Consider the following 115,343-nt stretch of genomic DNA (forward strand, 5'->3'; position numbering starts at 1 on the left):
TGTAGGAACGAGGACGAACACCGCACCGCAGAAGCGATTTAGCGTCCGGTCATACCCAGCAGCTCATTCGCGCGCACGCGAGCCCAACGCTCCGCGTTCAGCACCGCATCCAGCGTCAAATCAGCGTCAGAGACAGCCTCGGCGCTACCGGTGTGCTCCTCCAGCACGCGCGCCACCGAATCGACAATGTCGGTAAAGCGAATCGCGCCCGCGTGGAATGCCGCCACGGCTTCCTCGTTGGCGGCGTTGAACACTGCCGGGTGGGTGCCGCCAACCTTACCGGCGTCCTTGATCATGCGCACGGCGGGGAATGCTTCCTCGTCCAGCGGCTCAAAAGTCCAGGATGCCGCCTTCGACCAGTCGCAAGCGGGCACGGCACCGGGGATGCGGTGCGGCCAGGTCAGACCCAGTGCGATGGGCAGAACCATGCTCGGCGGCGACGCCTGCGCCATGGTGGAGCCGTCTACGAACTGCACCATGGAGTGCACGACGGACTGCGGGTGTACCGCCACGTCGATACGGTCCAGGTCCACGCCGAACAGGTGGTGCGCCTCGAGCACTTCGAGTGCCTTGTTGACCATGGTTGCCGAGTTGGTGGTGACGACCAGGCCCATGTCCCAGGTGGGGTGTGCGAGCGCCTGCGCCGGGGTCACGTCGTGCAGCTGTTCGCGCTTGTAGCCGCGGAACGGGCCGCCCGATGCGGTGAGGATGAGGCGGTCAATTTCAGCGTCGGTTCCGGAGGCGAGAGCCTGCGCGAGGGCGGAGTGTTCGGAGTCGACGGGCACCATGGGGGTATCCAGGGGCGAGGCGTCGACAGCGGCGCGTACGAGCGGGCCACCTGCGATGAGGGATTCCTTGTTGGCCAGTGCCACGCGGTAGCCGCTGTTGAGAGCGGTGAGGGTCGGTTCCAGGCCGATGGAACCGGTAATGCCGTTCAGGACGGTGTCTGCCGGGTGCGCTGCCGCCTGTACGGAGGCTTCGGCGCCGTGGGCGATCTGCGGGGTGTAGCCGGTGGCTCCTGCTTCGGAGGCTGCCGCTTCGATGAGTTCGCGGAGGCGCTGTGCGTCTTCTGCGGTGCCGCTGGTGGCGACCAGTTCGGCGCGCACGTGCACGGCCTGGCGGGCGAGCAGCTCGAGGGAGCGGGAGCCCGCCGAGAGGGCGACGACCTTCAGCGGTGCGTCTGCGGCGGAGGCGCTGGTGCCCTTGAGCGCGGCGAGGTGGTCGATGACTTCCATGGCTTGGGTGCCGATGGAGCCGGTTGAGCCGAGGAGGGTGACGCGCTGCGGTGCGCGGGTGAGTTCTGTGAGGGCGTCGGTGAGGCGGTCGCGGCTGCCGCCGACGCGTGCTGAGGATCCAAACTTCATGGTTCTAGTGTCTCATGAGCTCGCGGGTACGTTCGGGTACTGGCGCCGCCTCTCATCTTAGAAGGCCTCAGCAGAGAGGGACTCGGCATAGAAGAATCCCCCACCCTGGTACGGGGCGGGGGATTCAACACGTAACGTTTTAGAGCAGATCCTGCAGTAGCTCAATGCAGCGGTCCAGGAAAGCGTCCACCTGGGATTCCTCGTAGCTGACGGTGCCCGAGGCGGGGCGGAACTTTGCGTGGCGCACCACGGAGGGGTCCAGCGGCTCTTCGCTGTTGAGCTGGGCGTACACGCGGTCGCAGATGGCGTCCACGTCGCCGACGAAGTAGCCCATGTGGCGGCGCTTGCTGGGGCGGCGGAAACGCTCACCGGCGGGGCGTTCCAGGCGGCCTGCGAGCAGTTCGCCGGTCTCTACGAGGGAGCGTTCCCAGTTGTCCAGGCCGTACGCCTCAATGTAGCGGCTGCGTTCGAGCTTGGCGAAGCGTTCCTCAATCTTTTCGAGGGCGCGGTCGACCACGTCCAGCTGGTAGCCGCCGGGTTCTTCACGGAAGACGACCTGGCGGATTCGTCGGGAGGTGTAGAGGTCTTCGGGCAGTTCAGCGGCTCCGCTGAGCATCTCGTAGTCCTCGGCGAGGCGGGTGAACAGGCGGTCTACTTCACTGCGCTTGTAGCCGGGTTCGGTTTCTGCTGCACGGGCAAATCCGCCTCCGTGGGTGGTGCTTGCCAAAGGTGGGCTCCTCTCGACGATTGAACTTTAAGAATACCAATGCGCAGGCTACCTGGTGCAAGGTGGGCGGGCGGTGTCTTAGATATAGTCCCCTACACCTCTGATGCATCGGGGTACAGCAAAGGCGGGGCGCCCCTCCCCCACTCGTGGGAAAGAGACGCCCCGCCTCCATAAGCGATAAAAGCTTCAGGCTTTAGAGCGGCATAATAAACCGGAAAATCAGGCAACCAGCCGCCGCAGCGAAAAGAATCGAGTCCAGGCGATCCATCATGCCGCCGTGACCGGGCAGGATATTCGACATGTCCTTCACACCCATACGGCGCTTGAACACGGACTCGACCAGGTCACCGGCAGTCGAAGCGACCACCATGACCGCCGCCAACGGAATAGCCCAATACCAGGGCGAACCCATGACCGCCAACGCGATAGCGCCAACAACCGCCGAGCCGACGAAGGAACCAGCCAGGCCCTCCCAGCTTTTCTTCGGGGAGATCTTCGGCGCCATCGGGTGCTTACCCCAATTCACGCCGGCGATAAAGCCGAACGTGTCATTGCAGATTGCCATCAGCAGAATCATGAGGACGCCGCGCTCGCCGTGGTCCGCCTGGAAGTAGACCATGGCGATGCCCAGCATCAGCGGCACCCACAGCAGTGCGAGGGCGCTACCGCCCAAGGACTTACCCAACGAAACCTGACGGTCCGCACGCACAAGAGCAGAAGAGAGAAGCAGCACCAGCAGGCTCACCGCCAGGGCGATGCCCAGCCCGGTAAAACCGAACAGGTAGGACACAACCACAATCGCGGCAGACAGGGCACCCAGCAGGTATTCCGGGATGCCGTAGCCGCGGCGGGTATTGAGCACGTGCCCAATCTCCCAGGCGCCCAGGCCAGCCGCGGCAGCTGCAAGCGCCACAAAAATCGGCTGGTACATCAGGCCGAGCACCAACAGCACACCGAAACCAACACCCACACCAATGGCGGCGGGCAGGTTACGGCCTGCTTTGGCGCTACGCGACTTCACCGGCGTTGCAGCGGTCTGCGGGCTCGACTGTGGAGCAGGCGGCGTGCCTCTCTCTTCTTTCGCTTCTTTGCGTGCACTCATTAGGGTTTAGACCTCGAGCAGTTCAGCTTCCTTGTGCTTGTACAGTGCGTCGACCTGGTCGATGTGCTTCTTGGTCAGTGCGTCCAGTTCCTTCTCAGCGCGTGCGCCTTCGTCCTCACCGATTTCGCTGTCCTTGACGAGCTTGTCGATAGCGGTCTTAGCGTGGCGGCGAACGTTACGGATGGAAACGCGGGACTCCTCAGCCTTGCTGTTGACGAGCTTGGTGTATTCCTTACGGCGCTCAGCGGTCATTTCGGGCATGACAACGCGGATAGCTGCACCGTCGTTGCTGGGGTTAACACCCAGGTCAGAGTCACGCAGAGCCTTCTCAATAGCCGCCAGTGCGGTCACGTCGAAGGGAACGATCTTGACGGTACGTGCGTCCTCAACGTTGAAGGACACCAGCTGCTGCAGCGGGGTCGGTGCACCGTAGTACTCGGCGGTCAGGCCGCTGAAAATTGCGGGGTTCACACGACCGGTACGAACCTTAGCGAACTCAGTCTTGGTTGCTTCGATGGTCTTTTCCATCTTCTCGCCGGCTTCGGCAAGGATTTCTTCGATCACGAAAGGATCTCCTTTGTCGGAATTCTGGGGTACCAGAATTGTCGGTGGGCGTTCGCTCAGCCCTCATGATTCCCCACCGGTTTGCGGCGCATCCGAGGCGAAAACCATACGGATACTGCGAAGTCGACGGGAAAGAGGCAGAACGTCGTATTTGATATAAGTCTAGACGGTACCGGCGGGCATAAGCGAGTTTTAGCGCTTACCCGCGCGGTACCGTCCAGAATAAGTCCGCGCTATCGAGCACGGTCACAATCAGAGGGGCATCAAACATGCCCCGGCCTAGAAAATTAGGCGTTAGCGAGTAACGAGGGTACCCATCTTCTCGCCCAGAATCGCGCGGGTCACGTTACCCTCACCCTGCATGCCGAACACGCGCATGGTCACGTTGTTGTCACGGCACAGGGAGAACGCGGTCTGATCCAGCACGCGGATGTTGCGCTGCATTGCCTCATCGTAGGTGAGGTTGTACAGGCGCTCAGCGTTGGGGTCCTTGTTCGGGTCAGCAGTGTAGATGCCGTCCACGCCGTTCTTAGCGACCAGAACCTCGTCCGCGTGGATTTCCAGGGCACGCTGAGCAGCCACAGTGTCGGTGGAGAAGTAGGGCAGACCCGCACCAGCACCGAAAATCACGACGCGGTCCTTCTGCATGTGGCGAATCGCGCGGCGAGGAATGTAAGTCTCAGCAACCTGCGGCATGGTGATAGCCGACTGAACGCGGGTGTCAATACCCTCCTGCTCCAGGAAGTCCTGCAGAGCCAGGGAGTTCATCACGGTGCCGAGCATACCCATGTAGTCTGCACGGGAGCGGTCCATACCCGCCTGAGAGAGTTCAGCGCCACGGAAGAAGTTACCGCCACCAATCACGATGGAGGTCTCAACCTCGCCAACAGTTGCGGCAATCTGCTTAGCGATGCTGCGCACGACCTCGGTCGAAATGCCAACTTCACCGCCACCAAAAACCTCACCGGAAAGCTTGAGCAAAACGCGGCGGCGGCCGGTCTCGTCACGGTGCATCGGGCGGGGATTCGCTTCAGTCATGGTTCCTCCAGTGGCTTACCTAGGGGTTGTTATAGGTGATCGGGGCGGACTCCTGCCGCCTAGTCCTTATCAAGGATACAGCAAAGCCGGGTAGCCACCAGTGGTGACTACCCGGCTTCAGGCTATAATCCCAACCTCATACGATTTCCCTTACCGGGAACCCGCAATGCGGAAGGGTAGAACTGCAGCGAGTCCTTATGCACCCACGCGGAAACGTGCGAATGCGGTAGCGGTTGCGCCAGCCTCGGACAGAACCTGTGCGACAGACTTCTTGGAGTCCTTTGCGAAGTCCTGGTCCAGCAGGGTGTTCTCCTTGAAGAAGCCCTTCAGGCGACCCTCAACGATCTTGTCCAGAATCTTCTCGGGCTTGCCCTCAGCGATTGCGGTCTCGCGAGCAACGCGCTTCTCGGTCTCGATCTGGTCGGCGGGGATGGACTCGGAATCCAGGTACTTGGGGCTCATTGCAGCAATGTGAACTGCAACGTCGTGTGCGATCTCGTCGGTGTTCTCACCGGAGACAGCCAGCAGAACGCCAACCTGTGCCGGCAGGTCCTTGGAGGTCTTGTGCAGGTAAACTGCAACGTTCTCGCCCTCAACGCGTGCAACGCGGCGGACAACGATCTTCTCGCCGAGCAGTGCACCAGCGTCGGTGGTCAGCTCCTCAACGGTCTTGCCCTCGTAGGATGCAGCCTGCAGCTCTTCCAGGGTGGAAGCGTTAGCAGCAATAGCAGCCTCGAGCACGTTCTGGCCGAAAGCGATGAAGGGGTCGGACTTTGCCACGAAGTCGGTCTCAGAGTTGACCTCGATCATGTAGCCAACGCCGTTCTCAACGCGTGCAGCTACCAGGCCCTCAGCGGTTGCGCGACCCTCGCGCTTGGTGATGCCCTTCAGACCCTTAACGCGGATGATCTCAGCAGCCTTCTGCTGGTCGCCGTTAGCCTCGTCCAGAGCCTTCTTGACGTCGAGCATACCTGCGCCGGTCTTCTCGCGCAGTGCCTTGATGTCTGCTGCGGTGTAGTTCGCCATTGTGAACTCCTTGTGTTGCTGTAATAAATCGGGATGACATCCCGGTGGTACAAATGGCGGACGGCGCCGCGCCCAGGTCAGGGCGGGCGCCGTCCGAACGTGGTCCCCGCAGGCGGGGGCCACAAAGCATAAAGCTTAGTGGGCTAAGAAAGCTTACTTAGCTGCCTCTTCAGCCTGTGCAGCCTCGTGCTGCTCCAGGAGCTCGCGCTCCCAAGCTGCCATGGGCTCCTCAGCTGCTTCAGCCTTGCCGTTCTTCTTAGCGTTGCGCTCGATCAGGCCGGCTGCCACTGCGTCAGCAATCACGCGGGTGAGCAGGTTGACGGAGCGGATAGCGTCGTCGTTACCGGGGATCGGGAAAGCAACCTCGTCGGGGTCGCAGTTGGTGTCGAGGATAGCAACAACGGGGATGCCCAGCTTCTGAGCCTCGTTAACTGCCAGGTGCTCCTTCTTGGTGTCAACAACCCACAGGAGGGAGGGAACCTTGGACAGGTTGCGGATACCGCCGAGGGTCTTCTCGAGCTTCTCGAACTCGCGACGCATGAGGAGCAGTTCCTTCTTGGTGTAGCGAGAACCTGCTACATCGTCGAAGTCAATCTGCTCGAGTTCCTTCATGCGCTCGATGCTCTTGGAGATGGTGCTGAAGTTGGTCAGCATACCACCGAGCCAGCGGTGGTTCACGTAGGGCATGTTCACGCGGGTTGCCTGCTCAGCGATAACTTCCTGAGCCTGCTTCTTGGTACCCACGAACAGGATGTTGCCACCGTGTGCGACGGTCGACTTAACAGCCTCGTATGCCTTGTCGATGAAGGCGAGGGACTGCTGCAGGTCGATGATGTAGATGCCGTTGCGCTCGGTCAGGATGAAACGCTTCATCTTGGGGTTCCAACGGCGGGTCTGGTGACCGAAGTGAACGCCGGAGTCCAGCATTTCACGCATAGTTACGACGGGCATGTCGTCTCCTTTGTGGTGCCGCGCGGACCTCCCATTCGGGCTAGCCCAACGCGCGCATAGTAGTTATCAGTTTTTCCTGGCGGCGGTTAGCGTTCACGGTTACCCGTTCAGCTCAGGCCCTAACCACCCCGTGTGGGTGGACCGAAGGTCCCTTATCGGCTCCCCGTTTGAGGATGCCGCTCACGCCGCGCGTCGTCAGTGATGCTGTGCGGAATCCCTCGATGAGGGAGAATACCCGCGCAGGCACACTGCAATACGACATTGTACCGTATATTCCGCGATTAATCCGCCGGATTGGGGTTAAAACCTGTGTAGGCGCGGCGGGTGTGTGCAGGGGCACTGTGGATAAAGGATTTTAAGGCGAAAACGGCGGGGTTATCCACAATTTTTCGTGAGGCGCTGCGGGGCGAGGCAATTCGTGATGTGCTCAGAAGATGAAGCAGAACATGAAGACATTAGCGACAACGCTACGGCACGCAACGCTGACGGCCTGCTGCCTGCTGGGTGCACTTGTGATCTCGTGTGGGCAGGTCTATACGGGTGGGCAGGGTTATTTGGGCAGACAGGGTTATTCGGGCTGGCTCAGTTTTACAGGCGGGGCTAGTTTTACTAACGATGCCATCTCAAGTGCGCAAGCTCCCAGCAGCGCACACATTCCCCACACGGTTGAGCTCACCGCGAGCCGACTACGCTACCGCTCCCCCACCGCCGAATCCAGACCGCGGGTGATCCACCCCTTTGAGAAGCCCGCCCAACGCTGGAGCGCAGGGCACCGCGGCGTAGACCTTGCCGTACCCGAGAACGACCGGCGCGTCTACGCACCGGCACCGGGAAAAGTGGTTTTCAGCGGCACGGTCGTCAACCGCAAAGTACTGGTCATTGCGCATCCGGATGGGCGGCGCAGCACCTTCGAACCCATGGACGAGACGCTCCCGGTCGGCACCACGGTTGCAGCCGGTGAGGTCATCGGCACTGTCGCAGGCGCGGCGGACGGCAACGGCGAGCGCCCCTACCTGCGATGCTCCACCCCCTGCCTGTACTGGGGAGTACGACAGGGAGGCGCCCGCGGGGACGGCAGCGGCAAGACCGCCGAGTACATCAACCCCATGAGCCTGCTGGGGTCGAAGGAACCGAGCATTCTACTTCCCGTGCCGGGCGGATATTAGGCGCGGGTATTAGCGCCGAGCATGAGCCGAACCAGATACAGCTGTGGCCCGTCACCTCCGGGGAAGGAGGCAACGGGCCACAGGAGCCAGCCTGGGTTGTGCCCACTAGCGTAGGTGCTAGAGGCAGCTATTTACTGGAGGACGTCACCGTCATCAGCACCGAACTGGTTCGGCTGTACGGGCTGTACGGGCTGGTTGGGCTGTGCAGGCTGCTGAGCAGTCTGACCGGGCTGAACCGGCTGAGCGGGCTGCTCAGTCGGAGGGATATACGCGGGCATTGCCTTGGTCGGTTCGTTCTCGCCGTAGTTCAGGCCGTGTTGCGGGGTGAACACCTGAGTCGGCGAATCATCACCCGCAGCGTAGGCGGTGTTCTGCGCCGGGTAGCCCCCCTGTGCCTGGTAACCGGGCTGAGCGGCATAGCCATTCTGAGCAGCGTAGCCGCCCTGTGCCTGGTAGCCGTTCTGCGCGTCAGCCTGGGTTGCGCCGTAACCGGTCGCAACACCCGCCGCCGCGCCCAGTGCCGCAGCCGAAGCGGCACGACGCTCACGGCCCTTCGCACGAGCCGCCGCAATCTTCTTGCGGAACAGGAAGAGCAGAATCAGGATGAGCAGTAGCAGACCCACAATAACCGCATCCACGATTACGTCAGTCATGCTCAGACCGGACACCGGAATAGTCAACGCGTTACCGCTAAACACACCGTTCTCACTCTTGACGCTCAGCTCGCCACCATTGACGGTGAACTGCACACCGGCACGCGCCAAATCATAGTTGAGGGTGTTCACCTTCTGCTGGTCCAGCGAGGAGAAGGTCGGTGCCTTGAAAGTGAGTTCGTAAGGAACACGGTAGTAGTTACCCAGCTTCTGAGCGAGCTTAATATCCGGCTTCAGAGTGTAGTCACTGCCGAAGGGGTGGTAGCCACCGGAGCGGGTAACGGTCACCTTCGATTCGGGCAGGTATTCATTCAGTCGCTGGTTGAACTCAGCTTCGTCTTTACCGCGAACCTTCACGCTCACGATGGTGGCGTCGCCGTCCTGGCGGACCTCAGTCTCGTCATTGCTACCACCAGCAAAAGCATTCTTCAGAGCCTCTTCTGCACCAGCTACGTCAGAGCTCGGGAAGGAGTAGAGGAAACGTGCCTCCATGGAACCGTCCAGGCCCAGGGAAGTAGCCACCTTCATGCCCTTCATAGCCACCTGCTGCGAAAGGTAACGGCTCAGGTGAAGGACGCTCTTCGAAGAGGAAGAGCCAGAGTTGCCGGTGTTATCAACCTGATAGCTGTGGCCGGAGCTGTCCTTCAGGATGACTTCCAGGCCGTTGCCTTCCGGAGAACACAGCAGCGAGCAGTCCAGCACGCCCTTCATGGTCTTACGCACATAGAAGGTCTTCGACTCTTCCTTGACCTCTCGGGTGTAGCTCAAATCGGTGGTACCTGCACCCAGCAGCTTCTTCAGCTTAGTGTTCAGGTCGTCCAGGGAGGATGCGCTGAAGGTCAGGGTACGACCCACTTCTTCCTTCGCCGCACTGGTAGAAGCAGATGGAGCCATGTAGGTTGCCTGGGAAGACTCCAGACCCTTCTTCAGCTCGGAGCCTTCAGGCTTGACCTGGTTCAGGTAGGCGTCGATCGCAGCAGCGGTCTCCGAGTTCATGATGTCCTTCGCTACGAAGGAGGCAGTAGCAGAGTAGCCACCGTCCTTTTCCTGAAGCTCAAGAACCATCGCCTTGAATCCACGGTCCTGCACGTCCTTCGCAGAGATAGTGGAACCGCCGGAATTCTTTACTTCCTTCTCGCCAAACTTCACAGTGGTTTCGCTGCCGCTGCTGTTGAACACACTGTTCTTGTTGGAGGATTCAATCACGCCATCAACAACAAGAGCTTCGGGGACCCAATCCAGCAGCTCCTTCGAGCTGAAGTTTTCCTTCACCTGGATACCCTGCACCAGGCCCTGCTCGGTATTGAGAATAGTGACGGTAGGCTCGGTCTTGGAACCAGCAGCCTTCAGGATAGAAGCAACCTTGTTACGGTACTCATCCACAGAGGAGAAGGGAATGGTGAAGGTCGCACGTGCCTTGTCACCCTCAGACTGAATACCACCGTATTCCAGGCCCTCGGGCAGGTGCTTACGCACGGACGCATCCAGAGCCTCCGAACCACCCCTAATCTTGTCCTTGTTGTCCTTGAGGTTAAAGGAAACCTGCATGGTACGGGTGCCCTTCTCGGCACTCTCAAGGCCCAGCTGAGTCTCAATCTTCGCACCGCAGGCGCTCAGAATCAGGGCGGCAATGGTCAGCAGAACCGCCAGGAACATCCAGCGCTGACGAGCCGGTGCACTCGGGGCGTGAGTCATTGCGTGCATACTAGGCTCCCATCAGGCGAATAGCCACGTAGTAAACAATCATGGAGGCAAAAACCCAAGCAGTGCTCAACGCTGCATGCATGATAATCGGGGACTTCTCGAAGCGGCCCAGACGGTTCAGACCCAGGTAGGTGAGCGCCTCGCCCGAGAACACGGCGAAAGCAAGCACCAGGCCCATGAGCATGGTCAGGAAGAACGCCCCGCCACCGCTACGGGTGAGGCTCAAGAAGAAGATGAGCAGGTTCAGCACCAGGAACGAAGGAATCAGCGCCAAAGAAGACACCGACACCGCGTGCATGCTCGCGGTGAAGGATGCCGGAGCCTTGCCAATGCGCGCGGTCAGCTGCAGCTGCACACCGCGCAGAACCTGCACACCAAAGATGGCGAGAGCCATCAGCACGTACGCCAGAATCATGCGTCCGGTCGGTACAGCCTGTGCGGCGTAGGCACCACCGTAGGCGGCACCACTTCGGCCACCAAACATGTATCCCAACATGGACATCATGACAACCGCCGCCAGAATTACCAGCCGGCTGAAGAAGAACGCGCCCGCCAGCGCCTGCAGAGTCGTGGGAACAATCCAACCCCACACACCTGCGGAAGAGATGCGGGCGTGCGCGGTCGCCGGGTTGCTGGAGAAAACGTCCAGGAACGCGTTCCAGGTAGCACCCAGCGCCTTCACTGCCGGATGCGGTGCGCTCGGCGCATAGGTTGCCTGGCCGGGCTGACCCGGCTGAGCGGCACCCGGCTGAGCGGTACCAGGCTGAGGTGCATCGAGCTGGGGTGCGGCGGCAGGCTGACCGGGCTGCGCGGGGGCTGCCTGAGCCTCAGCATTCGGCTGTGCATTAGCGTTTACTTGAGCGGGCTGAGGCGCCTGCTGAGGCTGAACGGGCTGCTGCGGTGCTACCGGCGCGGCAGGCTGAGCAGCATTACCCTGCTGGCTCGGCTGCACGGGCTGACTCGACTGCATGGGCTGGCTCGGCTGGGCAGCCTGAGTTGCGTTACCCGGCTGAGCAGCCTGACCCGGAAGCGAAGCATCCTGCGCGGGGTGTGCGCCGGCGTCGTAGCCGTAGCCGCCGGCTGCACCCTGCGACGGGTTGTTGGGAGTGTTCTCCGACATTGAGATCCTCTCGTATGGTGTGTGGAAGCAACACCTACCGGCTGAATCGGCATCTACCGGCGGCATCACACTGTCTTTCGTGACAAGACTCTTCAACCCTACCGTATTGAACGCTATGGTGCGTCTTCGTTCGTCATTTACTCATTTTCATCACCGTTGATGCATTCCATGAACAAAAATAGGCACCCTGAGTGCACGACAAAAGAGCACGAAAAGAGGGCACGAAAAAGCCCCGCCCGCCGACAAGTGGGTGAAGTCGACGGGCGGGGCCGTAGGGAGTGCGGGGCTCGAACCCGCGACCAAGGGATTATGAGTCCCCTGCTCTAACCGGCTGAGCTAACTCCCCATCCGGTGCAGTGACGGCACGCTATGGGTGCCAGCACCATCCTCTAGAGTACCTGAACGGCGGCTGAGAACGAAAAACACTCTACTCCTACTCAACGCTCAGAATCTAGAGAAGCTTAGCGGCGCGAATCCAGGTAGCGCTGGTACGGAGCGTCACTCACGTACAGCTCCTCGAAGGTGCGCCAGGTGTTCTCAGCACTGTGGAAGCCCACGATACGGCGGGACTCGCGGCCCATCTGCTCGCGCTCAGCGGCGGGCAGGGAGAGCACCGCCTCCAGCTTCTTCGCCAAATCCTGAGCGTTATTGGGTTCGAAGAGGTAGCCGTTCACACCGTCCTCCACCAGGTGCGGCAGAGCCAGCGCGTTCGCGAGCACCACGGGGGTGGAGGCGCTCATCGCCTCCAGGGAAACCAGGGACTGCAGCTCGGCGGTACCGGGCTGGCAGAACACGTCAGCCATCTGGTACACCTCGGGCAGATGCTCATCCGGAACGAAGCCACGGAAAATCACACGGTCGGACACGCCGCAATCGTGTGCCTTCTGCTCGAGAGCCTCACGCAGCTCGCCGCCACCGGCAATATCCAGCACCACGTGCTCGAGGGTATCGGGCAGCAGGGAGAGTGCCTCGATGAGCACGTCCACGTTCTTCTCTTCGGCAAGGCGACCCACGAAGGCAATACGCAGCTCACCGGGAACCTTACCGGCGTCCGCTCCCTCAGGCAACTCGTAGTCGCTGATTTCAATACCGTTAGAAACCGGCATGACGGGGCGGTCAAAATGACCCAGGTCGCGCATCGCATCCGCACCGATCTGGGTGGGGGTGGTAACGACCGCAGTCTTGGAGAAGCAGAAACGCATGTCCTTCCAGGTGACCTTCTCAATCACACGCTTCACGGGATCGGGGAAGGGCAGGAACGGGTCAAGGTTCGCCGGCATGAAGTGGTTCGTTGCGATGACACGGATACCGCGGCGCTTCGCCTGGAAAATCAGGGCTCGGCCAATAATGTAGTGGCACTGCACGTGCACCACGTCCGGGCGCACCTCGTCAAGGATTGCACCAACCTCGGACCAAATCTCCCAGGGGATGCAGATGCGGTTCGTCTCGTGGGTCGGAGGCAGGTGCGAACGCAGACGATGCTCAACAATGCCGCCCTCTACTTCGGTGCGGTAGCTGGGGCCGGGGATGGGGCTGGCGGCGACTACGTGCACGGAGTGGCCTCGCTTGAGCATGGAGGTGGCGAGGCGGTGACCGAATTGTGCTGCACCGTTGATGTCCGGCGGGTAGGTTTCTGCGCCAATCAGAATCGTCTTTGCCTGTTCCATGACGGGGCTCCTCATCGGGGTGTAGTGTGTCGGTGACTTTGGGGTTTCGGGTGCGACGGTGCGCCGCTTCTACCTCTGTCTGCCGCGTGCACCGGGTGGGTCCAGTACGTACAGCACTTGTCTATTCTACCTGTGAGCTGCGTCCTTCTCCGACTTATGGCGGGCGGCTTTGGCTGGGAGTTACCTCTAAACCTCCCGTTGAAACAGAAGCCAGCAGCCTGCCTGTAGACACACAAACGCCCCGATACGAATATCGGGGCGTTTTGATGCTTGGCGTTAAACCTGTACCGGTTTTAGCGGCGGCTAGGTTTAGCGGCGAACAGTGTTTAGCGGCGAACCAGGCGGTTCAGGAAGTGCAGGACGGTTGCAATGGATGCGCCCAGTGCTGCGAAGGACTTCCAGCGTGCCTGCAGAACCTCGGGCTTGCGCACGTTCTCTGCCAGGCCGCGGCCGGTAGCTGCTGCACCTGCGGCAACCTCGGAGGGCACTGCCTTGAGAGCGTCCAGAGCCTGCTGGGTGTTGTTCTGAACGTCGCCGGTGTAGGACTGCAGGTCATCGCGCAGGGCTGCCAGGTGCTGGCGGCGTTCTGCGGTGCGCTGCTTGAGCTCTTCGAAGGTCGGCGGCTTGGGCTCTTCCTCGCCGCGTGCCTTGCGCTCTTCAGCTTCCTGACGTGCGCGTTCTGCTGCTTCTTCAGCTTCCTTAGCCTTCTGCTCTGCACGCTCTGCCTGTTCCTTCTTCAGGCGCTCAGCGGACATGGCGGTACCTTCCTTGAGTACGCCGAGGTCGAAGAGCAGACCGAAGATTGCGGATTCGGGCTTGAACGGCAGCTGTGCCTTGACCTTCTTCAGACCGACCAGGGCGCAGATTGCCAGGACGATGAGGAAGATGAGGGCGAAGACCAGCGCGGATGCCCAGTAGGGCATGACGGTGCCGAGGCCGAGGATTGCTGCGGCGACCAGCGCAATGATCAGGAACAGACCGAAGACTGCTGCGACGCCGAAGAAGGCTGCACCCTTACCAACGGCGATGCCCTTGGTCTTCAGCTCGTGCTTTGCAATCTGGATTTCGTCCTTGACCTGGCTGGGTCCGAGGGTCTTGAAGGTTTTGCCAGCGTCGATGATGTTCGCGACGCCGGACTTAATCCCGCTGATGCCAGCAAAGAAACGCTTAGGTGCCTTGGGATTAGTAGTAGTGGTCATGACCACCTCTCCGTGACGTGTTTTTGGAGGCTTCTTTTTCGCACTCCACCTCCTATAGTTTAGCCCCTTATGATACCTCCGCGTGACCGTTTGGGTGGGGGTTTGCGCTATCTCTTCAGGTATTTTCGACTTTCTGAAGGCTGCATTGAGCTGCAGGCGTAGCTTTCTGGGTTTGGTTGCGCCTGTGGATTTGCTCTGGAGTAGGCGTAAGAGGATGCCGATGCGCCGCTCCCCCGCTACGCGCCGAGTGGGCGTGTGGCGTGTGTGGGCAGAGAACTTCTCTGTGCGTTAGATTTCACATTTTTACAGGGTACATTTTTGCAGGGTGAAGTATCTTTGCCTCGCCGGGGGGCGCAAGCCCGAGGGGTTGCTGGTTCACGACTTGGGGAGAACGTTCCGACTGGACTCGATACAGCGGGGTGACGGTTTTTCCGAGCGCGCGAGGAACCAAAAATCTTTGCCTCGCCGAGGGCGTAAGCCCGAGTGGTTACTGATTCATGACTTGGAGAGAACGTTCTGACTGGACTCGAACCAGCGAGGCGAAGATTTTCCGAGCGCGCGAGGAAGTAAAAAACCGTTATCCCGCCGAGGGCGTAAGCCCGAGGGGTTACTGGTTCACGGTTGGTTCACGGTTTGGAGAGAACGTTCCGTCTGGACTCGAACCAGACGGAACCCGAAGGGAGCGCCCCAGCGCTCACGTAGGGTGGAGTGGTTACTGGTTCGAGCCAGAGGAACGTATATAGCAGGAGCCCCGGAACTTCGTTCCGGGGCTCCTGCTATATTTGCTCCCCCGACTGGACTCGAACCAGTAACCCTTCGATTAACAGTCGAATGCTCTGCCAATTGAGCTACGGGGGATTATTTTGTTTTCGTTGCTGGTTTCCCTTGCAACGAGTAATAACTATACCGGGGCTGTTTGGGCTCCGCAACTTGAAATGCTATGAAGTGCATCACTTTTGGGGTGTGTGGTTGGCTGTGTGGCTGGATTGGGTGGTGCAGGCTCCGGCGAACCCGCGGTATTCCCCGGCAACCTGCAGAACACAGGACATTCGGCAGGTAGCCGGGGTATTCACAAGGAACCGTACTTAGCCGCGCTGTGCGCTGAGCTGTCGGCGGCGCATTTCCAGTTCGAGAAGCTGACGCTGTACCGCTTCGAACTCTTCGTCGTCGGGGTTGGCACTGAGCTGCTCTAAGCGCATCATCAGGTCGGATTTTTGGCGGGCAATCTGTTGTTCAAACAGGGCGTTGAGCGCACCAGTCACAAAACCGGGCAGCCGCTCAGCGCTGCTGACCGGTAGCGGTGAGACGGCGAGCTCCGCGATGGCGGGGTGTACGCCCTCCACAGCGCCGGAGCGCACGCAGTTAATCCATTCGATGCCGGGGGTGGGCGCCATGACGGTTGCCGCGTGAATAATGCCGGCGGCCACCTCGCGGTGGGTTCGGTAGCGGAACTGTACGGTGGCGAGGTTACGCCACTGTTCCACGCTAATGAGCTCGGGGTGTTGCAGGGCAATCTCGAGCGCCGCCTTTTCGAGGCGGGCGATCGGGTCGCGCGGGTCGGGGGTGAGGAATTCCTCGACGGCGGGGGCGGTCGCCTCCGGCTGGGGTGAGGCGGGCTGAATGTTGCGCGGCGGGTGCGCGGCAGCGTTCTGCCCGGCGTAGGCGCTGGGGGCAGCGTGGTCTTCCGGGGGCGGTGCATCGTAGGCGGGGTCGTAGGGCGCGTCAGCATGAACTGCCCCCTGAACACCCGTATAACCCGGCGTGCCCGCGTAACCCTGAGCGCCCGCGTATCCCGGCGTGCCCGGCACGCCCTGCGGCCCCTCGTTCAGACGCTCGTAACGCGGTGCGGCTGCGGGCGCCTCCGCCTGCTGGGAGCGAGAAAGCTTCGGGTGGTTCTGCGCGTACGCCACTGCGCGCTGAATCTCGTCGAGCTCCAGGCCGAGCTGACCGGAGACCTTACGCATGTAGGCGGGGCGCAGGTCGCGGTCCTTAATGCCGGCAATAATCGGGGCGATAGCGCGCATCGCCAGCACGCGACCTTCAAGGGTCGCCAAATCGTACTTGGCGAGGGTCGAATCAATCGCAAACTCGAAGAGCGGGCGGCGCGAAGCAATCAGCGAGCGCACGGCGGCGTCGCCCTTGTGTAGGCGCAGATCGCAGGGGTCCATGCCGTTCTCGGCAACCGCCACGAAGGTCTGCGCGACGAAGCGCTGGTCCTCCTGGAAGGCTGCCATGGCGGCTTTCTGGCCTGCGGCGTCACCGTCGAAGGTGAAGATGATTTCGCCGCCGGAGCCGTCGTCGGTAATCATGCGGCGCACCATCTTGATGTGGCCGGGACCGAACGCGGTGCCGCAGGTGGCAACGGCGGTGGTGATGCCGGCGAGGTGTGCCGCCATGACGTCCGTGTAGCCTTCCACGATGACGACCTGCTTGGTCTTGGTCATATCGCGTTTTGCCAGGTCAATGCCGTAAAGCACCTGGGATTTCTTGTACAGCTGCGTCTCGGGGGTGTTCAGGTATTTGGGGCCCTGGTCGTCGTCGAAGAGGCGGCGGGCACCGAAACCGATGGTTTCACCGGCGATGGTGCGGATGGGCCAGATGATGCGGCCGCGGAAGCGGTCGTACAGGCCGCGGTTGCCCTCCGAGAACATGCCGGTAGCCTTCAGCTCCTCATCAGTGAAACCCTGGGAGCGAAGGTGCTTGAGCAGGTGGTCCCAGCCGCGCGGGGCGTAGCCTACACCGAACTTGCGGGTTGCGGCGGGGTCGAAACCGCGGGCGCCGAGGAAGCGCTGCGCCTCCTGAGCATCAGCGCTGTAGAGGTTGCGTTCAAAGAACTCGGCGGCCATCTTGTGCGCGTCGAGCAGGCGGCGGCGCATACCCGCCTCGTAGCGGTCACCGGGCTTACCGCCCTCATAGTGCAGGGTGTAACCAATACGGGCGGCTAGACGCTCCACCGTCTCAACGAAGCTGGTGTGTTCCATCGCCATGACGAAGGAGTACACGTCACCGGATTCACCGCAGCCAAAGCAGTGGTACGAACCGACCTGCGGGCGCACATTGAAGGAGGGCGTGCGCTCGTCGTGGAACGGGCACAGCCCCTTGAAGGTGCCTATACCGGCGCTTTTGAGGCTCACATAGCCTTCAATGATTTCGCGGATATCGGTACGGGCGCGGACTTCGTCAATGTCTTCTTTGCGGATTAATCCAGCCATAAACTCAATTCTACGGTGAGGGTCAACAGGTAGCTTCTGCAGGCGTTATAGGCGCGGGAAATAACGCACGAACAGGCTCATAAAAAGGATGTGCCGCGACGCGCAAACAGCACGCCGCGGCACACAAGTACAGGTGTTTAGCCGCCGGAAATATCCAGCTCAGCCTCCACCAGGCCCAGACGCTCAGCGTCCCCCAGGATACGCGAATCTAGCCAGCCATCGGGCAGGTGCGGCTGCTTGGGGCTACCGGCGCGGCCGCGCGAGCCCTCAACGGCGGCACCCGGGTAACCAATCGAGTGGTCCAGCTGAGCAATCAGCTCACGGAACGTCGCCAGGTCGGGCACCTGAGCCATCTTCGCGCGCAGCTCACCGCCAACCGGGTAGCCCTTGAAGTACCACGCCACGTGCTTGCGGATCTCGCGCAGGCCTCGGGTTTCATCGCCGAAGGTTTCCACCAGCAGTTCTGCGTGGCGGTAAATCATGTCCGACACCTCAGTCAGGGTCGGGCGGATACGCTCCGACGAACCCTCAAACGCATTCTGCAGGTCGCCAAACAGCCACGGGCGACCCTGGCAGCCGCGACCAATCACCACGCCGTCCACGCCGGTCTGCTCAACCATGCGTACCGCATCCTCGGCGGAGAAAATATCGCCATTACCCAGGATCGGCACATCCGGAATCAACTCACGCAGCTGCGCAATAGAATCCCAGTCAGCCTTACCCGAATAATGCTGAGCCGCAGTACGACCGTGCAGAGCAATCGCCGCAACACCGGCATCACGAGCAATCTTGGCGGACTCCAAGAACGTAATGTGGTCATCGTCGATGCCCTTACGCATCTTAATGGTCAGCGGAATATCGTTGCGGGACGCTTCCTTCACCGCGGTCTGCACAATCGCAGTGAACAGGTCAGTCTTCCAGGGCAGGGCGGCACCGCCACCGCGGCGAGTCACCTTAGGAGCCGGGCAACCAAAGTTCAAGTCAATGTGGTCGGCACGGTCCTCTTCAACGACCATGCGCACAGCCTTACCGACGTTGACCGCGTCCACACCGTAAATCTGGATGGAGCGGATCTTCTCGTCCGGGTCATGCTCAATAATGCGCATGGACTCGGGCTTACGCTCCACCAGGGCGCGCGCAGTCACCATTTCGGTAACGTACAGGCCGCCGCCATATTCACTGCAGAGGCGGCGGAAAGCCTTATTGGTCACGCCAGCCATCGGGGCGAGAACTACGGGAGTATCAACGGTCAGATTGCCCAGTTTCAGGGGCGGAAGGGTAAGACGGGGTGCTTCAGAATTCACCCCTATATTGTGGCATACGGGGGCAAATCGAGAACCGGACTCAGCTGAGGGGGTACAGGAGCGCAGTGCAAGCTCAGCAACCGTGGGGAGGCGCAGGTACGCGAGAGGGGCGGAGGAGCATTCCACTTCCCCGCCCCTTCAGCAAGAGTCAGCCAGCAGGCTCGATACCGAGAATCTACTTGGCAACCTACGAACCTACTAAAGAATCTACTCGGTCACGTAAATATAGGTCGGGTCGCCCTCCACCGAAGCAGTGCCGGCACGCAGCAGTACGTCAGTCACCTGAACCAGCGCCTCCATGGCGTCGTCAACCTCAACCAGCACCGGGTACTTAGCACTCAGCAGGGACAACACCTGCATAATCGCCTCCACGGCACCCTCATTATCGAAGTCGTAGCCCAGCAGCAACTCCGTGGCGGTCTTCTCATCCACCAGCGCCGCCTCCGGGTCAGTCTCGAAGGGGTGGTAGCTCACCGCAAACGCCACAATCGGGCCCTTCTTACCCTCAGCAGCAGCCTCACGAATATGGTCACGAAGCACCACGGCACCAAAGGCACGCACCTCATCCGAGAGGAAATAGCGGTTCACGGTGCCCAAACCCACCTCGGCGGGAACATCCCACTCGTGGGCGCGGCGGTAGAAATCCCACAGCGCGGCGGTCAGCTCAACCGAACCGGTCGCCAAATCCTCAATCGCCTGAGTCTCGTTACCGTCAGCGTCCTCACGCAACGACACCGGAGGAATCGCCCCCGGCTCCACACGCACCATACGGGAACGCTGAACCAGCTTCATACCAGTTGCCTGCGCGAACTCCTCACCGTCACTAAACGGCGACAGCTTCACACGCAAAGCAGTCGTCTGACCGTGCGCCGCCGCAATCTCACGCAACGCATCCAGCAGGGCAGTACCAATACCCTGACGGCGGTGGTCAGCTGCGACCTCCACATACGACCACAGACGCGTCGGATGCAGCAGCGAAGCCACCACAGTACCCGCAGCCACCGGAACACCCGAAACAGTCACCACCAGGGTACGGCTAAACGGCGCGTCACTGTCCGGGCCAAAGAGGCCACGCTGGCGCTCCTCAACCTCATTGCGGGCAGAGTTCCAAATCTCAAGCAGGGCAAGGTCATCACCCTCCTGCCAAGGGCGAATCTCAAATTTTTCGCTGAGGCGTTCAGCCATATCCGTGCACCTTTCCTTCGCTCGCGTCAAACGTGCCAATCAGTCTAACCAGGGTAGCCCAAATACACGACGGCGGGTAGCCTCTTTCGCTCTAAGAAGCTACCCGCCGACCATGTTATAAATTATTTTTAGCCTGCCAGGCGTGCAGCCAGGTAAGACTTCACCTGATCCAGAGCCACACGCTCCTGGTTCATGGTGTCACGCTCGCGGATGGTCACAGCCTGATCCTCAAGAGTGTCAAAGTCCACGGTGATGCAGAACGGGGTACCGATCTCATCCTGGCGGCGGTAACGGCGACCAATAGCGCCCGCCTCGTCGTAGTCCACGTTCCACAGGCCACGCAGCTCATTCGCCAGCTTAGTTGCCGGCTCAGACAGCTCAGCCTTCTTCGACAGCGGCAGAACAGCAGCCTTCACCGGTGCCAGGCGCGGGTCGAGCTTCAGCACGACGCGCTTATCCACGCCACCCTTAGTGTTGGGTGCCTCATCCTCGACGTATGCGTCAACAAGGAACGCCATCATGGAGCGGGTCAGACCGAAGGACGGCTCAATCACGTACGGCACGTAACGCTCACCGGTAGCCTGGTCGAAGTACTCAAGCTTCGCGTTGGAGTGCTCATTATGCACACCCAGGTCGTAATCGGTACGGTTCGCAACGCCCATCAGCTCGCCCCACTCGGAACCCTGGAAGCCGAAGCGGTACTCAACGTCAATAGTGCCAGCCGAGTAGTGTGCACGCTCCTCCTTAGGAACGTCGAAGCGGCGCATGTTATCCGGGTTAATACCCAGGTCAACGAACCAGCTCCAGCAGTCCTCAACCCACTCGTTGAAATACTTATCAGCGTCATCCGGGTGCACAAAGTACTCAATTTCCATCTGCTCGAACTCACGAGTACGGAAAATAAAGTTACCGGGAGTGATCTCGTTACGGAACGACTTACCAATCTGACCAATACCGAACGGCGGGCGCTTACGAGAAGCAGTGACCACATTGTTGAAGTTCACGAAAATGCCCTGAGCGGTCTCGGGGCGCAGGAAGTGCAGACCCTCCTCATTATCAACCGGGCCCAGGTAAGTCTTCATCAGACCGGAGAAGTTCTGCGGCTCAGTCCACTCACCGCGAGTGCCACAGTTCGGGCAAGCAATCTCTTCCATGCCCTCAGCCGCGCGGCCCTTCTTCGCCTCAAAGTTCTCCAGCAGGTGATCCTGACGCAGACGCTTGTGGCACGACAGGCACTCAACCAGCGGGTCGGTGAAGGTCGCCACGTGACCGGACGCCTCCCACACCGCACGAGGCAGAATAACGGAGGAATCCAGGCCAACCATGTCCGCACGGGAGCGGACGAAACGCTGCCACCACTGCTGACGGATGTTTTCCTTCAGCTCTGCACCGAGGGGGCCGTAGTCCCATGCGGAGCGGGAACCGCCGTAAATTTCACCGGCCTGGAAAACAAAGCCGCGGCGCTTCGCGAGCGCAATAACGTTATCGAGGGTGGACTTTTCAGCCATAGTTACTCCTTCTGCCCCGCCACCGGCTGTGACGTGCGTGAGTTCGGGTTCATAAGGGACGCGGCCCAGAACGGGGCGCCCGCATTCGCGCTCATCGGCGCAATATGCACACTTTTTGATGCAAGACACTAGGGTACCATCACCACCCCACCCCTGGGTATGCCTACCCGACCCACCACTCCCCCATTTTTACCGGACGCCAGGATGCACCCGGCGGGATAAACTAGGAAGCATGGAAGAAATTTTTATTCGCGATGACATGATCCGCCTCGGCCAGTTCCTCAAGCTCGCCAACCTCGTAGAGGACGGCGCGCAGGCACGCGAGGTCATTCAGCACGGCCTGGTAAAGGTCAACGGCGACATTGAGGAAGCACGCGGCAAGCAGCTGCACCCCGGCGACACCGTCACCTTCAACGGCGTGACCGTGAAGGTCGCGCACGAGGACTAGTCCTCTCTCTGCTTGGTTAGAGCTACAGGCGAGGGGCAGTGACCGTCCTCGTTCCTACAGGGAGCCCGCCCTCGCTTCGCTTCGGGCACCCTGATGTCACTTCGGACGGCACCGCCCCTCCGCTCGCACCAAATCGCGTACCTCGGACAGCCGGGGTAGCTATACCCTCCGGAAGCGACATCAGGGTGCCGCCCCGGGCGCTCTCCGCAGCGAAGCAAGGAAGAGCGGAGCGTCCGGGTGCGGCGGGTGCCCCTGCAGGAGCGGAGGAAGGGTATAGCGTCCCACCCACCCAGCCTCTGTAGGAACGAGGACGAATACCGCTTTCCAAGCGGAAGCAAAAGCTCAACGTAAAGCCCTCGAGTCGTAATGACCCGAGGGCTTTACGTTTAGTCGATTTAGACGTCAGAGCCTTCCACTGCGCCGGTCGCCTCCGCAACCTTCTGCGCACGAATACGCGGCTCCTTACCCTGCACCTTCACCTCCAGGAACTCGCCCACATGGCGAATCTCCATGGCGCTCACGCCGTGATCCATTCCACCCATCTCGTCCGTGGTCCCCATATGACCCTGAAAGGGTGCGCTTCATGGTGGAGCCTTTCAGGGTCATATGGGGCAGTGGAGAGAAGTGGTGAATCAGCGGACGGCGGTGGATGCCGGAGTAGGCGTGGTGTGTTCTTCCTTCGGACTGGTGGGAGCCAGGTGGGCCGGGTCCAGATCAATCCGGCGCAGCAACTGAGCGTTAAGCGCCACCACAATCGTCGACAGCGACATCAACACCGCAGCAGCAGCCGGGGGAAGCAGAATGCCGCTAGAGGCGAGCACGCCGGCGGCCAGGGGCACGGACAAGATGTTGTAACCGGACGCCCAGATGAGGTTCTGGATCATCTTGCGGTAGCTGGCCTGCGAGAGCTCAATCATCGACAATATTGCCCGGGGATCGTCACTGGCCAGGACCACTCCGGCGGATTCCATTGCCACATCCGTGCCGGCCCCGATGGCGATGCCGACCTCGGCGCGGGCCAGGGCCGGGGCGTCGTTGACACCGTCGCCGACCATGGCCACGCTCAGGCCACGCTCCTGTAACTGGGTGACCTTGGTGTCCTTGTCCTGGGGCAGAACCTCGGCGAAGACCTCATCAATCCCCAGGTCCTGGCCAACCGCATGGGCCACCTGTTGCGCGTCACCGGTAATCATCGCGACCTTCACCCCGCGGTCCTGCAGGGCTTTCACAGCGGCGCGGGATTCGGGGCGGATCTTGTCCTCGACGGCCACCGCACCGATAATCTGACCGTCGCGGACAATATGGAGTACACCGGCCCCACGCCCGGTCCAGGCGCTGGTGGTGTCGGTGAGCTCGGCCGGGGTGGTGAGGTTGAACTCGCGCAGCATGTTCGGCCCGCCCACGAGGATCTCAGCGCCATCGACAGTGGCCCGGACCCCCCTGCCGGAGGCGGCGCTGAAACCAGTTGCACGGATTTGCCGACGAGAGGCCTCGGGATGGGCGGCCGCGGCCGCCACGATGGCGCGGGCCACGGGATGCTCGCTGTCGGCCTCCGCGGCGGCGGCCAGGGCCAGCAGCTCGCCCTCAGTGACGCCGACAGTTGCCGCGACACCGGTGACCGCGTGCGCGCCCTCGGTCAGGGTACCGGTTTTATCGAAGAGCACCACGTCGATGGTGCGCATCCGCTCGAGCGCCATCCGGTCCTTGATGAGCACCCCGGATTTCGCGGCCCGCTCGGTGGAGATCGCAATGACCAGCGGAATCGCCAGGCCCAAGGCGTGCGGGCAGGCGATGACCAGCACCGTGACCGTGCGCACCACGGCATCGTCCGGGCTGCCGATGGTGGTCCACACCACCGCGGTGATCAGAGCAGAGATTAGCGCGAACCAGAACAACAACGCCGCCGCCCGATCCGCCAGGGCCTGGGCCCGGGAGGAGGACTCCTGTGCGTCGGCAACCATGCGTTGGATTCCGGCCAAGGCGGTGTCCCCGCCGGTAGCCTCCACCCGGACGCGGACGGTGTTGTCGGTGGCCACGGTACCGGCGACCACCTTGTCACCGGTGTCGCGGAAGACGGGACGGGATTCGCCGGTGATCATCCCCTCATCGAATTCGGCGGCTCCGTCGATGATGGTTCCGTCGGCCGGCACCCGGGCACCGGCCCTCACCAGCACGACGTCGCCGACGACCAGCTCGGAGATGTCCACGGTGCGGGTGGTCCCATCGATGACTTTCTCGGCCTCATCCGGCAGCAGGGCAGCCAGCGCGTCAAGCGCGGAGGACGCACCCCCGAGAGCGCGCATCTCCAGCCAGTGGCCCAGCAGCATGATGGTCACCAGCAGGGCCAGCTCCCACCAGAAGTCCAGGTCAAAACCGCCCAGCCTCAGAGTGGTGACCCAGGAGGCGACAAACGCCACGGTGATGGCCATGGCAATCAGGAGCATCATCCCGGGTTGGCGGGATTTCACTTCCTTCCATCCGCCCTTGAGGAAAGGCGTTCCGCCGTAGACGAAGATGATCGTGTCCAGTACCGGGGGAATCCAGGTGGATCCGGGGAATTCCGGGAGGGGGTAGCCGAGCAGGTGGGCGACCATGGGGCTGAAAATAACGACGGGAATGGACAGAATCAGTGACCACCAGAAGCGTTCCCGAAACATTGCGGTGCTGTGCCCGGCGTGTTCGCCGTGACCATGAACCTGGTGGTCTTCGTCCAGGACGGAGTGCGGGTGACCGTGGTGCATCGCCTGGCCGTGGGTGTCGGCGTCTGCGTGGTGTTCGTGGCTGGCATGATTCGGGTGGTGGGTGTGGTCTGTTTCCGGAGCGGGGTGATCACCATGGTGATCGCCGGAATGGTGGGGAGTGTTCATGACGTTCCTTTCGCTCAACCCGGTCGGGGTCGAGATGATGGGTAAATCGATCAGGATAAGACGGTGTAGCCGGTCGCCTCGATAGCCCGGCGAACCGTCTCCGGAGGTACGACACCGGTGACCGTGACGGTGGAAACACCACCAGCAGCGAGATCAACCTGGACGTCGTCGACCTGGGAGAGGGTCTGAAGGGCCTGGGTCACGCTTTTCGCGCAGTGCCCGCAGGTCAGGCCGGTGACCTGATAGCTAGAGGAGGACCCTCCTGCTGACGAGTCGCTGGCGGCAGGGTTGGAGACGGTGTCGGCACGTGAGGCAGGTCCGCAACAGCTGCAGCCGTGGGAGGCCATCGGCAAGAGGCGGGGCGGGGAGGCGATCCTGGGAAAGCTCCTACGGGTCGGTGGGATGGGGCGATACTGCTCTCCAGTATATACCCCCCTGGGGTATATTTTGAAGGGCGGCGATGCTATTCTCCAATATATACCCCCCTGGGGTATATTTTCAAGGGGTGGGGGCACTGCCCTCATGCGGGGCAGGGTGTGGTCACCGAGCAGCCTCCTCACTGTCGGGAGGGGACAGTGGGAGGCGGAGGGCGCATCCGGAAAACGCGACTGCACCCGCACAGCATCCCAGCGCGGAAAGGCGGTATCGTCCGAAAGTGACATCAGGGTGCCCGAAGCGAAGCGAGGACGGGTCCCCTGTAGGAACGAGGACGATAACCGCCTTTCCAAGCGGAACTACACGTAAGCCCCCGAGTCGTCATGACCCGAGGGCTTTCCATATAGTCGATTTAGGAGTCAGAGCCTTCCGCGGTGCCGGTCGCCTCCGCAACCTTCTGCGCACGAATACGCGGCTCCTTACCCTGCACCTTCACCTCCAGGAACTCGCCCACGTGACGAATCTCCATGGCACTCACGCCGTGACCCGCACCGGCGTACAGCACCTTAATGCCGTCGGTGTACTTGCGGATCCAGTCGTAGGTGTAGTTCACCATCTCCTGCGGGATGACGGGGTCTTCCTGGTCACGACCAAAGAACACCGGCAGTTCGGTCTTCTTCAGCTCCTCGTCCTTGAAGTACGGCGAATCAGAATCTACCGCATAGCCGGACAGTCCCACCACAGCGGCGAACTCGCCGGGAGCATGACGCACCATCGAAGTTGCGATGCCCATACCCTGCGAGAAGCCCAGCAGAGTCACCGAAGCATACGGTTCACGGTTCGCACGCACCCACTCCAGCACGTAGTCACTCGCCTGCTCAATGGCGCGCTGGTCAGATTCGAGCTGCTGGTTCAGCGGGTACCACTGGTAGCCGATAGCGTCTGCGGCAATGTAGGCTCCGGTCGAGTCCGCAGAGAACTGGCTACCAACCGGCTGCGGTGCACGCATGGAGGCGTAGGTGAAGCCCTCCTGCGGAAGGTGCGCCGCCAGAGACAGCAGATCGTGCTCCTGGGAGCCGTAGCCGTGCAGCATGAGCACCAGATGGGTGCCTGCGCGTTCGTTCTCGGGGCGGGTGTATTCGACGACGTATTTGTTTTCGCTCATGCACCCATCTTAGCGAGGACTCCCCCGCAAACCTGCACCGCAGGTTCCGCTGCTAGCTTGACCCTCACCTAACGTGAGGTTTTAGAGTGAAACCATGGACGCGAACATAACACCACCTGACGGGCAACACGAATACACCGTAGGAGAAGCGGCATCATTACACGGGCTAACAGTCCGCACGCTTCACCACTGGGAGCAGCGAGGCTTGCTCAACCCGGCGCACGATGAGTTCAACGGGTACCGGTACTACACCGATACAGACCTTGAACGAATCACCGTCATCATGGGATACCGCGCCATCGGCATGAGCCTTGACGCTATTCGCAACATACTGCATGACCAGGCGAACAGCACCGAGCATCTGCTCGCTCAGCGGGATATGCTTCAACGCAAAATCGCCGCGTACGGGCGCATGCTTGAAACCATCGAACACCTTTTGGAGGACACCATGGCACCTAAAAATGAGCAGCTCAGCGCCGCCGAAAAAGCAGAGATCATGGGTGAGGGGTTCAGCCTCGCCCACCAGCAGGAAGCGCAGGAGCGTTACGGAAAAACTGACGACTGGGCTGAATACCAGCGCCGAACTGCAACGATGAACCGTGCCGACTGGCAGAACGGCAAACAGCAGGTTGACGAGGTAGAGCAGGCCCTCGTCGAGGCATTCAACCGCGGCGTGAAGCCGGGCAGTGAGGAGGCGAACGCACTCGCCGAGCGGCACCGCGCCTCCCTGTTCTTCTTCGAGGTCACCCCCGCTAAGCACGCTATTCTAGCCCGCGGCTACGTTGAGGATGCCCGTTTCAAGGCACACTACGAGAAGCTTGCGACCGGGCTCGCAGAATGGTTGCGGGATGTCATCTACGAGAATGCTCGTGCACACGGTATTGACCCGGAAAAAGCGGCTTGGGGTTAAACCTACGGGCTGAAAATACCCAGTAGCTAGGGGTGAGTAGCTGAGTGTGAAAGCTGAGCACAAAAATACGCCCGGTATTCCCAACGTTGGGAATACCGGGCGTTTATACGCGTCTGCAGAAGACTAGTTACCTAGCGGGTGCCGTCGATGTGACGGCGGTGCTCCTGAATACGGCGATCCAGGTGCTCAAGGTTCTGCTGCAACCCCACAATCTCATCCTCAATCTTCTGACGGGCGCGCTCCATCACATCAATGGATAGGGCGTGGTCGTCCGGATTGCTCAAAATCGTGCGAATGTCGGCAAGACTCATTCCGGCCTGACGGCAGGTAGCAATAAACCGTGCAGCGGAGATAGACTCCTCATCAAAAATACGGGTTCCGTGAGCATCACGGGGCACAGCAATGAGCCCCTCTTTTTCGTAATAGCGCAGGGCGTGGGTGCTCACCCCCAATTGCTCCGCTACCTCTTGAATACTTACCACAGCTTTAATGCTATGGGGTTAGAGCGGGTCTAAAGCAAACCGAGAACCCTTACCTTCCAGTGCAACAGGAGGCTACTTCCGCGGTATCTCGCGGAGGTTTCGCAAAACACCCGAAAAACCGGAAAATATTCCCTGACTTGGCACAACACTCTTCATAAAGATAGAAAAAATGCCGGACGCTCGCATCATACGAACGCCCGGCATTCTATTACATAACCCTAAGGGTGAAGGTTAATTCACGGTGGGCGGAAGGACAGTTGAGAATACCCAGTCATTCCCTCACAATCCCACACCCACTGTTTGGATAAAACAACATTCAGCAGGATGCGTGAAACGCCTTCGGGCGCCGGTCGAGTTAGCGATTAACAGCGCCGTACAGGCGAGTCATCGATTCCAAAGCTTCACGTTCACGCTGCGCCTCACTCGGGGCGGCGGATTCATCTTCAACGCCGAGGGCGCGCGCCAGAATCTTCTCCACCTGCTTCGCCTCAATCAAGAAGCCGTCATGGCCGTGGTTCGACTCGATAATGTCCACGGGCACCGGGGTGGGAAGCGCCTCCGCCAGGCGGTGCGACTCGTGCGGGAAGAACAGACGGTCCGTGTTCACCGCCGCAATCGTCCACTCGCAATCGGTGTGCGCCAGCGCCTGTGCCAGAGTGCCGCGGCCACGAGCCACATCGTGCGAAATCAGCGCCTCATTCACAGCCAGGTAGCTGTTCGCGTCAAAACGCTCAACCAGCTTGGCGCCGTGGTGATCCAGGTAGCTTTCAATGGCGTAGCGGCCGCGCGGCTCACCCAGCGAACCGCCCACAGTGTTTTCGCCGCGGTTCTCTTCGCGGCCGAAGCGGTGCTCCAGCTCTGCGGGGCTGCGGTAGGTGGTGTGCGCAATACGGCGCGCCAGAGCCAGACCGGCAGTCGGTGCAGGACCGGCATAGTAGTCGCCACCGGCAAAGTTCGCATCCGAACGAATCGCAATGTTCTGAGTGTGGGCCCAGGAAATCTGCTCCGCCGTAGCCGAAGGACCGGAGGCAATGACCGCGCATCCGCGCACCAGCTCGGGGTTAGTTGCCGCCCACTCCAGGGCGCGAGCACCACCGAGGGAACCACCAATCACGTAGCGGAAGCTCGTCACGCCCAGTGCACGCGCCAGACGCGCCTCCGCACGTACGGAGTCGCGAATGCTCACCTGCGGGAAGCGGGAACCCCAGTGCTCACCAGCGCCCGGGTAGCCCTCGGGGACGATGCTCGACGGACCGGTAGAACCGTAGCAGCCACCCAAAATATTGGGAGCAATCACGAAGTAGCGGTTGGTGTCCACGACCGAGCCGGGGCCCACGATGCCTTCCCACCAGCCGTCCGATTCGATAGCGCGAATCAGCGGGGCGGGCATGTCGGGGGTGGGGACGCCGCGGGAGACATGCGTGTCACCGGTGAGCGCGTGCAGGATCAGGATGGCGTTATCGCCAGCCTCGTTGAGGGTGCCCCAGGTTTCGTAGCCGATGGTGACCTGCGGCAGGGTTACGCCGGATTCGAGCTCCAGGTCGCCGATGTTCAGCTGACGCAGGTAGCCTTGCGCTTCGGGGTGTTCGCGCTGGGTGCCTGCCACGGGGATGGGCGCGGTAACAGGCTGGTTGATAGTGCCGGGCTGGGTGGTGCCGGACTGGCTAGTGCTCTGGGCGGTCATGGGGGTTCCCTTCACTGGGTTGGCCGGCGAGGTGGTGCCGGGTGTGAGCGGGGTACTCGTCTGCGGGTTGAATCTGCGGGTTGAGGCAGCGAGGCGGCGGTGCCGCGCGCTTATGAAATGCTCCGTAACGGGGAATCCGCAGGTGGACCGAAAAGCCGTAGCTTGCCGGTCCACCTGCGGGTGCATCACCGTTTAGGAGAGGGTGTCGAAGCCCAACTGCAGGTCGGCGAGAATATCGTCGATGTTCTCGATACCGACAGCAAGGCGGATGAAGTTCGGGTACACGCCAATCTTCTCCAGCTCCTCAGTGGAAAGCTGAGAGTGGGTGGTGGAGGCGGGGTGAATCACGAGCGAGCGCACGTCACCGATGTTCGCCACGTTGGAGTGCAGCTTGAGGGCGTCCACGAAGTCGCGGGCCTGCTCCAGGGTTGCGTCCTTGAGGGTGAAGCCGAGCACCGCACCGGGGCCCTTGGGCAGGTACTTCTGTGCACGCTCGTACCAGGGGGAGGATTCCACGCCAGCCCAGATGACCTTCTCGACCTGCGGGTTTGCTTCGAGCCAGCGGGCGACCTTGGTGGCGTTCTCAACGTGACGTTCGATGCGCAGGGAAAGGGTCTCCAGGCCGATGCCGATGTTGAAGGCGTTGGTCGGGGAGATGGCGGCGCCGGTGTCACGCAGCAGGGAGACGCGCGCCTTCAGGATGTAGGAGAGGTTCGCGCCGAACGCGGAGTCCTTACCCAAATCGCGTGCGTAGACCAGGCCGTGGTAGCCGGGGGCGGGCTGGTTGAACTTGGGGAACTTCTCGGGGTCTGCACCGTAGTCGAAGTTACCGGAGTCAACGATCACGCCGCCGATGGAGGTGCCGTGGCCGCCCAGGTACTTGGTGGCAGAGTGGACGACTACGTCTGCGCCGTGCTCGATGGGGCGCAGCAGGTACGGGGTGGGTACGGTGTTGTCCACGATCAGGGGCACACCGTTTTCGTGCGCGATCTTGGCGATGGGCTCAATGTCGAGCACGTCGTTGCGGGGGTTGGGCACGGACTCGCCGTAGAAGAGCTTGGTGTTGGGTCGGACTGCGGCGCGCCATGCGTCCAGGTCGTCCGGGTCCTCAACAAAGGTGGTTTCAATGCCCAGGTCGGCGAGGGTGTACTTGAGCAGGTTGTAGGTGCCGCCGTACACGGAGGGCGAAGCAACAACGTGGTCGCCTGCACCGGCAATGTTCAGGATTGCGTAGGTGATAGCTGCCTGACCGGATGCCAGCAGCAGCGCGCCTACGCCGCCTTCCAGGGAGGCGATACGGTTTTCGATGACTTCCTGGGTGGGGTTGTTGAGGCGAGTGTAAATGGGGCCCAGCTCGGCGAGGGCGAAACGGTTCGCTGCCTGCTCGGCGCTGTCAAAGACGAAGGAAGTGGTCTGGTAGATAGGTAGTGCCCGAGCTCCCGTTGCGGCATCCGGCGCCTGACCTGCGTGGATCTGGCGGGTTTCGAACTTCCAACCGGCGGGGTTGGCGGGAGTCGGGACGGTAGTGTTGTTGCTCATGCGTGGCTCCTATTGGGGATTCTTAAGGGGCCGCATGCCGACGGTACAGGAATCGTCGTCGAATAATCCTGTCACGATTGATGTACCGGTTTCGGTCACATCGGTCCCGCGCTTGCGTCACGCTTGTGCGTGCCGCCCGGTCTTCACCCAGGGCACCCCACCGCGGAGGAGGGTTGCCGGCCAGCTAGCTGGGGCTTATCGCTGGCGCTCTTGACCTGTTATTTAGAGTGTCATAGGGCACGGGGCGGGGTCAAGGATTTTGTGGGTGCGCGGTACTTTAAGACATTTCATTGCAAAGATGACGTTTTTTAACGTCTGTCATAAAACGCGAACGACGGTGCCGGGGCAATCCGAGGACGAGGCAATCGAGATGCGGAGGCGGACACCCACCATCCACACAGTAACCCCCATCACTTTTATCTACGGTTTTTCGGTACACTGAAATGACACATACACTCACGCAGGGTACAACTCGCTACGGCTCGCTACGCCGTTTATCCTGCTCAGCATCCCTCCGGTATAGGGGCCAGAGGGTCATACCCGAAGGTTACCTACCATGTCTCTTGTTCTTGATGCGGCGCAGCTCAGCCGCGTCTTTGGCAAAGGTGAAAACGCTTTTACCGCCGTCGACCGTGTGTCACTTCGCGTTAGTTCCGGTGAGATTCATGCTCTCCTCGGCCCCAACGGTGCGGGCAAAACGACGACCGTGCAGATGTGCTCGACCCTGCTCACACCCACCGGCGGTAGCCTCACCGTGAACGGTATTGACGCTATCGCCCACCCGCAGCGGGCTCGCCGCCACGTGGGTCTAGCGTTGGGCGGGGAGAACGGCTTCTACCCGCGCGCCAGTGCCCGCGATAATCTGCTGTTCTTCGCCGATGTTGCGGGGGTTTCCGGGCGGGCTCGACGACACGAGGTGGAGCATGCCCTAGCCCGTGTGGAACTCACCGATGCGGCAACGCGGCCTGTCCAGGAGTTTTCTCGCGGCATGAAGCAGCGCCTACATATTGCCCGCGCCCTGCTCGGCTCCCCCGCTCTGCTCCTGCTGGATGAGCCGACCAACGGGCTCGATCCCGATATCGCTCTGACCGTGCGTACCCTCATCCGTTCTCTCGCGGAAGACGGCGCCGCCGTTCTGCTGACGAGTCACCTGTTGGGCGAAATCGAGGATTTGGCGCACACTATTACCGTTTTGGGCGCAGGTTCTGTCGCCGTGAGCGGCACCCTCGAGGACGTTGCCGCGCACGCAGGTATTGCCGCCACGACCGTGGTTCAGGTGGACCCCACCGCCACCGAGGGTCTTGATACACTACGCGGATTCCTCCACGATAAGGCGGCGGTACTTTTTGCCCCGCGTGGTTCCGGCTGGGAGCTAACCCTCTACTGGCATGGCGAGCGCGCCACGTTCGAGGCGGGCGAGGCTCACCGCATCCTCACGGAGGGGCTTGCCACCGCGAACATTGGGGCACGGACCGAACCGTACACACGCCCGGCAACCTTGGAAGAGGCATACCTGGCGATGGCGGAGGGGCTCAAACGATGAACGCTCAGACGCAACGCTCGGAAGAGTTCCAGCGGCAGGGTCGACGGTACGACCTGTGGCAGGAGTGCGCCCGCCAGTTGCGACTCATGGGCTTTAGCCTGCGCCAGTTCCTGACGGTCCCCTACTTCATTCAGCTGCTCATCAGTACGGTACTCGGCTCGGTCATCCTTCAGGCGCTCGCCGTGCATGCGGCGGCGCAGAGCTCCGCGGGTCACTCCGTTGACCCGACCCTAGCCTGGACTCGCGCCGGCATTGTGGGCATGTGGTCGGTCTGCATCGTGTCTGCGGGCATCATCAATTTTGAGCGTTTCCGCGGGACCCTCGTGTACCTGTGTTCGGGGTCAATCTCTCCGGTGCGGGTGCTGGCGGCTATCGTTTCAAGCGCCTCCATTGTGGGTCTGGCTGCCTTGCCCCTATCGTGGGCGGTTTGGGCTCTTGTGACACTCAACCCGCAGGTCACGGATTTTTCGGTACTCTGGCCGCGCTACGTTCTGGGCGTTCCCCTGCTGTGGCTTGCGTGCCTGTCGGTCACGTTCATGATTGCGGTATTCTTCGTGGCCACGCCGAACGCTATCGCCTACGAGGAGCTATTGCTCGTGCCGGTTTTTATTCTTTCCGGGGTTCTCTTCACGACCATTGAAGCGCCCGCCTGGCTGGATGCCGCGGGCGTGCTCATTCCCCTGCAGGCGCCGGTTCACCTGCTACTTGGGCGTACCGCCATCACTACCCCGGCGGATGCACTCTTGCCCGTAATTCAGACCCTGGTCGTGAGCTTCATCTGGGCGTTGTGCGCCTTCCTTTTTGCCCGGAAGGCTCTCGCCTCAGCCCGCCGTCGCGGCACCCTGGGGGCGATGTAGCGTGCGTATTCTCTCTTCTGCCGCTCTGCCTAGCGTGGCGCGTCGGGCTCTGTCGACCGCCTCTATTGGCTGGTCATCTTCTATTACCTTCGCAACCCTCGGAACGGCCATCACGACCCTGGTGCTCGTGCCGGGCCTCAACGTGCTTTTCACGGTGCTTCTGGGTGCCGACCTTGCGGCGAACGATACTGTGCGCATCGGCTGCGCGACCGCGCTGATTACGACCCTCAGCTCCGTGGCAGCCGGTATTGTCGCGCGCGTTGCCACCGACCGGTGGATTGGCGTCTTCGAGTATGTGTGCACGGCACGCCCCGTGGATGCGGGCTACTGGCTGGGGGCGGCGGCGGTACCGGCGTTGCTGGCTTCCGTGACGGGTCTGAGCAATGTGGGCATCGTGTGGTTACTGTCCCTCACATCCTCCGCTGCGGGAGCAAGTTCCGGGCTTTTGGTCGGCACCATCTTACTGATGCCGGTTGCGATTCTTGGCGGGGTCTGCCTGGGCATTTTTGCCGCCGGTTTGGGTCTGTACCTGTCGGATCCGTACACGGGCTCGAATGTTCTATCTATTGTTCTGCCGGTCAGCGCGGGCGTGATTGTGCCGGTGAGTACCTACCCCGGCTGGCTTGCCTGGCTGTGTTCCTGGGTTCCGGGGTCCCGGCTGGTGCAGGCTTTAGATACCTCTGGCAGTATTGCGAGCAGCACTACCCCGAATCTCTTCGCGCTCCTGGCAGCAGACACAGCCCTGGCAGTACTCTACGCCGCTATCGGGCTGGGGCTGACTTTCCTTGCCGCCCGCCGCATCCGTGCCGGCGCCCGCGCCTCGCTGTTGTAAACGGTGAACCCTGAAAAAGAACGAGCCTTTTACTCACCCGCTATCCGGGCGCCGCAACCAAGAAAGACTATTCCTGTGACCATTGCTCCCGCTTCATACACCTTAGAGACTCTAGGGTTCGACCCCTCCTGGCAGGGTTCAGCAATCCGCGCCGCGTTCACCCTCGGCGGCACGCTTGAAGATTTCACCCTCGCCCGCGTGAGCGCAGTGCACCGCACCCGCTGCGAACTGCTGACCTGCGAGCAGGGTGAGCTCATTAAGCTTTCCGCTCCGCTGCGTCCGGTTGAGAACGACTACGGCGAAGAAGAGTACCCCCTCGTCGGCGACTGGGTACTCACCCAGCCCATCCCCGGAACTGGCGGTGCAGCCCACCCCGCGGAGCATAAACCCCTCGCGATACTGCCCCGGCGAAGCTACCTCACCCGCCCCAGCGCCACCCGAGAATCCGCGGATCAGCCTGTCGCCGCCAACGTGGATATACTCTGCATCGTTGAGCCCTGCTTCCCCGAGCCGTCCATTGGGCGAATTGAACGTTACACCGCCCTGGCGCACGCATCCGGAACGCAGGTCGCGCTGATTCTCACCAAGGGTGACCTGGTAACGGCCGAACAGCTCGCCGGGTATCGGGAATCTCTGGGTGGCGGCGTGGATGCGGTGCTCACCGTCTGCACGGATAACGGCTACGACCCCGCACCGGTCGCGGAACTCGTCGCCGGACGTACCGCCGCGTTCCTGGGCCGTAGCGGCGCCGGAAAATCCACCCTGGTCAACGCCCTGCTCAACCCCGGAGTTGACCCCCGCGAGGATAGCCAGGAATATCAGGTGCAGGTCACCTCCACGGTCCGAGATGCTGACGGCAAGGGGCGCCACACCACCACCAGCCGCCAGATGCTTGTTTTGCCCGGTGTGGAAGGCTCAAGCGAAGGAGACTCGACCAACGCAAAATCATCATCTGGCACGGTGCTGATCGACACTCCGGGTGTGCGAGCCCTAGCCGCACCGAGCGATAGCGCCGCGATTGACGAAACCTTCGACGACGTCTCCGGTTACGCTTCCGCCTGCCGGTACAGCGACTGCTCCCACGGCTCCGAACCCGGATGCGCGGTGCAGCAGGCCATCGCTGACGGCGCTCTCGACCCCGAGCGCTTCGAACGCTACCGCAGGATGATAGCCGAATCCGCGCGTCTACGCCTGCGCTCTCAAGAACGTGAGTACCGGCAGAGTAACCGTGCCTTCACAAAGGCAAACAAGGCAGGCCGCCGCACCCTCATGTCCATTAAGGGGCGCGCTAACTAGCCACCGAATTCGCACGTTCCAGAAGAGTGCAGGGGACTAATCTGGGTGATACTGCTCAGGCCGCAATATAGTAGCCTGCCTCACTCTTCGATACACTAGAAGTAGGCGTGCCCACAGTCCCCCGCGCACTCTCACCGCCACCCGGCGGCACAGGAACGCGGGCGCAGACGGCACACACCATTCACAAACCCATAACTCATGAAAGAGGTGGCAGCATGGCTGAACAGAACCTCACCCCGCCCGTACCGAAGAAGGTCGAGCACCGCCGCGAACACCACGGCGACGTCTTCATCGACCCCTACGAATGGCTCCGCGACAAGGAAAGCGAAGAGGTCCTCAACTACCTCAAGGCAGAAGCCGAATACACCGAAGCTGTCACCGCAGACCAGCAGCCCCTCCGCGAATCCATCTTCAACGAAATCAAGGGCCGCACCCTGCTGTCGGATCTGACCGTCCCGAACCGTATCGGTGACTGGTGGTACTACAGCCGCATGGTGCCCGGCGGCCAGTACCCCGTCTTCTACCGCTACCCCGCCCTGCACGAAGGCGACGAGGTGGTGCGCTACACCCCGCCGACCGTCACCCCCGGCGAAGTACTCGAGGGTGAAGTCGTCATCCTCGACTGCAACGAATACGCCAAGGACATGGAGTTCTTCTCCCTCGGCAGCTTCCAGCCCGCACGTAACGGCAAGCTGCTGAGCATCTCCGTGGACGAAAAGGGCGACGAACGCTACGAGCAGCGCTTCCTCAACATGGAAACCGGCACCTTCCTCGAAGACACCATCCCCAACATTGCGGCGGGCTCCTTCTTCATCAACCACGCCGAACAGCTCATCTACCTCGTCCCCGACGAGTCGTGGCGCCCCTGGCGTGTCTACGTGCACGACGTCGGACAGGGCACCGAAGACCACCTGATCTACGAGGAACCGGACAACACCATGTGGCTCGGCGCCGCCATGAGCTCCGACCGTTCCTCCGTGGTCATTACCAGCTCGAATTCCGAGTACACGGAGGTGCGCCTCATCCCCACCCGCGAACCCAAGGGTGAGCCGACCCTGCTCATCCCCAAGAGCGCGGGCATCGAATACTACGCTGAGCCGCTCAACATTGCCGGCGAGCAGCACCTGCTGATTCAGCACGACTACAATGCGTTGAACTCCGAGCTGGTACTCGCCGACATGCCGCGCGAAGGTGAAAGCCTCGAAGAGTACGCGCAGCGTTGGGTGCCGGTCATCCGCCACAGCGAACACGTGCGCTTGGAGGGCTTCACCTTCACCGCAACGCACCTGGTCGTCACCGCCCGCGCGGACACCACCACCCGCATCTTCCTCGCACCGCGTGAGCAGCTGCCCATCCAGTGGCGCCGCCGCCGCCCCGCCGGCGTGACCTTCATGGAGCCTGCCGGCTTCGATGAGGAACTGTACACCGCATCCGTGCTGCGTGCGGAGAACTACTCCCCCGTGCTGCGCATCGCCTACACCTCGTACCTGACGCCGCGCCGCGTCTACGACTACTTCCCCATGTCGCAGACCCTGCTGCTGCGCCGTGAAACCCCGGTACTCGGCGGCTACAACCGTGAGGACTACCGCGCTTACCGCGACTGGGCACCGGCGGCGGACGGCACGCTCATCCCTATTTCGGTGATTCACCGCGCCGACCTGGACATGAGCAAGCCGCACCCGGTCATCCAGTACGGTTACGGCTCGTACGAGTCATCCATGGACCCGATGTTCTCCATCCCGATGCTGTCGATTCTGGACCGCGGCGTCATCTACGTCATCGCGCATATTCGCGGCGGCGGCGAGATGGGCCGCTCCTGGTACCAGAACGGCAAGAAGCTCGCGAAGAAGAACACCTTCACCGACTTCGTGGACGTCACCAGCTACATTGCGGCTAAGCCGTGGGCTGATGAGGCGCGTATCGGCTGCTACGGCGGTAGCGCCGGCGGCCTGCTCATGGGCGCCGTCGTGAACCTCGCCCCCGAAAAGTACGCCGCCTGCCTGGCTGCCGTGCCGTTCGTGGATGCGCTGACCACCATCCTCGACCCGGAGCTGCCGCTGTCGGCGATGGAGTGGGAAGAGTGGGGCAACCCGATTGAGGACCCGGAAGTGTACGCCTACATGAAGTCGTACACCCCGTACGAGAACATCCGCCCGGTCCGTTACCCGGCGATTGCTGCGGTGACGAGCCTGCACGACACCCGCGTGCTCTACGTGGAGCCTGCGAAGTGGGTTGCGGCGCTGCGTGAGCAGATTGACCCGTCGTCGCCGGTGCCGCTGCTGAAGATTGACATGTCGGGCGGTCACGGTGGTGGTTCCGGCCGGTATACCCGTTGGCGTGAGATTGCGTGGGATTACGCGTTCCTCATGAGCAACCTCGGCGTTACTGAGTAGGCTATAACCAAGCAAGCCACGCTTTAAAAAGAACGCTCCGTCTGTATCTAAGTGATACGGACGGAGCGTTCTTCGTTTATGTAGCTTGCTCTGCTCGAGGGACGGTGCTCGTCCTCGTTCCTACAGGGAACCCGCCCTCGCTTCGCTTCGGGCACCCTGATGTCACTACGGACGACACCGCCCCTCCGCGCGCACCTCACCGGAGCCGAGGGTAGCTATACCCTCCGGAAGCGACATCAGGGTGCCCACCCGGGCGCTCTCCGCCGCGAAGCAAGGAGAAGCGGAGCGTCCGGGTGCGGCGGGTGCCCCTGCAGGAGCGGAGGAAGGGTATAGCGTCCCACCCACCCAGCCTCTGTAGGAACGAGGACGATAACCGCCTTTCCAAGCGGAACCATGCGGGATAAGAGAGCACAAAAGAGGCGCCGCCTCCCACACGGGAGACAGCGCCTCTTTCGTTAAAGCCGGATCAGCGGAAAAGCTTAGCCTTCCACGCCGCACTCAGCCAGAATCAGCTCACGCACGCGGGCGGCGTCAGCCTGACCGCGGGTAGCCTTCATGACCTGACCGACGATAGCGCCAGCAGCCTGAACCTTACCGGCGCGAATCTTGTCGGCAACGTCGGGCATTGCTGCCAGTGCTTCCTGAACGGCTGCGGTAAGCGCACCGTCGTCGGAGACCACGGCGAGGCCGCGTGCCTCAACGATTTCGGCGGGAGTGCCTTCACCGGCGAGGACGAACTCGAGCACCTGGCGGGCGATCTTGTCGTTGATCTTGCCTTCGGAGATGAGCGCTTCGAGGGCGACCACGGTTGCGGGCTCCACGCCGAGGGCGGTGAGCTCAACTTCAGCCTGCTTTGCGCGGCGGGCGATTTCGCCCATCCACCACTTGCGGGCTGCAGCCGCGGTTGCGCCTGCGGCGACGGTCTCTTCGATGACGTCGAGTGCGCCAGCGTTGACTACGTCGCGGAACTCTTCGTCGGAGTAGCCCCACTCACCCTTGAGGCGGCGGCGGCGCTCTGCCGGGGGTTCGGGCAGTTCGGCGCGCAGACGCTCAATCCATTCGCTGTTGGTGACGACCGGTACGAGGTCCGGTTCGGGGAAGTAACGGTAGTCGTCAGCGTCGGACTTGGGGCGGCCCGAGGAGGTTTCGCGGGTGTCTTCGTGCCAGTGGCGGGTCTCCTGGGTAACCTTTTCGCCGCGTTCGAGGATCGCTGCGTGGCGGCGAATCTCGTAGCGGACGGCGCGCTCAACCGAACGGAGGGAGTTCACGTTCTTGGTTTCGGAGCGGGTGCCGAACTTCTCTGCGCCCTTGGGCATGAGGGAGACGTTGGCGTCGCATCGGACGTTACCGCGTTCCATGCGGGCGTCGGAGATGCCGAGGGAGCGGACGATGTCGCGGATTGCGGCAACGTAGGCGCGTGCCAGTTCGGGTGCGCGCTCGCCGGCACCGACGATGGGTCGGGTGACGATCTCGATCAGGGGCACGCCTGCGCGGTTGTAGTCGACCAGGGAGGAGGTTGCACCCTGAATTCGGCCGTCTGCGCCGCCGACGTGGGTGAGCTTGCCTGCGTCTTCTTCCATGTGGGCGCGCTCAATTTCGACGGTGAAGATGGTGCCGTCTTCGAGCTCAACGTCCAGGGAGCCGTTTTCCGCGATGGGGCCGCCAGCCTGGGAGGTCTGGAAGTTCTTCGGGGAGTCCGGGTAGAAGTAGTTCTTGCGGGCGAAGTAGGACTTGTCTGCAATGTCGCAGCCCAGTGCCAGGCCGAGCTTGATGGCGGACTCAACAGCGGTCTTGTTCACCATGGGCAGCGCGCCGGGCAGGCCGAGCGATACGGGGGTGACGTTGGTGTTGGGTTCGTCGCCGAACTCGTTGGGTGCGGAGTCGAACATCTTGGTCTTGGTGTTGAGTTCGACGTGCACCTCGAAGCCGAGGACCGGGTCGTACTTTTCGATGGCTTCTTCGAAGCTGAGGACTTCTTCACTCATTACTTGGTTCCCCCAAAGTCAAAGTCGCGGATCAGAGTTTCGGTGTCGGGCAGGCTCTTGTAGAGCGGTGCGCCCCATTTTGCGGTGAGCAGTTCTTCCAGTGCTGCGCCGACGCGGTACAGGCGTGCGTCTTCGCGTGCGGGTGCGGTGAACTGGATGCCGACGGGCAGGTTGTTCTCTTCGGAGAGGCCGCCGGGCAGGGAGAGCGCCGGGACGCCTGCCAGGTTGACGGGCACGGTTGCGACGTCGCCCAGGTACATTGCCATGGGGTCGCCTTCGGTCTTCTCGCCGAGCTTGAACGCGGTGGAGGGCGCGGTCGGGGAGATGAGCACGTCGCACTTTTCGAATGCTGCCGCGTAATCGCGCTGGATGAGGGTGCGTACGCGCAGTGCGGCGCCGTAGTAGGCGTCGAAGTTACCTGCGGACAGTGCGTAGGTGCCGAGGATGATGCGGCGCTTGACCTCGTGGCCGAAACCTGCGGAGCGGGTTGCGGACATGACGCGTTCGATGGTGACGGGGCCGTCTTCGGGTACGACGCGCAGGCCGTAGCGGACGCCGTCGTAGCGTGCCAGGTTGGAGGACACCTCGGAGGACATGATCATGTAGTAGGCGCTGATGGCTTCGGTGACGGAGGGCAGGGAGACCTCGATGATCTCTGCGCCTGCGGCACGCAGCTCTTCAACGGATTCGCGGAAGCGTGCGAGGACGCCTGCTTCGAAGCCTTCGCCGTTGCCGCCGCCGAGTTCCTTGATGACGCCGATGCGCAGTCCGGACAGGTCGCCCTTGCGTGCGGCTTCGGCACCTGCCTTGGCTTCTTCAACGAAGTTGCCGGGCTCATCGGGCAGGGAGGTTGCGTCGAGCGGGTCGTGGCCTGCGATTGCTTCGTGGAGCAGCGCGGTGTCCAGGACGGTGCGTGCGACGGGGCCTACCTGGTCGAGGGAGGATGCCATGGCGATGACGCCGTAGCGGGAGACGGAGCCGTAGGTGGGCTTGACGCCGACGCTACCGGTCAGCGCTGCGGGCTGGCGGATGGAGCCGCCGGTGTCGGTGCCGAGCGCCAGGGGTGCCTGGAAGGCGGTGACGGCTGCTGCGGAGCCGCCGCCGGAGCCACCGGGTGCGCGGTCGAGTGCCCAGGGGTTGCGGACTACGCCGAATGCGGAGTGCTCGTTGGAGGAGCCCATTGCGAATTCGTCGAGGTTGGTCTTGCCGAGGATGGGCATGCGTGCTTCGCGGACCTTGCGGGTGACGGTGCCGTCGTAGGGGCTCATCCAGCCTTCGAGCATGCGCGATGCTGCAGTGGTGGGCTGGCCCTTGGTGACGATGAGGTCCTTGACGGCGATGGGTACGCCTGCGAGCGGGGGCAGTTCCTTGCCTGCTGCGCGGTCTGCATCCACTGCTGCTGCGGTGGCGAGTGCTTCTTCGGCGTTGATGTGCAGGAAGGCGTTGAGGCCGCTCTTACCGTCTGCTCGGTTGTCGCTCAGGGGTGCGCCGTCGGTGGCTGCGATGCGGTCCAGGTGTGCCTGGGTGAGCTCGACGGAGGTGATTTCGCCGGATGCGAGCTTTTCTGCTGCTTCTGCGGCGGTGAGCTGGATCAGTTCGTTCACTTGGTTGTTCTCCTCTTAGTCTTCGTCGAGGATTGCCGGCACGCGGAACTTGCCGTCCTGTGCGTCGGGGGCGCCGGAGAGCGCCTCTTCCTGGGTGAGGGTGGTGACGGGTACGTCTTCGCGGAAGACGTTCTCGAGGGGGATGGGGTGGCTGGTCGCGGGGATGTCGGCAGTTGCTTTCTGCGACATGGTCTCAACGGATGCGACGATGACGTCCAGCTCAGACGCCATCGCGGTGAGTTCTTCATCGGTCATCTCAATGAGTGCCAGCGATGCCAGGTGCTTTACCTGTTCAAAGGTGATGGCAGACATGGTTCTCCCGTAGTTTGTTTTCTTCTCTCTTCTCTAGTGTAGTGGAGGTTGCGTTTTCCGTCTCATTGGGGGTTGGAGGGTTTACCTGCTGGTTTGCGTGGTCAGGCGGTGTTCCTCTCCCCTATTTTCGGGTTAAATGCTCAACGCCCCGCTCCTCGTGTGAGGTGCGGGGCGTTGGGCTACAACGTGTCCACGTTACGCTTGGGGGTTAATCCTTAGGCGGGGATGGTCAGAACCTGGCCGGGGAAGATCAGGTCAACGTTGTAGATGATGTCGGTGTTCGCAGCTGCGATTGCCTGGTAGCCGCCTGCAACGCCGAGCTTTGCAGCGATCAGCGAGAGGGAGTCACCGGGAACCACGGTGTAGGTGCCTGCTGCAGCCTTGGGAGCTGCTGCTACGGGAGCCTCAACTGCCGGTGCTGCTACGGGAGCTGCGGGAGCTTCAACTGCGGGTGCAGCGGGTGCTACCGGTGCAGCGGGAGCTGCTGCGGGTGCCTCAACTGCTGCGGGTGCAGCCTGAGCTGCAGGAGCTACGGGTGCAGCCTGTGCCGCGGGAGCGGTGTAGGTCTGCTGGGTCTGCGACTGTGCAGCCACGGTGGTGGGCTCGGTGTAGGTGGGAGCTGCGCCGGTCTTGCCGTAGAGGCCAAGCTTAGCGGAGCATGCGGGCCATGCGCCCCAGCCCTGGATAGCGAGCAGACGCTCGCCAGCCTCGATCTGCTGTGCACGGGTAGCGGTCGCGGGGGAGCCGGACATGCCGACGCCGTTCCAGGACTGCTGGGTGAACTGCAGACCGCCGTAGAAGCCGTTACCGGTGTTGATGGACCAGTTGCCACCGGACTCGCACTGTGCCAGTGCGTCCCAGGTAGCACCGTCTACTGCGTTTGCAGCGGGCATCGACATGGTAGCTGCTACAGCGCCACCGATGGCGAGAGCTGCTGCGGTACGACGAATGGAAGTGTTCTTCATAATGCTCCTTGGGGCCGTCCCCGCTCGTTCCGTCCCCGGAACTCTAGCGCGCCGCCGCTCACCCTTTGATAACGAAGTAGGTTACTCATATTCTGGCTCTACCATGTGAGCGGCTCTCCACCGATTTCATGTCACCGTGAGCGATTCTGCACTTATGTGCGGAATCCGGGTGGCACTTCCTCGATGGGGACGTGCGGTAGAACCGGGCATCGTTTCAAGCATTCCAAGCTTGAAACCACACAGGTGATTCTCTTGCGAGAATCCATCTGGTCTCAAAGATAGCCGAGGTTTTTTATGATTCCAACCCGATTTCAAGTTCACAGCGAACGTCCCGGGTTCTCCCAGGGTTCTTCCAGGTTAAAAGTGCAGGAAACATTATTTAAGACCTTGAGCCCCGCGCGCCTTAAGGGTTTCACCCCGGAATTTCGGGGTTTTCTAGGGGTTTAACTCGGATGCGCTCCCCTGCTGAGTTTTCCAATTCGGGGTTGATGGGCGCCACCTTTAAGGGTTTTGAACAGCGTGTAAATATTTTTTAAATATTTCTTCGCTTTGGGAGTGTTTTAAGGCGCTTCCGCCTTAAAAGCTGTGGTAATTATAAATGCCAGAAATTGGCATTCAGACCCTGAAGCACGCACTCCAGAGCCTGAATGCTCTATATATTGCAGGGGTCAGATTCAGGTGCCCCCACTACCGGGTCTACTCGGCGGTAGCCTCAACAGCCTCCGGACCGCCCTCGAGCAGGGCGGTGAAGCCCTCCTCATCCAGCACCTTCAGTCCCAGTTGCTGAGCCTTATCCAGCTTCGAGCCGGCGTTCGCGCCAGCAACCACAAAGTGGGTCCTCTTAGATACAGAACCGGATGCCTTACCGCCGCGAGAAATAATGGCTTCCTTCGCGCCATCACGGGTGTAACCGTTCAGCGTGCCGGTCACGACCACGGTCAGACCCTCCAGGGTGCGTTCCACGGACTCGTCACGGGTATCTTCCATGCGCACACCGGCGGCAGCCCATGAGTCCACCACCTCGGCGTGCCAGTCCTCGGCGAACCACTCAATAATCGAATCGGCAATCGTGGTGCCCACACCATCCACAGCGGCAAGGCGTTCACGGTCAGCCTCGCGGATCGCCTGCATCGAACCGAACTCCGCGGCGAGCGCGCGGGCAGCGGTCGGGCCCACGTGGCGAATCGAGAGGGCAACCAGCACACGCCACAGCGGCTGTTGCTTTGCTTTCTCCAGCTCGGCGAAGAGGTTCAGCGTATTCTTCGTGGGCTTCGGCTCGGGGCGTGCCTTGGTCGGCTTGGTGTAGAAGTAGGGCACGCGCTCCATCTTTCCAGTGCCCACACCCTTGACCTTCTTCTCACGTTCGATGGTGACCTCGCGCAGGTCCTCAATGTTGAGGCTGAACAGGTGCGCCTCGGTCGTTAGCGGAGGGGTGTGCGGGGTTGCGGGGCTGGTGAGTGCCTTTGCTGCTTCGAAGCCGAGCGCCTCAATGTCGAAGGCGCCGCGGCTTGCCGCGTAGTACACGCGCTCGGTCAGCTGCGCCGGGCAGGAGCGCGGGTTCGTGCAGCGCAGATCCACGTCGCCTTCCTTGCCGGGGGCAAGGGGCGAGCCGCAGGAGGGGCATTCGCTGGGCATGACGAACTCTCGTTCGGTGCCGTCACGTAGGGCAACCACGGGGGCGACGATCTCGGGAATCACGTCGCCTGCTTTGCGCAGCACCACGGTGTCGCCGATGAGCACGCCCTTAGCTTTGACCACGTCCTGGTTGTGCAGGGTGGCGCGTTCGACGGTCGAGCCGGAGACGAACACGGGCTCCATAACACCGTAGGGGGTCACGCGGCCGGTGCGTCCCACGTCCACGCGGATGTCCAGCAGCTTGGTGTGCACCTCTTCGGGCGGGTACTTGTACGCCACCGCCCAGCGCGGCACGCGGGAGGTATAGCCCAGCTGAGCCTGGGTCGCGAAGTCGTTGACCTTAATGACGATGCCGTCGATCTCGTGCACCAGGGAGTGGCGCTGCTCGCCGTACTTATTAATGAAGTCGAACACCGCCTCGGTGTTAGCGGCGATTTCACTGTAGGGGCTCACGGGCAGGCCCCAGGAAGCGAGCAGATCGTAGGTCTCGTACTGGGTGGCAATATCCAGGCCGGTGCGCGAACCGATGCCGTGCACGTACATGCTCAGCGGGCGTGAGGCGGTAATCGCCGCGTCCTTCTGGCGCAGCGAGCCTGCCGCGGCGTTACGCGGGTTCGCGAAGGGGTTCTTGCCGGCGGCGATCATGGACTCGTTGAGCTTCTCAAAATCAGCGGAGGAGATGAACACTTCGCCGCGGATTTCAATCTCTTCGGGGTGGTTCTCGCCGGTCAGCTGCTGCGGAATGCTCGCAATGGTGCGCACGTTGTGGGTGACGTCTTCGCCGGTGGTGCCGTCGCCGCGGGTTGCCGCGCGTACGAGGGTGCCGTTGCGGTAGAGCAGGTTCACAGCCAGGCCGTCGATCTTCAGCTCGGTCAGCCACTGCGGTGCGCTACCGGTGAGGTTCCGGGTGCTCTCTTCGGTCTTGGTCAGCCAGGCGCGCAGCTCTTCGAAGGAGAAGACGTCCTCGAGGGAGTACATGCGCTGCAGGTGGGTGACGGGTGCGAAGGCCTCGATGGCCTCGCCGCCGACTTCCTGGGTGGGCGAGTCGTTGGCGATGATGAGCGGGTGCTCCGCCTCAATGATTTCGAGGCGGCGGTAGAGCTTATCGTACTCGGCGTCAGAGAGGAAGGGTGCATCCTCGTTGTAGTAGGCGCGGCGGGCGGCACGAATCTTATCGGTCAGTTCCGCGTACTCAGCACGCAGGGCCTCGGTAATCTCTGCGGTGTTCTCGGCGGGGGCAGTCTGCTGGGTGGTGTTGTTCTCAGTCACCCGTCCAGTCTAGCGTTTTTGCTCCGCCTCTCCCCTATCGCTCGTCATATTGCTCAGGTCCCGCCAGCGCAAACACTGGCGTAAGAACACCGTAGCTACTTCCCGGATTGCGCTTCCTTAGTTTCTGTACGCGGATGCAGTTCACCCCCGCCTCCTACAGGCACTCGCATGAGCACCCATAGAAATTGGGGGTGAATCAACAGGTATGAAGTTTAGGCTTCGACAGTGTCGGCAACAATCACGGTAATGTTGTCACGGCCTCCCGAGCGCAGCGCCTCATGCTGAAGAACGTCAGCGGCATCCTGCGGGTGGCGAATCGAAGTGAGCACACGCGCCATGTACTCGTGCGAAAGCTCACCGGAAAGGCCATCGGAGCAGAGCATCAGGCGGTCACCCGGACGAGCGGGCAGAACCCAGAAGTCCGGTTCCCAGTAGTTACCGGTACCCAGCGCACGGGTAATCACGTTGCGGCGCGGGTGGGTCAGCGCCTCCAGGGCGGTAATCTGACCTTCATCGACCAGGTACTGCACCTCGGAGTGGTCGCTAGTGACCTGCTCCAGCGAGGCGGAGCCCTCGGAACCGGGCAGCTTCTCCATGGCGGAGTGGTGAATACCCTCGTCCTCACGCAACAGGCGGTAGGTGCGGGAGTCACCCACGTTGAAGATAACCCACAGGTTACGGTCGCCAATGCGAGTCAGCCAGGCACCCGTCACAGTCGTACCGCCGGAGCGGGAAAGCGCCTGCTTAATCTCCTCATTGGTTTCGCCAATGATGTCGTGCAGACGGTTGAGGGTGCCCACAATTTCGTTGTTGAGCAGGGTGTTCGCGCGGCGGCGGCGCTTGGTGGGGTCTTCCTCGTCAATAGCGGTCAGGCGCTCAACGTAGGCCTGCTGTTCCTCTTCGCTACGGCCACCGGGCATGGTGAAGAAGGGCGAGTAGGCGAGCTGACGCACGCACAGGCGCGAAGCAACCTCGCCCGCCTCGTGGCCTCCCATGCCGTCCGCGACCACGCAAAGGGAACCGGCGACGACCATCGAATCTTCGTTATTTTCTCGATGTGCGCCGCGGTGCGTTGCACCACCGGTACGTAGTTTCAGTTCAGTCATGAGAGGTCTATCTCCATTGTGTAGTTCACGCGACGAGTCACCGCCACGGGGTCTACGTTACCAAAGCTTCTAACATTTCGCGTTCCCTGAGAGGTGAGATTGTAGCGATTTCCCACCTGTCGGAGCGTGTTTGCTGTCTCATTATCGGTCAGCACGGTACCCGGTTCAGCCAGGGAAACCAGGCGAGCAGCCAGGTTCACGCTGGAGCCGTACACATCACCGCGGTTAGCCAGGACCTCGCCCCAGATGAAGGCGACGCGGGAGTCCGGCAGCTGCGGGTCGGCACCAATCTTTTCGGACAGACGCAGGCTAATCTCTGCGATAGCGTCCGGAGTTTCGGTGAGGAAGAAAACTTCGTCACCGAGGGTCTTAATAATGCGGCCGCCCAGGGGTGCGATAACGTCCAGACAGCTCTGCTCAAAGTGGTTGATGAGCTGAGAAAGTGCCGCTGCATCCAGGTTACGCACCAGGGAGGTGTAGGAGACCAGGTCCACGAATCCCACGCCGCGCACCAGGGGCAGGCGGGAGAGGCCGGAGGTGGTCACGTTGTTTTCGCGCAATCCCAGGCGCAGGATTCCGGCGTACATCTGACGGCGGTATGCGTACAGCGCCAGACGCTCGAGAACCTCAAGGTAGCGTGGGAAGTCTTTAAGAAGCTTGCGGCGGGCATCATTATCGCTGAGGTTTTCGGTGACCATGATGTTGTGCACGAGCGCCTCAATCTGCCAGGCGACGGTGCGGTCGGTCAGTTGACCTTCGGCGCGCACGAGGGATGCCACATATTCCATGCGGATGTCGCCTTCTGCGTCCAACTTCTGTAGGTCGGCGAGCATCTGCACGTCTGTTTCAGTGAAGTAGGGCGAGTGGTTGGGAATCGTCGGGAAGCCCATGTTGTGCCAGATGCGCTGGGCGGTTTCGAAGGGAAGTCCGGCGCATTCTGCGGCTTCTACGGGGGTGTAGCGGCGACCCTGTCCCAGGAGCGACTTTTCGAGGGCGCGAATTCCTGCTTTGGATTCCTCGTCGCGGTAGATATTATTCTGCGCGAGATTCTGCAGGATTTTGAGGTTGAGCATTTGGGTTTCGGGGCCCATGGTGGCGCCGGTGTCCTGCGGAGAGTGCGCAGGTTCATGGCGGTCTGCCGTGCTCATTGCCGCTGCCGCTCCTTTCATCCCTGCCGGAAAATACTGTCCGGTTTATACCGTGGTGGCGCTAGGTTACGTGGTACACCGTTGTGCTCTGCGGGTTTCGCATTGCGTCACTGCGATGATGCTCACCGTGTAGCGCCTTGTTAATATACCCCTCCGCTGTGGTGTTTGGGTCACAAAAGCGCCCGCACCCTAGGATAGTTTAGTGGAGTAATTCACATTTAAGAATACTCTAGTCCGCATTTTTTCGGCAGATTTAGCGGCGAGTTTAGGCTCTGAGCCACTCCGACGGTTCCCTCCCAACTCGGTCGCAGAGGCGATGAAGCCCTAAATATAGCGAGCGCGCAGGGCGTAGTAGTCGCGTCGGGCGGCTTTAATTTCTTTTTCAAAGCGCTTGGGATCGGGCACGTAGGTCAGACGGTGGTGCACCCCGCGGCACACCACGTACACCGACCCGTACCCCAGCCAGGCTCCCGGACCGGGTTGTTTTGCCCAGCGCTCCCCCATGGAGTCCAGGTAGAGCGACTCATCTCCGCTGCGGGTCATGATGCCGCGGCGCACCACGAGCCGGTGGGTGGTCAGCAGGTAGTAGGTGGTTGCCCAACGCCAGGCGGTGCGCACGGCACCGAGCAGGGTACCTACCGCACAGATTGTGCCGAGAGTCCACAGAATCGGTGAGGACCGTGCCGTGGAGGCGAAGGTTGACGCGGCGATTGCAACCAGCAGGTAGGCAAGCGTGGGCAGCAGGGCACCGTAGTGCTGTCGGGTCGCAATGATGACATGCTCACCGGGGTTGAGTTTTCCGCGCAAACGCATGGTGGTCCTTAGCTGTGCTGGTTGTTATATTCCGGCTAGAGGCGCCGGTTGAGGTGGTGCGGGTTCGTTGAGTGTAGCCGTGCCGGGCTGAAATTTTAGGGGCTGCTTCTAGTGTGCCTGCTGAAAATCTCCGTAGCTACCGTTGGCGGGGCGAAGGTGCTCAATATCGCCGACCGCGTAGGGCTCCGGTACGCCGTCCTCGCGGCGGACCAGGATGCGCCCCTGCGCGTCAATATCTTCGGCAACGCCTTCTACGGTGCTTCCGTCGGGCAGACTCATGCGCACGCTGGCTCCAAGGGTTGCGGTGGCGGCGCGCGCCTGATCGAGCAGGCTGATACTCTCCGGGTTGAGCGGGTCGGGGCGTTCCGGGTCGCCGCCGGCGCGCACGAAGGCGCGGTAGCGGCGGGCGAAGATGCTCAGCAATCGGGTGAGCACCTCGGAGGAGTCAATCACAGTACCGGTGCACAGGCTCAGGCTCGTGGCGGTGGGTACGGGTAGCTGGTCGGCGGACATGTTCGTGTTCTGGCCGATGCCCACAATGATGCTGCGCTGCCCCTCGGTGGAGCCGCTTTCGGGAACGAGCTGGGCGAGAATTCCGCACCCCTTAGCACCCTGCGCGATGACGTCATTGGGCCATTTGAGGGCGGCATCGACGCCGTAGCTGCGCCAAATATCGACCACACTGAGCCCGGCGATGAGGGTCATCCAGTGGTAGCTGCCTTCGGGTAGCTCTCGGGTGAGCGGGTCTGCGGAGGCGTGCGGGCGCACCACGATACTCGCGGCGAGGCAGGCTCCGGGAGGGGCAGTCCAGGCTCGGGCGAGGCGACCGCGTCCGGCACTTTGGTAGAGGCTGGCGTAGACGGAGAGTTCACCGAGCTGTTCGCGTTCGGGGTCGGTGCCGTCCATGAGCAGTTCGCGGGCACGGGTAGTGGTGGAATCCACCTGATCGTAGAGGTTCACACTGGAGTAGCCCATATCCAGCGCGGTGGTGCGGATGCGGGGAGCATCCAAAACCGAATGGTCGCTCTGGGTGTGTGTGTTTCTCTCCATGGCATGTGCCTTTCTGCGCTATCTGAATCAGCTCTGCGATACGCCGACCCGCTATCAACTCGCCGCCATAATTAGCCAGTTTCTGCCGAGTCACGTTGATTTCTCACCATATCAATTTCTTGCCGCCGGTGATGCCCACCCGGTACCCGAGACGGTACATTAGACAGTGAGGGTGCATCAAGCACCGACCGGCTGCGGAGGTTCCTCCGCCCTGCTCGAAAGAAGACCGCTATGGCTTATTACGCAATTACTTACGTTTACGCAGCTCCCGAGGAGCAGGCGAAGTACCGCCCGGCTCACCGCGAGTACCTTGGTTCGCAGATTGAGGCGGGCAACCTGATCGTTTCCGGTCCTCTGCTGGACGGCGAGACCCCCGCTGGCGCTCTGCTGATTGCAAAGGTTGATTCCGCTGAGGCTGCCGAGAAGATCGTGGCTAACGACCCGATGAACATTGGTGGCGCGGTTCTGTCTCACACCGTGACCGAGTGGAACCCGGTTCTGGGCACCATCTAAGGTCGAGCACCGCTTCACGCTGGAAAAGCTTGAACGTAAACCCCCTTTCCGTCGACAAAGATTGCCGGCGCGAGAGGGGGTTTTCTGCGCTCTTTTGAGCCGCTCTTTCGTACTTTTCGTTTACTATATGCACCTTCTTGGGTACTGAGTGCATAAAAGTGTATCTAGTGTTGATATTCTGGCTTCTCACCTGGCATATGTGGGCTAGTTCGCACTATAGTTGAAAGATATGCACATTGTTCAAGAGTGCCCTTCAGAGCACCTGAGCACCCCATCACCGCAACCACTGGCTCCCGACAATCGGGTGGAGCAGGAACGAGGAATAATGTCCGAGAACCTCCAGCAGGAATTTGATTTGAGCACCACCGCCGGTAAGCTCGCTGATTTTTATGCACGTCGAGAGCGCAGCTTCGCGCCCAGCGGTGAGGCAGCTATCGAGAAGCAGCACGCACGCGGCAAGAACACCGCCCGCGAGCGCATCGATATGCTTCTGGACGAGGGTTCTTTCGTTGAGTTTGACGCCCTCGCCCGCCACCGCACCACCGCATTCGGCATGGAGGCGAAGAAGCCTCTGGGTGACGGTTTGGTCTCCGGTTACGGCACCGTGGATGGCCGTCTGGTTGCCGTGTACTCTCAGGATTTCACCGTGTACGGTGGTTCCCTCTCGCAGGTGAACGGCGAGAAGATCGTGAAGGTGCAGAAGTTCGCCCTGAAGAACGGCTGCCCGGTTATCGGCATTAACGATGGTGGTGGCGCCCGCATTCAGGAGGGCGTGGCTTCCCTGGCGATGTTTGCCGATATTTTCCGTATGAACGTGCGCGCCTCCGGTGTGGTTCCGCAGATTTCTGTCATCATGGGCCCCTGCGCTGGCGGTGCCGCGTACTCCCCCGCTCTGACTGACTACATCATCATGGTGGATAAGACTTCGCACATGTTCATTACCGGCCCGGATGTCATTAAGACCGTGACCGGTGAGGATGTGGACATGGAGACCCTCGGCGGTGCGCGTCAGCACAACTCGGTGACCGGTACTAGCACCTACCTGGCTGAGGACGAGGAAGACGCGTTCGATTTTGTGCGTGAGCTTCTGGAGTTCCTGCCCTCGAACAACCTTGCCGAGCCCCTGCCCCTGGAGCACGACCAGGAGCCCGTGGTGACCGTTGACGATCTGGACCTGGACACCCTGATTCCGGATTCGGCGAACCAGCCCTATGACATGCGCGCGGTCATTGAGTCTGTGGTCGATGACGGCCACTTCCTGGAGATGCAGGCGCTGTACGCCCCGAACGTGATGATTGGTTACGCCCGCGTTGAGGGCCGTACGGTCGGTATTGTGGCGAACCAGCCGATGCAGTTCGCCGGCTGCCTGGACATTTCTGCGTCCGAGAAGGCTGCCCGCTTCGTGCGCCATTGCGATGCGTTCAACATTCCGATTCTGACTTTTGTGGATGTTCCCGGCTTCCTGCCCGGTACCGATCAGGAGTTCAACGGTATTATTCGCCGCGGCGCTAAGCTGCTCTACGCTTACGCGGAGGCGACCGTTCCGCTGGTCACCGTCATTACCCGCAAGGCATACGGCGGTGCGTACATTGTGATGGGTTCGAAGAAGCTGGGCGCCGACATCAACCTGGCCTGGCCCACCGCCCAGATTGGTGTGATGGGTGCTCAGGGTGCGGTGAATATTCTGTACCGTCGTGAGCTGGCGGCTCTGGCAGCTGAGGGCGGCGATGTTGAGGCTCGCCGCGCTGAGCTGATTGCCAAGTATGAGGAAGAGCTGCTGAACCCGTACCAGGCTGCTGAGCTGGGTTACATTGACGAGGTTATTGCCCCGAGCGAGACTCGCGTGCGCATCATTTCTTCGCTGCGTGCCCTGCACGATAAGCGTGCGGCAACCCCGGCAAAGAAGCACGGCAACATCCCGCTGTAGGCTTCCGTTGTGCCCGCACCATTTGTGGTGCGGGCATTCCCAGGATTTTAGGTTTTCTAAGGAGGCGAGCCTTTGGCTGGCTACAATCCGCTGAGTTATTTCTCGTTCGGCAAGAAGAAGGACAGTTCGGAGGCTGCTGAGAGCCCAGAGCAGCTTGAGCGTAGCTCCGCACGTTCTTCTGCGCACGCGGCTACCGAACCCAGCGCCGCGAAGGACTCCGCTCAGTCTTCGGTAGATACTGACACTGAGCAGGAGCCTCTACTGAAGGTGGTTAAGGGCTCCCCCACCCCGGAGGAGATTGCCGCCCTAACCGCTGTGGTGGCGATGATGCAGGCGAACGCCACAAAGCAGGAGCAGAACTCGCTGGTGGGTGCTGCTTCGCGCATCTTGAACCGCGGTCAGCGCCTGGGTGTTTCGTTGCGTCCGGGCCCCGGTTCATGGAGGCGCGCTCGCCCCAGGTAACGCGAGCTGACAACTCTGCTTCTTATATTCCCGTCACGCCGGTTGGTGTGGCGGGAATATATTGTTTTGCCTCAAATTCAAGATTTATATTGCGTTATTCAACATCTAATGCGCTGATTCTTGTGGTTTTGTCATATTAGAAACGATAAAGTCATGATGATACGTACTGATGCTACGATGTATATACCGTCACATTAGTGTTAATAAATTGGCAGGGACCATGGCAAAGATGCTGAATAAAAACCATAGGCCCCCACCGGATGTCTATATCGCGCTTCTGTTGCCGACGCTACGGCGCTTGTCGAAGACTGTACCTCGCACCGCCGCCTATGTTAGTGAGCAGTTGCGGCAGCAGACTAAGGCATTGGGGTCGAAGAAGAACCTACCCAATCTTGAATCCACCGATTTTGCGGTGGCTGTACGTACCACCCTGAAGATCTTGGTGGCACTTCGTTATGCCCAGTTGATGCCTCGCCTGACCCCGTGGGAGAAGAGGAAGTACCTGCTCACTCCTCTGGGTGCCGAGCTGACCTGCACCCCGCATCTGCACGGTTCGGTGCCGCCGCGCGTGGTGAAGCAGGTGCAGGCTCTGTGCGCTCAGAGCCTGACGGCGAGGACGACGAAGAAGCTCAAGAAGCAGGCGAATGCACTCCTGGCGGCTGCGGAGGCGGAGCATCGCCTTATTTTTGGTGCTTCCGATGGTGATACAGTCACCGGTATGGAGCCGTTCCTCCCTGCTACCGATACCGGGGAAACCACCTCCGCCCATGAGGCAACCGGTGCGGAGCATCTTGCACACGCTTTGAATTCTGCGGGTTCTGCGGGGTCGTGGCCTGCGGGTCAGTCTCCTCTAGATATTATTTTGCGTGCCAGCGATTCACCGGTTATTCATGCTCAGGCGGAATTTGCTGAGCACTTTACGCAGGATTTAATTCAGCATGTTCACGCGGTGACTCCGGAATATTTTGAGCAGATTGTTGCCGATATTTTTACGACTCTCGGTTTTAGTACCGAGGTGACCGGCGGCGCCGACGATAAGGGCGTGGATGTGATTGCCCGCTACTCTGATGGTCTGGATTTCGCGCCGATTTATATTCAGGTGAAGCACTATTGCGGAACCATGAAGGTCACTCCTAACGAGATTCAGAAGCTTGCCGGTGCGGTGCTTCTGCACGGCGGTTTGCAGGGTGTTTTGGTGACTTGCGGTGCTTTTGCGCAGCCGGTGCCTGAGTATTTGCAGGGTTTGCCGGGGGCACGCAATATTGCTCTGGTTGATCAGCATCAGCTAGTGGAGCTGATGATTCGTCACCGTGTGGGCGTGCTTGATGGTGAGGGCGAGTGCGGTTATCGCATTGACGAGGAGTATTTTGCCCGCGGCATGGAGTAGCCGGGGGTATTTTGGGGTGAGTGTTTCACTCTGAACGTCTCTGCTCTTTGCACATTCCCACGTTATTTCACTAAATGTATTTTCACTTTTCCATGAGGATATTTTCATATATCGGCTGGTTTTAGAAATCTAGGTTATTTCTTGAACCAGCCGATACAATGAGAGAGTAATGCGTTATATATTCTTCGCATTATTTCACGAAGTGTATATACCCGTGACGGTATCAGCACTTCACCCTAATTTATAGCGTTCTTTTCTGAAGTGTTCGTCATTGAAGACGGTACGTGAGCGGGAGGGTCTGAGAAATCTGCCGTTCCTACTTCTCTTCACGTACTTTTCTTCATGAGGGGTTACCAAAGTGTCGACCCAAAAATAAAGATGGTGTCGCCCAGTATTGTGTGAATATTTTCCCGCTCGAATGACTGCACTTTATGAAGAATGCCCGCACGATAAATAACACCAGATAAGGAGCCCGGCGTGGCTTTTGTGAATAAAACAATGCTCCATATCGACCATTCCGAATTGCACTCTCTGCAGCAGGAAACCTCGTGGGAGGCCCTACCCGAGGAAGCACGCGCTCTCAGCGTTGCGGCGGCTTTCTCCCTGCTCCGCCACTTTGAGCGCGCTCAGGACCGTGGCGAAAAGGTTTTCTTCCCCGATATGTACACCCCCGTAGGTGTGGACCTGGGTTTCAACATGACTCAGCGTTTCATTGCGGTCGGTGACAATGTTCTCTTCCGTGAGGCACTCAATAAGCTCATTGCGGCGCTGGTCAACGCTGACTATCTTGAGGTGTCCCTCAGCCAGCTGCATCCGGGCAACCTGCACTACACCCTCAGCGAGGCTGGCCGTGAACTTTTGGGTACCCCGAAGGAACAGCAGGCGCAGGCTCTTCTGCCGGTCCTGCCCCTCCTCAGCGGCGTGTACCTCTACTACCTGAAGCAGTTCTACCCGGTTCTGCTCTCGCATATTACGGTGCGTGAGCTTCTGCCCATCGTCCTGAGTGTTACCCCGGCCTATCCCGCGGCGGCTCCCGTGAAGATTCGTGAGCTGGTGCTGCGCGAGTGCGGTTTTGTGCAGGGCTGGTACGGCCTGTCGTACCTGGAGCAGCGCATTGTTGAGCCGGTGATTGCTCAGGCGCTGAGCCTGCTGACCCGTGAGGGCTACCTGCGCACCAAGACGATTCACGAGCACACGGATTCTCCGCTGACTCTGTACTCGCTGTCGCCTTCGGCGAAGGAACTGGTGACCCGCCACGAGGAGACCGGCGTGCCGGCGAGCGAGCTGAGCTCCGTGCTGGCGTCGGTGAAGGATGAGGGCACCTCGATTACCGCCGAGGATATTTCCGCAACCGATGCTCTGCTGACTCATATGGGCGTTCTTCTGCTCGACACCCTCAACGACCATGGCGCCGATGTGGAGCTGAGCCTTCCGAGCCTGGAGCAGGTCTTTGACCGCGACGAGCGCATTCAGCAGGCGTCCTCAAACCCCTATTTTGCGCAGATTGACGCGCAGGATTACATCTACGATGTGCTGATTGCCCACCATTACCTGTCCGAGCGTGAGACCGTCTACTCGTTGGGTTCCGCGCTTGCGCCTGCCCTGGCGCAGATGGCTGAGCCGAGCATTCAGAAGCTGGTGGCTTCGGCGCTGCTGGATCCTGCCGCTGTGGACGCTCTGCCGTACCCGCATCAGCTGCTTCACCCGATTCTGAAGCTTGTGGAGGAGAGCCCGCGCATCTCCTACTACGATATTTACGATGAGCTGAAGCTCGCCCTGGACATCCCGTATCTGCAGGGTGAGGTCGCTCCGCACCGTTACAAGCTGACCCCGCGTCTGCGTAACCGCTATTCGGTGGCGATGCACGTGCTGAAGGGCGAGCGCTACCTGAACGCTCTGCGTGAGGGTACCGGTCGTACTTCCCGTAAGAACCCGGAGCGTTATGAGCTGAGCGAGGCAGGCAAGGAACTGCTGAAGCGCTTCCCGGAGGGTGCTCCGGAGGCTGTGACTGCCCGTATGGCGCCGCTGCCGCCGCAGTCGCTCAAGCACAAGCTGCCTCAGGATATTGCGGCTGAGCTGCAGGCTCGTGAGGAGGCTCTTCAGGCGGCAAAGGAGGCGCGTGCGGCGGAGCGTCAGGCTCGCCTGGCGGCTCGTGAGGGTGCTTCGCGTGAGTCGTTGGCTCCGGTGCCGGGTGCTTCTCCGGCGTTGCTGGCGCGTCCGGCTGGTTCGCCGGTGGCGACCTCCGCTCAGGTGCCGGTTGAGGTTCCGGTTGCACCGGTCGCTGCTGCACCGATCGCTACTGCCCCCGCCCAGTCGGTTATTTCCGCTCCGGCTGTTTCCGCTGCTGAGCCGTCGGCCGCTCTGCAGGTTGCTGCCGCCCAGGTGCGTGAGGCTCTGAAGCGTTACCGTCAGGTCTTCCGTCGTGAGGCTCTGGCGCCCGCCCTGGCGCAGGTGTCCGAGGAGCGTTTCCGCCGTATTGGTTTCGATCTGTTCCTGATGCGCGGCTACACCGTGGAGGCTCTGGAGGCTCAAGGCGTGGACGGCGTGGCAACCCCCGCCACCGGAGAAAAAGAGCGAGCATTCTATGTTCGTACTCTGCGCCCGGCAGCTAACGGCGTGCTGTCCGCGAGCGTTCAGCCGCAGGATATTACCGCGTTCTTCCTTGCGATTCACGCCCGCGGCGGTCAGCTCGGCACCTTCATCACGAACGCCCCGTTCAGCGATGAGGCGTACGACGAGTTCATCCGCTGCTCGACCAAGTACCCGAACATTCTGGTGGATTTAGTGTCCGGCGATGAGCTGCAGGACCGTCTCATTGCCCACCGCCTCGGCGTGGTCGAGGGCACGAACGGCTTGCTGGAACTCAACGGCGAATACTTCGCCGGCTAGCCTACCCCGCTAGTAGCTTGTAGCCCATCTTGGGCACGCCCCGGTCTTCCTCTCCTGCACGTTCAGGAGGGAGAAAGCCGGGGCGTTTTCGCGCCTGAGCCCCGGTGAGTTGTCCACAGATGAGCTGTTTTCCTCGCGTTCGGTGCCGCTCAGCCCGTAATATTGCCGGTTTAAGCGACCCATATCACCGAAAATCGTGGTTGAAGGCACACCCCTGAGTTAGGATATGAACATGAGCACTTACCAGGAACTTCCCAGCATCTACCGATTGAAGCGCTCGCTGACCGACGTCGATCAGATTGCTAACGAATATTTTGAAAAGGTCCTCGACCTGAACCCCGTCCATGCAACCGAGCTTGGTCGTAAGGGCGTAGAGACCCTGTACCCCGACTACTCGCCCGCCGGCGAGAAGGCTTTCGCGCGCCTTGCAAAGAAGACTTTGAAGAAGGTCGATAACGTCCTGCCTATTGATGACGTTGACTTGGTCACCCTGGATGCTCTGCAGGAGCGCCTGAGCCTGTACCGCAAGCAGCACAAGGCTGGCTTTGGTGGCTGGCAGATGAACAATATTGCCTCCGTCCCGCAGGAAGTGCGCTCGGTCTTTGACCTGATGAAGCGCAACACCCAGCAGGACTGGGAGCACATTATTGGTCGTATGCACCGCGTGACCGAGGCGCTGGAGGGCTACATCCAGACCCTTGAGGCAGCTCGTGAAGAGGGCAAGGTCGCCCCGCGCCGTCAGGTGGATATTGTCATTGAGCAGACCGCCGCGTACTACGCTCCCGGTGGTTTCTTTGACGAGTTGGCTACTGAGGTCGCCGAGGCTGTCCCCGCGCTGAAGGATGAGGCTGCCGCAGGTGCCGAGGCTGCAAAGGAAGGCTACCGCCGCCTCAACAGCTACCTGGTGGAGAAGCTGCAGCCGATCGCTCCCTCCCGCGACGCTGTGGGCCGTAAGGCGTACAGCCTGCACTCCCGTTCGTTCCTGGGTACCACCATTGACCTGGACGAAACCTACGCTTGGGGCGTGAAGGAGCTGGAGAGCATTATCGCTCGTCAGCGTGAGGTTGCCGAGGAGATTGAGCCGGGCGCAAGCATTGAGCGTGCGAAGCAGCTGCTCGATGAAGATCCGGCACGTCAGCTGCACGGCACCGATGAGCTGAAGGCGTGGATGCAGAAGCTCGCCGACGCCGCGGTGGAGAACCTGGCGGGTAGCCACTTTGAAATTGGCGGCCCCATGCGCCGCATTGAGTGCTGCATTGCGCCCACGAACGAGGGCGGTATTTACTACACCGGCCCCTCCCCCGATTTCTCGCGTCCGGGCCGCATGTGGTGGTCGGTTCCCGAGGGTGAGGATACGTTCACTACCTGGCGTGAAACCTCCACCGTGTACCACGAGGGCGTTCCGGGCCACCACCTGCAGATCGCTATTGCTACGGCTCTGCAGGGCACCATGAACTCCTGGCGTACAAACATGCTGTGGGTTTCCGGTCACGGTGAGGGCTGGGCACTGTACGCCGAGCGCCTCATGGAGGAACTGGGCTACCTGAAGGATCCGGGTGACCGCATGGGCATGCTGAATGCTCAGCGTATGCGCGCCGCCCGCGTGGTCTTCGATATTGGTGTTCACTGCGAGATGCCGATTCCCGCGGAGTGGGCTGAGCAGCTGGGCGTTGAGCCGGGCACCATCTGGACCTCTGAGCTGGGTTATGAGTTCTTGAAGCTGAACCTGGACGAGTCCGAGGGTCACCTGCGTTTCGAGTTCCTGCGTTACCTGGGTTGGCCGGGTCAGGCGCCGAGCTACAAGATTGGCGAGCGCCTCTGGCTGGAACTGCGTGATCAGGCTGTGCGCCGTGGCGATGACATGCGCGCGTTCCACACGCGTGCACTTCTGCTCGGTTCGGTGGGTCTGGATACTCTGCGCCGCGCCCTGACCGATGAGATGATGCTCCCTCTGGACACTGAGGATGACGACGATGAGGACGACGAGTAGCCTCTAGTCTGCTCGCTCCTCGTTGAGTGGATCTCTGGAGTCTCTGAACTGGAGCCTCTGATTAGGAGCTCTATGGACGAAGCCCCCGCTTCAGCTTTATAGCTGAGGCGGGGGCTTCGTTGTCGAGTTTTAGCTCTCGGGGCTATCCGAAGTTTGCGGCGCCGGGGTCGGTGGTGCCGAATCCCATGCCGGTGGAGTCGTTCAGGTCCACCAGGTGCGGGGCAAAACGGCACCAGTAGTCGGTGAGCGCGCCGTTTGATTCGCGGATGCCCACGCCTACGGTGCGTCCGTCGACCACCCACACACCGAGAATGGGGTGGCTGACCGGGTTAATAATGCCTTCGTAGCGCGGTGCCGGGATGTACTCCTGATAGATGAATTCGCTTTCGGGGGCGTTGGCGAAGAAGTCGTCATCTTCGGGCTTGATGAAGACGTCATAGTCGGGGGCGTAGATTTCTACGCCGTCGCCTTCGCGTCCGAAGAGGGGCTTGCGAACCCAGTTGCGCATGCCGCCGCGGTGACCCGCGTAGGTGGGTACGAGGTTCGGGTGGCCGGGGTACTTATCCCAGAGCGCGGCGAGCAGCAGCTTATTGGAGAGGAACATCTTCCACGCCGGCTCGATCCAGCGGTCCATGGAGTCGTGGTAGGCGAAGAGGAGCTTGTCGTAGCCTGCTTCGCTGTCGGTGACCAGGTCTTCCCAGGGGTAGAGCTTGAAGAGGTTGGTGATGCGCCGTCCCTGTGCGTCTTCCCAGCTCTTGGTGTCTTCGTTGAAGATGACTTCGTCGATGGGAATCATGTGGGTTTTGATGCCCGCCTGCTGTGCCGAGTAGGCGATGAGCCAGAGGTTGTTGTAGTCCTCGTTGGTCTCGTCAATCTCGGGGGGCACGTGCGCCAGGTGCAGTACGGGCTGCACGCCCGCGGTGATTTCGGGGGCGAAGATGTGGCGCCAACGGTTGGTGAAGGCTTCGCCGATTTCACCCCAGTGGGCGTAGCCGCGGGTGTCGAGGCGCTGGTCTTTCGCCCAGGTTTTCTGACTGACTGCCGCCTCCACGATGCCGGTGGGGGTGTCGGCGTTGTATTCGAGCAGCTTCATCGGGTCGCCGGGCACACCCGAGTAGGTGAAGTCGAAGCGGCCGTAGAAGTCGGCGTCGCGGCGGTTCCAGGATTCAACCGCGAGGTTGAACGCCGCCTGGGGCAGGCCGAGGGTACCAAACGCGCCGGAGGCAATGTACTCGACGGTTTCCAGGCACATGCGGTGCATTTCTTCCGCCTGGGCGCGCACAGAGTCCATTTCTTGCGGGCTGAAAATGTAGGCGGCGTATTCGTTCCAGTAGTGGTCGGTGTCGTGGGGGCCGTCCACGCTGTAGGTGAGGCCTTCCTCAATGATGACGTTCTCCCAGTCGGGTCGGCCGACGGGAAATTCTTCGCGGCGCATGAGGGGCTAGGCTCCTTCGAAGTAGTGAATGGAAAGCGGTGTTGTTACGTCACCGCGGGTGTGGTTGTTCTGGTGAGGAAAATGCGGGCGGGACCGTTCAGTCCCTGCCCGCATTCAGTGTCATGGCTGATGGCTTAGCCGCCGGAGCGGCCGCCACCGGACTTGGAACCGCCACCGAAACCGCCCTTGCTGCCGGACTTCGAGGAAGAGCCAGACTTGGACGAGGAACCAGACTTCGAGGACGAACCCGACTTGGAGCCGGACTTCGAGGTGTTCGACTTACTGTAGGAGCCGGTGCTACCGCTATTGCTGGTGCCCTGCTTACCGCTGGAGACCGAGCCGGTGGTCTTGTTACGCACCGTGGAGGTCTTACCGGAGTTATTGGTGCTGGTCACCTTGCCGGAGGAGACGGTGGAGGACTTCTTCGCGCTGCGGTAGGAGTCTTCGAAGCTACCGCCCTTGGAGGACACACCGCTGTAGACGGTGCCGTTGCTGGGGCGGGTGGTGCTACCTCCGGAGAGCTTGGTACCCACACCGGGAACCGTGGGGGTGCCGGTAGAGTTCGCGGCACTTTGGCGGCCCAGGTAGTACCAGAGGAACGCATTCGAATTATTGTGGGTGGTGGTCGATCCAGAAGAGGTAGTCGAACCAGAAGAACCGGAAGAACCCGACAAGCTCGACGAGCCCGAGGAGTCGCTGCTGGACGAGTCGGTCGGCTCCTGAACGCCTGCCTTCTCACATTCGCTATCTTCCACGCGCAGGCCGGTCTTCGCGTCCTGGCAGACGCGGGCGTACTCTTCGCCCTGCGACAGGAACGCGTTTTCTTCCTGGTGCATGGAGTTGTAGGCGAAGATGCCACCGCCAACCAGCAGCACGCCAGCGCCAGCTACGGCAATCATCTTGGCGATGCCGGGGCGGGTCGCACCCAGGTTCAGGGTCTGCTGGGCAGAGGTCTGTGCGGCGCGGGTAGCGAAATCTGCAACCGCCTCCATGCGATTGCGGGGCTTCTTCGGGCCGTTGGGGGTGGTGGTTCCGCCGGGGTATTGGGGAGCAGAACTCATGCATCTCTCCTTGAAAGGTGGTGCGTGGCGTAACGCTCAACGCGTACATGAAGCTGAGTGGGTACAGCATCATCCGGCGACTTTCGCCGGACTATCGGTGTGGTTCCAGCATATCAAGCCCTAGCTTTCGGATTATTAGCTGACGGCAAAATCTCAGCAAGCTTCGCCGCATGTTGCGCAGTTGTTTCCTTTCTGTTTGCTTTTGCGATGATTCCTAATTAACTATCAGCCGATTTAACCGCCTATGTGGGGGGCAGCTGGCGGCACCGGTGGCGGCGTTGATGGTTGGACTGCGCTGCTGGCGGCGTTGCTGGTTGGGCAGCTGGGTTGGGCTGTGTCGCTGGTTGGGCAGCTGGATGTACAGCCGAAAAGTGCCACCGGAAGGTCACGGTTCGTCACACATCCCCTACACTGCACCGGATTGAAACACTTCTTCACACAAACTCGCGCCGGAGCGCGCAAAAGTTTTAGAGTATGCCACATGTCTACACCGCATGCATCATCTCGTTCACGTCTGCCCAAGTGGGCTACTTCTTTCGGCAACCAAATCATTGCCTCCCTCATTCTGGGTATTGTTCTCGGCGCGCTCGCCCTCGCACTGGGTGGGGACGCGAAGAGCAATCCCAACTGGCTCATGGTGACCTTGGATACCATCGGCTCCTCCTACGTCACTCTGCTGAAAGCGGCCGTTGTTCCACTGATTTTCACCGCCGTGGTCGCCTCCATCTCTAACCTGTCGCAGGTGACGAACGCGGCGCGCCTGGCGGTCAACACGCTCATTTGGTTTGCGATTACCGCGTTCTTCGCGGTGCTCATCGGTATTGCGATGGGCCTAATCGTTCAGCCGGGCGTGGGCGCGCAGGTGCAAGGCAAGGCGTACACCGGCTCGACCGGTTCGTGGACTGCTTTCCTGACCGGTCTGATTCCGGTGAACTTCCTGGGTCTGGGTGTCAGCGCTAAGTCCGGTGATTCCGGCATCACCGCGTCGGCATCCTTTAACGTACTGCAGATTCTGGTCATTTCCGGTGCGGTCGGCATTGCCGCGCTGAAGGTTGGCGAGGCTGCCAAGCCGTTCATTGACGTGGTCAAGAGCGCCCTGGCGATTATTCAGAAGATTCTGTGGTGGATTATTCGCCTAGCACCGCTGGGCACCGTGGGTCTGATCGCTAAGGCTGTGTTTGCGTACGGTTGGGCGTCGATGGGTTCGCTGGTCGCGTTCGTTATCGCACTCTACATTGGCCTGCTACTGGTCTTCCTCGTGGTCTACCCGATTATTGTTCGGGCGAACGGTCTGTCGGTCCGTCAGTACTTCTCGGGCGTGTGGCCGGCGCTCCAGCTGGGCTTCGTATCCCGCTCTTCGATGGGTTCGATGCCGATGACCCAGACCGTTGCCGAACGCAACCTGGGTGTTCCCCGCGCCTACGCGTCCTTCGCGGTTCCGCTGGGTGCGACCACCAAGATGGACGGCTGCGCTTCGGTTTACCCGGCACTTGCCGCGATTTTCGTGGCTCAGTTCTACGGTATTCAGCTGGACTTCACCCAGTATCTGCTGATTGTGATGGTGTCCGTGCTCGGTTCGGCTGCGACTGCCGGTACGACCGGCGCTATCGTGATGCTGACCCTGACCCTTTCCACTCTGGGTCTGCCCCTGGACGGCGTGGGTCTGCTCCTGGCGATTGACCCAATCGTTGACATGGGTCGTACCGCTCTGAACGTTGCCGGTCAGGCTCTGGTTCCCGCGATTGTGGCTCGCCGCGAGGGCATCTTGGATGAGGAGCTCTACAACGCTCCCCGTTCGGAGGGCGGCTTCGTGGCTCAGGAATTCTACGATGAGCGCATCGCCGGCGAGGCGCAGCGACTTCACGAGGTGGAGGACGCAGGCGCGGCACGCCGCTAATCTGGCGAAGGCTCACGCACACGGCGCTAGGCGGTACTGCTTAGCGCCGTGTCGCTTCTCCGCCACCCATGCCCCCAGCATGGGTGAAATACATTTGTCAAACGTCATAAAAATGTCACTATTGATTCTTTTTTTCTTTAAGGTTTGAGAAGAGTTATGATTTTGAACGGCGTGTTCCATCTCCTACGTGGTTGAGGGGGATGGGACACGCTCTTTTTATGCCCGCCGGTTTTATGCCCCCTCGTTATACCCCTCAGCTCGGCACTCCAACCCTCCAACAGATCACGCCCCCCAGATCACACCAAGGACCCGTGTTCAACGCTGACGCACCGGCGGAGGCTTCCACCCAGTGACCCTCAATCTGCACCCGAGAGTAAAGCTCCCCAACAACGCTCTAAAATAGAACCCATGACTACCAGCGCTTCACCGACCCGACTAATTCTTGCCTCCGCCTCCCCGGCGCGCCGCAAGCTCCTGGAAGACTCCCGCATCGCGTTCACGGTGCGCGTCTCCTCCGTAGATGAGGACGCCGCGCTCGCCGCCGCTAACGAACAGGCACGCACCCAGGGTCGGAAAGGACTCGCCCCGGCTGAGACTGCTTCCCTGCTGGCGCAGCTGAAAGCGCAGGCGGTTGCCGCTGAACTTGCCGCCGAGGGTGTGCGCGATGCACTGGTTCTGGGCTGCGATTCGGTCTTCGAGTTTGAGGGTGTTGCCTACGGTAAGCCGCACACTGCCGAGGCGGCACGCGAGCGCATCAGCGCAATGAGCGGCAACCACGGCGTGCTGCACACCGGTCACGCTCTAGTGGATTTGCGCGGTCTTGAGCCAGGTGCTGAGCTGTCCGCTACTTCTGAGTTGCCCACCGTTTCTGAACTACGTAGCGCCACCGTCCACTTTGATACGCTCAGCCCCGAGGAAATCGAGGCGTACATTGCTACCGGCGAGCCGCTCTGGGTAGCCGGTTCCTTTACCCTGGACGGTTACGGTTCGGCGTTTATTCGCGGTATTGAGGGTGAGTTCCACACGGTGGTGGGCCTGTCCATCCACGCGCTACGCGATATGCTGCGCCGCCGCGAAGTAGCGGTGACCGAGTTGTGGCTGGCGCCCCAAGATGAAGATTAGATTCAGCGCAATCGTATAAATCTGTCTCAAAGCGCGCCCTGGAATACACATTATTGAACACCAATCGATAAGATAGAACAGTATGATGCGCGTTATATTCGCCAATCCTGCCGATGTATCCTTGGAGCAGGAGATTAAAGGAGAGCTTTAAGTGACTCAGCACCAGGCAGAAGCCGCCAAGAAATTTACTGCAGTCCCCGGCCGTCACACCGGCCCGGTCAGCAAGATTCTGATCGCTAACCGCGGCGAAATTGCTGTCCGCGTGATTCGTGCAGCCCGCGATGAGGGTCTGCAGACCGTCGCCGTCTACGCTGACCCCGACCGCGACTCCCAGCACGTGAAGCTCGCTGATGAAGCCTACGCTCTCGGCGGTGCCACCGCGGCACAGTCCTATCTGGTGATGGACAAGCTCATTGAAATCGCTCGCCGCTCCGGTGCTGACGCTGTGCACCCCGGCTACGGTTTCCTTTCTGAGAACGCGCAGTTCGCGCAGAAGTGCATTGACGCTGGCCTGACCTGGATTGGCCCCTCCCCCGAGTCCATTACCCAGCTGGGCGATAAGGTGGCGGCACGCCACATCGCGCAGAAGGTGGGCGCTCCCCTGGTGCCCGGCACCAAGGACCCGGTCAAGTCTGCCGATGAGGTTATTGCTTTCGCTGATGAGCACGGTCTGCCCATTGCGGTGAAGGCCGCATTTGGTGGCGGTGGCCGCGGCATTAAGGTGGCGCGCGACCGCGAGAGCATTGTTGAGATGTACGAGTCCGCCGTGCGCGAGGCAACCGCGGCGTTCGGTCGCGGTGAGTGCTTCATCGAGCGTTTCCTGGATTCGCCCCGCCACGTTGAGACCCAGTGCCTGGCGGATGCACACGGCAACGTTGTGGTGGTTTCCACCCGTGACTGCTCCCTGCAGCGTCGTAACCAGAAGCTCGTTGAGGAGGCGCCCGCACCCTACCTGAGCGATGAGCAGAACGAGCGCCTGTATGAGGCGTCCCGCGCGATTCTACGCGAGGCCGGCTACCAGGGCGCAGGCACCTGTGAGTTCCTGGTCGGCACCGACGGCACCATCTCCTTCCTTGAGGTCAACACTCGACTGCAGGTGGAGCACCCGGTCTCCGAGGAGATTTCCGGCCTGGACCTGGTTCGTGAGCAGTTCCGTATTGCCCGCGGCGAGAAGATTGAGGAGAAGGACCCGGTTCTGCGCGGTCACTCCTTCGAGTTCCGTATTAACGGCGAGGATGCGGGCCGTTCCTTCATGCCTGCCCCCGGCACCATCGAGAAGCTGACCGTGCCCACCGGCCCCGGCGTTCGCTGGGATTCAGGCTTCGTGGCTGGCGATGTCATCGGCGGTAACTTCGACTCTATGCTGGCTAAGCTCATTGTCACCGGCGCGGACCGTGAGCAGGCTCTGCAGCGTGCCCGCCGCGCCCTGGCTGAGCTGACCATTGAGGGTATGCCCACCGTCGTCCCGTTCCACCGCGTCGTGCTGGACGACCCCGCATTCGCACCGGCTGAGGGCGGCGATTTCAAGGTGCACACCCGTTGGATTGAGACCGAGTTCAACAACACCATCCCCATGTACTCCGGTGCACCCGGTAACGTGAACTCTGACGAGGACGAGCGCACCACCATGGTGGTCGAGGTCAACGGTAAGCGTTTGGAGGTGTCCCTGCCCGATTTGAGCGGTGGCACCAAGCACACCGCAAAGCCTGCAGCGTCCAAGACCCGTAAGTCCCGTTCGGCACGCGGCGCGGCAAAGGGTGGCGGCGACGAGCTGACCAGCCCCATGCAGGGCACCATTGTGAAGGTGGCGGCTTCTGACGGTGACACCGTCGCCGAGGGCGACCTGATTCTGGTGCTGGAGGCGATGAAGATGGAGCAGCCCATTACCGCACACAAGGCGGGTAAGGTTTCGGGTCTGTCGGCTAAGCCGGGCGATACCGTCACCTCCGGCGCGGTGCTGGCGACCATCAAGTAACGCTCTATCTCGCTACTGCGGTCTCGATACCACGAGCGCATATTCTACGAATCCCCCGGAAGGGTATGAGGTAATACCTCGTATCTTTCCGGGGGATTTTCTATGTCCGCTCTTGCCTGTTTAGGTGGGATTTACGCCGCTAACCCTTGTGTTCGCGTCCAGATAGTGGCTGTATTTGTTTGGGTTTTTCTGAACAGAGTTATAATGTTGCACTTTAGAGGAGCCTTTCAGAATCCGACGCCTGCCGCACCCCACCCGGTGCGGTCACGGCACCCAGTACGCGCCTACGGCACACCCGCCTCCCGCGCTGACCGACAACGGAACACCTACCTCAGGCTCCATGTGTACACACAAATTCACCATCTCGGGAGTTTTCCTCATGAGCGCTTCTGCATCCGACACGAAAGCGTCTGCTGCACCGGTGAAGAATACGACTCCTCGCAGTCGAGTTATTCTCGCCTCGCTCGTTGGTACCACCATCGAGTTCTACGATTTCTACATTTACGCCACGGCAGCAGTGGCTGTGTTCCCCGTACTGTTCTTCCCCTCGAAGGACGCAACCACCGAGCTTCTGGCTTCCTTCGCTACCTTCGGCGTCGCATTCATCGCGCGCCCCCTCGGTTCCGTGATCTTCGGCCACTTCGGCGACAAGATCGGTCGTAAGGCTACCCTCGTCGGTGCACTGCTCACCATGGGTCTGGCAACCTTCATCATCGGCCTGCTGCCCACCTATCACCAGATTGGTCTGTGGGCACCGACCATGCTGACCATTATGCGTTTCTGCCAGGGCTTGGGCCTGGGCGGCGAATGGTCCGGTGCGGCGCTGCTCGCGAGCGAATACGCTGAGGATGGCAAGCGCGCCCGCGCCGCGATGTGGCCTCAGCTGGGTGCACCCATCGGCTTCGTGCTTGCGAACGGCTTCATGCTGTTGCTGACCAGCTGGATTACCTTCAACTCCGCAACCGACGCGAAGAACCTCGAGCACCCCTTCCTCATCTGGGGTTGGCGTATTCCGTTCCTGCTGTCCATCGTGATGGTCGCCGTTGGTCTGTACGTGCGTTTCAAGCTGGAGGAGACCCCCGTCTTCGCCAAGGCTGCCGCTAACAACGAGAAGGTGAAGACCCCGCTCGTTGAGGCGTTCAAGGTCGCTTGGTGGCCCATGATTCAGGGCACCTTCATCATGGTGGCATGCTACGTGCTGTTCTACCTGATGACCGCTTGGGTCCTCTCCTACGGTATCGGCAAGGCGGATAAGGGCGGCCTGGCGATCCCCTACCGCGAGTTCCTGATCATTCAGCTGATCTCCATTATTGGCTTCGCGATCTTCATTCCGATCTCGGGTTGGCTGGCTGACAAGTACGGCCGCCGCACCCAGCAGCTGTGGACCACCATCGCGATGGCTGTCTTCGGTCTGTCCTTCGGTCTGTTCATCTCCCCCTCCGTTGTTGGTACCGGCGCGAACGCAAACGCCGCTGTGGTTACCCTCTTCATCTTTATCGGTATGTGCCTGATGGGTCTGTCCTTCGGTTCCATGTCCGCATACCTGCCGGAGCTGTACCCCACCAACGTGCGTTACACCGCCAGCGGTATCGCCTACAACGTGGCGTCCATCCTCGGTGCGGCACTGACCCCGTTCGTGGCTGTTTGGCTGAACACTTCCTACGGTGTGGCTGCAGTGGGCGGCTACCTGGCATTCGCCTCGATCCTGAGCGTTGTCTTCATCCTGCTCACTCACGAAACCCGTGACGTGGACATGAACGCCGTTAGCACCACGAAGTAAAACTTCGCAGGGGCTAAGGCGTCTCTACAGCAAAGCGGTGGGGGTCGCCTCCTGAATTCCTTAGAATCAGGAGGCGACCCCCACCGCTTTTACGCTTTTCAGGGATACTGCGCCGGGCGGGGAACGCCCAGCTCAGCACCTAACAGGTTGATGCCTACAAACCGCGAGTGTGCAGTTTACGTGCAGCCTCAGCAATAGAGCCAGAGAGCGAGGGGTAGACCGTGAAGGTATCCGCCAGGTCATCCACCGCGAGCTTCTTCTCCACCGCCAGGGCAATGGGGTAAATCAGCTCGGAAGCACGCTGACCAACCACCACGCCACCAATGACGGTGCCGGAGTGGCGGCGAGCAAAAATCTTCACGAAGCCGTCGCGCATCGCCATCATCTTCGCGCGCGGGTTCGTGCCCAGCTGTAGGGTCACCGCGTCGCCGCGGTAGGCGCCCTCGGCAAGGTCCTTCTCACTCACGCCTACGGTCGCAATCTCCGGGGAGGTGAAGATGTTCGCGGCAACCTTATCGGTGCGCAACGGGCGCACCGCATCACCGAGAATGTGCGCCATAGCGATACGGCCCTGCATCGCAGCCACGGAAGCCAGCGGGTACACACCCGTGCAGTCACCAGCGGCGTAAATGCTGTTCACGCTCGTACGGGACACACCGTCCACCTTAATATGACCGCTCGGGGTCTGCTCAACACCGACGTCTTCCAGGCCCAAATCTTCAGTGTTCGGAATCGAACCAATAGCAACCAGACAGTGAGTGCCAGAAACCTTACGACCATCCGACAGAGTCACAATAACGCCGGAGCCGTCCTCAGTACGCTCAACAGCAGCCGCACGGGAACGCGGCATCACTCGCACACCGCGACGTTCAAAGACGTCCTCCAGCACGCGAGCTGCGTCCTCATCCTCACCGGGAAGCACACGGTCACGCGAAGACACCAGGGTCACCTTAGAACCCAGACCGTTATACGCCGAAGCGAACTCGGCACCGGTCACACCCGAACCAATCACAATCAGTTCCTCGGGAACCTCGGAGAGGTTGTACAGCTGAGTCCAGGTCAGGATGCGTTCGCCGTCAGGCATACCGGTCGCCATTTCACGCGGATGCGTACCCACCGACAACAGCACAAAGTCCGCGTGCAGGGGGTAGACCAGACCCGCCTCATCAGTCACCTGCACGGTGTGGCGGTCCAGGAGCTTACCGGTACCGTGAATAATCTTCACGCCAGCAGAGGCCAGGGCACGCTTAATATCGGCAGACTGCTGCTGGGCCAGGTCACGGACTCGGCGGTTCACGCGGTCCATATCAACACGAAGCTGCGGCGCCTTACCCTTCGTGTTTTCAATGCCCAGGCTACCCGCCTCGGAGAAGCGGGTCATCATATCCGCCGTAGCAATCAGGGTTTTAGAGGGCACAACGTCAGTCAGAACGGCGGAGCCACCAATGGCGTTGCGTTCGATCAGAGTCACGTCCGCGTTGGATGCGGCAGCCACCATCGCTGCCTCGTAGCCGCCGGGGCCACCACCAATAATTACAATTCGCTGAGATGCATAGTTCACCGTTGAAGTCATGCCTTAATTGTGAGCTATGCCGCCCCTACGGGGCAAACGCACTCGCCGTGCAGATGTGCCATATTGTGGCAATCTGCACGGCGAGCATCTTCATGGTTCGACAGCATGGTTCGGCAGCCCGATATGACAGGGCGGCACCTACCCCTGTAGGTCTCTACTCCTCGAGAGCCTGCGGCTTCTCGGCATAAATCGAGTTGATGAACTTCTCAGCCCACTGCAGCATCGCGCCGTCCACCAGGTCCTTACCGCCCACCGGCATGGTCTTCGGGCGCGGAACCAGCGTCAGCCAGGTGTCCATACCCTTCGGCTGGGCGTGCGTGGAACCCGGGTACACGCGCTTCAGACGCATCTGGCGGGACTCCGGCAGCGGCGTAGCGGTCACCACGCGCACCTTCGGACCCAGAACCACCAGCTCATGAATACCGGCAGCGCGGGCGTGCATACGCACCGTCGCCACGGCAAGCAGGTTCTCGACCGCCTCCGGCAACTCGCCGTAACGGTCGACCAGCTCCTCGCGAGCCTCCGCGATCTTCTCTTCGGTATCGGCGGCAGCAATCTGACGGTACGCCTGCAGGCGCAGACGCTCAGAATCAATGTAGGTGTGCGGAATATGCGCGTTGACGGGCAGGTCAATCTTCGTCTCGACCTCGCGCTCTTCCTTCTCGCCTCGGTAGTTTGCGACCGCCTCGCCGACCAGGCGCAGGTACAGGTCAAAACCGACACCGGCAATATGGCCGGACTGTTCGCCACCGAGCAGGTTACCGGCACCACGAATCTCCAGGTCCTTCATCGCAAGCTGCAGGCCAGCGCCCAGCTCATTGTGGGTCGCCACCGCCTTCAGACGCTCGTGCGCAATTTCGCCGAGGGTCTTATCCACCGGGTACAGGAAGTAGGCGTAGGCGCGCTCGCGGCCACGGCCCACGCGGCCACGTAGCTGGTGTAGCTGGCTCAGACCGTAGTTCTGGGCGTGGTCGACAATGAGGGTGTTCGCGTTCGAAATATCCAGGCCGGTCTCAACGATGGTGGTGCACACCAGCACGTCAAAGCGGCGCTCCCAGAAGTCCACAATAATCTGCTCCAGGCGCGATTCACTCATGCGGCCGTGGGCGGTGGCGATGCGCGCCTCCGGCACGAGCTTGCCGATTTCCGCGGCAACATCGTCGATGTCAGCCACGCGGTTGTGCACGAAAAACACCTGTCCTTCACGCATGAGCTCGCGGCGGATTGCGGCAGTAATCTGGCTGTCGGTGCGCGGACCAACGAAGGTCAGCACGGGATGGCGTTCCTCCGGCGCGGTGGCAAGGGTGGAGGTCTCGCGAATACCGGTTAGCGACATTTCCAGGGTGCGCGGAATCGGGGTAGCACTCATGGCGAGCACGTCCACGTTGGTGCGCATCTGCTTGAGCTTTTCCTTATGCTCCACGCCAAAGCGCTGTTCCTCGTCAATGATGACCAGGCCCAGGTCCTTGAATACCACGCTGTCCGAGAGGATGCGGTGGGTACCAATCACAACGTCCACCGCGCCGGATGCGATTTCTTCGGTAATCTGGCGGGTTTCCTTCGCCTTCTGGAAGCGGGAGAGCACACGAATCTTCACGGGGAAGCCAGAGAAGCGCTCGCTGAACGTCTCGTAGTGCTGCTGGGCGAGCAGGGTCGTGGGCACGAGCACCGCGACCTGCTTGCCGTCCTGTACCGCCTTAAACGCGGCACGCACGGCGACCTCGGTTTTACCGAAGCCCACGTCGCCGGAGATGAGGCGGTCCATGGGGATTTCCTTCTCCATGTCTTCCTTCACCTCGTGGATGGCGGTGAGCTGGTCGGGAGTCTCGTTGTAGGGGAAGGACTCTTCCAGCTCTCGCTGCCAGGGGGTGTCTGCGGCGAAGGCGTGACCGCGCGAGGCCTGGCGTGCCGAGTAGAGTTTCACCAGGTCGGCGGCGATTTCCTTGACTGCCTTGCGAGCGCGGGACTTGGTCTTCGCCCAGTCGCTGCCGCCCATCTTGGACAGACTCGGGTTCTCGCCACCCACGTAATTGGAGATCAAATCCAGCTGGTCGGAGGGTACGAAGAGGCGGTCGGGCGCGCCACCGCGCTTGGCGGGGGCGTACTCGATGACAAGGTATTCCTTCATGGGCTGCACGCCGTTGACCGGGGATGCACCAGCAACCGGGCGGGAGGTCATCTCGACGAACCTGCCGATGCCATGGCGTTCGTGCACCACGTAGTCACCGGGATTCAGCGCGAGCGGGTCGACGGCGTTGCGGCGGCGGCGCGTCTTGAATTTCTGTCCTGCGGCGCCTCGGGGTGCGTAGGTTCCGCGGCGGCCGAGTAGTTCGGCTTCGGTGAAGACGGCGAGCTTAGCCTCCTCGATAAGGAAACCTGCGGAGGCGGGTGCCTCGCAGACCTCGACGATGCCGTGTTCGAGGTCGCCGGCGGGGTCGGCTTCGAGGCTGGTTCGGCGGGCTGCGGGTACGGCGGGTGCCCCTTCGCCGGAGTGGAAGAGGTCGATGAGTCGGTCGGTGGAGCCGCGGCCGTTGGTGAGGGCGAGGACGGTCCACTGTTGCTGGATGAGGTCGCCGACCTGGCTGAGCATGCGTTCGACGGAGCCGTTGAATGCGGTTGCGGGGGTGGCGTTGACGGTGTAGGTGTCGATTCCGTCTTCGATGGCGTCGGCGATGCTCTGGTTTTCGAGTGCGCCTGCGGCGGCGTCTTCGAGCAGGTCTGCGTCGGTGACGAGTTCGGTGATTTCCCACCAGCTGAGTTTGTCTTCGAGTGCCTGTGTGGTGGTTTGGTCGATGGTGCGGAATCCGCTGTCGCTCATGCGGAGCTGTCCGAGGTCGATGGGTGCTACTGCGTCGGCTTCTGCGGAGGTGTCCCAGGCGGCGGCGAGGAATTCTTCGTTGGTGGCGACGAGGTCTTCGGCGCGGGCACGCACACGCTCGGGTTCGACGTTGATAATCATGGACCCAGCCGGCAGTAGCTCGGTGAGGGTGTTCATGGATTCGATGAGTAGCGGGGTGAGTGATTCCATGCCTTCGACGTAGATTCCGCCGGCAATCTTTTCGAACATGGTTGCGGCTGCCGGGTAGTCGGCTTTCAGTCGTGCGGCGCGGCTCATGACCTCGGGGGTGATGAGCAGTTCGCGGCAGGGCAGCAGGGTGAGTTCGGTGAGCTCCTCTCCCCCGCTGAGGGTGCGCTGGTCGGCGACGGAGAAGTGGCGCATTTCGTCGAGTTCGTCGCCAAAGAATTCGAGGCGCACGGGGGTAGTTGCGGTGGGCGGGAAGACGTCGATGATGCCGCCGCGTACGGCGTATTCGCCGCGCTTGGCAACCAGGTCTACGCGGGAGTATGCGGCGTCGTTGAGGCCGCGCACCACATCCTTGAAGGGGTATTCTTCACCACGAACCAGGTGCACGGGTTCGAGCTTTTCGATGCCGGTGACGATGGGCTGGATAACGGCGCGTACGGGTGCGATGACAACCTGGGGGCGGCTGCTGGGCTCCCCGGTCATGGCGCGTAGTACCTGCAGGCGGCGGCCTACGGTGTCGGAGCGCGGTGAGAGGCGTTCGTGGGGCAGGGTTTCCCAGGCGGGGAAGAGCGCGATGTCTGCGGCGGGCAGGTAGGAGCGCAGGGCTGCAGCGAGGTCTTCTGCTTGGCGGTCGGTGGGGGCGATGATGAGGCTGAGCACTTCGGGGGTGGTTCCGCGTACGGCGGCGGAAATATCGGCAATGAGCGCGGCGTGGGTTCCGGCGACGGCGCCGATGAGGGTGCGGGCGCTACGTTCAGCGGGCTTCGCGGAGGCGGCGGTACGGATCGCGGCCCAGCTGCTGAGTTGGTTGAGGGTGTTCAGGAGGGGGTGCAGGGGTGCCTCGAGGGGCTGTGCGGTAGCTTTTCGGGTGGTGCTCACGGGTTCTCCTGAATCTGGGGTCTTCGCCTGCAGCGGTTGAGCTGGTGGAGGGCTGCTATGGATGGTCGGTATTGGGCGGTGCCGGTTGGGGGTGTCCGAGTGAATTTGCCTTTATTTCACGGTGCTTTATATGTGTTTTGGGTGTGTTTTATGCAGCTTTTCCATTGTAGGGCTAGTCTGCTTTTTCTGGCATTTTTCTCTGGTGTTCTTCTGCGATGGAATATATTCCTTTTTGCACTTGATTGTCGCTTTCGTGGGTGATACTTGAGTATGGTTTTCTTCCGTGTCTGTTCCTGTGCCACAACGTTCATCGCATGGGGCGTAAATCACACACTCACGGGCATCTTTGCACTTTGTGCACCATTATTTTCACAGCTTCATCCTGTACCCTAATCATTAACGCTTACAGAAAAACCAGACAGTATATCCCCTTCCGGATTCTGTTTACCTCTTCCAACCAACCTCAGGTTTTCAGTATTTACTGCGGTTTTTCTAGTGCGCTAAATTCACCGTATCTTTCGATGTTTCTTCCGGAACGTCGCATCAGAAAGACGCATATGACAACCACATACACGAACAAACCCGCTGAAAAGCGCCATGCCCGTTCATGGTCTGCTAAAAAGTGGGCCGCTTTCGCACTCGCTTTTGGTACCGCTTTCACTGCGGCACCTCTTACTCCTACTACTCCCGCCTCGGCTGCGACCGGAACCCATGACGGTTCCAGCAGCGATAAAGCAGCTGCTTCCTGTTACGAGGTCAAGCAGGTTAATCCTTCTGCCTCCTCTGGCACTTACTGGCTGTACACCCCGCAGATGAGCGGCCCGGCGCAGTTCTACTGCGATCAGGAAACTGATGGCGGCGGCTGGGTCATGATTGGTCGCGGTCGTGAGGGTTGGACCGAGTCTTACAACGGCACCGGCGACCCGAATCAACTGCACCAGAACCCCACCGGTCCTGCCGCTTTTACTCCGGTCCAGCTTCCCGCAAACACTGTCGATGCGCTGCTGAACGGCGTTAAGCCTCAGGACCTTCCCGACGGCATGCGCCTGCGCCGTGCTCACAATGCGAGGGGAACCCAGTGGCAGAACGTTTATGTTCAGCGTCCTCAGACTGAGCAGTGGACCTGGGCGATGAGCTACGGTCAGCGTTGGGGCACCGTGAAGTTCACCGGCGCCGGCATTAACCGCACCGCTCATATGGGCGGTTCCGCTTCGGAGATGGCTCCGGGCATTACCACCAGCTCTGTTCGTTTCTTCGCGAACCCGAACCAGGGCTACCAGATTGGTTTTGCGTACGGTGCACTGGTGAACTTCGGTAATGAGAATTCTGATTCGTATATTTACCACAAGCGCGGTTCCTTCGGTTACTCTATCCCCTTCACTCAGGTGTTCCTGCGCCCGAAGCTGACTCAGCGTGACTTGAACTTCTCGCAGATTGGTTCTGGCTCTGCCGCCAGCAACCGTCGTGCTCTGCCCAATAGCTACACGATGCCCGTTCGTTGGCGCACCAGTGAACAGACTGGCACCGGCAAGAAGAACGAGATGAACACTTACGTTCAGGCTATTACTCAGGTAGGCGACACCGTCTTCACCGGTGGCGACTTCAAGTATGTGGAGTCGGCTGGCGGCGAGCGCGTTGATCAGTCGTACCTGGCTGGTTACAACGTGGATTCGGGTGAGCTGGTTCGTTCCTTCCGCCCGACTTTCAACGGCCAGATTAAGGCTCTTGAGGCTCTGCCGAATAACCGCCTGGCAGTTGGCGGCGAATTTACCGAGGTGAATGGCGAGAAGGTTAACCACTTCGTCATTCTGGACGCGACCACCGGTCAGATTGACCGCACCTGGGACCTTCAGATTCAGCGTCGCAATGGCGATGCCGCACAGGTGAAGACTCTGCTGGTTCAGGACGGTTACCTGTATATTGGCGGTAACTTCACCCACGTGAAGGGCAATACTTCTAAGGCGTACGCTTACTCGCGTGGTGCCGCTCGTATTAAGCTTTCGAACGGCGAGGTGGATTGGAACTGGCGCCCGAACTTCAACGGTACGGTCAACGGCATTACTGCCGCCTCGGATAATTCCACTGTTCACGCTGCGGGTTACTTCACTGAGCTGAATAACCAGCGTGCGTTCCGTCTGGCTGCTTTGAATGGTTCTAACGCTTCGAACATTAAGTGGGAGTGGGAGCCGTCGTTGAAGCTGAACATTACTGACCGTATTGTGTACGCGTTCCAGTTCGATGTTCAGGATGCCGGCTCGACTGTGTGGACTGGCGGTGCTGACCACCTGATTGCGAACTACTCGAAGAATGGTTACGGCCGTATTTCTTCGTCGATTTCTAAGTACGGTGGCGACTGGCAGGATCTGCACTTGAGCGGTAACACCATTTACGGTGCATGCCACTGCGGTGACGTACTCTTCGAGGGCTCTACCGGTTACCACACCTACTGGAAGGAGTCGAAGGCAGTTCACCGTATGCGCCTGGTCGCAGCGTTCGATAAGGACAGCGGCGAGGTTATCGGTGAGTTCAGCCCGGTTCTGAAGGGCGCTAGCGGCTACGGTGTCTGGGAGTCCTTCGTGGATTCTCGCGGCAATCTGTGGGTTGGTGGCGACATTAACCGTTCGCTGGGTGCTAATGGTGAGCAGCGCACTGTCGGTTTCGCTCGCTTTGCTTCTCGCGATGTGACCGCCCCCTCGACTCCGTCGAACCTGTCGGTTCAGCGTGATGGTTCGACCGATAAGCTGTCCTGGTCTGGCGTTCGTGAGAGCGGTACTCGCTACCAGGTGCTACGTGATGACCGTGTGATTGCTACGGTCTCGGGTACCAGCTACGAAGTTGAGCACACCGATGGCGCTCGCTACTACGTGCGTTCCATCGATGCATCTGAGAATTTCTCAGCTTCTACAGGAGCTGCTCAGGCTTAGGTCAGGTTGTTGATCTAGTTTCTTTGAGCCGCCGCCTGATTTGGGCTCTGCTGGGTTTGCGGGGTTCGAATCAGGCGGTGGCGCACCCGGGGTGTATACCCCCTATAGTTTTGGTTTAGCCCAAGTTGCCCAGTTTGCTATCGCTTCGCCTCTGCGGCGGCTATGATGGGTTGGGATTCATTGCGTCGGATGGGTTGCTTCCATCCTTCCGATGATGGGCTGAATCTTGGTCTGTGGTGTTTTTTCACTGTTGGTACGACAGGGGAAGCTTCACAGATTTTTTAGCGTTCTGTTTCTTACGGGTGCGTTGCCGTTGTTGGCTTCGTGCGTGAGGGGCGGGGCGTATTCATTCAATTTCCGATAACTACACTCACTGATTCCGGCAGCAGACTCTCTGTTAGTGCAGTTCATAACGCTTCTTCCCTCCCCGATGCATGGTTACTATGCTGTGCCCTGTGTTGGGTGGGTGTTGCTGTGTGAATTGCATTTTTCTGTTGTGTACCGGTTGAGGTCTCTAGGAGAGACATAATGAATTTTCTTCCGTTCGCGCGTGGAGGGCGTTCGCAGGGCGCTGCTTCGTCCGCTTCTGAGGGCCCTCGAGTAGCTTCTCGTGCTGGTTCCCGCGCTTTGGGTGCTGCGGCTGCTTCTTTTGCGATGGTTGCGGCTTCTTTGGGCCCGATTGCTTCGGGGGCTCAGGCTGCTGATGCTCGCTACTATGACGGTTCGTCGAGTGAGCGCGCAGCAGCAAGCTGTTGGGAAGTTAAGCAGAATAATCCGCGGGGTAAGAGCGGCGCGTACTGGCTGTACACCCCGCAGATGAGCACTCCTGAGCAGTTCTATTGTGATCAGGAAACTGACGGCGGCGGCTGGGTCATGATTGGCCGCGGTCGTGAGAGCTGGACCGAGAACTACAACGGTCGTGGCGATGCTAAGCAGCTTCACCAGAATCCCACTGGTTTTGATGCGGTGCAGTTGCCGGGCCAGACGGTGAACGCGCTGCTGAACGGCACCCATCCGCAGGATTTGCCTGACGGCGTGCGTTTCCATCGCGCCATGAACGTGAATGGTACCGCATGGCAGGATTTTAAGGCTACGCGTGCCGCGAGCACCGAGTGGTCTTGGACCCTTCGCTCAACGATGTACTGGTCGAACATTTCGATTACTCATCCGCGACAGTACCGTGGTTACAACTACTACAGTCAAGAGAAGACGGCGGGCAATATCTTCCGTTACGGCTATTCGGACGATTTCCGTTCCCTGCACTTCGTGGAGAAGCCTTCGCAGGGTTATAAGCTGGGCTTTACCTATGGCTCGCGCGCTAAGATTACGGGTTGGTTCCAGGATTACCTGTTGAATAGGACTTCTTCCTATATCTACCGCCCGGCAAATGATTCGACCACCCCCCTGGTGTTCACTCAGATGTTCTTGCGCCCGAAGGTGACTCAGAACGATTTGGCGGCTAAGGGTCTGCACGCTTACGGCCAGCAGGGTGCTCCGGCAAGTAGCCGCCGTGCACTGCCCAATAGCTACTCTGAGAAGTGGAAGTGGCGTACGAGTACTGACACCGGTACCGGCAAGAAGGGTGAAATGAACACCCAGGTTGAGGCGATTACCGAGGTTGGTGGCGCTGTCTTTACCGGTGGCGATTTCGCGTACGTTGAGTCCGCAAGCGGCGAGAAGGTCGAGCAGGCCTTCCTCGCGGGTTACGAGGTAGGTACCGGCGAGCTACGCCGATCTTTCCGCCCGAAGATTAACGGTCAGGTGAAGTCGGTTGAGGCTCTGCCGAATGGCCTGCTTGCCGTGGGTGGTTCTTTCGACCAGGTGAACGGCGAGTACTATAACGGTTTCGTGCTTCTGGATCCGAAGACCGGTCAGGTGGCTAAGGACTGGGATATCCGTGTGGTCAGCCGTATTGCTTCTGTTCCGGTTCAGATTAAGACCCTGCACGTGCGTGACGGCTACCTGTACATTGGTGGTTCATTCACTCATTTGAAGGGTCAGACCTCCCCGACCTACGCGTACTCGAGGAACCTGGCTCGCATTAAGTTGAGCAATGGTGAGGTGGATTGGAACTGGCGTCCGGTCTTTAACGGCACTGTTAACGGTGTGAACGCTTCCGAGGGTAACAGCCACGTGTACGTGGCCGGCTACTTCACGCAGCTTAACGGTGGTGAGGCATTCCGTATCGCCAACATTACCAATCCCCGCCAGAGCGGCGGCGACTGGACACATGAGCCCTCGTACGTTCCTTCCAGTGCCCAGACCTGGGATTTGAAGAACGAGCGTAAGATGTGGGGTTTCCAGTTCGATGTTCAGGACGCTGGTTCCTCCGTCTGGCTGGGTGGCACCGAACATATGATTAGCCGTTACGAAAAGTCGAGCATGCGCCGCACCTACAGCGCGATTACTCGCGAGGGTGGCGATTTCCAGGATCTGCACCTGAATGGCAATACCATTTACGGCGCGTGCCACTGCGGTGACTTCATCTACCAGGGTGCAACCAAGGTTGATTCGGAGTGGGTGAACGCTACGGACGCCCAGACGATTCGTTTGGTCGCAGCGTTCGATAAGGATACCGGCCAGGTGCTACCGGAGTGGGCTCCGATTATGAACGGCGCCTACGGCTATGGTGTGTGGGAGTCCTTCGTGGATTCGACCGGCACGCTGTGGGTTGGTGGCGATATCCGTAAGTCGCTGGGTGCTAATGGTGTGCAGCCGACTATTGGCTTCGCTCGTTATGCGCCTCGCGATGTGGCGCCTCCGGCTACTCCGAGCAATCTGAAGGTGACGAAGAACGGCTCCAAGGATCAGCTGACTTGGTCGGGTATTTCCGAACGTAATGTGAAGTACCAGATTCTGCGCGATGATCGTCCTATTGCGACGGTTACAGGTACGAGCTATTCGGTAGATCACCGCGATGGCGCCCGTTATTATGTGCGCGCGGTAGATACTGCAGATAACTATTCGGCAAGCACCGAGGCTGTCCAGGCAGCGTAACACCTCATCAGGGCGATATGCACTTTTGTGACAAAGAATTTTAGTGATGTTCGCCCTATTATCCCGGGCTGGTTCATAACCAGCCCGGGACTTTTTTGCACATTGTGAATCTATTTCATTCATTTACATGAAGGTTTTTTCATTCAGAGATATATATTTACCTTCTATCCGACCCGAAATAGAGCATTATTTAGGGCCTATTCTCATCATTTATAAAAACGTTATTTTTGCGAATCCAAGTATTCTCCCAGCTTTGCGTGTTAGCCTTTAGGTGCTTTGTCATCGTGCAAGGTATTATCTTCCGGAAATAGTCAATCTCACTCCAACCACTAAAGAGGCTTCCTATGTCAGCATTCTTCAAGCAGCCCTCCCGGTCCCGCCTTCTGGGCACCCTGGGCACCCTTGCAGTATCTGCTCTGGTTCTGAGCGCTTGCGCTACTGAAAACCCGAGCTCCGACAGCTCTTCTTCGGCTTCTGCATCCGCTAGCGTTTCCGCTTCTGCGCACGCTTCTTCCGCTCAGTCCTCGAGCACCTCTCCCCAGGTTTCCGAGCATGGCACCGCTGAAGCCTCCTCTGAAGCTTCGGGCGACGCATCCCCCAAGGCGGATGCTGAGGCTACTTCTTCTGATGGCCAGAAGCTTGAAGAGATTTACACTGGTTCGGAGGAAATGAAGAAGGCTTCTTCCGTGCCCGTGGACACTGAAGAAGTTAAGAAAACCACCGAGCTGGTCAATTCCTACGAAAACATTCTGACCAAGATTAAGGCGGCTCCTTCTGCTGCGCCTTCCCCGGAACGCACCGCTGATCCAAGTAGCGACGAAGAGGCTGAGCAGCAGAACGTTGAGCAGGCCCGCGCTGTTCTCGATGATGAGACGATTCGTTCCATCGAGGCCGTAGCGGTAGACTCCGCTGCCGCTGAGTTTGCTGTGCAGGCTTCCGAATACGCACTGGCAGGCTGGCACTATGAAGGTTCTTCCACTGTAGTGGGTAACCCCCGTATGGCTGAAACTCAGTACAAGGGTCAGCCCGCACGCATGCTGGAAGTATGCATGGATTCTTCCTCCGTGAAGATCTATGACGAGAATAATCAGCCTGTAAAGGATGACAATTCTCCCAAGCGTTCACTCAATATCTACACCCTCGTTCAGGTCGATGGTCAGTGGAAGATTGCAACCCACGACTTCCCGAACAATCCTGATTGCTAGGGTCTAATTAAAGATGCCGGTTTCCAGCTATGATTCTCTGGAAACCGCGCATTGTCGTCCATCGCGCATTAATGTTGATGCGCACTCGATAACATTTCTTGGCATTCATTTGGAGATATTATGAAAGCCCACCTTGGCATGACGGGCTCAGGCTTTTCTCGTTCTGCTATAACCCGCTCAACTCTTTGCTTGAGCATTGCTACGGCTTTGGCTTTGCCCGTAGCTATCCCCGCTATTACGCCGAGTACCGCTGTCGAACAGACTGCGGAAAAAAGGGACTCTGCTTTCTACAATGGCACGACCTCCGAGCGTGCTGCCGCCAGCTGTTGGGAAGCCAAGCAGGCTAACCCCGAGGCAAAGAGCGGCGCATACTGGCTATACACCCCCGCAATGAGCCAGCCGGCACAGTTCTACTGCGATCAGGAAACTGATGGCGGCGGCTGGCTCAAGATTGGTGAGGGTCGTGACGGCTGGACTGAAAACTACGAGGGTCAGGGCGATACGTCTCAGCTCTACAGCGATGCCGCACCCGCATCGTCCGGTTTGACGCTTGAGCAGGGTAAGGCTCTGAGCTCCCTGCCCGCAGCGAAGACCCCGATTCAGCTTTCGGGTACCACTATTTCTCAGCTACTTAATGGTGTTCGTCCCGATCAGCTACCCGATGGTTACCGTTTCCGCCGTGCCCTGAACACTTCGGGCACCAAGTGGCAGGAGGCGACGGTTGATCGCCGCCAGACCTCCGAGTGGACTTGGGCTCTGCGTTCGAGCGCTGTATGGTCGAACGCGACAGTCACCAACCCTGAGGAGTTCTCTTCTTACAATGAAAATGGCCGCAGGGACTGGCCTAACGGCACGTGGCAGGACCACATTCTGGGCGGTCAGAATAACGGCTTCAAGACGTTGAAGTTTGATGAGATGGCTTCCCAGGATTACCGTATGGGTTTCCGTTACGGTGCGAACGCCCCCATTTCACATGGCGGTTCTGAGCCGGAGATGACCGACGCGCAGAACTCTTACATTTACGGTAAGGACGGTAAGGGTGAAACCTCATTCGGTTATACCCAGATGTTCCTGCGCCCGAAGCTGACCCAGAACGATTTGCATCTGGGCGCTATCCCGGATTCCGGTACTCAGGCGAGCGCTCGTCGTGCCCTGCCCAGTAGCCGTTCGGCGGATTGGCGCTGGCGCACCAGTGCTAAGACCGCCTCCCGTAAAACCACCGAGATGAACACCTATGTTGAGGCCATCACCGAGGTCGATCACGGCAACGGCACCTCCAGCGTGTTTATTGGCGGCGACTTCGAGTACCTTGAGTCCTCTACCGGTGAGCATGTTGCGCAATCTAATATTGCTGCTTTTGACCCGGAAACCGGCGAGTTGCGCCGCGACTTCAAGCTGACTGTTAATGGTCAGGTGAAGGCTGTTGAGGCTCTGCCGAATAACCGTCTAGCGGTTGGTGGCGCCTTTACCCTGGTTAACGGTAAGAAGCATGAGAGCTTCGTCGTTGTTGATGCCACGACTGGTGAAATTGCCCCTGAATGGGCCCAGGTTAGAGTCGAAGATCGTATTCTCACCGAGCCCATGATGGTGAAGACCATCCATCGTCAGGGTGACTACGTATACATTGGTGGCACCTTTACCCACGTTTATGAAAGTGAAAAGGCGGGTGCTGCGTATTCACGCAATATTGCCCGTTTTAAGTTGGGCGAACCTTCTAACGGCGTGCCCGGTATTGTGAGTATAGACCGTAACTGGCGCCAGGTGTTCAACGGTACTGTCAACGGTATTAGCGCCTCCGCTGATAACTCTCACGTTTACGTCGCCGGTTACTTCACCTGGCTCAACGGCGGTCTTGCCTACCGCGTGGCTGATATTACTCAGAACATGCAGAAGGGTAGTCCGTGGGTGTACCAGCACTCTGAGATTCCTACCGGCGCTAATGTCTCTGATCTGCGTAGCGAAACCAAGATTTGGGGTTTCCAGTTCGACGTTCAGGATGCCGGTACCGGCGTCTGGGTGGGTGGTACTGAGCACCTTATTTCTCGTTACGACAAGGCATCCCTGAGCCCCACCTACACTGCAATTACCCGTGATGGTGGAGATTTCCAGGATTTGCATCTGAACGGCAACACCATTTATGGTGCCTGCCACTGTGGTGACTTCCTCTACCAGGATTCGCGTAATAAGCCGTTCCCGGTGAGCGGTTCAAGCGTGATTCATTCGATCAAGCTGGTTGCTGCGTTCGATAAGGACAGCGGTAAGATGCTGCCGGAGTTCTCCCCCGCTATTAAGGGTGACCACGGCTTCGGTATCTGGGAGTCTTTCGTTGATTCTAAGGGCACTCTGTGGGTTGGTGGCGATATCCACCGTTCGCTGGGTGTTCACGGCACTCAGGATACCGTTGGTTTTGCGCGCTTTGAGGCTCGCGATGTGACTCCTCCGGCTACCCCGCAGAACCTGAAGGTAGAGCTGAAGGACGATAAGGACGTTCTGACCTGGGACGCTGTGCAGGATACCGATAGTGTCCGCTACCAGATTCTGCGTGATGACCGAGTCATCGCTAGTACTTCGGGTACGAAGTTCGAGATTGACCACACCGATAACGCACGTTACTTTGTACGCGCTGCGGACAGCTCGGATAACTACTCTGCCTCCACTCCGGTTCAGGTAGCTCCGGTTCGCCCGACTCCTACCCCCACGGAGACCGCGACCGAGACTCCTACCGCTGATCCGACCGCGAGCGCTGACCCGACGGCAAGTGCTGATCCGACCGCTACTGCTGACCCCAGTGCTTCGGCAAGCGCTACCCCGAGTGCAGAAGCAACTACTGAGGCGCCGAAGGCCCAGGATCCGGACCCGAAGCCTGAGGAGCCCAAGCCCGAGGACCCGAAGGAAGAGAATCCTAAGGACGAGGCCGCTAAGGACCAGATTGTTCTGCCCTACGCGTCCGAGTGGAAGTACATGGTCTCCAGTCAGGCTCCTAACCGTAAGTACGGTTGGAAGTACAACTTCCACTTCACCTTGGAAGATATCGCGCAGGAAGCATGGCAGACCGGCAAGACCCCGATTGGTGTCGGCACCGGTAACCTCAACACCTCCGTTCATGTTCCGCTCATGCGTAACCGCCAAAATATCTACGCCTACACCACCATCCAGCTCACTCGTGAGCAGGCGAGCCGCGACCTGGTGCTGACCACCTACGCAGATGACGCTATTGCGGTGGGTGTCAACGGTGAAGAGGTTGGCCGTTCCAACTTCAACATCAGGGGCAAACTGTGGAATAGCGCGGTTGCATCGAGCTCGATTGATACCGCTAAGGCTCAGAAGACTCCGGTGACCTTCACCGTTCCGGCGTCCAAGCTGAAGGTTGGCGAGAACCTCATCGCAGTTGAGGTTCACCCGGGCATTAGTCGACGTAACGTTCGCCCGAATGTAAGCTTCGACCTGCAGGCAACTGCTAAGGCGCCGGTTGCTGAGCAGCCCATGGTCGATAACGCGAACAACGCGGCAGCCGACCGGGGCGAGCGACGCATCGTCAATAACGGAGTCGGAACCCGCGTTCCGATGCAGGCTCGAAGGAACTAATACCTTCTAGACAATCTCAGCTAAATGGGGTTTGATTTTCTGAATGATTCAGGAAATCAAACCCCATTTGCGTGTGCTACCCGTTTTTCTGTGTTTTTTGCATCATTTATTCCTGTTATTTGTGTTTCTGTTATGTGTATCTCAGCACAATGTTCAGATATGAATTCTAAAACCATAATTCACAGGATGAAGGCGTCGATACCCCCGGTTTGTTAGGCTCCTACCCTGCTCGCAGAAACCCGCCAATCTGCACTATAGAGCATTGTCAGCGGCTTTTTGCGACACAATTGTTGACCCTGACCACACGCCCCCTGTCGCACTTTATCTCGTTGTAAAATATCTATATAGTGGTGTATGTGAAAAAGGGACCAACCACCTCTTTTTTCGCGTGCGGGACTTCCGGACTTTCTCGCAGCCGCCCCGAAAGGGAGTAATTCACTCTCCTTCACTCCTCTCACCGATTAAAAGGAATGTGCATGTCCACCTCTGAGGCACCTCACACCCCAAACTCCGCGCCCGCATCGGGATTTTCTGCGAAGTTTTCTCACACCCTGCGCTCTCTTGAAGCAGCGCAGAAGCCTGGCATTGGCGTTCCCGCCTACACCCGCTGGGTCAACCGCCGAGTAGCACGCTACTTCGCTGCGGCAGCTGTCGCACTGGGCATCACCCCCAACGGCGTCACCGCTATTTCCGCCGCATGTTCCGCAGCAGGCCTCGTCGTTCTGATTACGTGCCCGCCCAGCGTTGGTGTAGGTATCTGCGTTGCACTACTCTTCGCCCTCGGTTACGGCCTGGACTCTGCTGACGGTCAGGTTGCTCGCGTGACCGGTGCGTCCTCCCCCGCCGGTGAGTGGCTCGACCATGTGGTCGATTCCATCCGTGTGCCCTCGGTGCACATGGCAACTCTGCTCTCTTTCCTGCTGTACCCGGCACACTATTCCTTCACCGGCTCTAGCACTTTCAACGGCTGGATCATTGCGATGCCCATGATTTTCACCGCTCTGACCGCCGGTCACTTCATGAGCCAGATTCTGGCTGAACAGCTGCGCAACAACCGCAAGACCGCAGCACCGCCCACCGGTGGCCCCCTGCGCTCCTTCATCAACCTGCACATGGACGCTGGCACCCTCTGCTGGATTTACATTTTTGTTGGCTTCGGCCCCGTATTCGTCATCGTCTACGCGCTGCTTCTGCTGGCTAATGCCGCAACCGTCCTGCTGTCCATGCGTCGCAAGTACGTTAGCCTCGCGACCCCCGCTGAGTAAGGAGAATCCCAATGATGCACTTCACCTCTCGCAACCCTGCTGTTTCCGCCGTTATCGCGACCAACGGCAAGCGCCCCGAGCTGCTGCGCGTGGCTGTCCGCTCTATCCTTGAGCAGAGCTACCGCGGTTTCGTTGAAGTTGTTGTCGTCTTTGACCGTGTTGAGCCCGACCGCCTCGAGGATATTGAGGTCGGCGAAAACCGTGCCCTGAAGATTGTCTCCAATACCCGTTCCGGCGGTCTGGCTGGCGGCCGCAATAGCGGCATCATCGCCTCCAGTGGTGAGATGATTGGCTTCTGCGATGATGACGACTACTGGATGCCTTCCAAGCTCACCCAGCAGGTTGCTCTCTGGCGCGAAAACCCCGAAGCAGCCGCTATCTCTTCGGGTATTACCGTGCGTTCCGGCGGTCAGGACATCGTGCGCCTGGCGCCCGAGCGCGCGACCTTCGCTGACTTCCTGCGTTCGCGCATTACCGAAATTCACCCCTCCGCAATGCTGTACTCCCGCGAGGATCTGCTCGGCGTTGACGGTCAGCCCGCCCGCATCGGTCTGGTCGATGAGGAGTTGCCCGCCGCCTACGGTGAAGACTACGACCTGCTGCTACGCGCAACCCGCCACGGCGATGTGCTGAGCGTGCCCGAGCCGCTGATTCTGGTGCTCTGGGACCGTCCTTCCTTCTTCTCTGGCAAGTGGCAGTCCATGGTTGACGGTCTGAGCTACATTCTGCGTAAGTTCCCCGAATTTGAGCAGGACCCCAAGGGCCTGGCACGTATTGCCGGTCAGATTGCGTACGCTCAGGCGTCTTTGGGCAACAACAAGGAGGCGCGCGCGTACGCTCGCTCCGCTCTGCGCCGTGACCCCAAGCAGCTTCGTGCTTGGGCAGCATACGTTGTATCCACCGGCATTATTAAGCCCGCTACGCTTCTTGATCTCGTCCAGAAGACCGGTCGAGGTCTCTAACCAGGTATCGCACAGACATGGTTTCCTCTTCCGTTCTTTCTCATCCGGGTGCTTCGCCTGTTGCGCTGAAGGATTCCGCAGGGTCGGCTAGTACGCCGCCCAGCGGTATTCTGCGTGCCCGCGCGCGCATCCGTCCGATGTCGACAGCGCAGAAGAAGCTCCCCGCATGGCCTCTGCTGGCGTTGCTGTATGGCTTCCCGGCGCTGTGGGCTCTGGGGCTGCTTCAGATTGCGCCGCTGGTACTGGCAGCGATCATGCTTTTTTACCTCATCATTCGAGGTAATGTGCGTGTGCCCGGTTCCCTGTGGGTGTGGGGCGCATTCTGCGTATGGGTTGTTGTTGCGGCACTTGCTCTGACCCGTTCCACCGACATGATTGGTTGGGGTCTGCGCTTTGTGAACATTCTCAGCGCCGGCATTTACGCCCTGTACTACTACAACGCGCGCTCCTCTATTAGCCTCAACAGGTTGTTGGGTGGTCTGGCGACTCTGTGGGTGACCCTCATTGTGCTGGGTTATGGCGGCGTTCTCTTCCCCGAGTTCCGTCTGCGTACCCCGATGAGCTTCATCATGCCTTCTGGTTTCATGCAGAACCCGCTGGTGCGTGACTATATGCTTCCTCCTCTGGCGGAGGTTCAGCGCCCGTGGGGTGCACCTGAGGCGTATATTCGCCCCTCCGCACCGTTCCCCTACGCGAATAGTTGGGGTCTGGCGTACACCCTGCTCACCCCGGTGATGCTGGCGTGCCTGTTGCGTCTGCGTTCCATCTGGCTGCGCGTTGCGTTGCTCATCGGTATGGCTCTTTCTACTGTTCCGGCAATTGCGACTAGTAACCGCGGCATGTTTATTGGTCTGGGTATTAGCGCAGCATATGTTTTGCTGCGTCAGTTCCTGGCAGCTAATTGGCGTGCTGTAGGCATGGGTGTTGCAGCGATTGCGGCTGTCATCGTGGCACTTTTCGCTTCGGGTACTGTGGACAATATTCTGGGCCGTCAGGATTACTCTGACTCGACCGGCGGTCGTGCGGCGCTCTACCGTGCTACCTGGAATGCGACCTTGGAGTCCCCGATTATCGGTTATGGCACTCCGCGCATGGAACCGAGCATTGGTGTGTCGATGGGTACCCAGGGTTACCTGTGGACTTTGATGTTCTGCTTCGGTTTCGTAGGTCTGGCACTATTCGCACTCTTCATGGTGTGCACTGTGGCAAGCGGCGCACGAGTGAAGACCGCCTCCGGGTACTGGTTGCATAGTGTGCCGGTGGCGTGCTGCGTTGTCTTTATTTTCTACAGCTTCGATATTGCTCAGCTGACGATTCTGATGCTCGCTTCGATGGCGTGCATGCGTTCCATTCGGGATGGTGAGGGGCTATGACGAAGGATCAGTCCCCTCGTGGTTTAGATACCGCTTCGGTTTCGTCTTTTGATGATGCGTATTCGATGGGTGGTCATCCTAGCCGTCGTGCGCGTCTGCGTGAGAGCGGCGAGTATGTGGATCCGGTAGTGGAACAGTCTGATTCTCAGGCAGAGTCTTCTGCTGATGAGTTTGCTCCCACGGTGGATGACATCCGTTCCGGTCGTTTTCCTGCGACCACGGCGCTGTCGATTGTGCCTCCCGCTCAGGGCTTTGCTCCTGAGAAGTCGCTCTCCGATTCTTTGGAAGCGAGTTCTTCGGGTACTTCGACTGCTGGTTCTTCGGAGGCAAGCTCTGCCACTGTGGTGGGCGCTCATCTGCCCGGTTCTCGCAGGACGGCATCAGCTACTGTTGAGTCTGCCGATTCGAAGGCACAGACCGATAGCGCCTCAGCGAAGGATGCTCCAGCGAAGAAGGCTCCTACGAAGGGTAAGCAGCCCAGCCTCGCGAAGAGCGGTTCTCTCGCTTCTCTGTGCGTGATGTACGGTGCCGGTATCGCGTTCGTGACCACGATGGTGGTGTCGAATGGTATTGGTGCTGAGGGTTCGGGCGAGTTTTTCCGTCTGATGGCGTTGTTCGCGATTGCGATTTCGCTGGTGACCTTCGGCGCGGATACGGGTCTAGTTCGTACGATGAGCGCTCAGCGTGCGCTGGGTCGTTACGGCGTGTTGCCGCAGCTGATTCAGTACGGTCTGATTCCTTCGCTGGTGACTTCGGTGCTTCTGGTGGCGGGTGTGTACATCTACACCGAGGTTGTGCCGATGGCTCCTGAATATCAGTCGGCTATGCGCGTCAGTTCGGCTTTCGTTCTGGTTGCGGCGCTGATGACGGTGTTCTTCGGTGCTCTGCGTGGCCTGCACCGTGTGGTGACTTTTACGGTTCTGCAGAATGTTCTGCTTCCTACTCTGCGTTTTGCGGCTGTGGGTTTGGTGGTTCTGTTCTCGGGTCAGCTCATGGAGCTGGTGTACGCCTGGACTATTCCGGTGGCAATTACTGCGGTGGTTGCTCTGTGGCTTTTGGAGCGGGCGTTCCCCAACGAGGAGCATGTGGAGGTTCTTCCTTCTGAGGATTCTCCGACTGAGACGTTCCGTTCGTTCTGGGGTTTCAGCTCTGCACGCGGTGTCGCTACCGTTGTGGAGACGATCCTGGAGTGGATTGACGTGCTGGTCGTGACGGCGTTCTTGGGCGCCGCTGCCGGTGGTATCTATGGTGCTGTGAACCGTTGTGTTCGTGTGGGCACCATGATTGAGCACACTGGTCGTGTGGTGACTGGCCCGTCGATTAGTGCGGCGTTGGCGACCCGTCAGCTGGACCGTGCTCGAGAGATTTTCTTATCGACCACTCGTGTATTGACTGCTCTGTCGTGGCCGTTCTACCTCTCCCTGGCGTTCTTTGGTCCCGTGCTGTTGCATTTCTTCGGTAAGGGCTTTGAGGCTGGCGCCGGTATCCTCTGGGTGATTTGCCCGGCGGCGATGCTGTCGATGAGTGCCGGTGGCGTGCAGTCTGTTCTGCTGATGAGCGGTAAGAGCCGCTGGCAGCTGTTGAACAAGCTCTCCTCGCTGGTGGTGGCTGTGACTTTGAACTTCACGCTGGTTCCGGTTTGGGGCCTGTACGGTGCAGTGACGGCGTGGGCATCGGCTCTGCTGATTGATACCTTCCTGGCGAGCTACCAGGTATTCCGTTTGGTGGGTATTCGCGCTTCGGTCCGTGAGATGGCTCCTTCGCTCTTCTTGGGCGCAGCTGTTCCGACGGCGTGTGCTCTAGCGTCTTTGGCCGTTTTGGGTCAGAGCGTGCTGGGTGTCATCGTGTACGTGGTGCTGCTGGTGCCGGTGTACGGTGCGGTGCTGTTCCGCTTCCGCAAGGCACTCGGCATTGAGCGTTTCCTTTCCGCCCGCCGAGCGAAGTCTTAGCCTTCCGCTTCTTCTACGTTTTTCTCCGATATTTAGTGTCCGTTTCTCTTCCTCAAGGATGTCCACATGGATAACACCTCTCATACCTCCTCGGTTACCCTTGGCAGCCAGGTACGTCGCATTTTCCGACACCGTCTGCTGATTCTGCTGTCGGTCGTGATTTTTGCTGTGGCGGGTGCCGCCTACGGCTACATGACCAATAGCAAGTACACTTCTAAGGCTTCGCTGGTTGTTTACCCGCTGGTGGTTGATCCCGCCGGTACCGGTAGCGCTAACTCCGCGAAGGTGGATATTGCGACCGAGTCTCGCGTTGCTTCCTCTCGCGAGGTTGCGCAGAACGCGGCTAAGGCTCTGATTGCTAATGGCGATACCCTCTCTGAGGCTCAGCTGACCAGCCGCCTCATGAGCTCCGTCAAGGTGACTGGCACCTCTCAGACTGCGGTTCTGGATATTGAGGTAACCCGCCCCAACGGCACGGAGGCTGCACGTTACGCTAACGCTATGGCAAACGCGTACCTGCAGGTTCGTTCCGAGTCTCTGAAGAGCAGCGTTGATTCCGCTCTGCACCAGATTGATGAGCAGATTTCTGGCCTCGAGGGTGATAACAACCGTGCGGCTCTGCTCTCTCAGTTGCAGGATCGTCGTGCTCAGATTCAGCTGACTTCTACTACCGGTGGCCGCGTGATGAGCGAGGCTCAGGTTCCTTCTTCTTCCTCGGCTCTTGGCCCGGTGAAGATGGGTATTGTTGGTGCTGTTGCAGGTCTGCTGATTGGTGCCGTACTGGCTTACGGTCGTGACCGTACCATGCGTCACGTTGGTTACGCTGATCGTCTGGAAGATGCTGGCATCCCCGTTCACGAGCTGGGTTCCACCTCTGAGGCGAATGACGCGTTCATGCTGCTGCGCACCATGGGTGCTCCCGACGGCGATGTGAAGAGCGCTGGTGCTTCCGGCGTTGTCATTCTGCCCGGTACTGACCGCGGTGTTGAGCACCTGTACCAGATGCTGCAGCGTGTTCTGCCTACCGAGTACGCACGTTTCACCGATTACGCTTCGGTTCGTGACGCTCTGACCCGCCACACCCCCGAGTCGCTGGTTGAGAAGAGCGAGACTCCTCTGGTGATTAGCCTGAGCACCGCTACTCCCCTGTCGACCCAGCTGCGTTTTGTTCAGGCTGGCGGCGTGGCTCTGGTTCCGGTGACTGCGGCTACTTCTCTGCAGCAGGTTCGTGAGCTTTTCGCTCAGCTGGATCAGCTTGAGGGCGTGAACGCTCTGGCTGTGTTCCTGGATCGCGAGTAATCAGACCGCGAGTACTCGGGGTTCTGTTGATGGATGCCTCGCCTCTGTGCGGGTTCGTCCTTCGTCCTTGAGCTTAGGGTGCGGTGGTACCTGCTGAGGTGGATCTATTGTGATAGGTCTGTTGATGCCGGTTCCGCCGGGCCCGTCAGCTCACCCTTATCTTCTCTTCTTATTTTTCTCTTGTATTGGGGCTTTAGGAGAACACTATGACTGAGTCAACTTCCTCTCAGGCACCGAAGAAGAAGCTTCTGCTGGTTTCTAGCAGTGGCGGACACTTGAAGCATCTGACAGCTACTTCTGCTGCGTGGCAGGATTATGACCGCGTGTGGGTTAGCTTTAAGCAGCCCGATGTTGAATCTTCTCTCGCTGATGAGAAGACCTATTGGGCGTATTACCCGACCACCCGAAATATTAAGAACGCTATTCGTAATCTGTTCTTGGCATTTCGTATTTTCCCGAAGGAATGTCCGGATGCGGTTGTTTCTGCGGGTGCAGGTGTTGCTGTTCCTTTCTTTGTTGCAGCTAAACTTTTTGGCGTAAAGACTCTTTATATTGAGTGTTTTGACCGCCCGACTCTGCCGACGATGACCGGCAAGATGTTGTACACCTTTGCTGATCGAATTATTGTTCAGAGCGAGGAACAGCAGAAGAATTTCCCTGATTCTCGTGTGATTCATCCCATTTTCTAAGAGTGATGAATTTATCCTGAAAATAGCGTCCTCGCGTGTGCTGAGGGCGTTATTTTCAGGGTATAGTATTTATTAATACATACAGATACGCATAAGTCGTGCGCTCCACTGTGGACTCACCATCCAAGCGAACTAACCACTCGCCAGAGAAGCGTATGCGGAGATTACTCACCATTTTCTCCGGCACGACGCCGCCGCGTATACCAATGATGCCCTCCGGATTTTTTGCGTCAGGTATACGGGGTTACTACCGATAAATACATAGAGAGGAATAGGCGATGTCTATTCAGAACTTCCCCCACGTCAGCGTTGATACTTCCAAGTTCGACCTGCCCGTATTTACCCCTGCCGTCGCGCCCGTTCGTATTCCTACCAAGACTTACGATTTGGTGGTGTCCCTCGGCACCGACGTTCACACTTTTGATCGTCTTCTGCGTTGGGTTGAGGCTTATCTTGAAGCTCACCCCGAGGTCACCTGCCTCGTGCAGCATGGTCACACTGCGCCCATTAAGCACGCAGACAACCTCAAGCTTCTTCCCGCCTCCGAACTGCTGGACTACTACGCAACCGCGCGCGTAGTGCTGGTTCAGGGCGGCCCCGGCTCCATCCAGGATGCACGCCGCACCGGCGCTCTGCCCCTGGCTGTTCCGCGCCGCGCAGAGTTCGACGAGGTCGTTGACAACCACCAGGTCCCCTTCACCACTCTGATGGAGAAGCGCGGCCACGCTGTTGTTGTTGAGAGCCGCGAAGACCTCTTCGCTAAGCTGGATCTTGCTCTGGCGAACCCCTCCCTGTTCCGCACCGCTGAGCCGTACGTATCCACCCCGGAGATTTCTGCCGCACAGCTGAGCGAGGAACTGCAGGATCTGCTCGCTGGCAAGACCCACCGTAAGGATTCCTTCTGGGGTCGCCTGAAGCAGGCTGCTCGCGCACACCGTGCGGGTAAGGCTGAGATGGCTCGCATCGACGCGATGGCTCCCAGCGCCTAAAAAGCTTTAGCTTTCTAAATCCCGCATCCTTAGTGATGCGATGTGGGAGCCGCCCGAAGGTGTTTCCCTCATTTTTAGACCGGCATGCGAATCCTCCAACCACCCTGTGAGAGGTTGTGGATGTTTTCCCTTGTTCACGGCATATTCTCAGGTGGATTCGCGTCTTTACATTGGTTGCGAAACCCCGCGCACCGTATCCTTAGAAGGGATAATGCGCGGGGTTTTCGCGCACTACGAAAGGAACAATTATGGCAGTTCAGGAATCGACCGTTATCAACGCAAACGTTGAGCAGGTTATCGAGGCATTCTCCAGCGAGGACTTCGCACGCTTCGTCTGCTCCGAGGTTGGCGTTGAATTCGGCAGCTTCTCCGTTTCCGGTGACACCTCCGCAGAGTTCACCGCAACCACCGAACGTACCGTGCCCGCTGAGCGCGTGCCGGACATCGCTCGTAAGTTCGTCGGCAACGGCGTAGCTATGACCCAGGTGGACACCGTAAGTGCACCGGCTGCTGACGGCTCCCGCACCGTCTCTACCGAGGTGAAGGTTAACGGCGTGCCCGTGTCCGCTCAGGCTACCCAGCACCTGATTCCCGAGGGTGACAAGACCCGTCTGGACGTCAACGGCGAGGTTTCCTGCTCCATCCCGCTGGTGGGCAAGAAGATTGCAGCCGCTGCTGAGCCGCAGGTTGGCCGCGTGCTGAAGGTTCTGGGCACCTCCGCTGAGAAGTGGCTGGCACAGCGCTAAAGCCTATTTAGACGCTCACCTTTGAGGTGTAGCTGATATACGGCTAGATACGCCAAGATACAGAGGATCCCCGTCGTAAGTAATTACGGCGGGGATCCTCTGTTCTTTATGGGTCTCTACGAGCTCTAGAGCCCTGATAAGGACGTATGAGCATTAGGAGGCGACAGTGTTAGGAAGCGACAATCGCCTCGGAGTACTCACGCTCACCGAGCAGTTCGGCGAAGCGGCGCATCTCTACGCGCAGGTCGTGCTCTGCTTCGAGCAGGTCAACGACCTTGCGCAGCTTGGTGCTGGAGGTGTGCTCGGTGTAGGGGAAGTAGTGTACTTCCACGCCAACCTCTGCGAAGCGTGCTTCCAGGGCGTTACCCTTGTCAGTGCCCTTCCAGTCGTCGCCTTTGAAGAAGACATTGAAGGGCTTCTGCTTCCAGGTTTCGAGCTTATCGGGGGTGGTTTCGACGTGCACTTCGTCCACGTAGTCGATGTGGCTGACGATGGCGGCACGCTCTTCGATGGGGATGACGGGGCGGCGGCCCTTGGTCACTTCCAGAACGTCATCGTGCACGACGCCTGCAATGAGGTAGTCGCAGTTTTCCTTAGCCTTGCGGAGAATCTCGAGGTGGCCGTAGTGGAAAAGGTCGTAGGCGCCTGCGGCGTAGCCAATAATCATGGGGCTTCCTTGTGGTTGGTAGCGGCGATGGGTATTCCGGTGTGGTTGAGGTACCAGAGGGGTGAGAAACATATCCGCGGTCTGGGGTGAGAGCCTAAGAATAAGTGAAGAATGTGCAATATTGAGAAAATATTTTCTTATTATTGCCCTATTTCTTCTCGCTGTCATCTCAGAGTGTGCGGGTCCGAAAAGAGTTTCTCGAGGGTGCTGGTTGGGCGCCCTTCGTCCTTTTATTTTACCAGTCACCTTTTTGGAGGAAAAAGAGAAAGATATAAAAATGAGGCGGATACAGTGTAGTATCCGCCTCATATTTTCTATACGTCGCTTGAAATCAAAGAAAGCTTATATAGATAAACAATTAACCGCTAGATTTTAGCGAAGAGTTTTAGCCAGTATTTTCTGCACGCTTTGACCGCATATGCTTACGTTCTTGTGCAATATTTTAGGCTCAGTAGCCATTCGATATTTTCGATTGGCGTTCAAATACTAGCTACTCCCCCACCGGTTCAGCTTACCTTCTCAGCAAAGAATTAGTTCTCCGCAGCTGCTTCCTTAGTAGCTTCCTCAACGGCAACCCAGGAGAGCATCGCGCACTTCACGCGCGCCATGAACTTCGAAACACCGGAGAATGCAGCCATATCGCCGTACTCTTCTTCGTCCAGGGTCACCTTACCGCGCGAGCGCAACATCTCGCGGAACGCATCCACGTGGCGCTGAAGCTCGGAGGTGGTCATGCCAGGAGCCATTTCAGAGAGCACAGAAGCGGCAGCCATGGAGATAGAGCAACCGTCGCCTTCCCAAGAGATCGACTCGATGGTCTTCTCGCCATCCTTCAGCTCATTAGAGAGCACCACACGCAGGTTGATTTCGTCACCGCAGGTGGGGTTGTACTGGTGGTTATCGGCACTTGCGTGACCGGCGGGTACCTCTACGAGGTGCTCGCCGCTACGCTGCTTAGAATGCTCCAGAATAATTTCCTGGTACAGGGATTCAAGAGACACGGTGTTCTTCTTCCGTCAGTTGGTATGTCTGAAAATTCGGGGCGTTAGCGTCTAACGCGTCTGCTTTAGAGGCCGAAGTAGGGGCGTACTTCGGCGAGTGCCTTCAGGAAAGCATCCACATCTTCGGTGGTGTTGTAGATGTAGGTGGAGGCGCGGGTCGAGGCAGTCACGCCGGCGCAGCGGTGTAGCGGCTGGGCGCAGTGGTGACCCACGCGCACGGCGATGCCCTGAGTGTCGAGTAGCTGACCCACATCGTGCGGGTGTACACCCTCGATGGCGAGGGCGACCAGGCCGGCACGCTTGGTGGGATCGGTGGGGCCAAGCAGTCGCACGCCTTCAATCTTCTGAACGCCCTCAACGAGGCGAGCGCCCAGCTCGTGTTCCCACGCCTCAACGTTCTCCATGCCCAAGTGCTGCAGGTAGTGCACAGCAGCAGCGAAAGCGACCGCCTGCGAGACACGCTGGGTGCCGGCCTCAAACTTGATGGGGGCGGGCATGTACTCGGCGTCCTGCAGACCCACACGGGTAATCATGGAGCCGCCGGTCAGGAAGGGCGGCAGGGCGTTCAGCAGCTCTGCACGGCCGTAGAGGGCGCCAATGCCGGTGGGTGCCAGCATCTTGTGGCCGGAGAACGCCGCAAAGTCGACGTCCAGGGCGTGGAAGTCTACGGGCATGTGCGGCACGGACTGGCAGGCATCCAGTACAACGATTGCGCCGTGCTTACGAGCCATAGCAACCATGCGGGGCACATCAGTAATTGCGCCGGTCACGTTCGAGACGTGGGTGAACGCCACGATGCGGGTCTTCTCGTTGATGATGCCCTCGGCTGCCTCGTAGTCGAGCTGACCGTCCTCGGTGGAGGGGATGTGGCGCAGGGTTGCGCCGGTTCGCTGAGCAAGAATCTGCCAGGGAATGAGGTTCGCGTGGTGCTCAATCTCGGTGGTGACAATTTCGTCGCCAGGGCCCAGTGCGAAACGCTCAGCAGCCGGACCGCCGATACCCTGAGAGGCGTTGCCAATGGAGTAGGCGACCAGGTTCAGCGCCTCGGTTGCATTAGAGGTCCACACGAGCTCTTCATCAGTGGCGCCAACGAAGTTCGCAACGGTGATGCGCGCATCCTCGAACAGGTCGGTTGCCTCAACCGCGAGGGTGTGTGCGCCACGGTGTACAGCAGAGTTAGCGTGCAGGTAGAAGTTACGTTCAGCGTCGAGCACCTGAAGCGGTTTCTGACTGGTCGCCCCCGAATCCAGGTAGACCAAGGGGTGCCCGTTGACCTCAGTGTTGAGGATCGGGAAATCCTGGCGAAGCTGGCGTACGAGGTCGTCGCTCAGCGGGGTGTTGGCGGGGGTGGAGTATTCAGCCACGGGTACCTTCTTCTCTCGCTCATACGCTCCACGGGTCGGGTATTTTCCCGTCGTGGAGCGTATAACGTCATTCTTTTCTAGCTTATTCCCTCACCGGGCTCTTGCATAGTTAGGTAGAGCCTAGTTCACGCATCGACCCACACCATGCATTGCCCAGTTCAGCGCATGCCCAGTGCGGTCTTATGCTTAGGAGCCTGCGCCGTGGTAGCGCTGCTGGGTTGCCAGCAGGCCTTCCTTCACGAGCATCATGGTTGCGTCTGCAGCGTTCGAGATGAGGAAGGGCAGGTCCTTCGCTTCGGTGCTGCTGAAGGGCTTGAGCACGAAGTCTGCGGTGTCCATGCGTCCGGGAGGTCGACCGATGCCGGTGCGCACACGGTAGTAGTCTTTGGTGCCCAGTGCCTTGGTGATATCGCGCAGACCGTTATGGCCGCCTTCTCCCCCACCAATCTTGAGTTTAATGGTGTCGAAGGGGATATCGAGTTCATCGTGCACAACGATGATGTGGTCGGGGTCAATACCGTAGAACTTGGCGATGGCGCTGACCGGGCCGCCTGAGGTGTTCATGTAGCCGAGGGACTTCATGAGAACGGCCTTGGGGCCGCCGAAGCCGAGGCGCCCCTCCACCACAACCGCGGAGGCCTTGGAATGCTTCTTGAAGCTGCCGCCCACTTCCTTGGCGAGTTCGTCCAGAACCATCTGGCCAATATTGTGGCGGGTTTTAGCGTAGTTGGGGCCGGGGTTTCCTAGACCCACGATGAGCCACGTATCAGACATCTCTTCGTGTACCTTTCTGAGTTCAAAGGGACTGCCCCTGCGCCTGCAGGGTATGCAAACGGCCCGCACCTCGTGTGAGGATGCGGGCCGTTCCCAGCCCGGCTTATGCCGGTTTATAAGCGTTGAAATCCGCTACTTACGCAACGAACACCAGGTCAATGTGCTGCAGTTCGGGGCGGATGGGGTGGCGCTGGATGTCCTGAACGCGAGCCTTGATGGTCTCACCCTCAACCTCGATAGCCAGCACTGCGTCTGCCTGACGAACTGCCAGGGTGGTCTCGTGACCGGGCAGGGTTACGTGCTTGGGCTCTGCGCCGTTGCCGTAGATGACAGCGGGAATCTTGCCTGCAACGCGTGCACGGCGTGCGTAGCCCTTACCGAAGTCAACGCGGGGCTCTGCAACAATCTTGATTTCAGCCATGGGGTTCTCCATTTCTGTAGTTTGTACATAACGCGCCAAGAGAAACGACGCGGATGAAGAATCCGTACGCCACCTCGTCGATAACGGCTCACCGCGTTTACGGTGGCCCTCGCCTTGGCCAAGACAATATTGTACAGGTTCCCGGCTCTTCTTCAAGGGCCGGGAACCTGTGATATGGCATTTTTCACGCCTTTTATGCTGAATCGCATCAACATGAGCACCCAAGAGAGCAGCGGACGTCCACTCCCCCTCGCGGCGATACTAACCATAGAGTACGAACCTTGGACCGCTGACTCTAGGAGGCGTTCGCTTTCAGAATCGATACAAGGTGATCAATCCTTCGAGCAAGTACCTGGGAATACAAATTCTCAGTCATAAATCTACGAGCCCGCGCTGAGGCAGCCGCCAATTCACCAGGAGCGCGAAGAATCCCATCAATCTTCCGGGCTAGTTGCTGAACATCGCCCTGAGGAACAGACCAAGCCATTTTTTGAGAGACCAGAAAGTCTAGCGTTTCATTCGAGAATCCAATAATGGGAACTCCCTGTCCAAGGGTTTCATAATATGTCATCGAGGGGTCACCCTGCAGATGAGGCATAACCATCAAATCAATATTCTCTCGAACAAAAGGCTCCCATTCATCCTTATAGGACATAAAACCTTTATACACAATATTAGGAGCTCCCTTTTCAAGAATATCCTGTCTATCCACCCCATCTCCAATGAGATAGAAAACAATTTCAGGATTAAGGTTATATACAGCCCATGATATATCGGCTATATACTTCGACCCCTTCAATGGAGACATATTCCCCGAAAATGCAATTGACTTCGGAAGTTTATTAAAATCTTTCTTTTTAGCAACGGTTTCAACTCGATGATCAAAATACAAGAATGAGTTCCTGGAAAGGTTGCCATATGATTCAAATGCCGCAGGACCATTGCACTGAATCCCCGCAGATTTACGCATCATTTTTCGGGTCGCAAGTTCTCCCTTCCAGAAACCAAGGTATGCCCGAAGAGTATCCACCACTCCAATCTTTCCATTTCGCGATGATTCCGCATGGAAGATAGCGTAACGAATCCGTCGCGTGACTTCGGCGATATAGACAACCTTACAAGGCATGGACAGGAAACGCTCTGCACCCTTTTTACCAAGAACTAGGGCGACAACATTACCCTTGACGTTCTGCAGATACTCATCTGCAGATTCCTTTCTAAGATTGATCTCATCCTTTGAGATTCTCCTACAGGTCGAAGGATTTGGGCATTTTTTAAAATCAATAACACCTCCTTCAGTAACCACGCTACATTTTACCTCAGGATAGTTTTTTTCAAGAAAATCCTTATACGCTTTATATCCCAAGAAGCTACGTTCATAGATATAAAAACCAGCAGAATCTTCAAAAGCATTTCCGGGGTCAACAAAAACAATCTCACCCAGACTATCAACAGCCATAGTCTCCTCCACCATGATTGAATACACTTGTACAGGTATTAGATTACTTTAAATCAACAATTTATGTATTTTGCGAACTTTTATCTACATAAATCAATATTCATACACTCTATTACTTAAACCCTCTTAAATTCAGAGCGTATCGCTTACCGAGTCCACAAGACATAACTAATACTCTTGAATTTGAGGGGATAATCAGTGAGCATTCTGTATTTACTGCTTCAGATAGCTCTCCAATGCGACGCGGTGATCGCGCGGGGTGAAGCCCGTAGCAATCAGCTTGGACAGGTCCATTGCCGAGTTCGTCGGACGGTGAGCGAAGAGCTCAGCGTTGGCGAAGTATTCCTCGGTGGTGGTGTCGCTGACGCGTGCCGGGTCGTGGCCGGTGCCCTCGTACACTGCACGAGCGAACTGTGCCCAGTTGATGACCTCACCGGTGTTCGACACGTTGTAGGTGCCGTATTCAGCGCCGGAGAAGAGCAGGTGCAGGGCAGCTGCTGCCAGGTCCTGGGTGAAGGTCGGGCGACCCCACTGGTCGGCGACCACGGACGGGTCGATGCCGCGCTCAGCCAGAGATGCCATGGTGCCCACGAAGTTCTTGCCGGCACCAACAACCCAGCTGGTGCGCAGGGTGTAGTGCTTGCGCCATGCGGCAGCGGCAACCTCACCAGCAGCCTTGGATGCGCCGTAGACGCTCAGCGGTGCCAGGGGGTGATCCTCCGGGTATTCCTCGCCCAGGGGCAGGGAGCCGTCAAAGACGTAGTCGGTGGATACGTGAACCAGCGGCAGGTTAGCTTCTTCACAGATGGAGGCAAGAGCGCTCACACCCAGGGCGTTAGCTGCCCAGGCTTCACGGCGACCTTCGGGGGTTTCTGCCTGATCCACTGCGGTGTATGCTGCAGCGTTGATGACCGCGCGGAAGGAGCGCCAGCGGAATGCGTCGCGCCACTGCTCGGGCTTGCCCAGGTCGAGGCGGTCGCGATCCACAGCCAGGAAGGGCACGTTCTGCTCGGTGAGCTGGCGAACCAGCTCGGTGCCGAGCTGACCGCCCGCGCCAATGATCAGGATCGGGTCGGCTTCCAGGGGCTTGATCTCGTTCAGACGCGGGTGGTTACGGTCCTTCTCGGAGAGCTCTGCCTTCGCCAGGTCGATAGGCCAGTCGATTGCGACGGTCTCATCGGCAAGGTTCAGGAAGCTGTAGCCGGATACTGCATCCGCCGACCAGTGGTCGTTCACCAGGTAGGTGTAGGCGGTGTTCTCTTCCAGGGTCTGGAAGGAGTTACCCACGCCGCGGGGCACGAAGATTGCGGTGTCCGGGCCCAGCTCCACGGTGACGACCTTACCGAAGGACTCGCCGGCACGCAGGTCAACCCACGCGCCGAAGATACGGCCGGTCGCAACAGAAACGTACTTATCCCACGGCTCGGCGTGGATACCGCGGGTGGTACCTACCGAAGCATTGAACGAGATGTTGTTCTGCACCGGGTTGAAGTCGGGCAGACCGGCTGCGACCATCTTCTCGCGCTGCCAATTTTCCTTGAACCAGCCGCGGTTATCGCCGTGAACCGGCAGGTCAATGATGAGCAGGCCGGGAATCTCGGTTTCAGTAACCTTCAATTCCTTGGTCATTACTGGCCAGCCTTTGCGTACTTCGCCTCAACCTCAGCCTTCAGGGGCTCCCACCAGCCGCGGTTGTCGGTGTACCACTTAATGGTGTCGGCAAGACCGGATTCGAAGTCGGTGAACTTCGGCTCCCAGCCGAGCTCTGCACGCAGGCGGCTACCGTCGATTGCGTAGCGCAGGTCGTGACCGGGGCGGTCAACCACGTGCTCGAAGTCGTTCTCGTCCTTGCCCATCAGACGCAGGATGGTGCGCAGAACGGTGATGTTGTTCTCTTCGCCGTCTGCACCGATGAGGTAGGTTTCACCAATCTTGCCCTGCTCCAGGATGCGCAACACAGCAGAAGAGTGGTCGGATGCGTGAATCCAGTCACGAACGTTCAGGCCCTCGCCGTACAGCTTCGGGGTCAGACCCGAGAGGATGTTAGTGATCTGGCGGGGAATGAACTTCTCGATGTGCTGGTAGGGGCCGTAGTTGTTGGAGCAGTTAGAGATGGTTGCTTCAATACCGAAGGAGCGGACCCATGCGCGCACGAGCAGGTCAGAACCTGCCTTGGTGGAGGAGTAAGGGGAAGAGGGGTTGTAGGGGGTGGTTTCGGTGAACTTTGCCGGATCGTCCAGCTCGAGGTCGCCGAAGACCTCGTCGGTGGAGATGTGGTGGTAGCGAGTGCCGTGCTTACGGACTGCTTCCAGAAGACTGAAAGTACCGATGAGGTTAGTGTGGATGAACGGTTCGGGGTTGGACAGGGAGTTGTCGTTGTGCGATTCCGCAGCGTAGTGGACAACAGCGTCTGCCTTGCCGACCAGTTCGTCGGCCAGCTCGCGGTCAGCGATGTCGCCTACGACGAGCTTGAAGCGGGATTCGGGAAGACCTTCCAAAGACGCAGCATTTGCGGCATAGGTCATCTTATCCAGCACAGTAATAGTGTGATCAGTGTTATCGATGAGGTGGTGAACAAAGTTCGAACCAATAAAACCGGCACCGCCGGTAACAAGAATGTGAGCCATACGGTATATTTTACCCACCTAAATGGTGATTTTTATGCCTCGACAACGAGATAAACATGACACAATAAGATGTTATGAAGGGAATTATTCTTGCCGGCGGTACCGGAAGCCGTTTGCACCCTATCACTCAGGGTATTAGCAAGCAGCTCACTCCGGTCTATGACAAGCCGATGATTTACTACCCGCTGTCCACTCTCATGCTGGCGGGTATCCGCGATATTTTGATTATTACCACTCCTACCGATCAGGAGCAGTTCCAGCGGCTGCTCGGTGACGGTTCCCGTTTCGGTATTAATCTCGAATACAAGGTGCAGCCTTCTCCGGATGGCCTGGCACAGGCATTCATTCTGGGCGCAGACTTTATTGGCAACGACCCCGTGGCACTCGTGCTCGGCGACAATATCTTCTACGGTCCTGGCCTGGGTACTCAGCTTGCCACCTACGAGCAGAAGGACGGCGCAACCGTCTTCGCTTACCGGGTTGCTGACCCTCGCGCCTACGGTGTGGTGGAGTTCGACGAGGACTTCAACGCGCTGTCCATCGAAGAGAAGCCTGAAAACCCCAAGAGCGACTACGCTATTCCGGGTCTGTACTTCTACGACTCGAAGGTTGTAGAGTATGCACGCCAGATCAAGCCCTCCCCGCGCGGTGAGTTGGAAATCACTGACCTCAACCGCGTCTACCTGGAACAGGGTAAACTGAAGGTTGAGGTTCTGCCTCGCGGTACCGCGTGGCTCGACACCGGAACCTTTGATTCACTCGCTGATGCCACTAACTTCATCCGCACTGTTCAGAGCCGTCAGGGTCTGTCGGTTGGTTGCCCGGAGGAAATTGCGTGGCGCCACGGTTGGCTCTCCGATGAGCAGTTGCGCGACATCGCTACCCCCCTCGTCAAGAGCGGTTACGGTAGCTACCTGCTCGGATTGCTCCGCTAATAAACGCCAGGGGATTTCCGTATCCCTTCACCGCCTGCAACAACACTCCACGTTACAGGTACACTAACTCAAACTTTCTGGAGTATTCTCACTACCATGACCATTTTGGAATTTTTCCGCACCACGAGGGCTAACCTCTGGCTGCTGATTATTGGCATCGTTGTCGGTGCCGCAGCGGGCTTCGGCTATGCCTCTCTCCAGCCGAAGGTCTACGCTGCATCGTCCTCGGGCTACGTGACCGTGGGCGAGTCCGGTACGGTGGATGTTCTCTCGGGCTCTACAGCCGCTAAGGAACGCGCTCGCTCCTACGCAGCTATCGTCTCCTCTGAGGCCGTGGCGCAGAAGATTAAGCAGAACACCCCCGAGCTGTCCCTGACCACTGGTCAGATTCGTTCTAGCCTCACCGCAACCGCAGGTGACAATGCTGCACTGATTACTGTGAGCGCGCAGGCTTCTTCCCCGAAGAACGCACAGCTGCTCGCTAACGGTGCACTGCAGGCTACCGCCGACTACATTAAGGAAATTGAGCAGAACCCCGGTAACGCTCAGGCACTGGTGAACGGAGAAAACACTGGCGCATCCCCCACCACCAACAACACCGTCCGTGTGATTCCGCTGAACAACGCAAGCGTGAACCCGCCGCTGGTGGCTCCGAACTACCAGCAGAACGTACTCGTTGGTGCCGTTGCTGGCCTGGCGCTGGTGTACCTGGCTATCTTCCTGCGCCGCGCGCTGGATCAGCGCATCCGCACCCGTGACGACGCTACCAAGGCAACCGGCGCAAGCATCCTGGGTGTTCTACCCGTCAGTGATGACCTGAGCGAAGAGAACATCGTTAACGGTGACACCGACGACCACATCGCTCAGGAGTCCATCCGTCAGCTGCGTACCAACCTGCGCTTCGTGAACGTTGACACTCCCCCTCGTTCGTTCATCGTCACCTCCGCGGTGCCCGGTGAAGGTAAGTCGACCGTGTCGCTGTCGCTGGCTCGTGCAATGGCTGACGCAGGTTCGCCCGTCATCCTCATTGACGCCGACCTCCGCCGCCCGACCGTGGCTAAGAAGCTGAAGCTCGACGCTAAGGTTGGTCTGACCCAGGTTCTGGCTGGCCAGGTTGAGATTGCTAACGCTGTACACCAGCTGGGCGATTCGAACCTCTTCGTCCTGCCCGCAGGCCGCATCCCCCCGAACCCCTCCGAGCTTCTGGGCTCGGATAAGATGCGCCAGCTGATTAACGAGCTCTCCGAAGAGTTCATCGTGGTCGTCGACGTTCCGCCGCTGCTGCCCGTGACCGATGCTTCGCTGCTCTCCCACTCGGTGGATGGCGTAATCCTCGTTGGTTCTATCGGTCGAAGCCACCGTGAGCAGATGACTGAGGCTGCAAGCACCCTGAAGAAGGTCAACGCTAACCTCTTCGGTATGGTTCTGAACCGTGCACCCCGTAAGGGCCTGGGTAACTCCTACTACGGCTTCGGTTACGCAAGCTCGTACGTCGGTTACTCCACCTACTACGGTTACGGCAAGGACGGCGACAAGAAGTCGTCGAAGAAGTCCTCGGCTAAGAAGTAATAACGTAATTAGCGCCCTAAATCATAGGGAGCGACTTAGGGCGGGATGGGCAGTATTTTCTGCCCATCCCGCCTTATACTTATCTGGTATACATGTGCACCGAAAGGCTATTGTGACCACTCACTCACCCAATACCCCGGAGCCGCAGACCACTCCTCTTGCGGCACGGATTCGGCTTGCGCACGCCTACTTCCAGCGGATTGCCGACATGCATTCCATCGATATTCTGCATGTCAAAGGCTACGCTTTCTCCCAGGAAATTTACCGCAAGGGCAGGTACAGCTCCGATGCCGACCTGCTCGTCCGTCCCTCTCACGTGGACCGCTTTGTAGAGATCCTTCTGGCAGATGGATGGCGTATCCAAGCCCACTTCGAAACAGGCTCTGTCTTCGAGCATGCAATGACGCTCTACCACGCTTCGTGGGGTCTGACTGATATTCATCGTTTCTTCCCCGGTCTAGGACGCCACGGCGACTATGAGAAGGCGTTTGACCGTATCTGGGCAGCGCGTAAGACCCGTATGATCGCTCACCGTCCCTGCACTGTACCCAGCGATCTGGATGCGCGTCTTCTCGTGGTACTTCACCGTGCCCGCGCAGCGTCACGCTACAGCGCTGATATTAACTACTTGGTCTCTCTGCTCTCCTACAGTGATTGGGAGCGTCTGCGAGCCCGCGCGGAAGAACTTGACTCCTCCCTCGCATATAGCGCGGCCATGGGCGGCTTGGAGCAGTATCGTGGCGACCGCGACTACCTGCTGTGGCTGTCGGTCTCGCAGGATGTCCCCCACTATATTCAGTGGATTGGACGCCTGCAGTCAGCAACCACCCTGCGCGATAAGCTGCGCACCCTCAAAAATATTTTCCTTGTGAACAAGGACCACCTCGCCATGCAGCTGGGGCACACCCCCACCCGCGCGGAGGTGTACGCCAAGTTCTTTGAACGTTTCGGAATCAAGGTGAAGAAATGAGAAATCCGGTAGATTCCCCTCAGACCGTCTACGGTATCCCCGAGAACATCGCGTATGTTCATTCTGAAGAGTTCGCTAAGTACTCCCCCACGGCAACTTATCTCGCGAATCTTGCCAACGGTGAGCTGTCTGTTCTTCAGGATTCTGCCTCCATTATTTGGAGTATTTTTGAGGACCCGATGTCTCTGCAGGATGCTATCGACGTGCTCTGCGAAATGTATGAACAGCCCATAGAGACCATGGGACCGCAGATTGAGGGTTTCATTCCTGAACTGCTCTCCAAGGGGCTCCTAGAGGCCCGCTAAGGCTCTCAGAATAAATAAAGAAGGCGGGGCCGGTAGAACTTTTATAGTTCTACCGGCCCCGCCTTCTTCTATGAGCCGAGCTCTTTTAGTCTTCGGGCAAAGCCTGCACGTAGGTCTTCAAACGGCTGATAAAACGAGCCTCCGAGAAACCGTCAACGTGCTCACGGATGTAGTCGGCATCCCAGTCGTCCGGGTTGAAAGCCTTGAGAGCTTCCACCAGCTGCTCCACGGTCGGCTGGTTGATGAACATACCGGTCTTGCCTTCCTGAATGGTATCCAGGAAGCCGCCCGCACGGTAGGCAATCACGGCCTTACCACTAGCACCCGCTTCCAGCGGAGTAATACCGAAGTCCTCATACGAGATAGCCAGCAGTGCCAGGCAGTGACGGTACGCGTAACGAAGCTGCGCGTCCGAAACACCCGAAGCAATACGAACAGTCGGGCCCGCAAGCGCTTCCAGACGTTCCTTCTCCGGACCGCGGCCAATCACCAGCAGCTTCTTACCCAACTCATTGCAGGCTTCAACAGCCTTATCAACATTCTTGTAGGGCAGCAGGCGAGAGACGATCAGGAAATAATCGTCCGATTCGGTGAACTCTTCCAGACCCGGAATAGGCTCAACCGGTGCGGTGGTGTCTACCGAGTGCGGCGGGAAGAAAATTGGAACGTCCTTCTTGCTGTACACGTTCTCGATGCGCTTCTTAATCACGCTCGCGTTCGCCACATACACCGCCGAGCGGTGAGCCGCCCAGTGATCCCACAACATCAGTGCAGGACGTAGGGTTTTCAGCAGCAGAGGTACGGGGCCGGTACTCTTCTCCCCCAAGTACTGATCGCTCAGGTACAGCCAACGCGCGGGCGAATGGCAGTAGATGAACTTACGGCCGGCGAAGTTGAAGCCGTGCGCCCAACCAGTCGTCGACACCACAGCACGCTCAGCCGGCACCTTCAAGAAAGAAGAAGCAATCGGCAAAATCGGCAGAGCCATACGGTGGTTACGACGCAGATAACCAATCTTGTTCAAAGGACTCGTGATAATCTTCGCGTCCTTGAACTCGGGAAAAGTGCCCTCCGGGTCGTACAGAGTCGTGTAAATCGGTGCGTCCGGGAACGCACGGTGCATTGCCAGGACAACACGCTCCGCGCCGCCGCGCTGAGTCAGGTAGTCATGGGCAATCGCGATCTCTTCAGTAGCCTCAGGCTTGACCAGCGGCACGTAACGGCGCGCCAGGCGGCCAAGCTTCTTGAGGCTCTTCGGGATATCCGCGAGCACCGCGTCGGGGTTCTTCGGCCCGGTAAACGGAGCGGAGGTCAAGAGCTGAGTGAGTGACATTTCCTTTTCCTCCTAGAAAACTTTCTGAGCACGCTCAGGATAGCGAATACCGGCGTAAGATGCAGCCTCAACCTGCAGTGCCACGAGCTTCTCAGCTGCCTTAGCGGGCAGCTTGAGCAGAATCTTATCGCTCGCATCGCCCAGAGCCTTAATGGTCTTCTCGGTGGTGAAACGAGCGAGGGTCTTGACCAGCAAGCCCCATGCACCCGTCGGGTTCGGGGCTGGGTGCGCTTCCTCGCCGTGCTTACGCACGAAGATAGTGCGGGCAGAACCCGAGTGCAGGGCGCGCAGGGCACGCACAGCAGTGGTGGTAGCAGCCACGTAGTGCTTAGTCGCCAGCTCAGGGGCAATATGGATTTCGCCACCGTGCTGAGCAACCTCATAACCCATGTCTACGTCTTCCCAACCGTAGAGACGGTACGCGGGGTCATAGCCACCAATCTCGTCGAAGAGCTTCTTCGACATAGACACATTACCTGCCCAGTAAATCCAGCGCTTCTCAGGCGCAACTTGGTACGCAGCTTCACGGAACTTCTGGTCGCGGTAGTTACCGTACACACGAGAGTAGGGAGTGTCCGGGAACTGGTTCAAGTAGATACCGATTACGCCGTGCTCACCGGGAGCCTCATGGTACTTGAGGTGGTTCGCAACGTAGTTGGGATCGGGTTCCAGATCATCATCGCAGCGGATAAGGATGTCCGCATCAGCCGCACGGTGACCAGCGTTCAGCGCTGCCACACGACCGCGGTTCTCCTCGAAAACAATCTTGGTCAGGTTCAGCTTGCCTTCCGCAATGTAGCGGTCAAGCACAGCTTCGCTGTTGTCAATATCGCCGTCGAGGACCACGATAACCTGGAAGTCCTTCTCGGTCTGGGCGGCAAGCGCATCCAGCGGGTAGTGCAGAATATCTGCACCACCGCGAGAGGGGATGATAACCGCAGCCTTGTAACGGTGGGTAGTCGTCATAATTTTCCTTCGGGTTTGAGTGAGAGGATATCCGTTGGGAATGATCTATAGGGTTAGAAGCACCTTAGCGGATAAAACGCTCCAGAATCTCACCAACACGGACCTTACCTGCTTCAGGCGAGTAATTCTCCTGCCAACGCCAGAACAGCTCGGAGGTTCGCTCCGCCAGGGCATCCGTATTTTCTCGAAGCTCAGTACCCAGGCTCTTAATGGCCTGCGCAAGAGCTACCGGCTGATCAGCAGGCACAACGTACGGGTACGATGCGCCGCCCAGCACCTCCGACAGAGCACCAGCGTCACTGACAATCACAGGGACGCGTGCACTCATCGCTTCAGCGACCACCAAGCCAAAAGACTCGGGGGCAATCGAAGGTACAACGAGCATGTCGATATCACCGAAAAGACGGTCCGGGGTAGTCCAGCCCAGACGTGTGCTGAAGGCAGCAACACGAGCTAGCGCATCCTCAACATCCGCACGTTCTTCATCAGATGCGAAGACAGGCTCGCCACCAATCACCAGGTCGTATTCAATGCCGTTAGCGTTCAGGGAACTCATCGCCTGGCACAGGGTCGCGATGCCCTTAGACGGAGTCAAACGCCCCAGGTAACCGACGCGAAGTCGGCGCTCCCCCACACGGTGATCCAGCTCAGTGGACACGCCGCTGACCCAGTTCGCAAACAGCTCGCTGCCGGGGCAGGCACGTGCCACATAGCGGCTCGGGACCAGGGTGACAGACGCCTTATGGCGGGCAAAGGGTACGAGCTTCGCGTTCACGCCGGTAGGAAGCTGGTGCAGGTGCACGATGCGGTTCTTACGACCGCCCGTTGCCGCTGCGGGAACCAGACCGTTACACCACAGCAGAACATCCTTGTGGCGGGCGTGCCAGCTGCGCAGAGCCACCATGTATTGTGCACGGTTCTTAGCCGGCAGGACAATGCGGGGGAACCCCTCATCCGCAGCAGCTTCTACAAGCTGCTGCGGTTCGGAAGGACCCACAATAGTGACCTTGTAGCCAAGACTACGGGCTGCGCGGGCGATGTTCAGAAGCATGACCTCGCCGCCGCCGATGTCACCGTTATTGGTGGCGATGTAGAGTTCTTTCTCCATCCTTCTACTCCTTCACCAGCTTACGGGCAGGTACATAATTCTTACCGGAATATTTGATACTTCCGCGGATACGTCCCAACGAAGCAACCCAATTGGCAACATCACGACGAACAACTTTACGTTGGGTCACAGCCTGACGCAGAATATTCAGCAACTGCTGAACACTACCAGTCACAGTAGACTTCAACGAATACGTTGCAGAATCATACTTGGGGAAACGACGGGCCATCAGCACACGTCCCACACCCAGCTCATACTTCTTACGGATAGAGCTCTTCCCCTCCGAGAGAGTAAAACGAATCTCTGCTTCAGGGATAAAGCGCATCACGCCGTCAGCTTCCTGGTGGCGCCACGAAATATCCACATCCTCATAGCCGTAGCGAGGAAGGGACTCATCATAGCCGCCTATTTCGAAAAAGCGTGCACGGGTAATAGCACAGTTACAGTTGCCTACGTGCGGCAGATAAGGAGTAGCAATCAAACCCTTGCCAAAGGCGTCAGGGCGGGGGGTGCCGTTAGCGTCAAAAGCGCGGATCCAGCCACCTGCCAGTTCCTTATCCTGCACCTCTGAAAACGCCTGAACCCACTGGGGAGATACTTCATCATCAGCATCACAGAATGCTAAGACTCTACCGGATGCGGCACGTGCACCAGTGTTACGGGCCGCGGGAATACCCGGAGTTGCGGAGGCATCCACGACCTTGACCGTGAACTTATTCTCTCGGGGCTCCTGAGCCCACGCTTCCATAACGGCGCGGGTGTCGTCATCTGAACCGTTGTCTACCAGAATCACTTCGTACGGAAGCTCAGTTTCCTGGTTCTCCAGAGCCTTAAGCTGGCGGGGAAGAGTTGACGCTGCATTCAGTGCACAAATAATGACGCTAACTTCAGGAGCTCGATTAGTCTTAGACATTTTCTTCCTTCCACACCGGCGCAGCATGCTGCAACTTCTCTTCCGCCTCACGAATTTCAATTCGTTCGTCGAAGCCTTCGATACTCGCCTCATCGTGGCCAGTGCCCAAACGCTGTTCGCGTTCAAGCAACAACACGCGCAGAGCCAAGCCACAGACAACAGCCCACGGCCAGGTATAAAACACTTCGCCCAGACGAGAAGCACAAATCATGATGGCAACACCAGCGCCCTGTACAACATAGAACCTTGCAGGTAGTGTCTTCTGGCCGCTAAACACGTTCACGATAAAGAGCAGGGTAATGGTGACAACGAGAATCATCCATGGCCAGCCACCCTCAATCAGAGCAGACCAGTACGAGTTATGGAGGAACCAGGTCTTCGATCCAGTATGAACCAGGTATACGTATGCCTCGCCCAACCCCTGGCCGAAGAAGCCAGAAGCCTGAACCTTAATTTCAGATGCCTGGTCAATCAGCGAACGAAGCGCATCCGTACCGGTACGATCTGCGAAGGCACCGGAGTGTGCGTAGTCACTGGTCAAAATATCAATCAGCCAGTACAGGGCCACACCCAAGGCAATGCGACCGAAAGTCTTCAGACGGTTCGCGATGACAATCCAAATCAGGCCTGCAACATACGCCGCAATAGAGGTACGAGAACCTGTAGCCCACAGCAAAGCAGAGAAAACCACAACGGCAAGAATGACTTCGATCTTGTTACGGGCGAAGCTCAGAATCAGCAAACCAAAGAGGCAATATACCAGACCCGAGAAGTTCTTATCACCCAGCCAACCAGTCAGGTAACCGTAGTATCCCGTCACTGGAGCAAAACCAGCAAAGTAAGCTACCGCGTTGAAAAGAATCGCCGTCGAGTATCCAAGAACAATAGAACGAATATGCAGACGCCCAGCAGCAATAGTCCAAATCAACACTGTCGCAGCAACTAGACGAATCAGACGACGAGTCCAGTCGGAGGCGTCCTCAGAGTGCACACCGTTAATTGAAACGATTGTGAGATAACCCATCGCGATAAACATGATGGCGCGCAGACCCGAAAAATGGCTTACGTCAAAAGTCGATTTACGAGTCAGACCATACACAGCCAGCACTATAACGACCAGCTGGTTGAAGGGCAGACCAAGACCCGGTAACGCATCACCAAAAAGCAAGAGGAATGCCATGATGAACTCCGGCATTCGAATCTGGCTACTTTGGTGGCGGACGTAATCGTTACCGCGAGACACAACTTCAGAGAAACGCGAAACTTCCGGTTTCTCAGCAGGCTCATTCAAGTGCGCGTAAACCTGCGAAGTCTGGCTCATCATCGGCCTCCTCGAAGTACACGTGCATAAATATCAACTGTCTGAGCAGCCATCTGCTCATTCGAAATCCAGGTGAAAGGCTCAGACTCGCCCTTCAGTAGCTGCGCGCGCATAGCCTGCAGAACATCCTGAGTCAGGGTTGCACTCTGGCGGTCCACCAGCTCGTCGGCACCCAAAATCTCCGGGTTACCACCCACAGCGGTAGCGACCGTCTTCAGGCCAGCAGCCTTAGCGTCCAGCAGAGTGTAGGAGCAGTTCTCCCACACCGACAGCTGAACAATCATGTCACTACGACCCATCGCTTCAATCGGGTTAACAAAGCCGCTGAAGGTCACCGAATCACCCAGGTTCAGACGCTGAGCCTGAGCCTGCAACTCGGACGCCAAATCGCCAGAGCCCGCAATCTCAAGATGAGCCTGCGGGTAATCAGCACGAAGCTGTGCAAAAGCATCCAGCAGCACGTCAATGCCCTTCTCAGGGGACAGACGGGACAGCGAGAGAATACGCGGACCTCCCTCTGCGGGAACACGCTGCTGCTCAACAGCCGCGTGCACCTCGGGGATATCCACGCCGTTGTACACCCGCTCCACGCCACGAGCGCCCCACTTGGCACGCATCTGATCAGCGGTAGAACGAGAAACAGCAATCGCCTGATCGGTACCCCACAGGCGCACACGATGCACGGTCTCCATGAGCTTAGAACGCCAGGAGCTACCGTGGTACACCGAGTCATTACCGGCAATGCCGTGCTCAGTGGTCAGGAGCTTCGGCACGCAGGTGCCGCGCTTGATAACGCTACGGATACGCAGAGCATTCACCACAGCGGTTGCGACAACGTCCGCATACGCCAGGTGGCTGTGGACGATGTCCGGGCGGAGCTGCTCAACAGCCTTCTGCAAAGAAGCAAAAGAAGTCTTAAAACCGTAGTCGGGGCCGAACTCAGCCTTGATGACGGTGACGCCCAGTTCCTCAAGACGGCTCGTGAGCTTACCCTCGGGTGCGAGAACCACCAGGTTAAAGCCGGGGAGCCCGGCACGTGCCATATCGACAACGTGCCGAGCTACTCCACCAAACTCGGGAACCGGAACGACCCACAGGGCCGTGGGAACTCCGTTTGAATTCATAAGTAAGTGTCTACTTTCTACAGCCACTTCTCGAGGCGGTCCAGTGCAGTGAAGAAGCCCTCACCGTTGTTGATGTGGCCCTGCCAGATCTCGGGAATGAAGGATGCCTTCGGTGCCAGCTCACGCAGCTGCTTGCCCAGGGATGCCCAGTCGACATCGCCTTCGCCGACCTGAACGCCCTCACCGTCAACGCCGGTGCCGTCCACCAGGTGCAGGTGGATGGACAGCGGTGCCAGCTGCTCAACAGCCTCCGACAGCGGAATGTTCAGGAAGTTACATGCCAGCATGGTGTGGGAGATGTCCAGGCAGAGCGCGGTGTCGAACGCACGCGAGAACTCTGCGGTGTCCTTCGGATCCAGGAACAGGTTGTGGTACTGCTGACCACCCATCAGCCAGGGGTACGGGGGCAGAGTCTGAGCCGCAAGGCGGACACCGGATGCGTCCAGACGCTTCAGCGCCTCACCGATACGCTCGTACTTCTCAGCACGTGCGGATGCGGGGATGTGCTTGTCCTTGGTGAAGCCACCCATGGTCACGACCATGACCGGATCCTCGTCTACGGTGAAGTAGCGGGTCAGGTCACGGGTGATGTCGATGGTGCGCTGAACCTCGGCGATGGAGCGCTCCCACACCTCGGGGTCCTTGGATGCCAGGTCCACCAGGAAGTCGCCTGCGAACAGGTCGGGCAGGTGGGTGGTGAAGCCCATGTCCAGCTTGGAGTCAAAGACGTCGTCGATGTTAATCTCGAGGTCCTTGTAGGAGAAGTGGAACTCCAGGAAGTCCGGCTTTGCCTCTTCAATCAGCGGCTTGTAGTCGTGGTAACGAACCGGCAGACCCCAGGGACGGTCGAACTTGAAGTCGCGGCGGGTCACCAGGTCGTCCTTCAGGTCGCCCTCGAAGAAGAACGAGCCTTCTTCAACGTCGCGCTGCATGGTGCGGCCCAGCAACTGCGGCAGGTAGTTCGGCTGCAGACCGCGGCCGGGGGACTTCACAGCAACGTCAGCCTCGGTCACGACCTCGCCCTTAGCAATGTGGCGGGTAGCAACCAGGGACTTAGCCAGGTTCACGCGGTTCATCAGCTCACCGGTGGACACCTCACGAGGAGCAGCAGAACCAATAGCCGCCTCAACCTCACGGATCTGCTGGACCATTGCCTTGAATTCCTCAGGCAACAGGGAGACGGTGTGGTCGTTACCCTCGAGGGTCTTGTCGGTGGTGAAGTGCTTCTCGATGATCTTCGCGCCGCGAGCAACAGCAGCAATCGGCACGTGGTAGCCACGCTCGTGACCGGAGTAACCGACCAGGCACTGACCAATCTCAGCCAGGCGGTCCATGTACGCCAGGTTGACGTCCTTGAAGGGTGCCGGGTACGCGGACTGGCACTGCAGCAGAGCGTAGGATGCGCCAGCGTTACGCAGCAGAGCCACGGACTCGCGGATCTCTTCCTCACGGCTCATACCGGTGGAAACCAGCATGGGCAGGCCGCGGGAAGCCACATCGCGCAGTAGCTCGTGGTTGGTCAGGTCAGCAGAAGCAATCTTCATGCCCTGGATACCGTAGTCAACCAGTGCCTGAACGGAGGGTGCATCCCAGGGGGTGCACATGATGTCCATGTCGTGCTGCTTGACGTGGTCGAAGACCTCGTACATCTGGTCAACGGTCAGGGAGAAGCGGGACAGCAGGTCCAGGGTGTACTGAACGCCCAGGTCCTCACCTGCGGTTGCTGCGCCGCGCTGGCGGTACAGAGCGTCCATGTCACGCAGCTGGAACTTCACAGCGTCCGCGCCGGACTCAACAGCCAGGTCCACCAGTTCCTTAGCGAAGTCAACGCTACCCTGGTGGTTGTTACCAATCTCAGCAATGATGAAGGAGGGGGAATCCTCGCTGATGGTGTGCTTACCAATACGCAGGACGTCCTGCTCATCCATCGCCAGTGCCACGAGGTGACCGCGCTCGTCGGTCAGCGGCACGTGGTTGATGCCCTTCGCGAAGTATGCGCGCAGGGTCTCGGGATCAGCATCAGCCGGTGCGGTCTGCGGGTTGGTGTTTGCAGCGTCCAGGGCGCTGGTCTCCAGGGATGCAGTGGGGTTAGCAATCAGCCAACGACGGAAGTCACCGTCAGAGAGCGAACCGCGCAGAATACCGGATTCATTCACCAGGAAGATGATGCGCTGGCCGTTGGCAGAAATCTTCTGCAGTGCGTTGAGAATCGGGTCTTCAGCGAAGACCACGTAGGGGGCAATATTGCGTTCAATAATCACGATTTTGACCTTTTCGTTTGAGTGTTTAGTTGAATGCCTGAGTGCCGGTCAAGCCGGGAGCGGCAGACGAGGTACTGCCGCGGGTGAAGGTTACTTGCCTTCGGCCAGGATCTGAGTGAGCTGGTGCTCTGCCACGGAGAAGTCAATCGGTGCGTCAATATCGACGCCCTCAACCTCGTCCAGCATGAACAAATCAATAGTACCGCCGGGGTAGCCCGCCAGGCGGTTGTGGTGGTCCGTGTACACGTGGGTCTTGGTGATGTACATCGAACCGTTCTCACGGTAGCGGAAGGTTTCCTTGGTCAGCTCCTGGCGGCGCGGGCGGGCCATAATCTCGAACGCCGCGGTGGGCTCACCGTCAGCGTGCCAAGTCCAGATGAACGGACCAATCGGAATCACACCGACCATGGAGTCCTTACCGTTCTCCGCGAACTGGCGGACCGCACGAGCCAGAGTACCGGGCAGACGCACCGGGCTGGTTGCCTGCAGCAGCATGACAGCCTCGGGTTCCCAACCGTTTTCGGTGTAGAACTCGATGGCGTGCTCGATGACCGGCTCG

At 59.4% G+C, this 115,343-nt stretch carries 85 protein-coding genes, 2 tRNA genes and 1 riboswitch (1 of these 88 running past the window's edge); of the genes, 34 read left to right on the forward strand and 53 right to left on the reverse strand.

Going from position 1 to position 115,343, the window contains the following annotated elements:
- Window positions 1-38: 38 nt before the first annotated feature.
- The 7 genes from dxr to rpsB all read right to left on the reverse strand — a co-directional run bounded on the left by dxr (window position 39) and on the right by rpsB (window position 6,772).
- Window positions 39-1,364: a 1-deoxy-D-xylulose-5-phosphate reductoisomerase gene (gene dxr, locus ROTMU0001_RS06520; RefSeq protein ID WP_005508811.1), complete on the reverse strand. Its 1,326-nt coding sequence runs from the start codon at window positions 1,362-1,364 to the stop codon at window positions 39-41.
- 139 nt (window positions 1,365-1,503) lie between these two features.
- A complete protein-coding gene (locus tag ROTMU0001_RS06525; RefSeq protein WP_005508812.1) occupies window positions 1,504-2,091 on the reverse strand; it encodes a hypothetical protein in 588 nt (195 codons plus the stop codon).
- Between the two features lie 193 nt (window positions 2,092-2,284).
- Complete coding sequence (locus ROTMU0001_RS06530; protein WP_005508813.1) at window positions 2,285-3,193, reverse strand: phosphatidate cytidylyltransferase; 909 nt, start codon at window positions 3,191-3,193, stop codon at window positions 2,285-2,287.
- A 6-nt stretch (window positions 3,194-3,199) separates the two neighbouring features.
- Entirely contained in the window at window positions 3,200-3,757 is a 558-nt protein-coding gene (gene frr, locus ROTMU0001_RS06535) for a ribosome recycling factor (RefSeq protein ID WP_005508814.1), read from the reverse strand.
- A gap of 294 nt (window positions 3,758-4,051) precedes the next feature.
- Window positions 4,052-4,795 carry a UMP kinase gene (gene pyrH / locus ROTMU0001_RS06540; protein WP_005507067.1) on the reverse strand — a complete coding sequence of 248 codons (744 nt, stop codon included), beginning with the start codon at window positions 4,793-4,795 and terminating at the stop codon, window positions 4,052-4,054.
- Window positions 4,796-4,990: 195 nt separating this feature from the next.
- Complete coding sequence (gene tsf / locus ROTMU0001_RS06545) at window positions 4,991-5,821, reverse strand: translation elongation factor Ts (protein WP_005508816.1); 831 nt, start codon at window positions 5,819-5,821, stop codon at window positions 4,991-4,993.
- A 153-nt stretch (window positions 5,822-5,974) separates the two neighbouring features.
- Window positions 5,975-6,772: a 30S ribosomal protein S2 gene (rpsB, locus tag ROTMU0001_RS06550; protein WP_005508818.1), complete on the reverse strand. Its 798-nt coding sequence runs from the start codon at window positions 6,770-6,772 to the stop codon at window positions 5,975-5,977.
- 725 nt (window positions 6,773-7,497) lie between these two features.
- Here rpsB and ROTMU0001_RS06555 point away from each other — a divergent pair.
- Complete coding sequence (locus tag ROTMU0001_RS06555; RefSeq protein WP_005508819.1) at window positions 7,498-7,938, forward strand: M23 family metallopeptidase; 441 nt, start codon at window positions 7,498-7,500, stop codon at window positions 7,936-7,938.
- A 131-nt stretch (window positions 7,939-8,069) separates the two neighbouring features.
- Here ROTMU0001_RS06555 and ROTMU0001_RS06560 read toward each other — a convergent pair whose 3' ends face one another.
- The 10 genes from ROTMU0001_RS06560 to ROTMU0001_RS06605 form a co-directional block, all read right to left on the reverse strand.
- Window positions 8,070-10,295, reverse strand: a complete 2,226-nt coding sequence (locus ROTMU0001_RS06560; protein ID WP_005508820.1) for a hypothetical protein — start codon at window positions 10,293-10,295, stop codon at window positions 8,070-8,072.
- Window position 10,296: 1 nt separating this feature from the next.
- The gene (locus ROTMU0001_RS06565) at window positions 10,297-11,415 is read right to left on the reverse strand and encodes a hypothetical protein (RefSeq protein WP_005508821.1); all 1,119 of its coding nucleotides are present in this window, start codon (window positions 11,413-11,415) and stop codon (window positions 10,297-10,299) included.
- A 272-nt stretch (window positions 11,416-11,687) separates the two neighbouring features.
- Window positions 11,688-11,761, reverse strand: a tRNA-Ile gene (locus ROTMU0001_RS06570).
- 115 nt (window positions 11,762-11,876) lie between these two features.
- Window positions 11,877-13,082, reverse strand: coding sequence for a glycosyltransferase (locus ROTMU0001_RS06575; protein WP_005508822.1), 1,206 nt, complete (start codon window positions 13,080-13,082; stop codon window positions 11,877-11,879).
- Window positions 13,083-13,408: 326 nt separating this feature from the next.
- A complete protein-coding gene (locus ROTMU0001_RS06580) occupies window positions 13,409-14,281 on the reverse strand; it encodes a phage holin family protein (protein ID WP_005508823.1) in 873 nt (290 codons plus the stop codon).
- A gap of 785 nt (window positions 14,282-15,066) precedes the next feature.
- Window positions 15,067-15,139 (reverse strand) — tRNA-Asn (locus ROTMU0001_RS06585).
- A gap of 227 nt (window positions 15,140-15,366) precedes the next feature.
- Window positions 15,367-17,493 (reverse strand): DNA primase, encoded by a 2,127-nt coding sequence (gene dnaG, locus ROTMU0001_RS06590; RefSeq protein WP_005508824.1) that lies wholly within the window; start codon window positions 17,491-17,493, stop codon window positions 15,367-15,369.
- A gap of 137 nt (window positions 17,494-17,630) precedes the next feature.
- Window positions 17,631-18,797 carry a tRNA dihydrouridine synthase DusB gene (gene dusB, locus ROTMU0001_RS06595; protein WP_044142776.1) on the reverse strand — a complete coding sequence of 389 codons (1,167 nt, stop codon included), beginning with the start codon at window positions 18,795-18,797 and terminating at the stop codon, window positions 17,631-17,633.
- Between the two features lie 207 nt (window positions 18,798-19,004).
- A complete protein-coding gene (locus tag ROTMU0001_RS06600) occupies window positions 19,005-19,982 on the reverse strand; it encodes a GNAT family N-acetyltransferase (RefSeq protein ID WP_005508826.1) in 978 nt (325 codons plus the stop codon).
- Between the two features lie 128 nt (window positions 19,983-20,110).
- Window positions 20,111-21,490: a glycine--tRNA ligase gene (locus ROTMU0001_RS06605; RefSeq protein WP_005508827.1), complete on the reverse strand. Its 1,380-nt coding sequence runs from the start codon at window positions 21,488-21,490 to the stop codon at window positions 20,111-20,113.
- A gap of 232 nt (window positions 21,491-21,722) precedes the next feature.
- Between ROTMU0001_RS06605 and ROTMU0001_RS06610 the strand changes: the two genes are divergently transcribed.
- Window positions 21,723-21,938: an RNA-binding S4 domain-containing protein gene (locus tag ROTMU0001_RS06610; protein WP_005508828.1), complete on the forward strand. Its 216-nt coding sequence runs from the start codon at window positions 21,723-21,725 to the stop codon at window positions 21,936-21,938.
- Window positions 21,939-22,333: 395 nt separating this feature from the next.
- On the opposite strand, the gene ROTMU0001_RS09140 is transcribed toward ROTMU0001_RS06610, so the two are convergent.
- From ROTMU0001_RS09140 to ROTMU0001_RS06630, 4 genes are all read right to left on the reverse strand, one after another.
- Window positions 22,334-22,471, reverse strand: coding sequence for a hypothetical protein (locus ROTMU0001_RS09140; protein WP_162013011.1), 138 nt, complete (start codon window positions 22,469-22,471; stop codon window positions 22,334-22,336).
- Window positions 22,472-22,570: 99 nt separating this feature from the next.
- Window positions 22,571-24,595, reverse strand: a complete 2,025-nt coding sequence (locus ROTMU0001_RS06615) for a copper-translocating P-type ATPase (protein ID WP_044143493.1) — start codon at window positions 24,593-24,595, stop codon at window positions 22,571-22,573.
- Between the two features lie 260 nt (window positions 24,596-24,855).
- Complete coding sequence (locus tag ROTMU0001_RS06620) at window positions 24,856-25,152, reverse strand: heavy-metal-associated domain-containing protein (RefSeq protein WP_044143495.1); 297 nt, start codon at window positions 25,150-25,152, stop codon at window positions 24,856-24,858.
- A 440-nt stretch (window positions 25,153-25,592) separates the two neighbouring features.
- Window positions 25,593-26,345 carry an alpha/beta hydrolase gene (locus tag ROTMU0001_RS06630; RefSeq protein WP_005508833.1) on the reverse strand — a complete coding sequence of 251 codons (753 nt, stop codon included), beginning with the start codon at window positions 26,343-26,345 and terminating at the stop codon, window positions 25,593-25,595.
- 94 nt (window positions 26,346-26,439) lie between these two features.
- Between ROTMU0001_RS06630 and ROTMU0001_RS06635 the strand changes: the two genes are divergently transcribed.
- Window positions 26,440-27,255, forward strand: a complete 816-nt coding sequence (locus ROTMU0001_RS06635) for a MerR family transcriptional regulator (RefSeq protein ID WP_005508836.1) — start codon at window positions 26,440-26,442, stop codon at window positions 27,253-27,255.
- A gap of 131 nt (window positions 27,256-27,386) precedes the next feature.
- Here the strand turns inward: ROTMU0001_RS06635 and ROTMU0001_RS06640 are convergent, their stop codons facing one another.
- The 3 genes from ROTMU0001_RS06640 to ROTMU0001_RS06650 form a co-directional block, all read right to left on the reverse strand.
- Window positions 27,387-27,737, reverse strand: coding sequence for a MerR family transcriptional regulator (locus ROTMU0001_RS06640; protein ID WP_005508837.1), 351 nt, complete (start codon window positions 27,735-27,737; stop codon window positions 27,387-27,389).
- Between the two features lie 355 nt (window positions 27,738-28,092).
- Window positions 28,093-29,421: a homoserine O-acetyltransferase MetX gene (gene metX / locus ROTMU0001_RS06645; RefSeq protein ID WP_005508841.1), complete on the reverse strand. Its 1,329-nt coding sequence runs from the start codon at window positions 29,419-29,421 to the stop codon at window positions 28,093-28,095.
- A 192-nt stretch (window positions 29,422-29,613) separates the two neighbouring features.
- Window positions 29,614-30,960, reverse strand: coding sequence for a bifunctional o-acetylhomoserine/o-acetylserine sulfhydrylase (locus ROTMU0001_RS06650; protein ID WP_005508842.1), 1,347 nt, complete (start codon window positions 30,958-30,960; stop codon window positions 29,614-29,616).
- A 103-nt stretch (window positions 30,961-31,063) separates the two neighbouring features.
- Window positions 31,064-31,176: riboswitch (SAM riboswitch) on the reverse strand.
- Between the two features lie 340 nt (window positions 31,177-31,516).
- Between ROTMU0001_RS06650 and ROTMU0001_RS06655 the strand changes: the two genes are divergently transcribed.
- From ROTMU0001_RS06655 to ROTMU0001_RS06675, 5 genes are all read left to right on the forward strand, one after another.
- Window positions 31,517-32,503, forward strand: coding sequence for an ABC transporter ATP-binding protein (locus ROTMU0001_RS06655; protein WP_005508843.1), 987 nt, complete (start codon window positions 31,517-31,519; stop codon window positions 32,501-32,503).
- Complete coding sequence (locus tag ROTMU0001_RS06660; RefSeq protein ID WP_005508844.1) at window positions 32,500-33,360, forward strand: ABC transporter permease; 861 nt, start codon at window positions 32,500-32,502, stop codon at window positions 33,358-33,360. The genes ROTMU0001_RS06655 and ROTMU0001_RS06660 overlap by 4 nt, the downstream gene beginning before the upstream one ends.
- Before the next feature lies 1 nt (window position 33,361).
- Entirely contained in the window at window positions 33,362-34,192 is an 831-nt protein-coding gene (locus ROTMU0001_RS06665) for a hypothetical protein (protein WP_005508845.1), read from the forward strand.
- 75 nt (window positions 34,193-34,267) lie between these two features.
- Window positions 34,268-35,488 carry a ribosome small subunit-dependent GTPase A gene (gene rsgA, locus ROTMU0001_RS06670; protein ID WP_005508846.1) on the forward strand — a complete coding sequence of 407 codons (1,221 nt, stop codon included), beginning with the start codon at window positions 34,268-34,270 and terminating at the stop codon, window positions 35,486-35,488.
- 215 nt (window positions 35,489-35,703) lie between these two features.
- The gene (locus tag ROTMU0001_RS06675; protein WP_005508847.1) at window positions 35,704-37,881 is read left to right on the forward strand and encodes a S9 family peptidase; all 2,178 of its coding nucleotides are present in this window, start codon (window positions 35,704-35,706) and stop codon (window positions 37,879-37,881) included.
- 479 nt (window positions 37,882-38,360) lie between these two features.
- Here ROTMU0001_RS06675 and gatB read toward each other — a convergent pair whose 3' ends face one another.
- The 9 genes from gatB to ROTMU0001_RS06720 form a co-directional block, all read right to left on the reverse strand.
- Window positions 38,361-39,866, reverse strand: coding sequence for an Asp-tRNA(Asn)/Glu-tRNA(Gln) amidotransferase subunit GatB (gene gatB / locus ROTMU0001_RS06680; RefSeq protein WP_005507019.1), 1,506 nt, complete (start codon window positions 39,864-39,866; stop codon window positions 38,361-38,363).
- Window positions 39,866-41,470: an Asp-tRNA(Asn)/Glu-tRNA(Gln) amidotransferase subunit GatA gene (gatA, locus tag ROTMU0001_RS06685; RefSeq protein ID WP_005507017.1), complete on the reverse strand. Its 1,605-nt coding sequence runs from the start codon at window positions 41,468-41,470 to the stop codon at window positions 39,866-39,868. Before gatA ends, gatB begins: the two co-directional genes overlap by 1 nt.
- Before the next feature lie 15 nt (window positions 41,471-41,485).
- Window positions 41,486-41,782 (reverse strand): Asp-tRNA(Asn)/Glu-tRNA(Gln) amidotransferase subunit GatC, encoded by a 297-nt coding sequence (gene gatC / locus ROTMU0001_RS06690; RefSeq protein WP_005507016.1) that lies wholly within the window; start codon window positions 41,780-41,782, stop codon window positions 41,486-41,488.
- A 215-nt stretch (window positions 41,783-41,997) separates the two neighbouring features.
- Window positions 41,998-42,747 carry a transglycosylase family protein gene (locus ROTMU0001_RS06695; protein ID WP_005508848.1) on the reverse strand — a complete coding sequence of 250 codons (750 nt, stop codon included), beginning with the start codon at window positions 42,745-42,747 and terminating at the stop codon, window positions 41,998-42,000.
- Window positions 42,748-43,443: 696 nt separating this feature from the next.
- Window positions 43,444-45,651: an NAD-dependent DNA ligase LigA gene (gene ligA / locus ROTMU0001_RS06700; RefSeq protein ID WP_005508849.1), complete on the reverse strand. Its 2,208-nt coding sequence runs from the start codon at window positions 45,649-45,651 to the stop codon at window positions 43,444-43,446.
- Window positions 45,652-45,863: 212 nt separating this feature from the next.
- A complete protein-coding gene (locus tag ROTMU0001_RS06705; protein WP_005508850.1) occupies window positions 45,864-46,757 on the reverse strand; it encodes a PP2C family protein-serine/threonine phosphatase in 894 nt (297 codons plus the stop codon).
- The gene (locus ROTMU0001_RS06710) at window positions 46,754-47,905 is read right to left on the reverse strand and encodes an adenylate/guanylate cyclase domain-containing protein (RefSeq protein WP_005508852.1); all 1,152 of its coding nucleotides are present in this window, start codon (window positions 47,903-47,905) and stop codon (window positions 46,754-46,756) included. The genes ROTMU0001_RS06705 and ROTMU0001_RS06710 overlap by 4 nt, the downstream gene beginning before the upstream one ends.
- A 324-nt stretch (window positions 47,906-48,229) precedes the next feature.
- The gene (locus ROTMU0001_RS06715) at window positions 48,230-48,718 is read right to left on the reverse strand and encodes a hypothetical protein (protein WP_005508853.1); all 489 of its coding nucleotides are present in this window, start codon (window positions 48,716-48,718) and stop codon (window positions 48,230-48,232) included.
- Between the two features lie 108 nt (window positions 48,719-48,826).
- Complete coding sequence (locus tag ROTMU0001_RS06720; RefSeq protein ID WP_005508854.1) at window positions 48,827-49,768, reverse strand: biotin--[acetyl-CoA-carboxylase] ligase; 942 nt, start codon at window positions 49,766-49,768, stop codon at window positions 48,827-48,829.
- A 231-nt stretch (window positions 49,769-49,999) separates the two neighbouring features.
- Between ROTMU0001_RS06720 and ROTMU0001_RS06725 the strand changes: the two genes are divergently transcribed.
- The 6 genes from ROTMU0001_RS06725 (at window position 50,000) to ROTMU0001_RS06750 (ending at window position 58,936) form a co-directional block, all read left to right on the forward strand.
- Window positions 50,000-50,281, forward strand: a complete 282-nt coding sequence (locus ROTMU0001_RS06725) for a YciI family protein (protein WP_005508857.1) — start codon at window positions 50,000-50,002, stop codon at window positions 50,279-50,281.
- Between the two features lie 325 nt (window positions 50,282-50,606).
- Window positions 50,607-52,208, forward strand: a complete 1,602-nt coding sequence (locus ROTMU0001_RS06730; RefSeq protein ID WP_005508859.1) for an acyl-CoA carboxylase subunit beta — start codon at window positions 50,607-50,609, stop codon at window positions 52,206-52,208.
- A gap of 72 nt (window positions 52,209-52,280) precedes the next feature.
- Complete coding sequence (locus ROTMU0001_RS06735) at window positions 52,281-52,670, forward strand: acyl-CoA carboxylase subunit epsilon (protein ID WP_005508860.1); 390 nt, start codon at window positions 52,281-52,283, stop codon at window positions 52,668-52,670.
- 298 nt (window positions 52,671-52,968) lie between these two features.
- Window positions 52,969-54,057 carry a restriction endonuclease gene (locus ROTMU0001_RS06740; RefSeq protein WP_005508861.1) on the forward strand — a complete coding sequence of 363 codons (1,089 nt, stop codon included), beginning with the start codon at window positions 52,969-52,971 and terminating at the stop codon, window positions 54,055-54,057.
- 477 nt (window positions 54,058-54,534) lie between these two features.
- The gene (locus tag ROTMU0001_RS06745) at window positions 54,535-56,946 is read left to right on the forward strand and encodes a restriction endonuclease (RefSeq protein WP_005508862.1); all 2,412 of its coding nucleotides are present in this window, start codon (window positions 54,535-54,537) and stop codon (window positions 56,944-56,946) included.
- Between the two features lie 232 nt (window positions 56,947-57,178).
- Window positions 57,179-58,936 (forward strand): DUF885 domain-containing protein, encoded by a 1,758-nt coding sequence (locus tag ROTMU0001_RS06750; RefSeq protein ID WP_005508864.1) that lies wholly within the window; start codon window positions 57,179-57,181, stop codon window positions 58,934-58,936.
- Between the two features lie 142 nt (window positions 58,937-59,078).
- Here ROTMU0001_RS06750 and ROTMU0001_RS06755 read toward each other — a convergent pair whose 3' ends face one another.
- Both ROTMU0001_RS06755 and ROTMU0001_RS06760 read right to left on the reverse strand, forming a co-directional pair.
- Window positions 59,079-60,371, reverse strand: a complete 1,293-nt coding sequence (locus tag ROTMU0001_RS06755; RefSeq protein WP_005508865.1) for a glutathionylspermidine synthase family protein — start codon at window positions 60,369-60,371, stop codon at window positions 59,079-59,081.
- A gap of 134 nt (window positions 60,372-60,505) precedes the next feature.
- Window positions 60,506-61,432, reverse strand: a complete 927-nt coding sequence (locus ROTMU0001_RS06760) for a hypothetical protein (RefSeq protein WP_005508866.1) — start codon at window positions 61,430-61,432, stop codon at window positions 60,506-60,508.
- 481 nt (window positions 61,433-61,913) lie between these two features.
- Here ROTMU0001_RS06760 and ROTMU0001_RS06765 point away from each other — a divergent pair, with 481 nt between their 5' ends.
- The 4 genes from ROTMU0001_RS06765 to ROTMU0001_RS06780 all read left to right on the forward strand — a co-directional run bounded on the left by ROTMU0001_RS06765 (window position 61,914) and on the right by ROTMU0001_RS06780 (window position 68,206).
- Window positions 61,914-63,329: a dicarboxylate/amino acid:cation symporter gene (locus tag ROTMU0001_RS06765; RefSeq protein WP_005508867.1), complete on the forward strand. Its 1,416-nt coding sequence runs from the start codon at window positions 61,914-61,916 to the stop codon at window positions 63,327-63,329.
- A gap of 408 nt (window positions 63,330-63,737) precedes the next feature.
- Window positions 63,738-64,451: a Maf family protein gene (locus ROTMU0001_RS06770; protein ID WP_005508868.1), complete on the forward strand. Its 714-nt coding sequence runs from the start codon at window positions 63,738-63,740 to the stop codon at window positions 64,449-64,451.
- A gap of 151 nt (window positions 64,452-64,602) precedes the next feature.
- Window positions 64,603-66,426, forward strand: coding sequence for an acetyl/propionyl/methylcrotonyl-CoA carboxylase subunit alpha (locus tag ROTMU0001_RS06775; RefSeq protein ID WP_005508869.1), 1,824 nt, complete (start codon window positions 64,603-64,605; stop codon window positions 66,424-66,426).
- Between the two features lie 379 nt (window positions 66,427-66,805).
- Window positions 66,806-68,206: an MFS transporter gene (locus ROTMU0001_RS06780; protein WP_005508870.1), complete on the forward strand. Its 1,401-nt coding sequence runs from the start codon at window positions 66,806-66,808 to the stop codon at window positions 68,204-68,206.
- A gap of 154 nt (window positions 68,207-68,360) precedes the next feature.
- Here the strand turns inward: ROTMU0001_RS06780 and ROTMU0001_RS06785 are convergent, their stop codons facing one another.
- A complete protein-coding gene (locus tag ROTMU0001_RS06785; RefSeq protein ID WP_044142785.1) occupies window positions 68,361-69,779 on the reverse strand; it encodes an NAD(P)H-quinone dehydrogenase in 1,419 nt (472 codons plus the stop codon).
- 154 nt (window positions 69,780-69,933) lie between these two features.
- The gene (mfd, locus tag ROTMU0001_RS06790; protein ID WP_005508872.1) at window positions 69,934-73,683 is read right to left on the reverse strand and encodes a transcription-repair coupling factor; all 3,750 of its coding nucleotides are present in this window, start codon (window positions 73,681-73,683) and stop codon (window positions 69,934-69,936) included.
- A gap of 557 nt (window positions 73,684-74,240) precedes the next feature.
- On the opposite strand from mfd, the gene ROTMU0001_RS06795 reads away from it, so the two are divergent.
- The 12 genes from ROTMU0001_RS06795 to ROTMU0001_RS06850 all read left to right on the forward strand — a co-directional run bounded on the left by ROTMU0001_RS06795 (window position 74,241) and on the right by ROTMU0001_RS06850 (window position 93,666).
- The gene (locus ROTMU0001_RS06795; protein ID WP_005508873.1) at window positions 74,241-76,607 is read left to right on the forward strand and encodes a fibrinogen-like YCDxxxxGGGW domain-containing protein; all 2,367 of its coding nucleotides are present in this window, start codon (window positions 74,241-74,243) and stop codon (window positions 76,605-76,607) included.
- 528 nt (window positions 76,608-77,135) lie between these two features.
- Complete coding sequence (locus tag ROTMU0001_RS06800; protein WP_005508874.1) at window positions 77,136-79,604, forward strand: fibrinogen-like YCDxxxxGGGW domain-containing protein; 2,469 nt, start codon at window positions 77,136-77,138, stop codon at window positions 79,602-79,604.
- A 344-nt stretch (window positions 79,605-79,948) separates the two neighbouring features.
- Window positions 79,949-80,809 (forward strand): hypothetical protein, encoded by an 861-nt coding sequence (locus ROTMU0001_RS06805; protein ID WP_005508875.1) that lies wholly within the window; start codon window positions 79,949-79,951, stop codon window positions 80,807-80,809.
- Window positions 80,810-81,016: 207 nt separating this feature from the next.
- Complete coding sequence (locus ROTMU0001_RS06810; protein WP_005508876.1) at window positions 81,017-84,394, forward strand: fibrinogen-like YCDxxxxGGGW domain-containing protein; 3,378 nt, start codon at window positions 81,017-81,019, stop codon at window positions 84,392-84,394.
- Window positions 84,395-84,870: 476 nt separating this feature from the next.
- The gene (locus tag ROTMU0001_RS06815) at window positions 84,871-85,659 is read left to right on the forward strand and encodes a CDP-alcohol phosphatidyltransferase family protein (protein ID WP_005508877.1); all 789 of its coding nucleotides are present in this window, start codon (window positions 84,871-84,873) and stop codon (window positions 85,657-85,659) included.
- An 11-nt stretch (window positions 85,660-85,670) separates the two neighbouring features.
- Window positions 85,671-86,621, forward strand: a complete 951-nt coding sequence (locus tag ROTMU0001_RS06820; protein WP_005506972.1) for a glycosyltransferase family 2 protein — start codon at window positions 85,671-85,673, stop codon at window positions 86,619-86,621.
- Window positions 86,622-86,638: 17 nt separating this feature from the next.
- On the forward strand, window positions 86,639-87,994 hold the full coding sequence (locus tag ROTMU0001_RS06825) for an O-antigen ligase family protein (RefSeq protein ID WP_005508878.1): 1,356 nt from the start codon (window positions 86,639-86,641) through the stop codon (window positions 87,992-87,994).
- Window positions 87,991-89,943: a lipopolysaccharide biosynthesis protein gene (locus ROTMU0001_RS06830; protein WP_005508879.1), complete on the forward strand. Its 1,953-nt coding sequence runs from the start codon at window positions 87,991-87,993 to the stop codon at window positions 89,941-89,943. The genes ROTMU0001_RS06825 and ROTMU0001_RS06830 overlap by 4 nt, the downstream gene beginning before the upstream one ends.
- A gap of 66 nt (window positions 89,944-90,009) precedes the next feature.
- Window positions 90,010-91,242 carry a Wzz/FepE/Etk N-terminal domain-containing protein gene (locus ROTMU0001_RS06835; protein WP_005508880.1) on the forward strand — a complete coding sequence of 411 codons (1,233 nt, stop codon included), beginning with the start codon at window positions 90,010-90,012 and terminating at the stop codon, window positions 91,240-91,242.
- Window positions 91,243-91,448: 206 nt separating this feature from the next.
- Entirely contained in the window at window positions 91,449-91,931 is a 483-nt protein-coding gene (locus ROTMU0001_RS06840) for a UDP-N-acetylglucosamine--LPS N-acetylglucosamine transferase (RefSeq protein WP_005508881.1), read from the forward strand.
- A gap of 278 nt (window positions 91,932-92,209) precedes the next feature.
- Window positions 92,210-92,920 carry a glycosyltransferase gene (locus ROTMU0001_RS06845; protein ID WP_005508883.1) on the forward strand — a complete coding sequence of 237 codons (711 nt, stop codon included), beginning with the start codon at window positions 92,210-92,212 and terminating at the stop codon, window positions 92,918-92,920.
- A gap of 248 nt (window positions 92,921-93,168) precedes the next feature.
- Window positions 93,169-93,666, forward strand: coding sequence for a DUF2505 domain-containing protein (locus ROTMU0001_RS06850; RefSeq protein ID WP_005508885.1), 498 nt, complete (start codon window positions 93,169-93,171; stop codon window positions 93,664-93,666).
- Window positions 93,667-93,835: 169 nt separating this feature from the next.
- Here ROTMU0001_RS06850 and ROTMU0001_RS06855 read toward each other — a convergent pair whose 3' ends face one another.
- The 8 genes from ROTMU0001_RS06855 to rfbB all read right to left on the reverse strand — a co-directional run bounded on the left by ROTMU0001_RS06855 (window position 93,836) and on the right by rfbB (window position 101,979).
- Window positions 93,836-94,333 carry an FAD synthase family protein gene (locus tag ROTMU0001_RS06855; protein WP_005508886.1) on the reverse strand — a complete coding sequence of 166 codons (498 nt, stop codon included), beginning with the start codon at window positions 94,331-94,333 and terminating at the stop codon, window positions 93,836-93,838.
- Window positions 94,334-94,863: 530 nt separating this feature from the next.
- The gene (sufU, locus tag ROTMU0001_RS06860) at window positions 94,864-95,334 is read right to left on the reverse strand and encodes a Fe-S cluster assembly sulfur transfer protein SufU (RefSeq protein WP_005508888.1); all 471 of its coding nucleotides are present in this window, start codon (window positions 95,332-95,334) and stop codon (window positions 94,864-94,866) included.
- A 65-nt stretch (window positions 95,335-95,399) separates the two neighbouring features.
- On the reverse strand, window positions 95,400-96,698 hold the full coding sequence (locus ROTMU0001_RS06865; protein WP_005508889.1) for an aminotransferase class V-fold PLP-dependent enzyme: 1,299 nt from the start codon (window positions 96,696-96,698) through the stop codon (window positions 95,400-95,402).
- A 186-nt stretch (window positions 96,699-96,884) separates the two neighbouring features.
- Window positions 96,885-97,472 carry an aminoacyl-tRNA hydrolase gene (gene pth / locus ROTMU0001_RS06870; protein WP_005508890.1) on the reverse strand — a complete coding sequence of 196 codons (588 nt, stop codon included), beginning with the start codon at window positions 97,470-97,472 and terminating at the stop codon, window positions 96,885-96,887.
- Between the two features lie 136 nt (window positions 97,473-97,608).
- Window positions 97,609-97,893, reverse strand: coding sequence for a 50S ribosomal protein L25 (locus ROTMU0001_RS06875; protein ID WP_005508891.1), 285 nt, complete (start codon window positions 97,891-97,893; stop codon window positions 97,609-97,611).
- A 295-nt stretch (window positions 97,894-98,188) separates the two neighbouring features.
- A complete protein-coding gene (locus ROTMU0001_RS06880; protein ID WP_005508892.1) occupies window positions 98,189-99,352 on the reverse strand; it encodes a glycosyltransferase in 1,164 nt (387 codons plus the stop codon).
- A gap of 213 nt (window positions 99,353-99,565) precedes the next feature.
- Window positions 99,566-100,981 carry a dTDP-4-dehydrorhamnose reductase gene (rfbD, locus tag ROTMU0001_RS06885; protein ID WP_005508893.1) on the reverse strand — a complete coding sequence of 472 codons (1,416 nt, stop codon included), beginning with the start codon at window positions 100,979-100,981 and terminating at the stop codon, window positions 99,566-99,568.
- Complete coding sequence (gene rfbB, locus ROTMU0001_RS06890; protein ID WP_044142793.1) at window positions 100,981-101,979, reverse strand: dTDP-glucose 4,6-dehydratase; 999 nt, start codon at window positions 101,977-101,979, stop codon at window positions 100,981-100,983. The genes rfbD and rfbB overlap by 1 nt, the downstream gene beginning before the upstream one ends.
- Before the next feature lie 74 nt (window positions 101,980-102,053).
- On the opposite strand from rfbB, the gene rfbA reads away from it, so the two are divergent.
- The 4 genes from rfbA (at window position 102,054) to ROTMU0001_RS06910 (ending at window position 105,758) form a co-directional block, all read left to right on the forward strand.
- On the forward strand, window positions 102,054-102,914 hold the full coding sequence (gene rfbA, locus ROTMU0001_RS06895; protein WP_005508895.1) for a glucose-1-phosphate thymidylyltransferase RfbA: 861 nt from the start codon (window positions 102,054-102,056) through the stop codon (window positions 102,912-102,914).
- Window positions 102,915-103,010: 96 nt separating this feature from the next.
- The gene (locus ROTMU0001_RS06900; RefSeq protein ID WP_005508896.1) at window positions 103,011-104,483 is read left to right on the forward strand and encodes a tyrosine-protein kinase domain-containing protein; all 1,473 of its coding nucleotides are present in this window, start codon (window positions 103,011-103,013) and stop codon (window positions 104,481-104,483) included.
- 112 nt (window positions 104,484-104,595) lie between these two features.
- The gene (locus ROTMU0001_RS06905) at window positions 104,596-105,453 is read left to right on the forward strand and encodes a nucleotidyltransferase family protein (protein ID WP_044143501.1); all 858 of its coding nucleotides are present in this window, start codon (window positions 104,596-104,598) and stop codon (window positions 105,451-105,453) included.
- The gene (locus ROTMU0001_RS06910) at window positions 105,450-105,758 is read left to right on the forward strand and encodes a PqqD family protein (protein WP_005508898.1); all 309 of its coding nucleotides are present in this window, start codon (window positions 105,450-105,452) and stop codon (window positions 105,756-105,758) included. The genes ROTMU0001_RS06905 and ROTMU0001_RS06910 overlap by 4 nt, the downstream gene beginning before the upstream one ends.
- Before the next feature lie 85 nt (window positions 105,759-105,843).
- Here the strand turns inward: ROTMU0001_RS06910 and ROTMU0001_RS06915 are convergent, their stop codons facing one another.
- From ROTMU0001_RS06915 to ROTMU0001_RS06950, 8 genes are all read right to left on the reverse strand, one after another.
- Complete coding sequence (locus ROTMU0001_RS06915) at window positions 105,844-107,091, reverse strand: glycosyltransferase (protein ID WP_044142834.1); 1,248 nt, start codon at window positions 107,089-107,091, stop codon at window positions 105,844-105,846.
- A gap of 12 nt (window positions 107,092-107,103) precedes the next feature.
- The gene (locus ROTMU0001_RS06920) at window positions 107,104-108,057 is read right to left on the reverse strand and encodes a glycosyltransferase family 2 protein (RefSeq protein WP_005508900.1); all 954 of its coding nucleotides are present in this window, start codon (window positions 108,055-108,057) and stop codon (window positions 107,104-107,106) included.
- 64 nt (window positions 108,058-108,121) lie between these two features.
- Window positions 108,122-109,165, reverse strand: coding sequence for a glycosyltransferase family 4 protein (locus tag ROTMU0001_RS06925; RefSeq protein ID WP_005508901.1), 1,044 nt, complete (start codon window positions 109,163-109,165; stop codon window positions 108,122-108,124).
- A gap of 4 nt (window positions 109,166-109,169) precedes the next feature.
- Entirely contained in the window at window positions 109,170-110,078 is a 909-nt protein-coding gene (locus tag ROTMU0001_RS08975) for a glycosyltransferase family 2 protein (RefSeq protein ID WP_005508902.1), read from the reverse strand.
- Window positions 110,071-111,402, reverse strand: coding sequence for an O-antigen ligase family protein (locus ROTMU0001_RS06935; RefSeq protein WP_005508903.1), 1,332 nt, complete (start codon window positions 111,400-111,402; stop codon window positions 110,071-110,073). Before ROTMU0001_RS06935 ends, ROTMU0001_RS08975 begins: the two co-directional genes overlap by 8 nt.
- Complete coding sequence (locus ROTMU0001_RS06940) at window positions 111,399-112,523, reverse strand: glycosyltransferase family 4 protein (RefSeq protein WP_005508904.1); 1,125 nt, start codon at window positions 112,521-112,523, stop codon at window positions 111,399-111,401. The genes ROTMU0001_RS06935 and ROTMU0001_RS06940 overlap by 4 nt, the downstream gene beginning before the upstream one ends.
- Before the next feature lie 17 nt (window positions 112,524-112,540).
- The gene (locus ROTMU0001_RS06945) at window positions 112,541-114,784 is read right to left on the reverse strand and encodes an N-acetylneuraminate synthase family protein (RefSeq protein ID WP_005508905.1); all 2,244 of its coding nucleotides are present in this window, start codon (window positions 114,782-114,784) and stop codon (window positions 112,541-112,543) included.
- Between the two features lie 90 nt (window positions 114,785-114,874).
- Window positions 114,875-115,343, reverse strand: partial view of an acylneuraminate cytidylyltransferase family protein gene (locus ROTMU0001_RS06950; protein WP_005508906.1) — the 3' portion only. 260 nt of this gene lie beyond the right edge of the window; the window shows 469 of its 729 coding nt (coding positions 261-729); its start codon lies off the right edge, out of view; its stop codon occupies window positions 114,875-114,877.

This window comes from Rothia mucilaginosa ATCC 25296 (assembly GCF_000175615.1).
GTDB classification, from domain to species: domain Bacteria; phylum Actinomycetota; class Actinomycetes; order Actinomycetales; family Micrococcaceae; genus Rothia; species Rothia mucilaginosa.

Excerpts from the sequence above, each read along its gene's own strand:
- dxr (WP_005508811.1), bottom strand. The coding sequence starts at position 1,364 with ATGAAGTTTGGATCCTCAGCACGCGTCGGCGGCAGCCGCGACCGCCTC.
- ROTMU0001_RS06530 (WP_005508813.1), bottom strand. The coding sequence starts at position 3,193 with ATGAGTGCACGCAAAGAAGCGAAAGAAGAGAGAGGCACGCCGCCTGCT.
- pyrH (WP_005507067.1), bottom strand. The coding sequence starts at position 4,795 with ATGACTGAAGCGAATCCCCGCCCGATGCACCGTGACGAGACCGGCCGC.
- tsf (WP_005508816.1), bottom strand. The coding sequence starts at position 5,821 with ATGGCGAACTACACCGCAGCAGACATCAAGGCACTGCGCGAGAAGACC.
- rpsB (WP_005508818.1), bottom strand. The coding sequence starts at position 6,772 with ATGCCCGTCGTAACTATGCGTGAAATGCTGGACTCCGGCGTTCACTTC.
- ROTMU0001_RS06560 (WP_005508820.1), bottom strand. The coding sequence starts at position 10,295 with ATGCACGCAATGACTCACGCCCCGAGTGCACCGGCTCGTCAGCGCTGG.
- ROTMU0001_RS06565 (WP_005508821.1), bottom strand. The coding sequence starts at position 11,415 with ATGTCGGAGAACACTCCCAACAACCCGTCGCAGGGTGCAGCCGGCGGC.
- ROTMU0001_RS06575 (WP_005508822.1), bottom strand. The coding sequence starts at position 13,082 with ATGGAACAGGCAAAGACGATTCTGATTGGCGCAGAAACCTACCCGCCG.
- ROTMU0001_RS06580 (WP_005508823.1), bottom strand. The coding sequence starts at position 14,281 with ATGACCACTACTACTAATCCCAAGGCACCTAAGCGTTTCTTTGCTGGC.
- dnaG (WP_005508824.1), bottom strand. The coding sequence starts at position 17,493 with ATGGCTGGATTAATCCGCAAAGAAGACATTGACGAAGTCCGCGCCCGT.
- ROTMU0001_RS06600 (WP_005508826.1), bottom strand. The coding sequence starts at position 19,982 with ATGGCTGAACGCCTCAGCGAAAAATTTGAGATTCGCCCTTGGCAGGAG.
- ROTMU0001_RS06605 (WP_005508827.1), bottom strand. The coding sequence starts at position 21,490 with ATGGCTGAAAAGTCCACCCTCGATAACGTTATTGCGCTCGCGAAGCGC.
- ROTMU0001_RS06610 (WP_005508828.1), top strand. The coding sequence starts at position 21,723 with ATGGAAGAAATTTTTATTCGCGATGACATGATCCGCCTCGGCCAGTTC.
- ROTMU0001_RS09140 (WP_162013011.1), bottom strand. The coding sequence starts at position 22,471 with ATGGATCACGGCGTGAGCGCCATGGAGATTCGCCATGTGGGCGAGTTC.
- ROTMU0001_RS06615 (WP_044143493.1), bottom strand. The coding sequence starts at position 24,595 with ATGTTTCGGGAACGCTTCTGGTGGTCACTGATTCTGTCCATTCCCGTC.
- ROTMU0001_RS06620 (WP_044143495.1), bottom strand. The coding sequence starts at position 25,152 with ATGGCCTCCCACGGCTGCAGCTGTTGCGGACCTGCCTCACGTGCCGAC.
- ROTMU0001_RS06630 (WP_005508833.1), bottom strand. The coding sequence starts at position 26,345 with ATGAGCGAAAACAAATACGTCGTCGAATACACCCGCCCCGAGAACGAA.
- ROTMU0001_RS06635 (WP_005508836.1), top strand. The coding sequence starts at position 26,440 with ATGGACGCGAACATAACACCACCTGACGGGCAACACGAATACACCGTA.
- metX (WP_005508841.1), bottom strand. The coding sequence starts at position 29,421 with ATGACCGCCCAGAGCACTAGCCAGTCCGGCACCACCCAGCCCGGCACT.
- ROTMU0001_RS06650 (WP_005508842.1), bottom strand. The coding sequence starts at position 30,960 with ATGAGCAACAACACTACCGTCCCGACTCCCGCCAACCCCGCCGGTTGG.
- ROTMU0001_RS06655 (WP_005508843.1), top strand. The coding sequence starts at position 31,517 with ATGTCTCTTGTTCTTGATGCGGCGCAGCTCAGCCGCGTCTTTGGCAAA.
- ROTMU0001_RS06660 (WP_005508844.1), top strand. The coding sequence starts at position 32,500 with ATGAACGCTCAGACGCAACGCTCGGAAGAGTTCCAGCGGCAGGGTCGA.
- ROTMU0001_RS06675 (WP_005508847.1), top strand. The coding sequence starts at position 35,704 with ATGGCTGAACAGAACCTCACCCCGCCCGTACCGAAGAAGGTCGAGCAC.
- gatB (WP_005507019.1), bottom strand. The coding sequence starts at position 39,866 with ATGAGTGAAGAAGTCCTCAGCTTCGAAGAAGCCATCGAAAAGTACGAC.
- gatC (WP_005507016.1), bottom strand. The coding sequence starts at position 41,782 with ATGTCTGCCATCACCTTTGAACAGGTAAAGCACCTGGCATCGCTGGCA.
- ROTMU0001_RS06695 (WP_005508848.1), bottom strand. The coding sequence starts at position 42,747 with ATGAAGAACACTTCCATTCGTCGTACCGCAGCAGCTCTCGCCATCGGT.
- ROTMU0001_RS06705 (WP_005508850.1), bottom strand. The coding sequence starts at position 46,757 with ATGACTGAACTGAAACTACGTACCGGTGGTGCAACGCACCGCGGCGCA.
- ROTMU0001_RS06710 (WP_005508852.1), bottom strand. The coding sequence starts at position 47,905 with ATGAGCACGGCAGACCGCCATGAACCTGCGCACTCTCCGCAGGACACC.
- ROTMU0001_RS06715 (WP_005508853.1), bottom strand. The coding sequence starts at position 48,718 with ATGCGTTTGCGCGGAAAACTCAACCCCGGTGAGCATGTCATCATTGCG.
- ROTMU0001_RS06720 (WP_005508854.1), bottom strand. The coding sequence starts at position 49,768 with ATGGAGAGAAACACACACACCCAGAGCGACCATTCGGTTTTGGATGCT.
- ROTMU0001_RS06725 (WP_005508857.1), top strand. The coding sequence starts at position 50,000 with ATGGCTTATTACGCAATTACTTACGTTTACGCAGCTCCCGAGGAGCAG.
- ROTMU0001_RS06730 (WP_005508859.1), top strand. The coding sequence starts at position 50,607 with ATGTCCGAGAACCTCCAGCAGGAATTTGATTTGAGCACCACCGCCGGT.
- ROTMU0001_RS06750 (WP_005508864.1), top strand. The coding sequence starts at position 57,179 with ATGAGCACTTACCAGGAACTTCCCAGCATCTACCGATTGAAGCGCTCG.
- ROTMU0001_RS06755 (WP_005508865.1), bottom strand. The coding sequence starts at position 60,371 with ATGCGCCGCGAAGAATTTCCCGTCGGCCGACCCGACTGGGAGAACGTC.
- ROTMU0001_RS06760 (WP_005508866.1), bottom strand. The coding sequence starts at position 61,432 with ATGAGTTCTGCTCCCCAATACCCCGGCGGAACCACCACCCCCAACGGC.
- ROTMU0001_RS06765 (WP_005508867.1), top strand. The coding sequence starts at position 61,914 with ATGTCTACACCGCATGCATCATCTCGTTCACGTCTGCCCAAGTGGGCT.
- ROTMU0001_RS06770 (WP_005508868.1), top strand. The coding sequence starts at position 63,738 with ATGACTACCAGCGCTTCACCGACCCGACTAATTCTTGCCTCCGCCTCC.
- ROTMU0001_RS06780 (WP_005508870.1), top strand. The coding sequence starts at position 66,806 with ATGAGCGCTTCTGCATCCGACACGAAAGCGTCTGCTGCACCGGTGAAG.
- ROTMU0001_RS06785 (WP_044142785.1), bottom strand. The coding sequence starts at position 69,779 with ATGACTTCAACGGTGAACTATGCATCTCAGCGAATTGTAATTATTGGT.
- ROTMU0001_RS06795 (WP_005508873.1), top strand. The coding sequence starts at position 74,241 with ATGACAACCACATACACGAACAAACCCGCTGAAAAGCGCCATGCCCGT.
- ROTMU0001_RS06800 (WP_005508874.1), top strand. The coding sequence starts at position 77,136 with ATGAATTTTCTTCCGTTCGCGCGTGGAGGGCGTTCGCAGGGCGCTGCT.
- ROTMU0001_RS06805 (WP_005508875.1), top strand. The coding sequence starts at position 79,949 with ATGTCAGCATTCTTCAAGCAGCCCTCCCGGTCCCGCCTTCTGGGCACC.
- ROTMU0001_RS06815 (WP_005508877.1), top strand. The coding sequence starts at position 84,871 with ATGTCCACCTCTGAGGCACCTCACACCCCAAACTCCGCGCCCGCATCG.
- ROTMU0001_RS06820 (WP_005506972.1), top strand. The coding sequence starts at position 85,671 with ATGATGCACTTCACCTCTCGCAACCCTGCTGTTTCCGCCGTTATCGCG.
- ROTMU0001_RS06825 (WP_005508878.1), top strand. The coding sequence starts at position 86,639 with ATGGTTTCCTCTTCCGTTCTTTCTCATCCGGGTGCTTCGCCTGTTGCG.
- ROTMU0001_RS06830 (WP_005508879.1), top strand. The coding sequence starts at position 87,991 with ATGACGAAGGATCAGTCCCCTCGTGGTTTAGATACCGCTTCGGTTTCG.
- ROTMU0001_RS06835 (WP_005508880.1), top strand. The coding sequence starts at position 90,010 with ATGGATAACACCTCTCATACCTCCTCGGTTACCCTTGGCAGCCAGGTA.
- ROTMU0001_RS06840 (WP_005508881.1), top strand. The coding sequence starts at position 91,449 with ATGACTGAGTCAACTTCCTCTCAGGCACCGAAGAAGAAGCTTCTGCTG.
- ROTMU0001_RS06845 (WP_005508883.1), top strand. The coding sequence starts at position 92,210 with ATGTCTATTCAGAACTTCCCCCACGTCAGCGTTGATACTTCCAAGTTC.
- ROTMU0001_RS06850 (WP_005508885.1), top strand. The coding sequence starts at position 93,169 with ATGGCAGTTCAGGAATCGACCGTTATCAACGCAAACGTTGAGCAGGTT.
- ROTMU0001_RS06855 (WP_005508886.1), bottom strand. The coding sequence starts at position 94,333 with ATGATTATTGGCTACGCCGCAGGCGCCTACGACCTTTTCCACTACGGC.
- pth (WP_005508890.1), bottom strand. The coding sequence starts at position 97,472 with ATGTCTGATACGTGGCTCATCGTGGGTCTAGGAAACCCCGGCCCCAAC.
- ROTMU0001_RS06875 (WP_005508891.1), bottom strand. The coding sequence starts at position 97,893 with ATGGCTGAAATCAAGATTGTTGCAGAGCCCCGCGTTGACTTCGGTAAG.
- ROTMU0001_RS06880 (WP_005508892.1), bottom strand. The coding sequence starts at position 99,352 with ATGGCTGTTGATAGTCTGGGTGAGATTGTTTTTGTTGACCCCGGAAAT.
- rfbD (WP_005508893.1), bottom strand. The coding sequence starts at position 100,981 with ATGACCAAGGAATTGAAGGTTACTGAAACCGAGATTCCCGGCCTGCTC.
- rfbB (WP_044142793.1), bottom strand. The coding sequence starts at position 101,979 with ATGGCTCACATTCTTGTTACCGGCGGTGCCGGTTTTATTGGTTCGAAC.
- rfbA (WP_005508895.1), top strand. The coding sequence starts at position 102,054 with ATGAAGGGAATTATTCTTGCCGGCGGTACCGGAAGCCGTTTGCACCCT.
- ROTMU0001_RS06900 (WP_005508896.1), top strand. The coding sequence starts at position 103,011 with ATGACCATTTTGGAATTTTTCCGCACCACGAGGGCTAACCTCTGGCTG.
- ROTMU0001_RS06910 (WP_005508898.1), top strand. The coding sequence starts at position 105,450 with ATGAGAAATCCGGTAGATTCCCCTCAGACCGTCTACGGTATCCCCGAG.
- ROTMU0001_RS06915 (WP_044142834.1), bottom strand. The coding sequence starts at position 107,091 with ATGTCACTCACTCAGCTCTTGACCTCCGCTCCGTTTACCGGGCCGAAG.
- ROTMU0001_RS06920 (WP_005508900.1), bottom strand. The coding sequence starts at position 108,057 with ATGACGACTACCCACCGTTACAAGGCTGCGGTTATCATCCCCTCTCGC.
- ROTMU0001_RS06925 (WP_005508901.1), bottom strand. The coding sequence starts at position 109,165 with ATGGAGAAAGAACTCTACATCGCCACCAATAACGGTGACATCGGCGGC.
- ROTMU0001_RS08975 (WP_005508902.1), bottom strand. The coding sequence starts at position 110,078 with ATGTCTAAGACTAATCGAGCTCCTGAAGTTAGCGTCATTATTTGTGCA.
- ROTMU0001_RS06935 (WP_005508903.1), bottom strand. The coding sequence starts at position 111,402 with ATGATGAGCCAGACTTCGCAGGTTTACGCGCACTTGAATGAGCCTGCT.
- ROTMU0001_RS06940 (WP_005508904.1), bottom strand. The coding sequence starts at position 112,523 with ATGAATTCAAACGGAGTTCCCACGGCCCTGTGGGTCGTTCCGGTTCCC.